The sequence below is a fragment of the Acetivibrio cellulolyticus CD2 genome, from assembly GCF_000179595.2.
Classification (GTDB): domain Bacteria; phylum Bacillota; class Clostridia; order Acetivibrionales; family Acetivibrionaceae; genus Acetivibrio; species Acetivibrio cellulolyticus.
Map to the genome: position 1 here is coordinate 99,456 of NZ_JH556659.1, position 115,343 is coordinate 214,798.

A 115,343-nucleotide genomic window follows, 5' to 3' on the forward strand; every position below is an offset into this window, starting at 1 on the left:
GAGCATGAGCTTGAAGATGCGAGCCCAGACGAAAGATATGAAGGCAGACTCAAAAAAAGCAAGCCTATATTGGATGAGTTTTACAAATGGCTCAAGCAGCAAAGACCTCGAATTACACCTAAGAGTGCCACTGGTAAAGCTGTTAATTATTGTTTGAACCAATGGGATAAGCTTAATAATTACTTACTTGATGGTAGACTTTATTGCGATAATAACATTTCGGAACGGAGTATAAAAGGATTTGTTATATCACGTAAAAACTTCCTGTTTTGCAATACTCCAAGCGGAGCTACCTCAAGTGCAATGATTTACAGTATTATTGAAACTTCCAGAGCAAATAATCTTAAGCCTTTTGAATATCTGACTTATTTGCTGGAAACGCTTCCAAATGTAGATGTCAAAGATCAGAGTGTGCTGGATTCCTTAATGCCTTGGTCGGATGATTTGCCTGAATCCTGCAGACTTAATAATAAGATTTTACAACAGAAGGAGTAGTAATTGTAGACGGGTTGTATTTTACGCTTACGGGAATATAATGTGAATAAACCTAAAAATTGAGGATGTAGTTTTAAATATAGACTGAAATTAAAGGGTTTGAAGCTGCGCATGTTGGAAGAAAAATGTGGACAAAAGTGTGAATTTGGCTGTGGATAGCTTGTGAATAAAGTTAAAAATTCACGAAAGAGATGTGCAAAAGTATGAAAAGTTTGCGCACGATATGACAAGCCAGAAGCACAACGTGAACTTATAGTTTAAGATAAAAATAGCCAGTCACAAATTTAATTAGGGACTGACTATTTTTATTGAATATACTATCATCCAAAATGGTTTTTATTAAGAAGGTATTAATACTTATATTCTTTAGTTACTGAAATTGAAGCGAAAAGGTTTTGAGTTGCGTTGGGATTTACTTTCAATATTTTATTATAAATGCCATATCCACTAAGTTCATCAAATCCACTAATGTCATTGAAAACAGTAAAAAATACACTTTCTTTTTTTGGCAATGAGAGTGTAATTATCATATCATCTTCCTTTATGGCGGAGCTTTTTATAGTAATATCATCATTTAATGGTAATGAATATTTGCTGTTTAACACAGCTTTATTAATATGATGATCCTTATTGCTGATATTTACGAAAACTTTAGAAGAAAATACTGGAGTTAATATCTTAAAAGTAACAATTCTATTATCTCCTTCATTTGTTTCATTAATGACTTTTGCTTCTATAATTGGGAGATCAGGGTTGTCTAAATTCTGTTTTAAAGGCTGGTAGTTGGTGCCTGAGATTGAATAATAATCAATTTGTTTGTCCTCAACACCCTCAATATTTTTATAATAGTAATAGCTAACATCGTCCATATTATAATTCATACTTGAGGTATTATATTCGATTATTGAAAGAGTGCCACAAATAACTAGGATACCAATTACAAACAACCATTTTCTTTTTATGACATTATGAAAATGAGGCATGGCTAAAATCAGAATTAAAAACAAAATGATTGAAGAGAATTTAAACTGCAACAAAGAAAAAGTTTCAGTAAATAAGAAAACTAAAGGATATAAAATAATAATCTCAATCCAGAAAGGTATCAGATGAATTATATTGAACCAGCTTTTATGTGTTATTTCTTTATTTAAAACTGTAAAGAGTAAAACAAGTGAATTACATAATAAAACCCAATCAAAAATATAGCTTGCTCCTTTAAAGTAAAAAAGTGTTATCCCACAAAGAAATGTCCACCATATTAGACTAGAGAATAGTAACGAGTGAGTGTCTAATTTTTTAGTCAGAGGAATGTATACTATAAAAACTATTATAAAAACTATTAAACTCATCATAACAAACAAAGGGATACTGCTGTAATTTATCTTGGTAAGCCGTGAATAAATATCTTTTCCAAGAATAATACTAACTTTCTGGATTAATGGAAGGGAGAAAAACAGTAGTATTCCAATAATAATCTGTGTTAAAAAACTAATTAATACATGTTTCAAATTAATTATTTTTTTAACTAAGGCTAATATAAAAGTAGTAAAAGTCAGGAGTAAAATCAAAATTTTTATTGCTATCATAAATTCCTGAGAATATATAACAAATAGAAAATTTAAAATGTTAAAGAATACTCCATTTTTATTTGTATATAAAGAGTCTATGTCAGCATTCCCATAATATCTTATACAAGAAAGCATATGGTGCCCCTGTTGTTGGAAAGTAGTCATATTAACATTGTCGAGATTGTCTCTAAGGGTGTGATAATTATACTTATTACATAAAAAAGCAAAATTTAATCCCTGAATTTTTTTGTTTTTTGCAATATTAAAATCTGTGTTATTAGGCAATGTATTGTAGATATCAGGCATTAGAGAAGAACTTGTTATATTAGAGGATGCTTTACGGAAAGCTTTAACTGTATTTAAATTGCCCTGAGTTGTTTCAAACATGAGTGAAGGTCCTGAGGTTCCTCTAGCCTCAAAGTTTATTACAAAGTCTATATTTTGGGACAGTTTATGATTGGTCATAAAAGACTGCATTCCCAATAATCCAGGCTCCTCTCCATCTGTAAAGAGAAAAATGATATTATTGTCCAGTGGAGGTTCGTCCTTTATTATGTTTATACATTCTAACATTGAAGCAATACTTAAACCGGCGTCGCTAGCACCAGGTGCGTTAGGGACGGAGTCATAATGAGAAACAACTGCCATGGTTTTTTGTGCTTTTTTGCCTGGAATTGAGACAATAATATTTTTAATGTTTGCCAGGGATTTACTCTTAGGTTCATAAAACAACTCTTCTTGTAATTCCCATTTTACTCCGAGAAGATCAAGCTGATCAGTTATGTAATTTCTAACAACATCATGATTTTTCATGCCAACAGAATGAGGTGATTTTCCAATTTGTTTTAAATGCTCCATGGCTCTTGAGGTCTGAAAATCACTTTTTGGACTTGTGTACAGAGAAAATATTGAACAGAAAGCTACTATTGTTGTTATTATCAACGTAATAGCGGGCAAAGCATATTTTTTATAATTCATAAATACCTCCAGTTTTTGTGTAATATTATACCATTACTTCTTTTTCCATGGCAAGAATTCAGAACTATAGAATTCAGTATTCAGAATATTTGTTTTATCCTTATGAGGTTATTTTTGATAGGGTTGATAAGTGAGTATATGAAGCTGCCAATTGGAGGGGAAATGATCTCTAGTTGGTGGCTTATTATTTTTTAAGAAAATATTTTTGACAATGAAGTTATCCTGAATTATAATGAGTATACACTCAATGAGTAAGGAGTCAATATATTGTGAATAAGAGACAAGAACAAAAAGCCAAAACAAAGAAGATTATAATCGACATAGCATTAAATCAGTTTGCAAAGGATGGGTTGCTTACAACGAAGACTTCTGATATTGCCGCTTCTGCAAATCTATCACACGGAAGCATATTTGCACATTTTCCAACAAGAGAAGCTTTGGTGGAAGCAGCTATTGAAGAATTCGGGATGAGAGTTACTAAAAAGTTACATGAGTTAGTTGAAGAAAAATGTGAAATGGAAGGGCTTCTTATAGCTCATTTAAAAGGCATACAAGAAAATGAATTATTCTATTCAAGATTAATAGCCGAAGCGTCTTTACTTCCTGAAAGCGCGCGTAATACATTAATAGGGATTCAATCTGCGATATCATTTCATCTAATTCAAGTAGCTGAACGTGAAATGAGTGCATCAAGAATATTAAAAATGCCGTTAAATCTTATGTTTAATACATGGATTGGTCTTATAAATTATTACTTAATGAACAGAGAAATATTTGCACCAGGAGAATCTGTTATTTCAAGATATGGGCAGCAATTGATTAATCATTATATGAATTTGATTTCTTTCAGAGAGAAGGAGGTGAATTAGTTTGAAAATATGTATTGCATGCGGAATGCCTATAAAAAATAAAGAAGATTTTGCAATGGGAGATGAAAGCAAGGATTACTGTAAATACTGTTCGAGACCGGACGGTTCAATGCAAAACTATGAAGAAAAACTTGAGAGTTTGACTGGATTTATTATCAGAACACAAGGTTTAGATGCGGGTGCAGCAAGAAATGCAGCCAAGGGTATGATGACAAAGTTGCCAGCATGGAAGACTTGCTAGGCATTTTCAAAGGGTAGGTTTATTCATTATGGATAATAGGATGGTAAGCAATTCGTTTCAGATTTTTAAATGAATCTAAAAGTGCTATACTAATATGCCTTTCAGTAGTTGGAAATAGGGCGGTTAAATCCTTACCAATTGCATAGGATGGTTTTGATGAGGTGTGATATGGGTAGTTTAAGTGAATTGCCTAATATAGGCAAGACTATGGAAAAACGGCTTGCTACAGTAGGAATAAAAGATACTGAAACTTTAAAGAAAATCGGAAGTAAAGATGCCTTTATTAAGCTAAGATTGCATGAGGGAGATACCTGCTTAAGTTCTCTTTATGGGCTTGAAGGGGCAATCCAAGGAATTAGGTGGCATAATTTAAGTTGTGAATCGAAAGAGGATTTAAAAAAATTTTTTGACTCTTTTAAGTGAAATTTACTATAATTAATGTAGAGAGATGAAAACACAATCTGGGCTGTTCGCAAGCTGAGCTTGCTGCTCGCCCATGCGTTCTGGTTGGTAATCTGGATGCAGGATATCCTCTCAGTAACCTGCCCTCCTGGGGTTGTTCGTTCTATTGATAATAAATTTCAGGAGAAAGTAAAATGAATGCTAAATTGACGGTCTATTTTGATGACCCTTTTTGGGTTGAGGTATTTGAAAGGTTTGATGAAGGTTTACTTGAAACTTCAAGAGTTGTTTTTGGTGCAGAGCCAAAGGATTATGAGGTATATGCTTTTATTCTTGAAAACTATTATAAGCTTAGGTTCAGCAGACCTATCAGAGTTGACTTTGAATCAGGAAAAAGGATAAACCCAAAGCGACTACAACGAAAAGTAAGAAAAGAAACTTCTGATTCAGGTATTGGCACTAAAGCACAGCAAGCAATAAAATTGGAGCATGAAGCTCGAAAACAGGAACAGAAAAAGACTTCTAAGGAAAAGCGTGAGGAGTTGGAGCAGCTTAAGTTTGAAAAAAGACAGGAAAAAAGAAGGAAAAGAAAAAGGGGCATTAATATAAATTAGGAGCTGGCAAGATGGGTTATTCACTGGATTTAAAGATGATTTCAATAGATGAGTATAAGGAAATCTTAAAAAATCAATATTTGCTACCGAGTAGAAAAATACTGCATCAGGATTTTGAGTCCAGTTTTGGTCGACAGCAATCACTTCAGGTTGCTTATATGTAGCAATTGCCAGCTTTTTTGTTTTAGCATCAAACAAATGTGATTTGCAATAGATTTCACTACCTCTCTCGTCAAACAATACTATATCAACAAACTCATTAACTTTACCATCAAAAGAATCCCCTTTTCATCATAATAAGTCTTTTGTATATTTAGAATTAAAAGGAAAATAGTTAAAATCTTTTGTGCTTTCCACTTTTGTTACCCTTAAAAATAAAAGATGTTTCGCATACATTAATAATAAATTATATTAATTATTCTTGAGGGGGAATTAAACTATGAAAGTCAAAGAAGTAAGATTTTTGGTTTATTTGATCATTGTTGCAATGTGTTCATCCTGTTTTACGTTTGTTGCACTTGCAGCTGATAAACCTACAGTCTATATTGCAGGAGATTCAACAGTCCAGACTTATGGTTCCAGCCAAGCACCACAGCAGGGATGGGGGCAAAGGATTGCAGAATTTTTTACTAGTGATGTTGTTTTTGTTAACAAAGCAATTGGCGGAAGAAGTTCAAAGTCTTATATAGATGAAGGGCGTCTGAAAGAAATTCTAAATGTTATAAAATCTGGAGATTATTTATTTTTTCAATGGGGTATAAATGATAGATATAAAAATGACACATCCAGATATACAGATCCTAAAACCACATTTAGAACTTATCTGAAAATGTACATAGATGGTGCAAAAAATAAAGGAGCTATCCCGGTAATAATAACACCTACTACCAGGTTTGATTATTCAAATGGCTCATTTCAGAATGACTTCAAGGATTATTGTACAGCAGCAAAAGAAGTTGCAGCAGAGACAAATACTAAAATTATAGACTTGCAGACAGCAGCGTTAGATTATTTAAATAAAATAGGGTATAACGAAGCTTTGAAGCTGTACATGCCAAATGATGTGCTTCATTTTAATGATAAGGGGGCATATCAAATGGCAAGACTTGTGTCGGAGGGAGTTAGTGGATTAGATTTACCAATTTCAGCATATGTTAAAGGTGGAGCTACCAAAACTCCAATTGTAGTATCTACATCTACACCTGTAGCTACTCCTGTAATTAATTCGCCCAAGCCGTTAACAATCGCAATATATGGAGATTTAAATGGTGATACATTTGTAGACTCAATCGATTTTGCACTCATGAGAAGATATTTGCTTGGATTTATTAGTGTTTTTCCTTATTCTAATGGTCAGGTGGCAGGTGATGTGGATGGAAATGGTAACATAAACTCTATGGACTTTGCATTTATGCGGCAATTTCTGTTGGGAATCATACATAAGTTTCCTGCAGAGGATAATACACTTGTAACACCCACACCTGGAAATAACACGTCTTTATACCAGGCAGAGGATGGAAAACTCTATAAAGCAGTTACAGAAACTACTAATTCAGGGTATACCGGAACAAGTTATGTCAATTATGATAATGAAATCGGGGGATATATTGAATGGAATGTTAATGTAAGCACAGCCGGAATATATACTATAACATTAAGATATGCACATGGTGGAGCTGACGATAGGCCTTTAGAACTAAGCATCAACTCTAAGTCCACCAGCGCCAGCCTAGACCTGTTTGCAACTGGGAGCTGGTCTACATGGGCTGAAGAAAGCATGATTATTGAACTTAATAAGGGAAATAATGTAATCAGAGCTACAAGTATTAACGCTAGTGGAGGACCCAATTTAGACTATATTAAGATAGAACCGTCCAATATTACAACAACACCATCACAAACATCTGCAATATCAACACCTACAGCGACAACACCTCCATCCAGTAATGACGGACCTGCTGTAGATCCTTCATTAATCAGCAAACTTACAGGAACAAACCCTATAAAATTTCATATGGATGTGCAACCAGGAAATTATGATGTTACAGTAGTTTTTGGTGATGCTAATTCAGCGAGTTCTACAAATATAGAGGGTGAAACTCGCAGACCAATGCTAGGTACAATAACAACAAGTGCTGGAACTTTTTCAAGACAAACATTTACTATAAACGTCAGAAATCCTGAAGGACAACCAACCGGTCAGGGGGGCACAGGAACATCAGGACTTGATTTGGTATTCTCAGGCTCTAATCCAAAAGTAAATGGTATTGGAGTTGTCAAATCAGAAAATCCAAGTATGATTTATATAGCAGGAGATTCTACTGTATGTGATCAACCGAGTAGCCCTTTTACAGGGTGGGGTCAGGTGCTTCCTCAGTATTTCAAGCTCGGATTGTGTATTGCAAACTATGGTGACTCAGGAGAAAACTCAGGAAGTTTCCTGAGCAATAAAGTCCTCTTCCCAGCAATAGAACAACAACTGAAAAAAGGTGACTATGTATTTATTCAGCTTGGACATAATGATAAAACTACTTCAGCTAGTGCATTTAAGACAAATATAACTAGCCTTGTTACAAGAACCAAGGATAAAGGTGCTATCCCAGTATTGATTTCGCCACCTGTAAGAAGGTTATTTAATTCTGATAACAAAACTCTATCCAATACAGCTATTCACATAAATGGTGCAGGTGCAAACCTTCCTGCTATTATGAAAGAGGTAGCAACTGCTAATAGTATAGATTATATTGATTTGACAGGTGAGAGTAAAAAGTTGGTTGAATCTCTTGGAGTCAACGATTCAAAGAAACTGTTCTTAACTAATGAATCTGGTGACAACACACATTTTTCAAGCTATGGTGCAAATGAAATGGCTAAAATAGTTATTAATAATATGAAAACTCTAAAGATGCCTCAAGTATCGAAACTTAGATAAAAGTGTTTTATATAGTTACAACCAGAATTTATAATGTAAAATGTTTTTTATTATTTCCCTTATACTCACGGCTAACGCATGTATATAATTATATGGGATATATTATGAAAGAGCTAAAAAGCTTGAAATAAAAGCGTTTTAGCTCTTTTTTTATTCATGAAAATATGTTGTAATATATATAAACAATAAAAATACAACATAAAAGGGACAAATTTATGAGACACACTTTTGATAAAAACAAAAGACCTCTTCATATTGTAAGTGCTTGGTTAAGGAAATAGGCATGGTTCTTGGACAAGTGAAAACAAGGGAAAAAAGCAATGAAATAAAAGCAATACCCGAATTGCTTGATATATTAGATATTAACAGATGCATTGTTACAATTGATGCCATGTGTACACAAAAAGAAATTGCAGCAAAAATTAAAGAGAAAAAAGCTGATTATGTATTGTCACTCAAAGGAAATCATCCATTGCTTAATGAAGAGGTATCCAGTTATTTTGATACAACTCTTGATGATAAAATTGAAAAGCATAAGGTGAAGCACTGTAGGATCGCTAATAAAGGGCACGGAAGAATTGAATTTACATCCGTTAAAAAAAGCATGAAAACAAAAAGACGAAAAGCTGGTTGGAATTTAGATTTTTTGGAACAATTACTTACTTGTAACAAGTAAAAAAATTATTTGGTGTTATTTGGAGGGGCATATCCGTATAGGACTGCTTGGCTTGTTTGTGATAAAGCATTTTCATTTCTAATTATAGTCATATCCTATACTTGATGCTGAAATGGCATTTTTAAAAAACTTGATATAAGGTTTTAGTGTGAAATTCTATTTCATGCTTTTACCGTAAAAGACCCATAAAGACCCATGTAATAGTATTGAATTATTACATTATTTATGATATAATTAGCTTATACAAATAGAAAGGTCGTTATTCTAAATCAGTTCTATTCTGTATTCGTCTTATCTTCTTTTATTCTGCTGTTCCAGTTTCAATTTCCATGATGTAAGATTCTACAATAATCCAGGAGGGGTTTTATGTTGAGAAAATGGATTTCAATGACGTTGGCAAGTTTTATGGTATTTTCTTTATTATCAGGCTGTGTAAAAAGCAGTGAAGCTAAAAACACCGATGCTACAAGCAAAGAAAATATACAGTCACAAAACACCCCAGAGTCAACCCAAATACCTGATTTAAATGGAGCTGTTATTAAGATTGTAACACAGGGGTATGATCTGATTCCAACTGGTGGAAATGAAACTGGGGATTTAAATGTAAGATGGTTTGAAGATATTCAAAAAAAATATAACTGTAAAATTGAAATTAGCAAAAATGAAGTAAGCGATGAATTCATTTTAGATTTGGAATCAGCAGTAGCAGCCAATCAAAAATATGCAGATTTTATATGTGTTCAGACAGATATATTTTTTGAAGCTGCACTTAGAGACCTCTTAGAATCTTGGGATGGGGTGGCGGACACTTCCAGCTCAAAGCTTATACATAACTATAATAAGGATTATGCACAGTCAGGATTGTTTGATGGGAAATTATACCATATAGCAATAGCTGATACTGTAAAGGCTTCAGATGTTATCTATTTTAATAAAACTATTTTCAAAAAGTATGGTATTGAATCGCCCTATGATCTGGTGAGGAAAAATCAATGGAATTGGGAAAACTTCCGCAAAATTGCAAAGCAAGCTACGATCGACACAGATAATGATGGAGTGACTGATATCTGGGGAATTTCAAACCTTGGACATGCTGACCGTGTAGCAGGTTTCTATTTTGCAAACAGAGCTACTTTAGTCCAAACCACTGAAAGTGGTAAAATAGAAGTTACTATTGATGATCCTGCATATATTGAAACTATGGAGTTCTTGAGGGATCTGGCACAGGTTGATAAGTCCATGCAGATGACAGAGAAGGGACCATCGTGGAATGAAGGTGCTAAGTTGTTTGCTTCCGGAAAATGTGCAATGACAGCTCACAATTCTATGAGCAAAGGAATTAAGGAAGGATTTCAGGACGAGCTGGGCTGTGTTCCGTTCCCAATGGGGCCAAAAGCAACAACTTACACAGGAGGCACTCCATTCATGTATGGATTTATGATTCCAAAGAATGTTGATAATTTAGAGGATAAAGCTATTGTGTTGCTGGACTGGATTACCAATAATCCATACTTAACTAAAGAAGAGAATGACACACGTCGTTATAATGACGTTGCACTATATGGCAGTGACTTGGATATAGTTGATATGTTTAAGATTATTGACAATCAGGATATGCTTTTTGAGTTCTCCAGACCGTTAAGTAGCGTTGAAGGGTTTTATGACACCACATTTAATGTTATTTCCGGGAAACTGACTGTACAAGAAGCTATTAAGACACAAAAGGCTCGATATCAGTCAAAGATTAATGAATTGTATTCAAACAGAAATAAATAGGTAAATTTAATTATAAATTAAGGGGTTATATTACTTTCGCAAAATGACGATAACTAGTATATGATTATCTGAGTTTTGTGCAGACACCGGAGTTATTTTATTTGTAGAATGACTATGGGTAGAGCACATTATTTGATGATATTTTACTAGTTATCGTACTTTTGTTGATAAGCATAGATGATGCATACATTAGTAATTTCGTATACAAAATATTTTGATATATAAGATTTACTTATGCGGAAACTGTTATTTTTCTAAGTCAATATAAGAGGAGAATTATTTGTTTATAGTTTAATCAAAATGGGGGAAAATAAACATGAATAGTCCCATAGTATTGGCACATAAACTCCTTATAAAATTATTTACCGGATCATTGAAGCTGCTGAGAGCCACAAAGATACAGGTAAGGATAGTGGCATCACTGCTGCTGATATCTGTTTTGCCTCTTCTTTTGACAAGTGTAATTTCCTACACAAAATCAGTAAATGCTCTGGAAACCAAAATTAGTTCATCTACTGTTGAATTGGCTACTCAGCTGGGAAACAATATTGGTAATGTAGTTAATAATTACGAAAACAATCTTACAGAATTTGCCTATAACCAAATGATTGCAAAGAGCTTAGAAAATTGGGATTATATAAGTGAAGATGATCAAAAAGCCGTAATCCAGCAAATTGTTAGTATTACAACAGCTAAATTTGTACGGAATAAGGATATTAAATATATTTCAATTAGAAGTGGTACAAAAGAGCTGTGGAGTTATGGAAAATATCCTTTTAATCCGCAGGATGGATATATAGTGGATAAAGCAGTACCTGTAAGTGATGGCCTGACTGAATGGTTTATATATGACCAACATATTATTATAAATCGGAACATTGGTTCGCAGTCAGTCCAGAAAATCGGAACAGATACAAAAACTTATGTAGGAAACGTATGGATGGCAGTTGAGGAAAAAGTATTGGTTGATATTTATAAAAATTCAATTGTTGAACCTGATTCGATCGGTTTAATTTTATCTTCTGATGGTTTGGTTGTTTCTAGTGGAATTTCAGATCAAGTCGGAAAAAAATACTTTGAAGGAAAATTAATTGGACATATAAAAGATAGTGAGAAAGCAGGAAAAAGTTCTTTTGCTGCCGATATCGGATCTAGGGCTTACTATGTGGTATTTTGTAAAGTTCCGGATACTAATTGGTATATAATTAATGCCCTGCCTCAATCCTATATCAAAGGTACGTCAATTGAAATCAGGAATATGATACTGTTTTTATCTGTTATATGTTTATTCTTTGCATTTATAATTTCATACCTTATAGCTGAGAGCATATGGGTGCCTTTAAAAAAATTAATTGCTGCTATGAAAGAGGTAAAGAGCGGCAACCTTGTTGTTGATTTATTTGATGCCGAAAAAGATGAAATCGGGCAGGTAACAAGATACTTCACAGATATGATAACCGAAGTAAAGAGGGTGGTTTTAGATGTTTATTCTTCAGCGGGTAATGTGAACAACATTGCAGGAAATGTATCGCATTCTTCCAAGCAGCTAAACTCAACAATAGAGCAAATCTCACTATCGTCCAAACATTTGGCGTGTGGTGCTACAAATCAAGCTACTAATATATCACAGGGAGTAGACAATATGAATGGTTTGTCTGATTGTATCAGCAGAGTTGAAGAGAATATTGAATCTGTTATAAATGTGGTAGCGGATTCAAAGAATCTAAGTCAGAATGCTCTCGAGGTTGTTTATCATTTAAATAAGAGGACAGAAGAATCAGATAAGGCTTCACGGAAGATAGTAGAGGACATAAATAGTCTTATGCAGGACATGTCAGACATTAAGACTATTATAAAAATTATTGCAACAATTGCAGAGAAGACAAACTTGTTGTCGTTAAATGCGAGCATTGAGGCGGCAAAAGCAGGCGAAGCGGGTAAGGGTTTTGGAGTTGTCGCACAGGAGGTTAAAAAACTAGCTTATCAGTCAAAAGAGGCTTCGAAAAAAATAAATAATATTCTTAGCGTAATCCAGGAAAAAACACAGCAGACAGTTTATACAGCAAATATTGTAGGAGAAGCAATAAAACAGCAAAAGTTTGCAGTAAATGAAACTGACAAGTCTTTTAAAACAATTTATATGTGCATGGATGGAATAAAGCAGCGCATGGATGGAATTGAAACTGCAGCTGAAGAAATGCTGGTATTTAGGGATAGCTCAATTAACACCATGCAGATGATATCATCAGTATCGGAAGATACAGTAGCAATGTCCGAAGAGTTAGCAGCAAGTGCCTATGATCAGATGTCAGGTAGTGAGGAACTCGCGAAGCTGTCAAAGGAAATGTATATAATGGCACAAAGGCTTAGCGATGCCGTAGCAATATTTAAAGTGTGAAAATTCTCTTTTTCAAAACCAAGTACACCCCTTTGTTTTAATCTTTCAAAGCCCTACTATAACCCCCGCATAGGAATAGGTAAGGTTTTGACGTAATAGCCACCTTTTCCCCTCCTCCAAACCGGACAGGAAACTTTCACTTCATCCGGCTTTCCAAGAAACCAACCTACTTGCCTTCCCCGGCTTTCGACTTCCTTCTACCTCACGATAGTTGGATGCTTCAGTTTAAAACTTTAAGCTTTTTCTGGTATTTTAGAATCTTCAATTTCATTTTTGAGTTTATTCCTTGTGGTATCTCTCCACTTTGTACTATCTTTAGACAATTATAACAAAACCCCATGCTGAATTTGGAACCTTGTTTATTTTATCAAGGGGTAATGCTAGCAGTTCATAGCCGAGAAATTTAACTCTGTTTTCTTCAAGGCTTGTTATCAATGTCTTTTCTTTGGAAAGGTTTAATTTCAACCTATATTTGTAGTACTTTTGCAAGTATTTCAATATTCGAGTTGCTTCATTTATCATCGTGGTCATTATTAACCAATCATCACAATACCGTATCAAACACTTTGGAACTATACCTTTTCTTTTCAGGGCTCTTCTGGAATAGTCTTCTTTCTTATGTTTTGATTTTGGATGATGATACATCCTTCCAAGCATCCAGTCAAAATCATTAAGGTATACATTGGCAAGTAATGGGGATATGCATCCACCTTGGACTGTTCCCTTTTCTGTTTGGAACTTCTCTTTATCGTATACATAACCGGCAATTAGCATTTTCTTAATCATTTCGATTATTCTTTTATCCTTTACACCTATCCTATATAGCTTTCTTAGAAGTATCCTGTGATTGATGTTGTAAAATATCCTTCAATGCCTCCTTCTATATCTATTATCGGCTTTTGTGGTGTCTTGAGGTTTATGAGTGTTTTTGCAAATGTCATTGCATGGAATGAGAGACAAACTTCGTTTACTAACAAACAGAAATAATGGTTGGGGAATGATTACCGAATACAAAAACTTAAGGAGTTTGTTAGAGGATGGATTAACTACTTTAGTGAGGCGGAGATGAAGAAATTAGTAGGAGAAACTGACGAATGGCTACGAAGAAGAATTAGGGCTATCTATTGGAAACAATGGAAGAAGGTTAAAACGAGGTATCGCATGCTGAAAGCGTTGAAACTACCAGAAGGTAAGGTGCACGAAATGGCAAACTGTCGCAAGGGTTGTTGGAGAGCGGCGAAGATGCTAAACGGTGCACTAACAAATAAAATAATAGCCAGATTGGGGTATATCACCATGTCTGACTATTATCTGAAAATCTGTGAAAACTGAAGAACCGCCGTATACCGAACGGTACGTGCGGTGTGGGAGGTCGGCTAATCAATTAATGGTTAGCCTCCTACCCGATCAAATAATTCATACTTGCCAATATATATAATAATTTAATATAAATCTGTAATTTTTGCTGTTAGTCTAAGATTATTCCACTATTTAAATACAAATGTTATGATATATAATATAAATGATTTTAATCAATCTTATCTATATAAACCATCTTAAAGCTCTACTATGAACTAATAATCGCCATAATTAATATAAATCACATAACCTAATCAATACTAATATAAAAAAAGGTTTTAGCCAAAAAAAATTATTATTTAAGGAGGGAAAGATCATGAAGAAAACTGCTTTAATTCTTGTCTGTGTTTTATTGATCCAAATAGCGGGCTTAAGTGCTTACGCAGAGGTACTTGAAAAGCCTATAAATGAATGGAATGTGTACGTATCTGCATTGCATAATGTACCTGAAGGCTCTCACTATATGGCCTATATCGAAAATACCTCAATAACACCCGGAGGTCTTTATGAGCCGCAAACTTTGCAGCTCCGCTATTTCTTTACCTTGGATGAAGCTAATGCTAATGACCTAGTAATGCTGCCTCATAACAGAACTGATAATGGAGAGATAACCGGAAGTGGTCCTGATGTTTGGGATAAGGAGAATAAAGTATATTATTATACTTTTGAGGTTACGTCTGCATGGAAGGATCCCGAACCTAAAGAAAATAAGTATTGTCATATCGATGCAATGTTTAATATTATGTGTGGAACCGCCACCTGGAATCCAATGAATGATTGGTCATTGCAGGATATTAGTGAAGACAATACTAAAGTAATAAATGTTAATCAACCTTTATTGGCATATTATGCACCAAACTTTGTATTGTACGATACAAGCGGTAATAAGTTATTTGGAAATGAACCTCCAAAGCCATCTGTTAAAGGGGAGTGGAGAGTATATACAGTGCCGCTTCATATGATACCTGAAGGATCTTCATTCATGACATACATAGAAAACACATCTAAATTGGCAGGAGGGGTTTATGAGCCCCAATCCTTGAAACTCCGCTACTTTTTTACTCTCGATGAAGAAAACGCAAATAACTTGATTATGCGTGCACACGAAAGACTGGATTGTGGAGAGATTGTCGGAAGTGGTCCTGATGTTTGGGATGAAGAAAATAAGGTTTATTATTATACATTCGATTTAACTTCCGATTGGAAACAGCCTTATTTACCTGAAAATAAATATTGCCATATTGATGCTTTATTTTCTATTATAGGTGGAACAGCGACTTGGAATCCAATGAATGACTGGTCATGCAAGAGTATTGATGAGAGCAACAAAATAAAAATGGATGAGTATGGCCCAGAGGCATACTACGCACCTGATTTTGTGCTTTACGATAGTAACGGTAAGAAGCTTTACGGAAATGAACCTCCCAAGGAAGAAGCGAGCAATGCTCTATGTGGTGATATTTCTGCAGATGGTAAAATAGATGTAATAGACTTGGCTCTAATTAAAAAGCATTTGCTTGGATTGATCATATTAAAACCTTCTGAATGCAATGCAGGGGACTTAAACGAAGATGGTAAGGTAGACTCAATAGACTTCGGTCTGATGAAAGAATATTTGCTGGGAAAGTTAAGTGCACTTCCAGTTGTAAATCAGATTTAAATAAATGATTTGAGAAGCAGAACAATTAAAGACTGTCTGATCAATTAAAATGGTCAGGCAGTTTTTAATTGTTTTCAGCATAAAAGTTTGCTAGAAAGACAAATTTTTTGACAAGTGCGCTAAGCATTGATAAAATTAGTATCAATAGGATACGCATGAGGGAGTATCAAGCGTATAACATAGCAAATCAACATACCGTCTTATGGTATGACTTGTTTTAAATTGCGAGACTGTCATTTTTAAATGCAGAGTAAAAAATGAAATTAGGAGGTAAAAGTATGATTTTGACTATTGCAAAAGCTCCATGCAAGGTTTGAGGACGATGCATGGGAAGTAGGGACTTAATCCCGAGTCCTCAGACTTTGCTTTTTTGATTGAATAATTACAAAAAGGAGCAAAGTCATTAATGAATAATTATATTAAAGGATTAAAAACATTTTTTATTTTATGGAGCACTCAGGCGCTGTCACATCTAGGAAGTGCTATGACAAATTTTGCGCTTGTAATCTGGCTGTATGAGAAGACCGGATCTGCGATTCAGACGGCACTTCTGTCAATATGTTCATATGCACCCTATGTTTTGATGAGTATTTTTGCCGGTGCGCTCACTGACAGGTGGGATAAGAAAAAGGTGATGCTGACCTGTGATACAATGGCAGCTGTTTGTACTGTTGTTGTGCTCATATTGCTGAAGGCTGATTTGCTTATGCCTTGGCATATGTATATGTTAAATGCCATAAACGGTTTAATGAATACCGTTCAGCAGCCTGCAAGCGATGTGGCAATGACGCTTGTTACACCGAAAGAGCATTATCAGAAAACAAGCGGAATGCGGTCGTTTTCTAATTCAGTAGTCACGATTTTGACACCTGTGTTTGCAACTATGATTCTTTCCTTTGCGGGAATTGATGCGGTGATATGTGTAGATTTTATAACGTTTTTAGTGGCGTTCTTAACGCTATTGCTATTTGTCCAAATTCCGGACATGAAAGAAGCTGATGAGGGTGCGGTAGATAATAAGGAGAGTCTTTTGAAATCAGTGGCAAGTGGGCTTCACTACCTGAATGAGAACAGGCTTATTCTATACCTCATCTTATTTTTAGCGGGTGTGAATCTGGTTGCATCTGCATTCGATGCTGTTTTACCGGCTATGATTCTTTCGAAGGAAAACGGCGGAAAGATGGTTTTAGGAGTGGTTAACGCCTTCGCAGGGATAGCGACTCTTATCGGGAGTATCATTGTTACATTTATACCTGCGCCGAAAAACAGGGTGCGCGTGATATACATTACAATGCTTATCTCCCTAAGTACAGAAAACTTTCTTTTGGCGTTTGGTCATTCGCCCTTAATTTGGTGCATTGGTCAGATTATCGGTTGGATTCTTGTGCCCTTGATGAGCGCGAATCTGGATGTGATTCTCCGAACTACTATCCCAACTAATTTGCAGGGGCGCGTGTTTTCCTGCAGGAATACGTTGCAGTTTTTCACTATACCCGTAGGTTTCCTTTTAGGAGGAATTTTGGTGGACAGTATTTTCGAGCCATTGATGGAAAGAGAAGCGGAGGGGAGTTTTCTCACAGCACTCTTCGGTAGCGGGAAAGGCTCTGGTGCTGCATTTGTTTTCTTTATTCTGGGTATCGCTGGAACGGCAATCTGTTTGTTTTTCTGGCAGATACTGAAAAACAGACAGAACGAAGCGCCAGAAGAATCATTGAGCGAATTGAAGTAAACCACTGATACTAAAGAAAGTTGTAGAGGATTAAAAACACTGAGACATTACATATTAATGAAATAATTTACATAAGGCAAACTGATCCTATTTCTTTGTCCCTAAGGGGACTATTTTTTTTACTAAAATGTGGTTTTTGATATATAATATAAACTAAGTTAAGTATAAGTTTTACATGAGAGCAAATTTGAATTTGTGTTAGAAAAGGAGAAAAATAATGCAAGAATTATTTGATGTTTTCCCAAATTTAAAAAATAATAAAATTATCATAAGAAAAATGGAAGACAACGATACATTAGCATTATCTGAAATCAGCAATAATGAAAATGTTTATAAATATATATCCCCTTTTTTGTATAAGAAAAATATGAAATTCTTGTCAACGGCAATAAAAAATCTTGGTGGTAGAGATTTTGAAAAAAAGAAATTGATTATAGCAGGAGTATATCTGCATGATAATCCCGATAAACTTGTTGGACTCGCAGAGATGTTTGACTATAACAAAAGGGAAAATAAGATTAAGATTGGTTATCGAATAAATGAGACATATTGGAATAAAGGTATTGCAACAAGTATCATTGAGTTATTACTTGAATATTTAACACAAGAAATTAAAATTGACTGCATTGAAGCGTTTGTAATGCCAGAAAATATATATTCTTCTAAGGCACTTTTGAAAAATGGATTTAGAAAGGAAGATTATCTTTTGCAAGAGAAAAACTGGGGTGGAAAAGAAGTTGCAGATGTAGAAGTATATACTTATATGAGAGAAAATAAGGTTGTATTTAATTCGATTGATGAATATATTATGCAATTTCCAGAGGCTGTTCAGAGAATCCTTCATGAGCTAAGGCAGGTAATAAAAGAGGCTGCACCTGAGGCAAGCGAAAAAATAAGTTATCAGATGCCGACATTCTATTTGCATGGTAATCTTGTGCATTTTGCCGCTTTCAAAAATCATATTGGTTTTTATCCAACGCCATCCGGAATTGAAGCGTTTAATGATGAGCTGGCCCAATATAAAGGAGCAAAAGGTTCGGTGCAGTTCCCTATCAATGCACCCATGCCGCTTGAATTAATAAAAAAGATAGTTGAGTTTAGGGTTGACGAAAATAAAAAGAAAGCTGATGAAAAATCAAAATTTTTTAGGGGACGAAAGCGACACAAATCATAATATAATCAGCAGTATGAGTATGCCAAAAGTACGAAAAATGCTAAGCGACTGGGAGGCACCGCATATTCAATCGCTTATGAAATTAATTGAAACCCAGAGTAAGCTAACGCTTGTGCATTGGGTGGTTGATTATTCCGAGCGGGTTATATTGCCCCTCTGGAGCAAGAATTACCCATGCGATCAACGTCCGAGAAATGCGCTGAATTCCGCTCGGGAGTGGATATCGGGAGCAATAAAATTGCCACAGGCGAAGATAGCAATCCTTGAGTGTCATGCTGCTGCAAGGGAGGCAGAAGGGAATCCAATTGCCCAAGCTGCCGCGAGGGCAATTGGTCAATGTGCATCGACAATCCATTCCGCACGGCACTGTATAGGGCTTGCCTTTTATGGTGCGATTGCGGTCGCCTATGACCAACTCGGAACGGATGTGTTGTGGAGTCAAATAGAGCAATGCGCTGCAGAGGAGTGCAAACGTATGGAAGCTGATCTACATGCTATTGCAGTGGAGAACGAGCCAAACCGGGCAAAAATTGATTGGAAATGCTGACCATGAACCACTTGGGATCAGGACATTTTGTGTGAAAAAACACAGCCTAAATTTGTGGAGGGTAGCTCTCAGCACACACTCCTTAAGAATAGGATAAAAACACTGCATATCTAAAAAAGTTTGATAGTAGATGAAATTATCTAAAGAGGTTAAATTTCAGGTTGCCGGTAATATTACGACATAACATCACCTGGAAAATTCTGGTTCAACATAATAAAGCATGGCATCTTACGTTATTATTTTATAGAGTGCTATGCATTATTTATATTATGGATTCACATCTATCGTTACGACCGATTTGGATCCCACGGTGAACGAGTCCTCGTCGACTGATACTATTCCTATGTAAAACACAGCATATACCGAGTATTGTCTCGTAATTAAAATAAAATGGTCGCATAAATAAATAGACAGTAAGAGAGATATATAGGTTCATAAATATATACCTATAGACAACCAGACTATTGCGTATTACTATATACTAGTAATAAGTAATACGTAGTAGTGAGGAGGGGTTACATTGGAAAACCTTACAGAAATGCTCAAAGGCGTGCTGGAGGGATGTATTCTTGAAATCATAAGCCACGAGGAAATCTACGGATACGAGATCACACGTAGGTTGAATGCCCTCGGTTTTTCGGACGTTGTGGATGGGACAGTATATACCATCTTGGTGCGGCTTGAGAAAAACAAGTTGGTGGAAATTACGAAAAAGCCGTCCGATATGGGGCCGCCGCGAAAGTTTTTCGCGCTCAACAATGCGGGGTGTGAGGAACTGCAGAAGTTCTGGGAAAAATGGGAGTTTATATCATCAAAAATTAGCGAGTTGAAGGAGAATAAACAATGAATTTATGGGAGAAAATCACAGGCGGTGACATGACTATAGAATTTAAAACTTTTGAATCGAGAGCTAAAAAGCTGCCGGCTGATTATCAACTGGCATGGGAAAAAATTAAAACCAATTTTTGGTCGCACTCAGATTTCACCGGTCGTAACCTCATGCCAATTCTTGACGGTGTGCTTGGTCTGCTTGAAGAAGCGGCGGCGGACGGTCAGAGTGTCCAAGAGGTTTTGGGTGACGATATCAAAGGTTTTTGTTCAGCGCTGGCCGGAGAAGAAGGGGCAAAGTCTTTTCGTGACAAGTGGCGCAAGCAACTTAACGATAATATCGCTAAAAAATTAGGTAAATAGGAGGATAGCATGAAAATGAGAATACAAGATATCATTGAAGGCAAAAAAGAGTGGCTAGCACACATGGCACGTGTCAAAGCGCTCCCGCAAGATTATCAGATTGTTTATAAAGAAATTCAAAAATATCTCTTTAAGGTCGGCCCTGTTGAGCTAACCGACGGGATAGGTTTGCTCTCGGGGATTGTCGATCTTTTTGAAGAGGGTGCGGCCTTGGGAAAAGGCGTGCTCGAAGTGACAAGCAGTAATGTAGCAGCTTTCTGTGACGATCTCATTAAAGATTCAAAAACTTATGCTGACATTTATCAAGATCAGTTGACCAAGAAGTTTACAAGTCCATAAAAAAGGTTAGGGATAAAACAAAGTAAAAATATGGGTAAAACAGTATATAAAAGTAATATGACATATTGTTGTCATATATTTGTGCTAAAATGATTATGGGTGATGAAGTATGCAGATTAATAGGCTGCTTGAAATTGTATATATTCTTTTTGAGAAAAAGATAGTAACAGCGAAGGAATTATCCGAGCATTTTGAAGTATCACAAAGGACAATTTATAGGGATGTAGATGCATTGAGTGCAGCGGGTATACCCATATATGCAAACAAAGGAAAAGGAGGAGGAATTAGTCTCCTTGATAATTATGTGATAAAAAAATCAATACTTTCTGAAAAAGAACAAATTGATATTCTAGCTTCTTTACATGGGATGAAAGCTTTAAATGTTCCTGATGTAGAGCCAGTACTTAAAAAATTAGCAACTCTGTTTGATAAAAACGATGCCAATTGGATAGATGTGGATTTTTCTAATTGGGGCAGTAATTCAGATGAAAAAGAAAAATTCAATTTGCTTAAAACAGCTATATTAAATAAAAATCGTATAGAATTTGACTACTATAGTTCTTATGGAGAAAAGACAGAAAGAAGCATTGAGCCTTTGAAACTATTGTTTAAAGGTCAGGCTTGGTATGTTTATGGCTTTTGTACTGTTAAGAGTGACTATAGAACGTTCAGGGTAACCCGGATAAAAAATCTTGCACTCTTAAATGAAAAATTTGCAAGAATTACACCTAAAGATATCTTGACGGAATCTCATGAAACAACTACTAAAATTATAAAGCTTGTAATGAAAATTTCATCAAGTATGGCTTATCGAGTGTATGATGAATTTGAACAGAATTCTATAACGAAAACTGCAGATGGAAGCTTTATAGCAACAGCAAATTTGCCTGAGAGCGAGTGGGTATATGGCTATGTTCTATCATTTGGTGATTATGGAGAGGTTATAGAGCCAGAGTATGTCAGGGAAATGATAAAAAGTAAACTTGAAAACAGTTTGAAAAAATATCTATAATATGACATGCTGTTGTCAAATTAAGAATAATATACTGATTTCATTACAATATGAAAAGAGGTATATGAAAATGAATTATGAATTAGTACAACTGGAAGAAAAAAAGGTGGCAGGAATTAGAGTAAGAACCAGCAACAGTGATCCAAACATGAGCAGCAGTATCGGTATGGCTTGGCAGAGGTTTTTCGAAGAGGGTATATATCAATCCATGCCTGATAAGAAAAATGATAAGAGCATAGGTCTTTATACGAATTATGAAAATGGTGTAAGCGGAGCATATGATGTAATGGTTTGCTGTGAAGTTGAAGATACGGTAATCCTGCCCGAGAATGTACAATCAGAAATTATTACCTCGGGGAAATACGCAAAATTTATTATTCATGGACATGTACAAAAAGCAGTAGCGGAGTTTTGGATGAAGCTTTGGTCTATGGACTTAGACAGAAAATACTGCTGTGATTTTGAAGAATATCAAGCTGGCGGCGATATAGAGAATGCCGAAATACACATATATATTTCATTAAAATAGATATGAAAGAAGCTCCCACAAACAGCGAGGAATATATCTATCAGCCCCTCGCAAGACCGAAGTTAACAATCTAAAAACGGTTTTGGGATTTAATGTTAGGCAAAAATATTAGAAATGCTTGTTGAAAACGTTTCAAAAAGTATTTGTAGAGGATGGTGAAAAAGGCATGAATATTATCAGTGTTGATAGCAGTAATATTGACAAAGAACATATATGCTGTGCTATTTCAGATAAAAAGGGTGAAACTTGTGTATCATCCAAGAAAACATGGATGAAAAGTCAATTTGAAAAGGGACTGGTTTTTAAAAGGCTCGATGCAAGGGGAAAGGTTTTTATTGAGTATATTCCCGCTGAAAAAGCATGGTGTCCTATTGAAGCTGAGGGCTACCTTTTCATAAACTGTTTTTGGGTTTCCGGGCAGTTTAAAGGTCAGGGGTACGCAAATAGGTTGCTGGAAGAATGCATTGGTGATGCAAAGGCACAGAATAAAAAAGGACTTGTAATTCTTTCATCAGTAAAGAAGATGCCATTTTTGTCAGACCCTAAGCATTTAAAGTATAAAGGTTTCAAAGTCTGTGATACGGCGAAGCCTTACTTTGAACTTTTGTATCTCCCATTTGAAGAAAATGCAGTAGAGCCAAAATTCAAGGCTTGCTGTAAGAATGCTTCTATTGATGAAAAGGGGATGGTTTTATACTACACCAATCAATGTCCTCATACCGATAAGTATGCTCCGTTAATAGCTGATATAGCCAAATCAAAAGGACAAAGCATTAAACTCAAAAAGATAGAATCAATGGAACAGGCACAAAATGCCCCGGCTCCGTTTACAACATACAGCTTTTTTTATGATGGTAAATTTGTAACAAACGAAATATTCTCAGAAAGTAAGTTCGTGAAATTTCTTGAGGAAAAGGGGTTGTAGATGGAATTCATAACAGCAAAAACAATTGTTTCGGGGTATTCGGAGAACAACTCCTGGTTTGGCATAAACTATAATATGAATATATATAAAGGCTGTAGTCATGGTTGTATTTATTGTGATAGTAGAAGTGAATGCTACAGAGTTGATAATTTTGATAGGGTGAGAGCGAAGGAAAATGCTCTTGCCCTAATTGAACGTGAGCTTAAATCAAAGCGCAAAAAGGGTGTTGTCGGAACAGGAGCTATGAGTGATCCATACAATCGATTTGAAGAAGAGTATATGCTCACAAGGGGAGCAATGGAGCTAATAAATCGATTTGGGTTTGGTGCAGCTATCGCCACAAAAAGTGATTTGATAGTGCGGGATATTGACATTCTAAAGGAGATATCAAAGCATTCTCCCATGTTGGTAAAAATAACAGTTACAACTGCTGATGATGTATTGTGCAGTAAAGTTGAACCAAACGTATCAGTTTCATCTTGTAGATTCAAAGCAATAAACAAACTGTCTCAAGAAGGAATCTTTGTGGGTGTATTATTGATGCCTGTTCTTCCTTTTATTGAGGACACTGAGGATAATATAAAAGAGATTATAGAACTTGCTTACCAAAATGGGGCAAAGTTTATCTATCCTGCATTCGGCGTAACTTTAAGGCAGAATCAAAGGGATTGGTATTATAATAAACTGGATGAATTATTTCCTTCAATCAAAGAGAAATATATAAAAAATTATGGGAACTCATATGAATGCCGTTCACTCAAGGCAAAGGAATTGTGGAGTTTGTTTAAGAATAAATGTAATGAATATGGGATTCTTTATAAAATGGATGATATAATAAGAGGATACAAGAATTCTTTTCAACCGGTACAAATTTCACTGTTTGAATAACGTAAGTAAATCTAGAAGTCTGGGGATATTTTACATGTGACTGATATATAAACTATGTTTTTGAAAGTTGGTGATATCATAGAAAAGATATATACAACAAGTCAAATTGCAAAGATAATCGGTATTCATCCAAATACAGTACGAATGTATGAGGAACTTGAACTGATTCCGAAGCCTTTGCGCAAATTAAATGGCTATAGAATTTTCACCGATCTTCACATCGAGCAATTCAGATTAGCTCGCACCGCATTTCAGATTGAGGTATTGCAAAACGGACTTAGAAAAAATATTATAGAGGTCGTAAAATTATCTGCAAACAAGCAATATGATAAAGCAATTAAATTGACACATCTATATATTCAAACCGTCAGAGAAGAAATTGCAAATACGAATGAAGCGGTGGAAATTACTAAGGCATTGCTGCATGGATATTCGCAAACAAACACAGCTTTCTTGAAACGCAAAGAAGTCTCGGATGCCACTGGTATCACCATGGACACGCTTCGCAATTGGGAAATGAATGGACTTCTTAATGTTAAGCGTAAAGAAAATGGTTATCGTGTTTATAGCAATGAGGATATACAAAAATTGAAGATCATCAGATCTCTGAGGTGTGCAAATTTCTCTCTTTCTGCAATTTTGCGAATGATGAATGCTTTTAACCAAAATTCTGAAACCAGCATTGAACAATTGTTGAATACACCAGGAAAAAGCGAGGATATTGTCTCTGTTTGTGACAAGTTGATCTTATCCTTACACGCAGCAGAAGAGAATGCAAAACAGATTATTATTATGTTGAACGAAATGCAAAGCAAATATTCAAACCCTCCACTTTAACACCAGACTTTTGTTTGGTGTTATTCTTTTTATATCAAATAAAAGGAGGAGCAGATGATGGAGGATATAATCAAGGTAAAGAATCTGTCAAAGGCTTACGGTAATCTGAAAGCTGTTGATGATTTCAGCTTTTCGGTAAAGAAAGGCACAGTATTTGGCTTGCTTGGTGCAAATGGCGCAGGAAAGAGTACAACCATTGAATGTGTTTTGGGTACAAAAAAGGCTGACAGCGGTCTTGTTTCTGTATTAGGAATGAACCCAACTATCAATCGTAAGGAACTTTTTGAGCAGGTGGGTGTACAGTTCCAGGAGGCGCATTACCAGGAAAATATTAAAGTCGGTGAATTATGTGAGGTAACCGCTTCGCTTTATAAAAGCCCTGCAGAATACAACCAACTGCTTACGGATTTTGGGATCGCGAATAAAAGAGGCATACTTGTAAAAGAGCTTTCCGGTGGGGAAAAACAGCGCCTGTTTATTGTGCTTGCCTTAATACCAAAGCCCAAAGTGGTGTTTTTAGATGAACTTACCACGGGTCTTGATGCAAGAGCCAGACGAGATGTTTGGCAGATACTAACAAGACTTAAGGCTGATGGACTTACAATTCTGCTGACTTCACATTTTATGGACGAGGTAGAAACCTTGTGCGATGAGATTTGCATTTTGAAAGCAGGTAAACCAGCGTTTTGCGGAACGGTTACTGAAGCAATTAATCAGAGTCCTCACGACAAATTTGAGGACGCTTACCTTTGGTTTACAGATGAAAGGAGTGCAGGTAATGAAAGCCTATAAAACTATACTCAAAACCGAGTTGAAGTTGTCCCTGCGTGGCATGGATATGTTGATTTTTGCAGTTATAATGCCTGTCATTGTACTTATCATATTTGGCATTATTTATGGGAACAAGCCTGCATTTGATGGGGCAAGCTATACATTTATCCAACAATCCTTCGGTGCTTTGGCAAGTATTTCGATTTGTGCCGGTGGAGTTATGGGATTGCCCCTGGTCGTATCCGACTACAGAAGCAAACAAATTCTGAAAAGATTTAAGGTTACCCCTATAAGCCCTGTTACAATTCTGCTTGCAGAGGTTACTATATATTTCTTGTATTCCCTAATATCTTTGCTTACACTGCTTGCTGTGGCTAAGGTATTCTTCGGTTTCGAAATGCAAGGAAGCATATTGCAATTTATTCTTGGTTGGATATTGGTAATGGTTTCAATGTTTAGTATTGGCATGATGGTGGGTGGCATTGCCAAGAATTCTAAAGTCGCAAGCATTATCGCAAGCATATTATATTTTCCAATGCTGATTTTTTCGGGAGCAACACTTCCTTACGAAGTAATGCCAATAACAATGCAGAGGGTTGTGGATATTTTACCATTAACGCAAGGAATCAAAATACTGAAATCCGCAACACTGGACTTACCTATGAATAATGTTCTATTGCCGATTGTCGTAATGGCGGCAATTGCGTTCATTTGTTCTTTTGTAGCAATTAGATTTTTCAGGTGGGAATAAGGTTTGCTTTCAAGGAACAATAGATTACAGTAGATTATGCCGCCACTAGATATGTAAATTATCTTGACAACTATATTACTCAGATATAGAATTATGGCGAATTCACCATAATTAAAAGTCAAGAGGGATTAAATAGTTACAAATTAGTGTAAAAGAGTCGTTGGGAGTGAGGATATATTGTGATCAAAAAGGAATTAGTAAACCAAAGCATTGACTATATCATACAGCATATTGATGACAATCTTACAATAAAAGATGTTGCAGATCATTTTCATTTCTCAAAGTATTATTTTTGCAGGTCCTTCAAGGAGGCAACCGGTGAAAGTGTATATGAATTCATAAAACGACTGAAACTGGATCAGAGTGCCATTAATATTAAGTTGGAAAAAAACAAATCTATAACAGATATTGGCCTGAATTATGGATACAGCTCATCAAATTACAGCTCCGCATTCAGAAAGCATCATAAAGTTTCTCCGGTCGAATTTCGTAATTCTACAAATGTAACGAGCATGTCAAATCCCTTCTATCCCCAAGAGTTTTCCAGTTTTGACGCGTTTGAAGCTTATAACCGTAAAATAGAAATAAAGGAACTCTGTAACTACTTGGTTATCTATGAACGAATGATTGGAAATTATATCGAGTTGAAAGAAAAATGGTATGCTTTTTTGGATAAATACAAAGCTTATATCAAAGCGGATACACTATTGATAGAAAGGTTTTATGATGATCCTGCAATTACCTCCCTGAACGGCTGTCTATGTGATATTTGTATAACAACGGATGAATATTGCAGACTGGATAATGTGACAATGGTTAAAGGTGGCAAATTTGCAACGTATCGCTTTGAGGGGAAAATACTGGATATTTTTTGTGCTTTACAGGGGATATTCAGCGTTTGGCTGCCGGCAACCGGTTATGAAATGGATAAAAGATACGGGTTGAATATTTATAGGGAAATTGACAGAGAAAATGAATGTGTAATTATGGATTTGTGCATCCCGGTAAAATAGAGCAAGGATTCAGAAGTCATCAAACAGACTTTATTCTATAATAAAAATTACTAAGATATAGTAAATTCTATTTTAGAAAAGAGTCTTTTTTTATAAAAATATGGAGGTATAGAAATGTTCGATGTAAGAAAAATTCAAGAACAAGTTATTTTTGAGGCCATTAGAAATAGAAGCGATACGGAAACGGGGAAAGAAATTATTAATGGCCATGATGGGTTGGCAAAAAGTGAAAATAATGCCGATTGGGTAAAATCGACAATGCGTAGATTGGAAAACAAATTTGATAAGGAAACAACGAAACAGATTCGTATGAGTTGCCAGTGCGGTTATGGAATGGATGAAAAGTTGGCATTCTTAAAAGAGTTGATAGCTGATGCGTCAAATATGGAGGAATTTGCAAATTCCGATAAGGCAAAGGGAGGTGGGCTGTTTTGTAAAGACGGTGTACTTTATCTGCAGTTTTTATTTTGCCCTTGTCCTATGCTCGCAGACGTGGATAAATTGGAGACAAAAACATGGTGCCAGTGTACTACGGGATACAGCAAAGTTCTTTTTGAAAAAGCCTTTGGATGTGGAGTTGATGTCGATTTGTTAAAAAGCATAAAGGCAGGGGATGATATTTGTCTTATGAAAATTGTTCCTCATGGTTTGATTTGGAAATAAGGTATTAAAATTAAGGATGTTCTTTCGTATTTTTTGCAAAAGCATGACAGATATGATAAATTATAAACGAGAAAACTTCTATTAAGAATTTTTGAAGGAATTGAGAAGGCAATGCCAATAATAGTTTGTCCAAGTGGGTGGCAAGAATAACATATTGCAGAAAGACATACTATAAGAGAAGATTTGATAGGGATATTGAAGAAGCTTTAGCTTACGATAATATGGCATTTGAGTTTCATGGAGAGAACGCAAGGTTTAATTTTCCTAGAGGATGAATTTGATATAAATATGAGATGTGAAGTGCTGTTTGTTGATAGAGCAGAACAGATGCAAATTAAGAATAAATTTGAAAGGTGGGAATGCAATGTCATTTAAAAACCCGGATAGGTTAAAGAAAAAGAAGAATAAAGTTTGGAGAGATACTCGGGCCCCTAAGATTTCTCCTAAAACTATTAATAGTAAAAAAGGCAAAGAAGAAATCATGATAAAAGACGGCCTATTCAAGGATTCAGGAGATAAATAATGGATGGAAATAAACGTGAGAATATAAAACAAGGGTCCCATGTTATGATTGTACAAAAACATGATCAATTTAGCGGAAAGTTAACTGAAGGAACGGTAGAGAGTATTCTTACAAATTCTTCAACTCATCCACATGGAATTAAGGTTCGAATTGTTGGTGGAATAGTAGGTCGTGTAAAACAAATACTTCCTTTTTAAATCTGATAAAAATTTAGAGACATTTCTGTATAAATGTTAAGCATTTTAGGTTTTGGGTTTTCAGGTACTGGACTTTTCGGATTAGTAGTTGAGCGGAAGGTGCTGATGCCAGGAAACCCTTATTTTTATTGTTTGGGAGACCCTATCCACTTCATAAAAATGGATAGGGTTGAGTTGACAGATTAGATATGTCAATTATACACGTGGAATTGATCATATTAATTTAGTTACTGTTGAAATTACCTTGACAACTATATCACTCTGATATAACATATACTATATCAGAGTGATATAAGGGGGAGAGTTATGAATATTTTGTTTATAAATGCAAATTTGCATGGGCATATTAACCCTACGCTTGGATTGGTTAAGAAACTTACAGAGAGGGGAAACCAGGTCAGCTATTTTTGTTCAGAACCATTTTCGGAACAGGTAACAAAGATGGGGGCAAAATGGATTGGATTTAGTGACAAGTTGGATCTGTTTTTGAAAGAATACCGTCCGACAGACAGGCATCCGTTTTTCATGTTGATGGAATGCATGCTTTTGTACGATGAAGTAGTGCTGCCGGAGATATTGGATATTGCAAAAGAAGATCAGTATGACATGATTATTTGTGATTCTTATTTCGGAGGAGCCTGTTTCTTAAAACAGATTACTAAAATTCCGGTTGTGTGTTCCCACTCCTCTTTTGCTATGAGTAAAACACCGGTACCAGAACGGATGCTTGTGTCAGGATTTCATCCTCAATTGGATCATTGCTATCAGATATTAAAACGGATTTGTGAAAGCTATAAAATTGAGGAGCCTTCATTAGAACAGGTTTTTACAAGCAAAGGAGATTTGAATATCGTATACACCACTCGTAATTTCAACGGAGATGATGGGGTACACGAGCCAGACTATTTATTTGCGGGTCCGTCCATTGACCGGCTACAGGAAGCACATGATTTGGATTTTTCCGTGATAGGAGACAGAAAGCTTATATATATATCGCTTGGAAGTCTGAATACAGATTTTGTAGATTTTTATAAGACATGTATCTCGGCATTTCGCAATACGGATTATTATGTATGCATGTCCATTGGAAAGAAGTGTGAAGTTTCACAATTAGGTGAAATTCCACTAAATTTCTTGGTAAAGAGTTTTCTTCCGCAACTAGAGATTTTAATGCGGGCTGATGTGTTTATCACTCATGCAGGTTTTAACAGCGTGAACGAAGCTTTATTCTTTGGAGTTCCGATGCTTGCATTACCTCAGGTCAATGACCAACATATGGTGGCCAAGCGCCTTGTTTCTATGCAACTGGGGATGACAGAAAGCATAAAGGAATTGTCTCCGGAAATACTGAGATCTAAAACGGAAACACTCATAATGGAGGAGAAAATCAAGGAAAACTGCATGCAAATATCTCAGGAAATGAGGAATTTTGCTAAGCTTGAGCAGACAGTATGGAAACTTGAAAAATATGTTGATGCTTGGAAAGAGAGGAATAGGAATGGCATTAAAGAATAAATCCATGTATGCTATTTTGGGTATTTTGAATCAGTCACCAAGTACCGGCTATGACATAAAAAAGTACAGTGACAAGGTACTCTCTGGATTTTGGAATGAAAATTTCGGACATATCTATCCAACATTGAAGAAGATGTTGGAGGAGGGGATGATTGAAATTGTTTTCAGAGAAAAAAATGAAAAGAAAGTCCGGTATGGAATAACCGAAAAGGGAAAGCAGGAACTTGAGACATGGCTTTTAGAAGAGACTATGCAACAGCCAGTACGCTCTGAATTTATGCTTAAATTATTGTTTTCAAGCAGCCAGCCAAGGGAAAATGTAATTGGGATGCTAGAAAATTATAAAGAAATCCATGAAAAGAATATAGAGAAATATCTTGGAATGCAAAAGGATTTGGAACAGGGCATCCAGGAAATATCAAAGGAGCGAACTTGCTTTATCAAGGCGGTGCTTAGAAGGGGTATAATATCCAGTGAGGCTGTTATCCATTGGTGTGATGAAACAATAGAAGAAATGCAACATTCCTAAGTACAAACCAAATTTCGGACAGCTGTTTCATCCACTTTGTGATGTCAAGGGAAAAACTTCTATAAAAATAAAAGTGATCCATTCAATGTGCAATAATTCCATATATAGTTTTAAACAAAGTTATGCTGGTATTTGCAAAAGCTGAAGTGATAGGAGAGGATAAAACTTGAAAGCTATAATAAACGGAAGAATTATTACTGAAAATGAAGTTTTAGAAAATAAAGTTCTACTATACAATGATAAGATTCTCGAATTTAGAGAACAGCAAACTCCCGAACTGTTGCTTAAAACGTGTGAAGAAGTGATTGATGTAAAAGGAAACTATGTATCCCCTGGATTTATTGATATGCACATACATGGAGCTGGTGGGCATGATGTAATGGATGGAACAGTGGAAAGTTTAGCTGCAATAAGCAGCACGGTTGCTAAAAACGGAGTTACAGGATTTCTTCCTACAACCATGACAATGAGTAAGAAAAAGATATATGCTGCACTTGATAATATTAGCTGTCTTATGGGAAAAGAAACACAAGGTGCAAAAATTTTAGGTGCACATGTAGAAGGACCCTTTATAAATAAGAAATATAAAGGAGCACAGCCTGAGGAGTGCATAATAGAGCCTAATTTCAGTTTTATAGAAAAGTATATTAATATTATAAAAATAATTACTTTAGCTCCTGAAATGGATGAAAACTTTAATTTTATAAAAGAAGTAAAGGAAAAAACAAATATTATCTTATCAATAGGACATTCAAATGCAGAATATGAGCAAGCAATGGAGGCAATAGAAAAAGGTGTAAGTCATGCAACTCATACCTTTAATGCAATGACTCCTTTGAACCATAGAAAACCAGGGATTATCGGAGCTATTTTTAATTCCGATATATATTGTGAATTGATTGCAGATAAGATACATGTACATCCAGCAATATTTAAAATATTAGAGGAAATAAAGGGAATGGACAAGATTATATTAATAACAGATTCAGTGAGAGCAGGATGCCTTCACGATGGTATTTCTGAACTTGCAGGTCAAAAGGTAATAATTAAGGACAATACTGTCAGACTTGAAGATGGTACACTGGCAGGAAGTATGTTAAAGCTCAATCAGGCAATAAAAAACTATATGGATTGTACTGGGAAGGGAATTTGTGAGGCCGTAAAATTGGCTTCCTTAAATCCTTCAAATGAGCTGGGTATTGAAAAACAAAGAGGTAGTCTGGAGGTTGGAAAGTATTCAGATATAGCCATTTTAGATGAAGCACTTAATGTCCAGCAAACTATTGTAGAAGGAAAAACAGTATTCAGAATTTAAACTATACTTCAGCTTTATCAGGATGTTACAGTAATTGTAGATGAGGCAGCCGCAATGTTAGGTGGAGAAAGAAGTGGCCAATATGCAACTAAAGTTAACAGAAATCTCACTTTTGTGACAGCTTTGGTTGGTAGACTCTGATGCAATCAGACTATACAATAATAAGAAGAATCATACAAACTGAGGAGTTGTTTCGCCATGAAAAAAGCCCTGCGTATTATTGGAATTAGCGTTCTGCTGATTATAATTATTGCAATTGTTGTTTTTGCTGTTTACTCTTACAGGAATCTTCATTGGTATGACAAATACGAAAAGAGCATTGAGAAAGCAGGAGCCGTGGAGACACAAGTTACATTGCCAAATGGAAATGCAATCAATTATGGTGAAGTAAAAAATGATAAACCGGCGCTTCTTCTGATTCACGGTCAGATGGGTGCGTGGGAGGATTATGCATTACTTTTGCCGGAATTATCCGAGAACTGGCACGTCTATGCTATAGATGTGTATGGCCACGGGCAGTCCAGTCATAATGAGAGCCTTTACTATCTGGATGTAAACGGAGATGACCTGATTTGGTTTATCGACAATGTGATTGGAGAAAAGACGGTGGTATCCGGGCATTCTAATGGAGCCTTGACTGCGGCATATATAGCGGCATATGGTGGAGATAATATTGTCGGTGTCATTTTGGAAGACCCGCCGGTGTTTTCTACGGAAGGAGAAGGATGGAAAACCAGTTTTGCATATCTGGATACATACAAGCCGCTCCATGACTACAATTCGTCAGAACAGACAGAATGCTGGGAAGCGTATTATCTGCGCAACTGCTACTGGGGACAGCTGTACATGGCAGACTCAATGGATGGAATTGCGAATTATGCACAAAAATATCATGAGAAGCATCCGGATGAAGAAGTGAAGATATTCTTCATGCCATCGTCGGCAGTCAGTATATTCCATTATGTGGTAGATTACGATTTTGCTTATGGTGAACATTTTTATGACCTCAGCTGGAATAACGGATATACGCACAAAGAAATCTTCGAAAATATCGATGTGCCCTGCATATATCTTCATGCAAAAGAGAATGCGGCGGACACGGGAGTATATCTGTGTGCAGCTTCCCGTGAACAGGCAGAAAGAGCTGTGGAGTATATAGGGCCAAACTGTGAACTGAGAGAAACATCAGACAGCAGCCATGTTATCCATTCCGTGCATAGGGATATTTATCTGGAAGCCGTAAACAGTATGGTGGAATTGTTCCCGACCGAATGATGGAATTAAGGAGATGAGAAGCCGTGCTTAAAGACAATCTGATTATGCTTCGGACAATGAATGGTCTGTCACAGGAGCAGATTGCAGAAAAAATAGATATATCAAGACAGGCCTATGGCAAATGGGAAAAAGGAGAAACCATTCCGGATGTCGAAAAGTGTGCCTTGTTGGCAGAATTCTATGGAACCACCGTAGATTCTTTGCTTCATTTTGATACAAATCAGGATGGCATAGTTGTACCTCCTGCTCCGAAGGGGAAGCATATATTCGGCACTGTAACGATGAGTGAACGTGGCCAGATTGTAATTCCGAAGGCTGCCCGTGATACGATGGATATGAAGCCGGGAGAGCGGCTCATCGTTTTGGGCGATGAAAATGAAGGGATTGCACTGATGAAGGCATCTCTCTTTGAAGAAAGATTAGCGGAAGTCATGAAACAGGCACAACAGTCATCCGAAGAAGTATAGCTGAAACAAGAGAGCAAGCCACCTTGGGCACATTTGATCATCAGGGCGACTTGCTCTTTACTTGTTGGAACCGGAGATTGGAAAGCTCTTTTTTATTTGTTAGCGGGCATATGTTCAGGTCGGTGGATTTTAAGGTTTAGTGGTCAGATTGGAATTGGGAAATTAACGGCCGAATTTTGTATTTATTAAAGTGATTTGAATTAATAGTATTTTGTGTAAATGGCTATTATAATGAGGATAGGTCGTAGTTGTAGGATATGCCCATGTAATCAGTATTTAGCAGATAAATCCCAATATGAATAGGTGATAGAGAGGGTGTGTAAATATGGATGGAATTAATTTAATGGTAGATGAGCACATAGTAATAAAAAGAATGCTTGCTGTCATCAGAAACGCTTGCATTGGTATAATGAACGGCAATAATATAGATTACGACGATTTTGACAAAATGATTGATTTTGTTAGAAACTACGCTGATAATCATCATCACGGAAAAGAAGAAAAAATCCTCTTTAGCAAGATGATTGATGAAATCGGAGGAGCAGCAGAAAAATTAGTTAGGTTCGGGATGCTGGTTGAGCATGATCTTGGCAGACTTTTTATGAAAGATTTTGAAGAAGCACTATTAGCAGTTAAAAATGGAGATAACGATGCAAAGGTTGATGTTGTTGCCAATGCAGTATCCTATACTCATCTGTTAAACAGACATATTGATAAAGAAGATACTGTGGCATATCCTTTTGCAAAAAGGGGATTATCATCTGAAACACTACAAAAGATTGACAATGAGTGTGGTGATTTTGAAAAAGAGATGGGAAAATCCGGTGTTCAGGATAAATATATAAAATTGCTTGAATTCCTTGAAAGAAAGTACAAATAAGAGTTGTGGCTTTGGTGCAAAAATAGATTCTGTGATATTACAATGGTAAAATTCGGGGAATAGAAATATTTGCACCAGAATCTGAGTCTTTTATATGTAAAATTTATCATTTCAATAGAATTTTGTTATTATTGTATCAAGGCCTAATTCCTGTAATTTGATGGTGTTAGGCCTTTTAGATTTTTTTAGAGCTAATGTTGCATGAACTGCTCAATTATAGTAAGGTGTATAAATAAGAATATTCAAATAATGGAGTGATAAGTAATGATATTTAAGGGCATATCAAAACGTTTTGTGACAATTGATAATCAGCAATATGAGGAGATTGGTGATTATTGGGATTATTTTGCCAAACTATTTGGCAGAGAAAACTTGCTTGGTCTTGGACTCAATTGGAAAGAAGACAGTCTTGAATATGTGATTGGAACAGTTGATGACTCGCTTAAATTTGATATTGAGCAGGTTAAAGATGTATATCCGGATTGTAAATATAAGGAGATTGATTTGCCGGAAGATGAGTGGAAAACCTATGACGGAAGAACAGAGGAATTATCCAAGCTGTATGATGCGATTTATAAAGAAGGTGTCCTGCTTTATGAAATAGAGTCTTTTCGGGATGATGGTAATTGTAGAATAAGAATACGAAGATAAATTTAAACTTATGTGGCTATGTTCTCACACAGAAATTGTTATGGCAAAACATATCCACTGAAAAAAATGTGATAAGGTTACAATTCAGATATATCAATTCAGACAACTCATATGAAGACATTTCTGTATCATTTATAAAGCAATAAACATATATAGATTATATAAGCCTTTGCTCTTGATATGACGTGATTTAATTATATGTCAAATAGCTAATGGTTTTATATAAATAAGAAAGGAGGATTTCAATGGCTTTAAATGATACTTCCACAAAAATACTAAATATGCGTGCTGCGAAATTTAAAAATAACAGTCCATTCACGTTAGGTTTATTAGGAGACAGTCATATAGGTCAGAGTAATTGTACAACTAATCCTACCTGGTATCGTGAATTGTTAAAAAAGATTGTTTCTAAAAATGTTTATACAATCATACATGGTGGAGATGCATCAGATCATGGAGGGGCTTCACTGAAACAATTTGTAAATATTACTGAAAATCAATTAAAATACGGAACTATAAACGCATCGAGGACACCAATTTTTGTTAATATCGGTAATCATGATTATTTAAGAGGAAAAACAACTAAAGCTGTAAGCCGTAATGACTATACAAAAGATATAGGGCAGCACAATAATATAATTAAACTTTTTGATAGCAATAAAGGACCGAGAGTGGCAGTAGTACTTCTGGATACCGGTTTTACAATTTCAGGTAAACTTCCTTCCGGCGAGGATTACAGCAAAGTCCTGAAAAGTATTGAAGATAAAATGATAGATTTAATAAAGAAGCACAACACTATCAGATTTATTATTGACATGCATGTTCCACCACAAATATTGGCAACAACAAAAAATGATAAAAAATTTAATTCAAGTCATGTGTTATCAACTCAATTTAATAGCAAATTTAGAAAGTTTATAAAGGATTTTACAAGTAGGTACCCTGGCAGAATAATAGCCATAACAGCCCACCATAAGCATGGCTGGGTTCAGAAAAATGCTTATTACTTTTCATATAAAACCTATGATATGAAAACTCATAAAATACCAATATATCTTACTGCTCAGGGAGGACACTGTGACGGAAATGTTCAAAATGCACAATACAGCTTTTATATAATAAGCTTTGCAACATTTAAAAAGAATAAGAAAAGATACTATAAAATAACCAATGTTAACAGATTTAATGTAACTTATAATGTTGCTAACAATGTATATAAATTAAGTAATCCGATTCCAATAGGAAAATAAGGAGGGATGAGAGATGAGTGAAGCCACCTTTAAAAAGCATTTAGCAGAATTGGATGGAGTTTTGAGTTTACTGCAGGGGGATATTGAATCCGGTCCTGATGATGTAGTGCAAGACTGGTATGATCAGACGCTGGATGTTATATATAAATATGAAGATGAGATTGATAGCAACCTGTACGTGCGTTTAGGTATGGACGAAGATTCCATTGAAGATGGGGAAATATTAGAAGATGAGAATGCGGAGGAACTGGAGACTGAAGAATATGAAGAGGAAATAGTTGATAGTTCTGATGAGCTTGACGAGGCAGCAGAAGAGGATGCTGCTGATGGCACAGCAGTTTTTCAAATTGAAGATATAGAGAATGCTAAAGCTATCACAATAAATATAAAACTTCCTAATCCTTGGTAAATATTTATTATAGATGACAAAGGGTAATTGGAGAGACGCGAACAATTTCATACATGAAAAAGCAAAGGCATCAGGTCAGCAACCCGGTGCCTTTGTTGTAAATGTATAGTTTAGGCTAAAAGAATATATAAAAAGCTATTTTTAGGTAAAAGTTAAAATCTCATGCTGGTGAAAGAAAATGTAATAAAAGATATTGCAAACCAGATATCGGTGAGCTAAGATATGTATTATAGTGGTAAATTTAATGAAATTTTGGATAAGAAAAGGGTTATTGAATCGCATCGGTAAGTTCGTTCAAAATCCTAAGAGTTATACGAAATTTCCCTTGCGGTTACTCAAAGAAGTTTTGATTTTTTATACATTTTGAAAGTTTAGAGGAGATGAAATTATGAAAGTAGCTAAAATTGGTGTTTTGTTCATTGTGAGTGCTATTCTATTTTTATGTTCGTGTTCATCAAATCAACATGATAGCTTAAATAATTTGGGGACTAAATACAACATTGAAAATAATAAAACCAAATTTGGAGTTTATTTATATGATTCAGTTGAAACATTAAGTAATGATGGGAAAGAAAGCAAGCTTAATGAGATACCTGTAATTTCAGAAAATAATATTAAAAGTTATAACTGGAAGACTCATGAAATAATTCTGAGTAATATTGAGAAACGTGATATTGATTTTCAAAATCAACTTGATGGAGGATGCAAGACTGTTGGTGGCAAGCCAAATGGAAGGTTTGCAGTTTTGGTCAATGGAGTAAAAAAATACGAGGGTGTTTTTCCGGCAGCAGCAGAAATGAGTTTTCAAGCTGAAGGGGAAACAGTTATGAGAGATACTGCTGAAGGCGTTAAAATTGAACTTTTTGGAATGGATAGAAAGGTTGATCCGCGCACGCAAAAGGATATTTATGATGTTTTAAAAAGCTTAGGCAAATTATCGGAATAATATTTTTGAGTTTGGCTTTGGAGAGAGGGAAACGTGCTCTGTAGCAATCTATTGATAGCTAATAAAGTTTCATTCTTGACAAAAAATAGAAATCATAATATAATTATAATATGATTAAATAGTCAGTCAATTAGGTGATGTGTTCATGGGACGAAATCTAGAAAAGAATATTCAAATAAAAGAAGAAAAAACTGAATTGATATTGAATGCAGCAGTTAAAACTTTTGCAGAGAAAGGATATGGTAGTACCAAAATAAGTGACATTGCAAAAGAAGCAGGAATAAGCCACGGCTTAGTTTATCAATACTTCACTTCAAAAGAAGAGATATTTAAAATACTCATCCAACGTTCTTTAGAAATTACCAAAAATACAGCGGAACAAAATTTCAGTATAAAAGGTACTCCAATAGAAAAAATTGAAGCTCATGTAGGTATGTATATCAATTTTTTAAGAGATCAAAGAGATAAGAATGAAAAACCATACTATTTTATGGTAATGCACCAAGCTATAAATTTTGAAGTTGTATCTGATGAAGTTAAAAAAATTGTAAATGATAATCCAAACCCATTATATAATCTTATAAGGCCATTAATAGTTGAAGGGCAGGAAATAGGTGAAATAGTTGAAGGGGATCCCGATATGCTAACGGAATTCCTTATGCAAATCATGCTTGGAATAGGTATTTCAAATAATACAGGCCAATATAGGGCACCTCTTCCCGATAAAAATCTGATAATGAGGATGTTAAGAAAATAAGTTTTTTTAAAACAAAAAATGACTGAAAAATCAGTCAATGTAGAGAGGAGAAATATTATGAAAGAATTGGTAGGTAAAATAGCTGTAGTTACAGGTGGAGCATCGGGAATAGGTAAAGGAATAGCAAAAAAACTTCTGGAAAATGGAGCGGAAGTTGTTATTGCTGATATTAACAAGGATAAACTAGAATATGCTAAGAAAGAGTTAGAGCAGAATGGAAAAAAAGTAATATGTAAGTTAGTTGATGTTACAAAAGAAGATGACCTAAAAAAATTGGCCGATGACACAATTGGACTTTATGGACAGGTTAACATTCTCTGCAATAATGCAGGAGTGGGTTATAGTTCGGGTTTTAGTTGGGAGAATACTGATGATGAATGGAACTGGATAATAAATACCAATCTGAAGAGTGTAATATATGGAATACGGACTTTTATTCCTATTATGCTGAAACAGGATAACGAGTGCCATATAATTAACACATCTTCGAATGCTGGAATCACAATTGGTGGTACAATGGCTATGTACAGTGTGACAAAACACGGAGTGGTTGCGTTATCGGAATCGTTATATAATGAGCTCAAATTAATAAATTCAAAAATAAATGTGAGTGTTTTATGTCCTGGTTTTGTGAGTTCGGATATATTAAACCCATTTATACCAGAGACGGTTGAAGCTAAATCAAGTCCTGTAATTAATGAGAATTCAGAACTTTTCTTCAAAGCTTTTTACAATGCTATAAATAATGGAGTAACAACCGATGAAATCGGAGAAAGTGTAGTTAATGCAATAAGAAACCAAATATTTTACATTTTATCAAGTGAGACTGACAAAAATCTTATAAGAGCACGCTTGAACAACATAATTGAAATCAAGAATCCTGATATTGTTGTTCCAGAAGAACTTTTACGTGAAATAGAAAAACTCACGCAGTTATAAATTGTAAAATGATGAGGGGTAAAGATAAAAAAGTAATAATTTAAAAATGTGGAGATTTATTATATGCTAGATGGTGGAACAAGTCTTATAAGATGAGGGTTCTGCGATGAGTGATGCGAATATGGGAGTGGGTTTATGAATACAAAAAAGAAAATGAAAATTGGAAAGAAAATCGTAATAAGTTTTGTTTCATTTCTGCTGATTATTATCTGTACATTTTTAATATACACCTCCAACTATTATCATGCTGATGATATTGCAATCAAGGAAGCAAGCATTGACGGAGATATAGATATATCGAATATAAAAGGAGCACTCATGTTTGATCCGGGTAACGCCGACACTGCAATGGTCTTTTATCCGGGCGGCAAGGTTGAATATACGGCTTACGAGCCACTGATGGTCAAAATTGCGCAGAAGGGCATCCTTTGTATCCTGCCCAAAATGCCGTTCAATTTGGCTGTATTTGACATAAATGCAGCTGATAAATATATTTCCGGAAATGCCAAAATACTGCATTGGTATATAGGTGGGCACTCGCTTGGAGGAAGTATGGCCGCAAGCTATGTCTCGAAAAACAGCGGAAAGGTTGAAGGATTGATTCTTATGGCGTCATACTCGACAGCTGATATTTCGTCCAGCAGCATGAGGGTGCTGAGTATGTACGGCAGTAAAGACGGGGTGCTGAATAAGGAAGCTTACCAGAAGAATAAAAGAAATCTGCCTTTGAATTTTACCGAGATAGTTGTTGAGGGTGGTAATCATGCAGGTTTTGGATGCTATGGACCACAACAAGGCGACGGGAAAGCAGACATTTCATATGAAAAGCAGCAAACGTATACCGCTCAAGTCGTTGCTGAATTTTGCCACACAGCAAATTTTAAAAGATAATATACTAAGTTGTTTTTATAATATACAAATGTGATATTATGGGAGAGTAGAGTGTGAAACAAAGCAGAAGAGATTATAAATGCAATTGAACAATACCAAAGAGATGAGGGGGCATATCCTGAAGATTTAACAAAATTGCAACCTAAATATATTTATGAACTAAAAACATTTATGCTTGATATGGTTGATGCAAATATTGAGTATGTTTTATATGATAATTGTGAGAACGAAACGTATCGTTTATTTTATTCTGCCCCATTTTTATTTTTTGAAAATAAAACAATGTATGACAGCCTAAGTAAAGAATGGAGTACACGAATGGATTAGTAATTCAATGAAATGTTAAATGAGTCAATTGAAAAGAGCAGAGAAATATCTGATAATATAAATAGTAACTTTGAGTAATTTTGGTGCAGCATCCATGCTACTCTGGCTTTGCTATATCTGATACTGTTAAGTTTATAAATTGTGATGTATCTACTATAGCTATGAATAAAACTTGTGGAATGGCTGCATTTTTATTGTCATCAGGTAATTAAGTATTGTGAAGATTGAATTATCCCATATCTGAATTAATACGTGAGCGCATTTATATATGAGAAGTTGCTAAAGTAATTGAAGATGACGATATAATTATTGAGTATATATTATTAAAAGTTTGAGGGTTAAGATTATGATAGAAAAGTACGACAAAATAATTATAGGCGCAGGTTTGTATGGGTTATATTCTGCCCTTTTTTGCGGACAAAAAGGACAACATGTGCTTGTGCTAGAATGCGACCCTACACCTTTTCGAAGAGCGACTTACATTAACCAGGCAAGGGTGCATCAGGGATATCATTATCCAAGATCAATATCTACTGCGATGAAGTCAGCTGGATATTTTGAAAGATTTAGTGAAGACTATGGATTTTGTATTAACAGAGAATTTAACAAAGTTTACGCCACATCAAGACAATATTCATGGTCGAATGGCGAACAATTTAAGAACTTTTGTAAAGCAGCAAAAATTCAATGTGAGGAATTGCATCCGAAAAGATTTTTTAAGAAGGGTATGTGTGATGGTGCGTTTCTTACTAAAGAATATACATATGATGCGACGATTTTGAAGGATTACTTCATAGGCAAATTATCTAGTATGAGTAATGTGAAAATCCAGTATGGAATCAATATACAAAGAGTAGAACAACAACCAAATTGCTACGTGATTCTAACAGATGATGGTAAAAATTATCAGACAGAATTCCTTTTGAATGCTACATATGCAGCGACTAATCAGATATTAGAAATGGTGGGTTTTGAAAAATTCAAAATAAAGTATGAACTATGTGAAATTATTTTATGTGATGTTAATGACAGATTGAAACAATATGGTTTTACCATAATGGACGGTCCTTTCTTTTCAATTATACCTTTTGGAAAAACGGGCTTACATTCTCTTACGTCTGTTACGTTTACGCCGCATACTACCAGCTCTGACGAACTCCCAACATTTGCATGTCAAAAAGAAAGCAATGGAAATTGTTCTACAAAACGCTTAGGAAACTGCAATGACTGTCCTGCAAAACCAGAAACTGCATTTCCCTATATGGCAAATCTAGCAAGAAAATATCTTAAAGATGAATATGGCTTTGAATATAGAAATTCTCTGTTTTCAATGAAGCCAATATTGATAAGCTCTGAAATAGATGATTCTAGACCTACAGTAATAAGAACATATTCTAAGAATCCTACTTTTGTAGGTGTTCTGTCGGGAAAAATTAATACAGTTTACGACTTAGACGAGGTGCTAGGTGATGAAAAATAAAGAGAAAAATTTTGTATCCGCTATTATATATGTACATAATAAAGAGAATAGAATCGAAAGATTTTTAAAAACTATCGTTTCTGTTTTAGAAGATAATTTCGAAAACTCTGAGATTATCTGTGTTAATGACAATTCTAATGATGAAAGCATACAGAAAATCAAAGCGGTGAGCGCACAGGCAAAGAGCACAAGTATATCAGTACTCAATATGAGTTATTTCCATGGCCTTGAAATGTCTATGAATGCAGGAATGGACTTAGCAATAGGGGATTTTGTGTTCGAGTTTGATTCCACAACAATGGACTATGATGTGGAAGAGATTATGAAAATATATAGACGTTCTCTTGAAGGCTATGACATTGTAAGTGCATCTCCAAATAAGAAAAAGAAAATTTCTTCTAGTATCTTTTATTTTGTATTTGATAAATTTACTGATCTTTCATATAAGATGACTACAGAAAGTTTTCGCATTTTAAGCCGCCGGGTGATCAATCGCATTAGCAGTATGAATAAGACAGTTCCATATAGGAAAGCAATTTATGCAAATTGTGGTTTAAAAACAGATAGTATTATTTATGAAGTAAAGAAGACCGATTCAACAGCTGATAAAAAAGAACATAAGTATAGAAGAGGATTGGCGACAGATTCATTAATTCTTTTTACGGATGTGGGATATAGATTTTCCACATTAATGACCTTTTTTATGATGCTTATGACAGTCTTTATGGTCATATATTCCCTGGTTATCTATTGCACAGGCACTCCGGTAGAAGGTTGGACAACTACAATTCTTTTCCTCTCAGTTGCATTCTTTGGTTTGTTTGCTATTTTGACTATTGTTATTAAATACCTGCAGCTTCTAATTGAACTGGTATTCAAGAGAAAAAGATATAGTTTTGAAAGCATTGAAAAATTAACGAAGTAGAGGAGAAAAAAGCATGAAGGCTTTAGTAGGATATACCGGCTTTGTGGGAAGCAATATATATGCAGAAGGAACATTTGACGTAGCATATAATTCAAAAAACATCGAAGAAGCTTATGGAACAAATCCGGACCTTTTAATATATGCAGGACTGCGGGCAGAAAAGTATCTAGCAAATAATGCACCCGAAAAAGATATGGAGTTAATTTTTCAGGCCGAAAAAAATATTGCTGCCATCAAGCCTAAGAAACTTGTGCTGATTTCAACAATAGATGTATTCAAATCTCCCAAAAATGTAGATGAAAATGCGGGTATTGATACAGAAAATTTGCATGCATATGGATACAACAGATATCAGTTAGAATGCTGGGTAAGGGAGAATTTCCCTGACGCATTGATTATTCGCTTACCAGGTCTTTTTGGAGCAAATCTAAAAAAGAATTTTATTTATGATTTTATCAATTTGATTCCTTTTATGTTGAAGAAGGAAAAGATGGATGAACTTTCTTTGAAAGATCCGGACTTGAAGCAATATTATCAATTGCAGGATAATGGCTTTTATAAAGTAAGAAATCTAGAGGATACGGATAAAGGAATGCTTAAAGAAAAGTTCAGACGCCTTGGGTTTAGTGCCTTGAATTTCACAGATAGTAGGAGCATTTATCAATTTTATCCGCTGAAACGTTTATGGAGCGACATTCATATTGCTATTGACCACGATATCAAATTATGGCATCCTGCTACAGAACCTATTTCGGCAGGAGAACTTTATAAGTATCTTACAGGTGAAGAATTTATAAATGAACTTCCAGGAATGCCTGCAGATTATGATTTCAGGACGGTATATGATGCGATATTTGGCGGGGGTAGTGGATATATCTGTAATAAGAAAGAGGTTCTAAGAAGAGTCAAGGAGTATGTGGAACAATGACTACTAATATGTTGAAAAAAATCAAAGAAAATGATTTTTCAAGGGGAATTTTTGAAGGAGATTAGTTGGATGAATTTATCAATATCTAATATTGCTTGGGAGTCGAAAGATGACTTACAGGTATATGATCTTATGAAGAAATATAAATATATTGGCCTTGAAATTGCTCCGACCAGAATATTTTCAGATGCACCTTACGAGAAGATTGCTGATGCTGTGACATGGAGTGAAAAGCTGAGGAAGGAATATGATTTTGTGATTTCTTCTATGCAGTCAATCTGGTATGGCCGTCACGAAAAACTGTTCGGCTCAGACGAAGAAAGAAAGACGCTTTTAGATTATACAAAGATGTCCATAGATTTTGCGGCGGCTGTAGGCTGTAAAAACCTTGTATTTGGATGCCCAAGAAATCGCAATTTACCGGAAGGGGCAAGTCAGGATATTGCTGTAGAGTTTTTTAAGGAATTAGGTGATTACGCGGCCCGCGTTGGAAACATCATAGGAATGGAGGCCAATCCCCCTATTTACAATACAAATTATATCAATGATACAACAGCTGCATTGGAGCTGATTCCACGTGTCAATTCAAAAGGTTTTCTGCTGAATTTAGATGTTGGAACTATGCTGCATAATAGAGAAAATGTATGCGAGCTTGTTGGACAAGTAAAGTATATCAATCATGTTCATATCAGTGAACCTGGGCTTAAGACTATTATAAAACATGATTTACATCAAAAACTAAAAGATATTTTATTGGGTGAAGACTATCAAGGCTTTATTTCAATTGAAATGAGCAGGACAGAAGATTTGAAAGCTTTGGAAGAAGTTATGAAGTATGTCCAGGAGGTTTTTGCAGGATGATTTATGAGAAACAACCGAAGCAAGGAAGGTAAATATGCAATGAGAGAGTCACTTCGGAAAAATATGGAGTACAAACAGATGGCCTGCTCTTGACCTAAAAGACTATCCTATTCTTATATTAATTTAATGTGTCCTGTTTATGCGCACTATTTTCATTCGTTACTTTTTTACCGTGCAGTAAATAATACAGTAAGATGCATACAAGAGCAATGGCTGATACAATAGTATACATCCCCCTATAACCGGTGTATGGAATAATAAATCCCACAGCCAAGGGGCCTATTCCCATCCCAATGTCACAAAGCATGTAATATGTCGAATTTGCCAACCCTAAACGATGGGGGGGAGTTACTTTTACCGCGATTGTCTGTGTGCTTGATGCAATGGCGCCGAATCCAAGGCCGACTAAAACTGCCGATAATAAAAGCATAAAGCCGTAATAGCTATGGCTGAACACGAACACACCTACTGAAAATACTATAATTGCAGGGTACATGATTGTATTTTCACCTTTGGAATCTATAAGCTTGCCAACCATTGGCCTCGAAATTAAAACGACAACAGCATAAACGATAAAAAAGAATCTGGCCGCATCCGCCAAATTGATTTCTTTAGCGTATACAGCAAGAAAAGACACAATGTTTGAATAACACATATATATCAGCAAACAAACGATTGAAATTGAGATAGCTTTTGGTTCGACAAAATTACTTATCCTGCCTCCAGGCATTCCGCTCTGTTGCACATGTTTGAATTCTTTTTTGCGCAGAGATAGAAATGGTACTATTAAAAGATTGATTACTGAAGCAATTGTACATGTGGCAAAAATCACGCTGTAACTTCCAAGCTGGCTTAAAAAAATGCCTAAAAAGGGGCCGATCGCCGTGGCAAGAATTTGGCTTAATGAGTAATACCCAATGCCTTCGCCTCTTCTTTCCTCCGGTATAATATCCGATACGATTGTAGCTGTTGACGTAGAGGTAATACCGAACGCTACGCCATGAAAAAATCGGATAATAAGCAGGCGCATAATGCTGTTAATTCCATAATAAGCGAGCGACATAACTAAACCTGCTATAACACCGATAAAAAGCATATTTTTATAACCGGTCCGTGCTATAAATCTCCCTGTGAACACACGCGAAATCAGAGCGCCGATTATAAATATGCTGGCGGCAAAACCAGCCGTGTTCGGCGATGAGTTAAATTTACTTATTGAATATTCAGAAGTAATTATCATTAACAAGTAAAAGTTCAACGCAACAAAGAAATTAACGCAGGCGCTTATTATAAATTCTTTCGTCCATAATTTTTGTTTGTCCATTATTGTAACCTCATCTGCAACTTGCCTATACCGCCAACTCATAAATAGCTGTAACTGCATTTTTATCTAAAGGCACATATCCACCTGTAGTTCCATCACCAATACCAAATTTATCCACGAGTGTGGGAATATCTTCTTTTCTTGCTCCTAGCTCTTTGAAATTAACAGGCATTCCTATGGAAGACAAAAAACTCTTAAAGGCATTAATTCCTTCCAATGCTGTTGCCTTTGGGTTCTCAAAGTCCATTTCGCAGCCGAATACTCTCACTGCCATCTGTGCAAACCGCATACAATCATGATGTTCCACTACATACGACATCCATGCGGGCATGATAACAGCAAGACCGGCACCATGTGCACAGTCGTATAAAGCAGACAATTCATGCTCAATACCATGGCTGTTCCAATCCTGCTCTCTTCCTACACCAACAATATTATTATGCGCAACCATTCCTGCCCACATAATGTTAGCACGTGCTCCATAATCATTTGGATCTTTTATTGCCTTTGGAGTTTCTTTTATCATTGTCATTAACACCGCTTCACATAAACGATCCGTAATCTCTACATCCTTTGTATTTGTAAAATAGCGCTCAAATACATGAGCCATAATATCGGTTGCACCACAAGCTGTCTGATAAGCTGGAAGAGTCATAGTAAGTTCGGGATTAAGAATTGAAAATTTAGGACGGAGACAATCTCCACCGGCACCTCTTTTTAGCATTCCATCCTCTTTTGTAATAACAGTATTCTCAGAACCTTCACTACCCGCTGCTGAAATAGTCAAAACTGTTCCTATTGGAAGTGCTTTCACAGGGCTTTTTCCACTAAAAAAGTCCCAAAAGTCTCCATCGTATACTATTCCCATAGCAATAGCCTTTGCAGAATCAATAACGCTTCCTCCGCCTACTGCCAAAATAAAATCTACCTGTTCCTTTTTGCACAGTGATATGCCTTCATACACCAATTCACTTCTCGGATTTGGTTTTACTCCACCCAACTCTACATATAGGATTCCTTCTTCGTCCAATGACTTTTTAACACGTTCAAGAAGCCCTGATTTTATTGCCGATTGACCGCCATAATGAATTAAAACTTTCTTTCCCCCGAATTTTGCAACGTATTTTCCCGTTTCCGTCTCTCTGCTTTTACCGAATACAAAATAAGTCGGACTACAAAAATCGAAATTATTCATGTCTTAATTCTCCTTTAATTTATTTTTATTTTCAACGATGATATATTTTGTTAAACTCTCTATTTATATATACACTTATTTTGATCGTAAACTTTTCTTAATATTATGCGATATTACCCATTATATAATATCTCAGCTAAGCTGCAAAGCTTGGAAGTGTGAAAATTGCTGTGATAAAGATGGATCTTGCTTAGTTTACAAAATTAAATAATGTTCCAAATGCATAAAGACTTATAGTTTTACAGAACATAGATTATCGCTAGAAATAGGAATTGGATTGGGAGGTGCTTTTTGAAAACATGGAAAAATGCTTTTCACCAACAATATGGACGGAAGATCAGCTCCCAGAATGTGCTAAGGGTTGCACTCGTTGTGAATTGTATAAACAGAGGACAAGGATTGTATGGGGGGAAGGCAACCCGAAGGCTGATATAGTTGTAATTTTAGACAATCCTGGTTGTAGGGAAGATAAAAATGGAAATGAACTTATTTGCGGTACGAGGCAGACCCTTCAGTTTGCTGCTAATTCTGTGGGTCTAAATGAGAAGGATTTATACATTACTTATATTTTAAAGTGCAGACCTGTACGAAAATATAATAAGGAAAATGCTCGAGAGACTTGCCTGGGGTATCTGTATCAACAATTACAAACAAACAACTTTAAAATTGCATTTTGTTTAGGGGATGTGGCAGTAAAAGCATTCTTTTCTGACCCTGAAAGGGACGTGAAAAGCACCAGAGGAATGTGGCATTATGTAAGAAATATACCCACCTATGTGAGTTACCACCCGCTCGCAATTAGAAGAAGGCCTAACCTTTATGGCATTTTTATTAATGATTGGGAGCAGGTTAATAAATTCTATATATTCCGATGACAGTGTAGCATGTATTAACACAAACGATAGAAGATTTACTCTTTTCAAAATCAGCGATAGTTTTACCTCCTAATGCTAAGACCTATTTTTATGGAGTATTTAAATACATGTTGACTTATTACGGTTTAGGTGCTAAACTGAAAATATGAATAATAATGAATATTTAATTGTTTTAGAACTTAGAAACCAAATTGCGAAGTTGGTTAATCAATACAACAAACTCGAAAAGATGCCTTTTGACACAGGATTGGGCGATTTCTTGTATCCCTCAGAGCTTAATATGATCGAAGCTATCCAATCTGGAAAGGGAAAAACCGTTACTGAGTTGTGTGAACACTTTGGAATAACTAAAGGAGCTGTATCCCAGACTATTTCAAAACTAATCAAAAGAGGTTATGTTAGTAAGGAAAGGAGTATACATAACAGGAAAGAAGTTTTGATAGAGTTGACTGAGAAGGGGAAAACTGCTTTCGATAGACATGAGGAGTTTCACAGGCAAATGGATGAGTCTATGACACAATTACTGCAAGGAATCCAAAAAGAAAAAATCGACAATTTCAAGCAGATGCTGGATTTAGTTATTAACCATATAGATAAGTATAGTAATCTCAAAGATAAACGTATTTAAATTTTTTTGTGCAATGGTTTAGGTGCTAAACCGATGGAGGTAATATGAAAAAAATTGATATGTTAGCTGATACACTAAAGGATCAAAGAAGTAAGAAGGTTGTTTTTGTGTCTCATTGCCTATTAAATGAAAACACAAGGTATTTGGGAGGTGCTTTTAGAAAGGGAGTAGTTACGGAGATAATAGAAAAACTCATAGAGGAAGAGGTGGGGATAATTCAAATGAAATGCCCAGAACAATGGGCATGGGGTGGTGTGCTAAAAAAGCTTTTATGGCTTTCATATTCTTCAGAGGGAACAATGCTTTATTCATTCAAACCAGTAGTTTTGAAGTTATTTATGATCTACACAAAAATAGTATATAAAAAGTTGGCACGTGAGGTTTTTGTAATGATTACTGATTATTTGAAATCAGGCTATAAAGTAGTAGGTATAATAGGGGTTGATGGCTCACCTACTTGTGGAGTGAATACAAAATTAGAAATGAAGAAATCCTTTGAGTATTTTGCACGACAAAAGATAGCTACTGGCAGGGATGAATTCAATGCTGGTTTATATAACGAATGTGCTGTTGATGGAAAGGGTATTTTCTTTGAAGAGCTTCAAAGAAGATTGGATTCGAAGGGCATCGTTTTACCAATCATTGCACATAGTCTAATAGTGGAAATGAAGGGTGAAAAAACTGTTATTAGGCATTTGCAAAATGACTTAAAAAATCAGATGTAAAAAGTTAGAAGAGATGTAAAATGGACTTTGATAACTTAAGAGGGATATATGTTAGTGATTTGACTGAAAAACCAGAACCTTGTTGATGAAATTACAGCACAAATAAGCTTATGTATAAGACATAAGTTTCAAGAGTAAGTTAGTAAATCAAGCGATTAAAGGTTTTAAACTACGTATATACTTGTGCTCATGAATTTTATCTGCAAGTATTACAGTAATTAGTTGTGTGATACCTGCGAGATATAAATCTGCTTTAATAGTTAGGTTGTCTCTTGTTTTAAGATTACCACAGGCCATAGGCTCCTTAAGGTATTGAATGTTTTTTTCTACTACAGTCCTAATTTTGTAGTCAGAAATCCATTCGTCAGAGCCTCTAATCACACCTGGATACATGCGTTTATCCATGGCAGGAGATGTGAAGGTTACACGACCGCAAGGCTTGCCATTACAGGGGTTATCACAAGAAGTAACCCATTTACCTTTAATTAGTTTTGCCTGTGGGCACCGCCATTTGAATCTTTCGATTCTTCCTTCTTCTCGGCTCCAGCCATTTGGTTTCATTGGTACAGAAGAATCTTTAGAGCAAAGTGGCCAACCATCATCATTGTATTTAATAGGCGGAAGATTAGGGTTTGAATTTCTGGAATTCAAAGGTATTAGAGCCCTTTGAAACTTGAGTTCATCTAAGAGCAATGTGTAGGTATCGCACGTATCAAAAATAGAATCACCAAGGAAAGTGCTTGGTTTAAAATCCGGGTGAAGAGTAAAGAAGTCTGCAAATACTGGTTTAAGGGATTTGGAATCACTAATAGATTTATCTTCGTCTGGAGAATCCGATTTTTTCTCAATGTGCATTTCAGGATGTTTCTTTTTGAAGTCACTATCCAAAAAGGCAATATGTCTTGGAATGCCGAGGCCGTTGGTGATAATGCCAAACTTGTAGACATAGCAGAAGTAGCCGTTTATGTAGAGTTGCTTGATTTCTTTGTTTGCAGAGGCTGAAGAAGGCATAAGGCTATAAGCCATTTTATATACATCGACATCAGGCTTGTCCTTGTAGAAAGCCTTGAGTTTTTTTATGATAGAATTTATGAACTTTGGGTTATTCTCAGTTACAAAGGTTTCAATACCTGAAGTATCATAAGCGATAGTGGATGCAAGAGTAGTGTTAATTTCCTGGCAAATAGGTTCTGTAATATCTACAAGGTGGTTAAAGAAGTTTTCCAGGTAAATAACGAAATCTTGTTTGAACCGTGTAAACTGAGAGTTATGAGGGACGTCTGGAAGGCCACAGAATTCACGGGCTTCATGGCATAAATTAAGAAAAATAATGAGTAGCGAAACTGTAGGAATGCCAAGAATTTTCTGCAGAACTAATGCTGAAAGCATTGAAGAGAGTGAATATTTACGGTCTCTCCCTAGAGTTTTGTGGTAAGACCAATAAAAATCCTGTGGTATAAGCGAAGATAAATCAAGATGTTGTGAGAGTAGCTTAAGAAATTTTGGCTTATTATTTTGAAAAACATCTTTACATTCTTCGAATGTGTCAGCAAAAGAAATTTGTTTATAAAGTTTTACCATTTGTTTTCCCCTTCTCTTGTTTAAAATTGGATTAGATACCTATATTTTACTAGAAGCAGAGGGGGAAAACAATAAAAATATCAATTTGAAATGCAGTAAATTCAAGCGTTATAGCATTTCGCAAATAACTAAAAACTGTTATTGAATGGGGGAAAGAAAATGGCTTTTAAGTTTGTAAAAGGTACTTATAAGTTCCATGATGAGCCGAATTTTAATTATCAAATAAACAGATGGGTTTCTTTTGGAGATTTACCGGTTGAAGATGTAAAATGTGCTGCTGGAAGGATAAAAGATTTAAACGATTGGAAAAGAGAATTCATGGCTCTGGCTGATAAGGCAGGAATAAGCGGTGATGTCCATAAACAGGCAATATATTATAGGGCGGTAGATTTCTTTTTGCCATATTCAGATCCGCAAAAGCTGACTATTTATAATAAATTAGTGGGGCTCTTAAGGGAGAGTTATAAGGAGTATTTCGAAAATGGAAGTATTATTGAAAAAGAGGTAGATTATGATGGGATAAAGCTTCCGGTATACTGTGTGCCAAACTTGAACAAAATGGCATCCAAAGGGACAATAGTATTGACAGGAGGTTTTGACTGTTATAAAGAAGAATTGATTCCAGTCATGATTTACTTTGCTCAGAAAGGGTTTGATTTTTACTATTTTGAAGGACCAGGGCAAGGTGAGGTTCTTCAAAAATACCGTTACCCTATGACTTATCAGTGGGAACTTCCTGTAAAGGCTGTTTTGGATGCACTTGGGTTGAATGGTATTACACTTATTGGTCTTTCTTTAGGAGGATATCTTGCTCCAAGAGCTGCAGTGAATGAACCGAGAATAAAAAGGGTCATTGCTTGGGGGACTATGTATGATTTCTATAAAGTAGTTTCTTCGAGAAGAGGATTGGGTCTGGAACTATTTATAAATGTAATGACAGCACTCAGGATGTCAACGGTGTTTAATTTTATTGTGGGAATGAAAATGAAAAAAGATGCTTATACATATTGGGGGATAGACCATGGTATGCATGTTATGGGGGTAAACAGTCCATATAAATATTTTAGAAAATTGAGACTGTTTAATACTAAAAAAATATCACACGAAATTAAGCAGGACTTTTTATTGCTTGCTGGTTCTCAAGATCATTTCTGTGATATAAAACATTTTTACAAACAATCAGAGAAATTGACGAATGTCAGAACCTTTACCGGAAGAATATTTACAGCCTCCGAACATGCTGAAAATCATTGTCAGTTTGGAAATTTGCAATTGGTATTAGATGTGATGATAAGATGGATTGAAGGAATATGATATAAAAGAGTTCTCTGAATATGCGACGAGACAGGAATGTTGCATCTTTATGATAATTGCAAATTGACTTCATTTAATTGGAATATTATAATATATTTAAATGTAATCTGCGTAACTGGCGGAAGTGGAATTAACCACGGGGAGCGCAGTAGGATTGTAAGCCGACCGTCTGGGCAACCGTTTGAGGTTCCAGACGGTTTTTTGATTTTTATTTCTATTTAGGGAGGCAGTTTTATGAAAGAATATGAATTAAAGTACGGATGTAATCCAAACCAAAAACCTGCTAAGGTTTTTACTCAAGAAGGTGAACTTCCAATTAAAATCTTAAATGGAAGACCAGGATATATCAATTTGCTCGATGCATTGAATGCCTGGCAGTTGGTAAAGGAATTAAAACAAGCAACAGGACTTCCAGCCGCAACATCATTTAAGCATGTTTCGCCCGCTGGTGCTGCCGTTGGGATTCCTCTATCTGATGTAGAACGACAAATTTACTGGATAGCTGATGATATGAAATTATCGCCACTGGCAAATGCATATGCTCGTGCAAGAGGTGCGGACAGAATGTCTTCCTATGGAGATTTTATTGCACTGTCTGATGTCTGTGATATTGCTACAGCTAAAATAATTCAAAATGAATTTTCTGATGGTATTATTGCACCTTCTTACGATCCGGAAGCACTTGAAATTTTAACTGCAAAGAAAAAAGGAGCATACTGCATTATTCAAATTGAAACGGATTATATTCCGACTCCTGTTGAGAGAAAAAATGTGTTTGGTATAACCTTTGAGCAGGGAAGAAATGAAGTTGTTATCAATGATGAATTATTTGAAAATATTGTTACATACAACAAAAACCTATCAGAACAAGCGAAATTGGATCTTACAATTGCTATGGTAACCTTGAAATATACTCAGTCAAACTCTGTTTGTTATGCAAAAGGTGGGCAGGCAATTGGAATTGGTGCAGGACAGCAGTCTAGAATCCATTGTACAAGACTGGCAGGACAGAAAGCGGATAACTGGTTTTTACGTCAGCATCCCAAAGTATTAAATCTTTCTTTTAAAGAACAAATCAAAAGAGCTGACAGGGATAATAGTATAGACATATATATTAGCGATGATTACATGGATATATTAGCTGATGGCATTTGGGAGAGCGTATTTACAACAAAGCCGGAGATATTTACAAGGGAAGAAAGAAAAGTATGGTTAGAGCATATGACAGATGTTTCATTAGCTTCGGATGCCTACTTCCCTTTTGGCGATAATATCATACGTGCACATAAAAGTGGTGTAAAATATATCGCACAACCGGGCGGGTCGATCAGAGATGATAACGTTATTGAGACCTGTGACAAATATAATATGGTAATGTGTTTTACAGGAATTCGGTTATTCCATCATTGATAAATAAATTGAAGTAGAAAGGGAGATATAACGTTTATGTATATTGATGGTTTTGGCGAAATAGATGAAGATTTATCAGAAGAAGAGATTATTGAAATAAAAGGGCTAATAGCAGAAAATGAACGCCTTGAGAAAGAATCGGAGGAGTTAGTAAAAAAGATTAATGAATTAAAACCCCAGATACATGCATTAGCTAAAGAATTGAATATTGGAAGAAATGATCCATGTCTCTGCGGAAGTGGCAAGAAATATAAGAAGTGCTGTGGCAAATAAAAATGAAAAGTTGTTAATAATGATATTTAGTAACGATAAGAGAAGGGTACTTATGGATGTTTTGATTTTTGAGTGAAACTGTATATCGAACAAAGTAAAATATTATTTGAAAGGTAGAATAAAACGTGGATAGTGCAAGAATTTGTTTTAATTGTAACTACTTTTTGTCAGATAAAAGGGATTTTGATAATGGTTTTGGGGTGTGCATGTTTAATATTGATAAATTCGAACCTTTTGTTGATGAGATTTATGAGAGCAATGATTTTTCGGTGTGCATAGAAGTATATTACGAGAATCGTATTGATGGTGATAGTGATGCCTGTGAAAACTATGAGCAGGTGGAAATTATAGAGATTGATAATGATAATGATCTGAGTTCGGATGAAATTCTTGGGTTCATTTTAGAGAATAAGAGTATTGAAGAATATGAGAAAATTCTTGCGTCAAATAATTTCGAAGAAAGTAGATATGCAATAAATGAACTCATAAATTTATTGTATATAGGTAATAAGATGGCATATGATGCTTTAATGAATTACTTCAAAACATCCGAGCCGGCAAGAAATATTGAACAAGTGCACTTGAGAGTAAAAATTATTGAGGCGTTACAGTATAAAGCAAGTGAGAAAGAATTGATTGAACATTTTATTAATGAACTTTTAAAAACTCCGTCAAATAATACTACAAGGAAAATTTATCAACAGATTTTTAAATACTTTGAAAGACGCTCTCTTGAAATTGTAAGAGAACCGCTTATCAATTATTTGGAGAGAAGTAAATGCGGACCAAAAATGAAATCAAGGGTTATGGAGATAATTGAAAGAAAAGAAATTCAGTTCCCATTTTGATCTGGATACTAATGCCGAGGTAATAGAGGAACTTATTCGAATGGCAAAAAATATAAAAAAGATGCACGAAGAGGAGCAGGAACTGGGACTTAATAAGGATGAAATAGCCTTCTATTATGCCTTGTCAAAGTATGAGGTCGCAAGGGAATTTTTAATAATCTCCAACCAGTAGAGCTTTTTACTGAATCCAATGGAATTAAAATGGAGGTAGTTGCGGCAATGAATGATGATGAAATATCAGTTGTGTATCTTACGATGCAGGATCTAATTTCTAACCGAATCAATGAAAACATTGATTTGTACAATTATAATATTACAGGTGCAAATGGATTTACACATAAAATAGTAGATTATAATGCAACAACCAAAACTGCAACAATCAGAATGATGGCAACGGGAGGCCAAGACCTCAATAACAAAGAAATAAATTTAAGTATAAGTTCTTTTCTGACTGGGAGCAATAAGTTTGGTAAGTTTGATGCTAATGTAAATCTTGCAGAAGTGTCGTCTGATGTAAATACTATCCACCTAAACATGTTGCAAATACCTGGTGGGGGTGGAGATAACTTTGATAACTTAAAAGAAAAAAGAATTGTAGATATTTTAAAACCAGATGAAACGAATATTAAATTACCTAACATTAGCTTTGCTTATATCTCCAATATCGGCTTTATAGATGATAAGCTTCATGTTCAGGTTAAGTGGACTAAAAAAGAAACTGAAAAGGCTAATATTGATGATCATGGTACATTCTTACTTATTTCTGATAAGAAAACCATTTATCCTACTAATATTGAATTTGGTATTGATGAAGATGGTAATAGTAAATACGGTAATGGATATTCAGAATATATCTTTGATGTAAATAAACAAATGGTTTCATGTTATTCGCTTGTTGCAGAGAACTTTGCAACAAATAGTAATTATATTGAGGGGAATTGGCAGGTTAGTTTTAGTGTTAAAGCAGTAAATTCCTCTAAAAAGGTTGATTGTGATATAAATATTGATGGTATAAAAATAAAAAGCGTATGTTTGTCTCCACTAGGGATAACACTTTTTATTGAAGGCAAAAAAGCGGATGATACAGATATTGAAGTTACAGTACCATCAATAAAAAATAGAAATCAAAATTTTAGTAAATTTTTTGATTCCAATCATAATAATCAGCATATAATTAAATGCGTTCCAATAGAACCATTTGATATTGAAAATATAGATGTAATTTATGTCAATGGTTTCCCTGTTAATTTATTTAATGAGCTTATCCTATCTTCTGTGGAGGTAATTGGGCTTTTATTCAAACTAACATTAGAAATATTGACAGGAAAGGTAATATAATCGAAATACATTAAAGTTTTGTTGGGTACCTAAATACAATAATCCGTGTGTCGTTTTACCTTCAGGCGGAAGGAAATGGGCTTCTGGAGGTTTAGCTTATTTAATTGGTATAGTATAAAAGGCTACTCCCTAGTCCTCCTCCCCGTTTTTGATATAGCGTGACTGGTCCAATTACTTTTTTACCATATCATTTTTATTTACCATATCAAAATATTTTAGTTCTAAATCCAATGTACCGAAAAGAGAATTTGAATTATTAATAACTTCTCCGGGCTTTAATACAGAACTCTTTTTGTTAAGGGTGACTTTCAATCTATCGTTTGTTAATGCCTGCAACTCTATAGGAATACTAGAGGATGAAGAGTTTCCATTTAAATATTCGATGGTTTCTTTCATAATGTTATCAGTTGACTTATAGATAAATCTCGTATAGCCTAAATTCACAGCACATAATATCTTATCTTTACTAGTAGGCATTAATTGCATGTCGTTAATAACTATTTTGTTATTAGCATCAATTGAAAAATCACTTCTTGGTCGAAGCTGAATCCCCTCTAGTTTATTATCGCTTTTAACGTTCAACAAACAAAGAATTATTTTTTCTTCTGGAATATTTACAATATAATCATCACTTTTCAGTTGAAGGTCATTATTCATCTGATTTGAATTATTGTAGAATAAAACAACAATGGTCACTGATAACAACAATGCTATTATTAGTATAACTGCTTTTTTGTTCATAGGTTTTATCTCCTTAGAAACAGGGCCAATGGAATTAAACACATATCACTATATGTCAGTCCAAACCACGAGCAAACTAGTGTAGCTCTATTTGTAGTTCCATTAGTAAGAATCTCCGTTACATCACAGTTTCCAGTATTTCTTAGCTTTCGTTGAATTTTAAAACCCTATGTAAGGTTATCACATCCATCAACTGTGATCAACAAATTTTTATTTACAGTTGATGTGTTTGGATAATGATTATAAGCATAATATGAAGATGTTTTGCTTCATAATCTTTATATTAATTGATATATTTTTTAATCATACTTTCAATTTGTTTAAATGTGGCATTAGAGTTTTGCAATGACTCAAAACTGCTGGAGTAAATATACTTATCACCCTGCCTAAGGATAACAGATTCTTCCCCCCATGATGTTGAATATCTGCATATATCGTTAAATTCCGGGTCTATTACATTATCACCAATATATGCTTTGGGACTTTTATTATCGTTAATAAAGAAAAATGCTGTAGAGTGTTTTTTTATTTTACTCACGATGCTATTATCTTCTATAAATAAATAGTCATCACCTTCACCTTTACCAGGGATTGCGACTGGTAACATTATTTCTAGTGTTTCGCCTTTCTTAGCGTCACCTTTGTAAACCTTTGTAAGCTTTAAGGTAAGTATTGTACGGCATCGTAGCATGGATTCTAACGATAATGGTTTTGAATTATCGACTAAATCTATGTTTTTCTTTCGGATCCATTTTATGTTCTCTACTTGAGCATAGACAATAATATCCGCAACCTTAACTACTGATACTTCTGAGAGCGGAGAATAATCTCGAAAAATAGAAGATATGTTCTCAGGAGGATTTTCAAGTATTTCAAACTTGTCACTTTGCAATATCGGGCTATTTGCCTGGGCATGAGAACTGTTTATCTCAATTTGTGATGAATTTATCTGTGTGAAGACAAATACTCCAACTATGGCAACTACAACAAAACATGCTGGTAAAGCAATTCTTAACCAATTTGGAGCATGTTTGTTTATAGGCTGATTATTATCTTCCTTTACACGCTTCAAAATATTCTGCTTTAAAGCTTCGTCAACTTTCAAATTGTCCATTCCAGACAGCAATTCATTCTTCTTCATCGTCAAAGCCCCCTGTCAATTTTGTTTTAAGAATTTCCCGCCCACGCTTCAGTCGTATTCTAATTGTAGGTTCCTTCTCTGAAAGTAAAGCAGCAATCTCCGATGAAGAATAACCTTCATAGTAATACAGGTAAATAACATTTCTGTACTTTACAGGAAGGCTTAAAACCTGGTTTACTACTTCCCGCTTGTAATCATCCTGTATTGGCAGAGATATTTCATCAAGCAGTGAAACCTTTTTACGCCAAATACTTTTTAACATATCTTTACAATGATTTGAAGTTACAGTAATTAACCATGATTTAATGTGATTATCACTACTAAAAGAGGGATTTATCCTAAAAAGCTTTATAAATATCTCTTGAGTTGCATCTTCAGCATCAGGCCGGTTCTTTAGATACATAAATGCGGTCCTAAATACAATGTCAGAATATTTATCAAGAATGTCTAAAATATACTTATCTGTAAAAACCAATTTACAATCCATCCTTAATCTCCTTTCACTAACTATACGATTCAGATGAGGAAAATGTTTCATTTGTACAAAATAATTTACTGAACTACCCTGTTTCATCAATGGAGGAAAATGATTACTCAAGAGCTGCTTAGGGGAAAAGGTGTTATGTAAATTGACATTGACTTTAATGCTAAATGCCCAGAAATTTTGTAAAAAGAAAGTGGATTAAGTTACAATGAACTATTTTTCCTGTTGATTTTTCCACCCAAAATTGTATAATCAATTATAGTGGGTCATTTTATGTCAAGGAAGAATAAAATATGGGATTAGCGATTGAAATAAATGATATGGTTCGCCAATATATAATGGGTGAAACAAAAATTACAGCTGTTGACCACATCAGTTTCAGTATTCCGCAAAGTGCTTACACAATAATACTCGGAGCAAGCGGTGCCGGGAAATCAACTGTTCTTAATATTCTTGGAGGAATGGATTCTCCTTCTTCCGGAAATGTAAAAGTCATGGGTAAAGAAATATCATCATATAACAAAAATCAGTTGGCTAAATACAGGCGTGATATGATAGGCTTTGTATTTCAGTTTTATAATCTGATGCCTAATCTGTCGGTACTTGAAAATGTAGAGCTTGCAAGCCAGATATGTAAAAATCCATTAGATGCCAAAGAGGTCCTCTCTATGGTAGGTCTTTCGGAACGTCTTAATAATTTTCCGTCTCAGCTGTCGGGAGGCGAGCAGCAGAGAGTTGCAATTGCAAGGGCTTTGGCAAAAAATCCGGATGTTCTTTTATGTGATGAACCTACAGGTGCTCTTGATTATAAAACGGGCAAATCAGTTCTGGCACTTCTTTATGAGATTTGTAAAACAAGCGGAAAGAATGTAATTGTTGTAACACATAACGGGGCGCTGGCTCCAACAGCAGATGTGCTTATTCATATGAAGAATGGCCAGATTGAGGATTATCGGACAAACGATCATCCGGTTCCCGTACAGGAACTGGAGTGGTAAATATGCTTTGGAAAAATTTTTTACGAGAACTTATATCAACCACATCGAGACTCATCTCTGTAATTATAATTACTGCCGTTGCGGTACTGATGTTGGTAGGCCTTAACAGTCTCACCTACAACCTAACCAATACTCTTAAAGATTATTATGATAACCAGAATGTTGCTGATTTCTGGATTACCGGAATGGGCCTTAACAAAACTGACTGTCAGAAAATTTGTAAGCTTGATGGCGTTGATGACATTCAACCGAGAATTGTTTTAGATGCCGAAAGTAGATATAACAGTGATATTACACTTCAGATATTTGCAGTGCCTGATGAAATAAACATAAATATACCTTATATTGTTAAAGGAACTTTCCCAAAAGACAACAGAAGCATTATGATAAGCTCTGAATTTGCAAAAAAGCAGGGGCTTAAAATCGGCGATAATTATGAATTCAGAATAACAGGTACTAATTGTACATACAAAATGACAATTTGCGCACTGATAAAAGACCCTGAATGCACATTTCATATCAACAGCTCAACACTTATACCTGACTATAGCAAATACGGATTCGCATATATCAATGAAGAATGTGTAAACGCCATATATGGTAATAACATATATAATCAGATTTGCATTACACTCAAAAGTAATGCAGACGAATCAAGTGTTAAAAACAACATAAACAAAATATTAGGCACACGTGTTATAAATATGCTGTCACTCAATGATAATATCAACGCTTACAGACTTTACAAACTTATTGAAAGCCTAAAATTAATTCTTATGGTATTTCCGTTTATGTTTTTTCTTATTGCAGCACTTATTATGTTTAGTACAATGAGCCGCCTTATAGAAAATGCAAGGAATTCCATTGGTACCTTTAAAGCACTTGGATACTACGATCGGACAATTCTCATGTATTATCTGTCATATGCAATCATAGTTGTTGCACTTGGATACATGATTGGCATTCTGCCGTCAAAATGGCCCTTTACGGATTTTCTTGTAAAGTTTTTTGTATTAACTATTGATATGCCTGCATATACTTTGTCATTGTCACCGATAGCTTTGGTTGCCTCGCTTCTAATAACTGCTGTTGCATGCCTTGGTACTGCTTATTACATAACTTCAAAAGTTCTGGCAGAATCTCCTTCACAATGTATGAGGCCAAAGCCTCCGAAAAAAGTTAAAAAAATTCTGCCGGAAAGAATTCCTTTTCTTTGGAAGCGGATAGGCTTCAATGCAAAATATATTCTTCGAAATATGTTCCGCAATAAAGGAAGAATGGCAATCTGTATTGTAGGTATCTCAGGCTGTATGACGCTGATTCTCACTGCCTTTATTATTTTCGGCTCTATACAAAATTATGTTTTTCTAATGGAGGAAAAACAACATAAATACGATATGGTTGTATATCTTAAAAATGATATTACTCCAACACAATATAAAAGATTCTCTGCTCTAAAGAATGTTACTGATACCCAATATGAAATGAAGACCGGTGTTAAAATTTATTCATCAGAAAATGTTGAAATCTCTTATCTTACAGTAACAGAGGATATACTATCACTTAAAAATATTGACGTCTATGATTACGTCAATATCAATATGCCTCAGGAAGGCATTATTATAGACAAAACAATTGCCGATAAGCTTAATGTGATTAAAGGGGAAAACGTAAAAATAAAGTTTGTCGGAGATAATAAATATTATGATGTTCCGATAGCAAAAATTAAAAATGGAATTGACGGTGCTTATATTTCAAAGACAGCATGGAGAAATATAGGCAAGAATTACACTCCTACATCTGTTTACCTGAATACATCAGATAAAAAAGCACTGGGTGAATTGTTTGATAATTATGAATTTGTTTCATCCTACTCAGAAAAGGAAGAGGTTACACAAGCTATCAGTGATCAGATGTCCTCGATGGTATCAATTGTTTTCGTACTTATACTATTTGGGGGGCTGTTGGCGGTTGTTGTGCTTTATAATCTTGGCACAATGAGCTTTTTTGAACAGATAAGAAACCTTGCAACCCTTATGGTTCTGGGTTTTTATGATAACGAAACAAAAAAGCTGCTGTTAACTGAAAACATTGTATTCTCATTTGCAGGATCAATATTCGGTATTCCGCTGGGTATAAAGCTTTCAGATGTAATTATTTCGTCGATTAATTCACCCCATATCGAATTGAAAGTTAAATTTGTATACATTATAATATCAGTATTGTTTACTCTTTTGTTTGCAGTTTTGGTAAATAAGATACTTGCTAAAAAGATGAAAACGATTGATATGCTTGGGGCATTAAAAAGCATTGAATAAGGAAGGGATTTGATCATTTTGAAAAAAACTCATATTTTTATGTGCATAATATTGGCAATGACTTTAATGTTGTCTGGATGCGGAAGTACAGCTTCAACGCTGTCAGTATCCAAAAATACGGAAGAAACCGTTACAATAAAGAAAGGTGAAATGCAAAATACAATTGATGAAATCGGTACCGTAGTGTTTGATGATGTGTATAACATAACTTCGCTTACATCTGGCAGAATCCTTTCCGCTGATTTTAAAGAAGGAGATAAGGTGTCTGAAGGACAGGTTCTTTATACAATTGATAGCACAGAAATTACAAACCAGATACAGGCAACAAAAATAAGTCTTGAAAAAGCAAGTGAATCTCTCCGGCAGTATAAAAATGCTGCTGCCGATCTCGGGCTCTTTGCAAAAGCATCCGGAATGGTTACAAAAGTGTATATCAATAAGGGCGATTTCGTGAATCCAGGAACTCCTATCGCGGATATTGTTGACAGTAATATGTTAAAGCTTACAGTTCCGTTCAACCTGCCTGCAAATTCCGGTATTCATGAAGGAACTAGTGCAGAGGTTATTCTTGCAGATTCAGGTTTAACTGTTTATGGAACTGTAAGTAAAGTTTATGAATCTTCACAGGCATTTGATGATGGAACAAGCGGTGTCAATGTAGAGATACATATCTCCAATCCAGGAGCTGTAAAAGAAGGAAACCAAGCTTCTGCCAAAATTGGAGCATTTTTATCATTAACCAGCGAACCACTTAAAAATCGTACAAACCAGTCTATTGTTTCAACACAGTCCGGTGAAGTAGAAAACATTTATATCAGAGAAGGCAGTAGAGTTTCAGTTGGAACTAAAATTGTGCAGCTCAAAAATTCAGCAGTAACAAATGCCATCAATACTGCCGCCATTTCTGTCAAGGAAATAAGCAACAGCCTTTCCCAGCTTGAATCTAAGCTTGGTGATTATGTAATTAAGTCCCCTATAAAAGGTATTGTAGTAAATAAATATTCAAAGACAGGTGATATAGCTTCGGCATTATCACCTCTTTCAACCATTGCAGACACCGGCAGGTTATATGTAGATGTTGATATTGATGAGCTTTATATAAAGCAGATAAGTAAAGGACAGAAAACAAAGGTTTTACTGGAGTATGGTGATACCGAATATTCAGGCAAGGTTTACAGGATAAATGATAGTGGCACAGAGAAAAACGGTGTTACTTATTATACTGTGCGTATAGCACTGGACAACCCTGAAGGTCTTATTGACGGAATGAACGTAAATGTAAGAATTATCACGGGAGTAAAGGCAAATGCGGCATATCTTCCGTTAAAAGCTGTAGATAACAATACAGTAAAAGTAAAAGAGGGTAATAAGACTGTAGAAAGAGATGTAAAAACAGGTATAAAAACTAAAGAGTATATTGAAATTCTTGAAGGGTTGAAGCCTGATGATCAGGTTGTAATCAAACTAGAAAAGTGATAAAAATAACTTCTGCTATAATTTTGCGGTACACGCATGGGTGTAGCGCAAAAAAAGCATAATTAATTTTTCATTCATGCCTTAATGTACAATTTAAGTTGTAATAAAAGAGCTGCGCATTAGCGATTATTTGACCGCTGATGCGCAGCTCAGTGAATTAATATATTATTCGATTGGGAACTTACTAATTATACCGAGAAGCTTTTGTCTCATATATGCAAAATCCAAGGAGTTTACTTGTCCGTTTCCATCTACATCTCCATTTGTTAAATTAACAGGTAAATTAGTTAACGTAAGCAAGTGTGATCTTAAAAGACCAAAGTCTATAGAATTAAAGCTTCCATCTGAGTTTAAATCACCTAATACGCCATTTGATGGTGTAGGTGTAACAGTTGGTGTTGAAGTTTTAGTTGGAGTTGGAGTAACAGTTCCTGTATTTCCTCCATAAAGGTTTTCTGGCAGTTCGTCTAAAGTAAGTACGTATTGACTGTTGTAGATAGTTTTGAGAAGTGTAGGATCATTATATCTTGAACTAGTAAGGAATTCACCATACCATGGGCAGAAATACAGCCACCAAGCTCCCTCATTTACTATGTTCTGAATGTCAGGAATAACGTCATTTTCAGTCAATGCAACCATTTTTGTATCTTTTGTGTCATTTACAAGGGTTAGAAATGCTGATGTTGCAGCACTTGTTTTCCATGTGTAAGGTGATCCTTCATACTTATCGTATGCAACGATATCTACACAATCATCTCCCGGATACCATTGGGGTGAATTTGCATTTAAATAGAGATTTACTTCCCAAATTATATTATGAATGCCGTATTTTTCGGTAAGAGTAGTGTAAAGAAGTTTCCAAAGTTGCTTGTAAACTTCTGCACCTGAGGATCCCCACCAGAACCATGCACCAGAACCGTCTGTGTTGTTGTTGCCTTCAGCTTCATGGAAAGGACGGAAAAGCAAAGGAACGTTTGCATCCTGGAGAATAAGGAGTTGTTCGGCAAGGTCATCAATTGCAAGCATAAGGTAAGCATATTCCTTTGTTGATTTATCAAGACAGTTGGCTGCATTAAAGGTTTTGTTCGGCTTATATGAAGTCTTTGTCCAATCTACTGCTTCGCCGAGTTTATAACTTGTAAAATCAGATGGTATGGTGATATGCCAGGATGCTGTTGCAATACCGCCGCGTTCTTTTGTCCACTCTATGATACGTTGTGTTGTACCGTCTTCCCAGCCGTACATTGGATTATAGTTCATAAGATCAAAGCCTCTGATTGCAGGATATTTGCCTGTCTTATCGTGTATGTAATCAAATTCAAGTTCCGAATTGCCATCATTTCCGCCGCCGTAAATTTCCTGTTGGCCGGAAATAACATAATTTCCGTAGACACTTGTAAGATAATTTTTAAGGCTTTTTGTTTCTGAAGTTGCATTAGCATCACATGGAGTTGGGTCAATGTCAAGATCAGGCATATCGGCATAGTCAAATGTCACTGTGTCATACAGTATAAAGCCCCAGCTTCCAGAAGATCCAATCTCAATTTTTGTTGTACCTGCTTTTAGAAAGAAGAATCCAAAACTGTAATCCATCCATCCGCCTTTGTTTGGAATGTAGAAATTTCCCTGTGATACGCCATTAACAGTAACAACCTGAAGCCTGGACTCGCCTATTTCTCCCAGGTACATCCAACACCTTGTTTTAAGCTCATACATAGCGTTTTCGGGAACCGTAACTTCCATCGATATTGTTCCTGAGTTGGATGCCCATACAAATCCGTCGCCTGAATACCCGGGATAGTTAGTACCGTAGACGCTGGTAGCAATTTTGGCACCGTCGCCGAGAGTACAAGCTTCCGCTTCAACTTTTACAGGCAGAGAATTTGCAGCTGAAACAGGCATGGATAAAAGAACGGAACATGCCATTGCAGCTGTCGTCAGCAGAGACAGTACTCTGCCGAATGTTTTCTTCATAAAATACACCCCTTTAAAAAATAATTTTTCTTATTTATTTTATAAAAAATAAACTGTGTTGTTGAGAAATAGATGAGAAATAGTGCAATAAAAATATCCTTTGTCGTACATAATCGTACAACTCTTTGGTAAAAAACTGGAAGCTTATGATGCTGATGCTGGTGGTATTGTACCTTTTCCAATTAAGAAATTCCTCATATGTCCAAAGTCGATTGAGTTAAAGGTGCCGTTTCCATCAATATCTGCTGCCTTTATTCCCGCTTCTCTGTTAGGAAATTCAGTAATCAGTCCAAGCAAATATTTTCTCATATAACCAAAATCAATTGAATTTACATTTTCATTACCATCAACATCACCAATTAACGATGTACTTGTTGGAGTTGGAGTTGCAGATGCAGATGGAGTTGCAGATGCAAATGGGTTAAGAACATCTTTTAAAGCTGCAAACCACTTATCGGCCATTTTTATACATCCACTGTCATTTGGATGAACACCGTCATATGTATCGGTTGTTGTATCGAATCCGGTATATTGGTCTACAACTATAATAGGAGATTGGGTGGTAGACAACCCTTTAGCCCAATCATCGATTCTGGAATTGAGATCGATTACATTGTTGTTACATGATTCGCCTGAAGCAGTTGGATGCATGGGTATTATTTTTGCCACCATGATTTTCATATTGGGGTTGTTTGCTCTCATTTGACTTACAAGTGTCGTGAAAGAAGAAATAATCTCAGGTGCCTGATTGTTACCCCAACTATTGTTCGTACCTAAATGCATTATAACGATTTGCGGATTTGTAGTGGATAGCCAATTTTTCAAATCGCCCGTGGTTGCAAGACCAATTGGCCCAATTCCACTATGTCCCTCATGTGGTGTTAAATAATTTTGAGACCCGACAAACTCAACATTATAACCACTACTTGTTAAGTTTGATAAAAGCAATTGACGCCAATTGCCACATGCCGTAATTGAGTCTCCTAAAGGCATTATTTTGGTTGTCGTCTCCGCTGAAAAAGCCCTGTTTTGAAAAACAAAAACAGCAGCAAAGATTGTAATTATTACCATAACAACTGATAAAACTTTAAACTTCCTAACTATTAAAATCACCCCTTTGTAAAATTGAGATTACTCCATTATTGCACCTCTAATCATATTATACCATTTTTTTATTGTGTTTTGATGCATAAATTTCATAGTTTTTTTATGTTACATTCAAGAAATTGATGCAAAGATTTTATGTAAAATTATATGATTCTTGACTAATGAATTAGGTTGTTATATGGTAATAATATTAACTAGGGAATAGGTGAAATCTAAGAACAAAAGATTGATCTGATGTAACTAATTGGGATTGAAGGGTGATGTATGGAACAGTCGGAAGAAATGATTTATAAGAACAGATATTTAATTTTAATAAATGTTGTATTGATGACATTTATGGCATGCATTGATGGAAGTATCGTAAATGTGGCACTGAATAACATGGCTGAAAAATTAGGGGTTTCAGATGCATCCATAACATGGGTAGTGACATCCTACCTTATCGTTATTTCATCAACTATTCTGATATTTGGCAGACTTGGGGATATTAAAGGAAAAGTAAAAGTGTTTAAATGGGGAATAGGATTGTTTACATTCGGTTCTCTATTGTGTGGGATCTCGAATTCATTGTCGGTTTTGATTGTTTCGAGGGTAATTCAGGGAATCGGTGCAGCAGGAGCAATGGCTACAAACCAGGGGATTATAACACAGGTGTTTCCCGCAAATGAAAGAGGTAAAGCGTTAGGAATTACCGGAACCTCGGTGGCATTGGGAAGTATGGTTGGCCCGCCTCTTGGAGGATTTATTATAGATGTACTTAGCTGGAAATATATATTTTTAATAAACATACCCATAGGCATATTTGCCATTATAATGGGAATGAAAGTTCTTCCTGTAAGTAACAAAAAAAGTATTCAAGAGAAATTTGACTTTAAAGGAGCAGTTCTCTTCTGTATAGCTATTGTGGCGTTTTTTTGTTCGATATCGTTTGGCGGAGAAGGAAAAAATGGTTTTGCCAACCCGTTGGTAATTTCAGGTTTCATATTGTCGGCGGTAGCTTTGGTAGTATTCATAATTGTAGAAAGGAAATTGGAAGCACCTCTTTTGCAGTTGGGGATTTTTAGAAATCCGATGTTTTCCTTGAGCATATTTTGTGCGCTTATTTCTTTTACTTGTATTAGTTGCACAAATATTATACAACCCTTTTATCTTCAGGATGTAATGAAATATTCTCCTTCAATGACAGGGCTTTTGCTGATGATCTCCCCATTTATTTTGTTTTTTGTTGCTCCAATCAGCGGATCTTTGTCGGATAAAATCGGATCGGAATTTCTTACATTTCTGGGATTATCGTTAACTAGTTTGGGGCTATTCCTTTTATCAACTTTGAACGAGAATTCCAGTATACCGGTTTTAGTAGTTTTTCTTGTGATTACTACAATAGGAAATGGAATGTTTCAATCTCCAAACACTTCAATGATTATGTCCACGGTACCCCCGGACAAGCTTGGGGTTGCAGGCAGTACCAATGCACTCGTTAGAAATATTGGAATTGTTCTGGGCGTATCATTATCTACAACGCTTTTGTACAGAATGATGAGCTTCAAACTCGGTCGGCCTGTTACAAATTTCATAGCAGGAAGGGAAGATTTATTTGTATTTGGTATGAAATTTGTGTATATATTTGCAGGCGCAATCTGTGCTTTTGGTGCATTATTAACAGCATTTAGACTATTTGGTAAAAGATCAGGCTCAGCTTAACAGCTGGTAGAGCCTGTCAACATCAATGCGAAAATCATTTTCATAGTCCTCTCGAATAATCAATTTGTTTGATACGGCTTCTCTCACTACAAAATCATGAAGTTTTCCAGTTCCTATGAACTTACCTTCCGCACTTCGCATGTTTTGTATATATCCTTCCCTTTTCATTGCCTCAACAAAGGCGTAGAAGCATTCAGAGTCCAACTGTGTTCCTATGCTCCCATCCTCTAGTATGTTTAGAACTTCATGGCATTCCCTAATAGGCTTGTCCTGGTATTTTCTACCGCTAGACATTGCATCATAGGTATCCGCTACCGCTATTATTTTTGAAAACAGGGGGATTTCCGGTCCTTTTATACCTAAATATCCTTTTCCGTCTATTCTTTCGTGATGATATAGGACAATAGGTTGCATTTCCCTGAATTCTTCCAAACCCCCCAAAATTGATGCCCCTATTACAACATGTTTTTCCAGCAGCTTCATTTCTTCGGAATCTCTGGCATATCTTTTGTCTGAATTAAGGATTTCATCAGGAACCCCTATTTTGCCTATGTCATGAGCGATTCCACAGGACCATAATTGCAGCACATCAGACTTATCCAGGCCAAGTTGAATACCAATCTTAATGGCATATTCTGCAACTCTTGTAGAATGGCCGCTTGTATATTTGTTTTTAGCATCAACCAACTTGATGATTGTTTCTATGACTTGCCAGTGCTGGTTATTTACATCTTTGAAAATGAGTATATTGCACTTTTCAACATGTATACATTCTACTTCAAAATATTTATTTTTACTGCCCACTTGTAAGAGTTGGCGATTGTTTTTAGTTTCACACTCAAGTAAGTGTTCTAGTTTATTTAGTATGTTTAGTGGGTTATCGCTTTTATTTCTAAGTGTTTTGATGTTTACATTTTTTTCAAAGTCGACATCGGTAAACGTTCTCTGAAATTTTTCATTAAAGTCGATAATTAATAAGTTTTCACTTACAACTAAAATACTGTCACTGATATTATCAAAGATATACCGTATTGCAATACTATTAGAAGAAATAAAATTATACTTTAGAATTGCAATATACCACATTACAGAAGTAAATATTGATGCTACAGCGGTAAGGTAGGTTGGCATTTGACATATTTTAAAAGTGCTAAGAGTATTTACAATAAGTGGAATGAGTATGCCCAATAAGCATAAAAAACTCTGTTTACTATTTAACTTACTAGTTTCTTTTACGAAGAAGCCTTTATAATATAAAAAGTATAACCCTAATATAATATATGGATAAGATATAATAAGGCTATGTATTTTAAAGTATGGACCTATTTGCATGTACAAGTTAATTGGTGAGTACTTGACTATAAATAGATGAGTCCAGTCATTGGTAAATAGAATGGACAGTGATATCAATTGAGGTATTAGATAGATGAACCATCTATACCTTATTTGGGCTTTGGCGTTTACAAACGTGTAACAAAACCCTAAACTAAAGTATGGTACAAGGATCATCCCTGTAAAATACAGATAAACTGTAGCCATCTGTGTTTTACCTGTAAAATACCTTGTATATACTTCCAAGAGTTGGCCCAAACACCATATAGATATGGAAAAAGTCATAAGGGCAAAGGCAACCGTGGATGTGTTTTTTGCCCCGTTGTAAAATCGCCTTAGGCTGATGATAAACAAATATATCATAGAAATAAATGATAAATGAAGGAGTATGAATGAAAAACTATATATCATCGCAGTTTACCTCAGTATTGTTTTAAAGTAGTTTTTGTATTCTCTTATGCCATCATTATTAGCAATGACGCGTGCAGCCTCGATTCGTTTAAAGTTATCGATATTTATATCTTTGAAATCTATGCCATAGATTGTATTTACAACTATATGAAAGTAGTTTTTATTATATTTTCGGTAGAAGCTGTTCATTTCATTATAAATAGCTTTAAGAAACTCATTCTGGTCAATGGTGGTATTTACAAAGTAAACTTTGGTACTATCAATGCAATTAAATAAGTTTATGCCAGATGAATATACTTCTGCAACCAAGTAAGCAACTATATTACCATTTTCAGTAACCTTATACATCTTTCTTTCAGCATAGAGGTCTTTAAGTTCATAGAGAGTTTTGATTTTATCGAGATGTATATCTTTATTATAGCAGTAACAGCCTTTTTCTAAGTCACTTAGATTTTTGTCAGCATAATCAATAAATTCTTCAAAGTTATATAACTTTTCGACTTCATATATGTTGCTTTTCTTAAGAGGAGTGCTGTCAGTTGTTGATGCAACAAACCATGTCAAAGTCTCAAATACAAACTTTTGAGGGTCGTTGATATAATTAATAATATCTTGGAATAACCTTTTGTGCCAATCTAGATCTCTATCAAAATAAGCTAAGTAATATTTAAAATAATGGTGATTAAGAATGTAGTTTTGTATTGCTTTATAAATATCCATCTTGCATGGAATGTTGAGTTTTGCTTCTTTTTTAACTGCTAAGTGTTGAGCCAAAAAAGTATAATTATATAGTTTAACAATATTTGCACCTGATAGAATTTTATTGTTTTCGTCTACATATACAAAGCTTTTTGATATATGAGGAATATTGTCTATTTTACGTAAAGCTTTTATCATTTCTGGGAAATTACTTTCAAATCCCATATTCGTAAGATCTAGGTATCCGGAATTGTCAAAAAGCTCATAAATTTCGTCATCTGAGTAATCACTCATGTTGGCTAAATGTGTATGGTTGGTTCTAAGGATATATTTGACAATTTCCATTTTATCTATCCAGTTTATATCTTTGAAATTTAAACCATATATATACATGCTGTTATTTTTTTCAATATGACGAACTTCTGCATCTAGAAAAATGGTTGTGTCATCCAAATTTATTTTAAAGTCCCGTATTAGCTCACCATTTTCTGCGATTTTTTTAGGAGCATGGAAGGCTAGACCTTTTGTATGTATATTAAGAATACGGTACTGCTGCCTGTTAATGGTGACATAAGCTTTTTCATCTTCCTCAATTGTGTGACGTTCAAGCTCTCTTTTTGTCAATAAATATAAAGTTTTTGGCCTATCGATTTTTAAAACGTTATCTACCTTTGAGAAAAAATAAAAGGCATAATCATTAAAGATAAAGGTTATTTTTACATGTTCATTTATTAATTCAGTATCTGTTACAAATACTTCCTTACTTCTAAACTCGAGTATGGTGTCTTTTGCTTCCCCATTTTCCAAATTTACCAGGATATTTAGCTTTTTCTTTTTAGAAAGCTTTTTGAACAGCTTTTCTATATATTCACTGTTGCTAATATCTTTTATCTTCAGATCCTTTTTTTCCAACATTCTAGTTACGCTATTCCACCTGTGGAATAGCCCTCCTCTCAACAGTGTTTGATTATTGAAGTCTAATAAAAGTAGTGCGTGTAAAAATGGCGTGGCATAAGAAGTATGACATTTGCTTTGAATTAATAAGCTTGAACGCCAAAATGGTAAATATATAATGCTTAAAATACATCAAGAGTTCTTAATGAGTAAAAACCAAATGTAGTATGAAATGGAGATTTTAGTATAATTTTCTCTAACTTTATTATAATCTAATTCTACATGTTACCATAATATCCTTCTTTGTTAATTATTTTTTCTAAATTTTGAGGGTGAAATTTTGTGTTTTTTCTTGAATTGTAAACATAGCACAGTACTTTCTCTTACCAAATATGTGGAAAGTTATGGTTTGTAAAAGCATGCAAGAAATAACACATTATGTGGAATCATTATATATGTAATTAATTTGAAAAGTGGTGATAGTTATGACAAAACCTCAGGAAATAGATGTTATGAAGCCGGTTGAGAGGGAGTTTCCAAAGGAAAAATACGATGAACTGGGAGCTTTTATTGATAACATGGAGACGACTAGAGGAGCACTTATTGAAATTCTTCACAAGGCACAGGAGATATTCGGATATCTTCCAAGGGATGTGCAGCTCTATGTAGCAAGAAAGCTGGGAATACCCGGTGCAGAGGTGTATGGCGTGGTTAGCTTTTATTCATATTTTACTACAAAGCCATCAGGAAAGCATACCATAAGTGTTTGTATGGGGACAGCCTGCTTTGTACGTGGATCGGACAAGATATTGGAAAAATTTAAGGATCGGCTTGGAATTGAGTCCAATGAAACTACTGAGGATAGCTTGTTTACAATAAAGGATGTTCGTTGTATTGGGGCTTGCGGTCTTGCACCTGTAGTGATGGTTGATGGTAAGGTTTATGGCAGGGTAAAGGAAGAAGATGTGGACAACATCATAAATGAATATCGTGGGAAGGAGACGAAAAATATTGATAAAGTCCTTAGATGATTTAAATCAAGTCAGGCAGCAATATTCAGACCTTTTGGCATTGAGAGAGCACCGAAGTGCGCCAGGACCCCGTATGAACATCATGGTTTGCGGTGGTACAGGGTGTTTATCAAGCGATAGTGATAAGGTTGTAAAAAATCTGGAGCTTATTCTTAAGGCTCGAGGATATGCTGATGAAGTAAAAGTAGTCAGAACAGGCTGCTTTGGTTTTTGTGAGCAGGGTCCAATAGTCAAAATTGAGCCAGACAATGTATTTTATGTCCGTGTGAGTCCGAAGGACGCCAAGGATATAGTGGATGAGCATGTTGCGAAGGGCAATTCAGTAGAACGGCTTCTTTTTGAAGATCCGCTGAAGAAAGAGAGGGTTCATAGCCACGAGGATATGGCCTTTTATAAAAAGCAGGTTCGTGTTGCGCTCAGAAACTGCGGTGTAATAAATCCTGAGGATATACATGAAGCTATTGCTGTAGGTGCTTATGAAGCTATGGGGATGGCTCTTACCAAGATGTCAAGGGATGAGGTAATTGAGGTGGTAAAAAAGTCGGGGCTTCGCGGACGTGGTGGCGGTGGATTTCCAACAGGACTCAAATGGGAGATAACCAAGAAGCAGGAGGGCGCAGTTAAGTTTATTATATGCAATGCGGATGAGGGTGACCCTGGTGCATTTATGGACAGAAGCATACTTGAGGGAGATCCTCACAGCGTAATAGAAGCAATGGCTATAGGTGCCTATGCTATAGGAGCAGACACGGGAATTGTATATATACGCGCCGAATATCCTCTTGCTGTAGCCAGATTGAATATAGCAATAAAGCAGGCCCGGGAGCTTGGCGTACTTGGAAAGAACATATTTGGTACAGATTTTAGCTTTGATGTGACTTTGAAATATGGCGCCGGCGCTTTTGTGTGTGGTGAAGAGACAGCACTTATCAACTCTTGTGAGGGTAAACGGGGTGAGCCTGATTATAAACCTCCTTATCCTGCAGAGGAGGGGTATTGGGGGCATCCTACATGTGTTAATAATGTAGAAACCTTTGCAAATATTCCAGTTATCATTACACGTGGTGCAGAATGGTTTGCATCTATGGGGAGTGAAAAAAGTAAGGGAACAAAGGTTTTTGCTCTTGCAGGAAAGATAAACAATGTAGGCCTGGTTGAAGTACCAATGGGTATTACACTGCGTGAAATAATATATGATATTGGGGGAGGTATATCAGGAGGCAAAAGATTTAAAGCTGTACAGACGGGTGGACCCTCGGGGGGAGTTTTGACAGAAAAGGAGCTGGATACACCTATTGATTATGACAGCCTTCTGGCAGTCGGTTCAATGATGGGCTCCGGTGGAATGATTGTAATGGATGAAGACGACAACATGGTGAATATTGCAAAATTCTATTTGGAATTTACAATGGATGAAGCTTGTGGAAGATGTGCCCCAGGCCGTATTGGTACTAAGAGGCTGTTTGAAATGCTCCATAATATAACCCAAGGCAAAGCCACTATGGCGGACCTGGATGCAATGAAACAGCTTGCATATCTTATAAAGGACAGCTCCTTGTGTGGATTGTGCCAGACAGCTCCGAATCCTGTAATCAGTACAATGAAGCATTTTTGGAATGAATACCTGGCTTTTGTAAAGGATGTGGACCATCCCCGGGGAGAAGGAAGATACACGCCCAAGAATAAAATCGGAATGAAATCCTAAACTCTAAAGAGGTGAAATAATGCTAGATAGTAAGGAAAACCATGAACAAAAAAGAATACTTAATGTTCGAATAAACGATCAGGAAATTAAAGTTCCAGAAGGAATAACTGTTCTCGAGGCTGCACATGAGGCTGGTATTAAAATACCTACATTGTGCCATTTGGATCTTCATGACTTTCAAATGTTCAATAAAACTGCATCCTGCAGGGTTTGTATGGTTGAACTGGTAGATGCCCGAAACAACCGAAACAAGCTGGTACCTTCATGCGTAACAAGTGTACAGGATGGGATGGCTATACGTACCGATACTCTGCGTGCAATTAGAGCAAGAAGGGGAGCTGTCGAACTTCTCCTGTCCAACCATCCAAATGAGTGCTTTACATGTCCTAAAAACCGGGAATGTGAACTTCAAGCTCTGGCTGAAGAATTGAATGTAAGAAAGATCCGGTGGGAAGGCGAGAGAATGAGTTATCCGAAGGATATGTCCAGTGATGCCATAGTAAAGGATGCTAATAAATGTATTTACTGTCGAAGATGTGAGACAGGGTGCAACGAGGTTCAAACCTGCGGCATATTGTCAGGGATCGGACGCGGGTTTAATGCTCACGTAGGGCCTTTTGCCAATATACCAATGGTGGAGTCATCCTGTACGTATTGCGGTCAATGTGTTCAGGTATGTCCTACTGCTGCACTTACGGAAGTATACCATACAGATAAGGTATGGGAGGCACTAAACGATCCGGACAAGCATGTTATAGTGCAAACTGCTCCAGCTGTACGTGTAGCATTAGGTGAGCTTTTCGGAATGGAGGCTGGCTCTATTGTAACCGGTAAAATGGTAACTGCATTGAAGCGTATGGGATTTGATGGAGTGTTTGATACTGATTTTGGTGCAGATATTACAGTTATGGAGGAAGCATCTGAGCTTATTTACCGGATTAAGAATAAAAAAACACTTCCGATTTTAACAAATTGCTGTCCTGCCTGGGTAAAATTTATTGAGCATCAGTTCCCTGAACTGATCCATATTCCATCCACATGTAAATCACCGCATATAATGTTTGGATCTATAGCAAAAACCTACTATGCAGAGAAGAACGGGTTGGATCCCGATAATATTGTAGTGGTTTCGGTTATGCCCTGCATAGCTAAAAAAGCAGAAGCAAAACGTCCTGAGCTTACAAAGGATGCGCATAATAATGTAGATATAGTTATTACCACAAGGGAATTAGGGGCTATGATAAGGGAAGCCGGAATAGAGTTTGATAGACTGCCTGATAGTGAATTTGACCGACCCCTTGGGGAAACAACGGGTGCTTCAGTTATATTTGGTACAGCTGGAGGAGTAATCGAAGCAGTAATGAGAACTGCTTGTGAATGGCTAACAGGAGAGCCGCTTAAAAAGGTAGAGTTTGAGGAACTTAGAGGTTTGGAAGGGGTACGTAAGGCAACTGTAAAAATAGGTGATCAGGAATTTAAAATAGGAATAGCAAGTGGACTTGGGAATGCGAGGATGATTCTTGAGGATATAAGGGATGGAAAGGCTGATTATCATGCAATTGAAATTATGGCCTGTCCGGGAGGTTGTGTTGCAGGTGGAGGACAGCCTTATCACCATGGTAATAATGAGATTATTAAAAAGCGTAGAGAAGCTATATATGAAGAGGATAAAAATAAAAAGATCAGAAAGTCTCATGAGAATAAAGAAGTATTGGAACTTTATAAGAATTATCTGGGAGAGCCGTTTGGGGAAGATGCACATGAACTCCTCCATACTCATTTTGAAGAAAGAGAAAGAATTTAGCAATTGGATTTAAAGGGGGCTAAATGTATTTCAAGAAACTTATAATTTAGATTTTTCCAGGGCTCTTTAACTTTAGTGTATTCTTTTGTATAATAAGGGCACTGGAGGGATTAATAGTGTTTGAAGTAGAGATAAAAGCAAAGGTTAATTGCAATGTTCTAAGTAAAATCAAAGAACGGATTAATTTATTAAATCCATCTAAATATGAGAAAGTCATATACCATGATGTCTATTATGATAATTGTTCTAACGAATATTATAGAAATGAAAAGGAACTGCGTCTAAGAAAAATCACTCAGGGTGATAACACATATACAAATGTATTTACTTTTAAAGACATGCCTTTTGATTATGCCACAAAATCAAAAAATGAATATGAAGTGAATTTAAGTGATTTTAGCACAATGAATGATATTTTATTGAAATTAGGTTTTAATAAAGATATCGAGTTTGTTAAGGAATGTGAAAATTATTATGTAAAATTTAATGGGAAGGATATTTCAATTACTATTGCTTATCTGCCAGACTTAAAAGAATATTTTATTGAGTTGGAAATATTGGAAGTATGTGTAGATGAAAACATTAATAATTTAAAAGAAATATTATCTGAATTACTATCCGATTTTTCAATTTCAGAGCAAAATGTGACAAGTAAATATTATACTGATAGTATCAGGGAAAAAAGGAAGGGAGGATAAGTATTATTTTTTATTAGTTTTTTGATAGATTATTCCAAAAGAGTAGATAGCAATGAAAGATTATGTTATAATAAGTGAGCTAGAAAAATTAGGAGTTCATTACATAATGTTCATTAACTAATATAAAAAATGAATAGTAATTTAATCTGTATATAAATGATATTATTTTTGCTTGGGGATAGGTTTACATGAACACACAAAAACAAACATCTGAATATAATAATACTCGTGAAATCATGGCATTTAGAATTATATGTTTGCTTGGAGCGATTCTTTCTCCTCTAATTGGGGTTTTATGGCACTTTACATATTCAGGGGACGTTCCTATAGCTAGAACTAATACCTTTTTTTATTCGAGTATGTTTACTGCACTATTTGGGAGCATATATTTTTTGTCCTTAAAAAATAATTTTATTCAAAAAAATACCTACATTTTTGCTAATATTATTTGTTACACCGCAACGTTCGTAATACTTTATGTAGCATACATAGAGAACTACAACCAAAACATTATTTTTCTTTTATTGTTTGTATTTTTTGCTGTTGTAATGGTTTTAAGAAAGATTTCACATCTGTTAATTTATATGGGTATTGCAGGTACCCTAACAATGGTATTATTGTTTGCTGCGGATAAGCCTGGTGTTAGTAGAGGTATCGTTGCGTTGTTTATTGTTCTTTTTTATACAGTTGCTTTTATGAGTATGAAATTTAAATTATATACAAAAAAAGAACTTGAAATAAGTGAGGCACATTATAGAAGTTTGGTTGAAATAGCCCCACTCGGAATTATTATTCATAAGGATGGAGAAATTCTTTACACCAATCCGGTTTTTTTAGAGATGATGGGCTTATCAAAGGAAGATAATATTATTGGAAAACAAATAGTTGAATTAATTCATCCTGATCATAGAAATGCTGTAAAATTTGATATAGAAAAAAGATTTATACGTGAAAGACTTGATTTTGTAGAACAAAAACTTGTATTACTTGATGGGAGTAACATTGAAGTTGAAGCAGATTCCATAGAAGTAAAACATATGGGCAAATCAGTTGTTATGTGCATATTTAAAGATATCACTGATAGAAAGAAAACAGAAAGAATGCTTATTGAGGCTGAGTTTAGGTACCGTGGTCTTATAGAAAGTACTTTAGTTGGAGTATTTCTGTATCGGGATAAATTTGTATATGTTAACCCTTATCTTGAGAAGCTTTTGGATTACTCAAAAGAGGAGCTATATAGCATGAGTCTTTTTGATGTTATTCATCAAGATGACCAATATGTGATTGATCAATATAATCCGCAGTGTGCAGGGACAGATATAATAAGGCAGTTTAGAATTATAAAAAGGGATAAAACTATAATATTTGTTGAGGCACATGCAATAAATACTATTTATGACGGAAGTCCGACAACTATTGTTACACTTTTAGATATTTCTCACATTAAAAAAACTGAGGAGCAAATAAAATATATTGCTTATCATGATTCTTTGACAGACCTTCCAAATAGATATATGTTAAATGATTATCTTGATAAGGTAATTTCATGCGGTAATCCCGACAATTCAACAAATACGGCAGTGATTGGTGTTATGCTTGTAGACCTTGATAGATTTAAGATTATCAATGATTCTTTAGGACACAGTTTTGGGGATATTGTCCTTAAAGAAGCTGCACAAAGGCTAAAAAGTTGTGTAGGAGAGAACGATGTAGTCTTTAGATATGGCGGTGATGAATTTGTAATAGTATTGCCGGATACAGATACCAGGAAATGTGCAGAGACTGCTAAGAGGATTACCCAATTATTTGGTCAACCTTTTATAATAAATGATCAAAAAACATTTTCTACTATAAGTGTAGGAATCAGTTTGTTTCCAGAGGATGGCAGCAATGCGGAAATGTTGATCAAGAATGCCGATGTAGCTATGTATGTTGTGAAGGATATTGGAAGAAACAATTATCAGTTTTATCATGAAAGCTTCAATAGAGAGCTTTTGAGGAAAATGGAACTTGAGAATGGACTTAGAAAAGCGTTGGAAAATAACGAATTTGTTCTTTACTACCAACCACAGATTGACTTGAAATCAGGAAAAGTAGTAGGTCTTGAGGCTCTTATACGCTGGTATCACCCGGAGTATGGTTTGGTGTATCCCGCAGAGTTTATCCCTCTTGCAGAGGAGACAGGTCTTATTGTGCCAATTGGGAAATGGGTACTGGAAACTGCGTGCAGACAGAATAAATCATGGCAGGATGCGGGCCTTGGTAACATACCTGTTGCAGTGAATGTCTCTGCATACCAAATACTTCATTCGGACCTTTCGTCCGTTGTAAGTGAAGTGTTGGATAAAACTAAATTGGATCCACGTTGTTTGATATTGGAAATAACAGAAAGTATAATGCAGGATGTAGAAAAGACAGATCAAATAATTAATGTTCTTAAGTCATTTAATGTAAAAGTGGCAATTGATGATTTTGGAACAGGATATTCCTCAATTAGTCTTTTAAAGAATCATCAATTTGATATTCTAAAAATTGATCCTTCGTTTACATTTGATTTGAAAAAAGATAAGAACTCGATAGATTTAATCAAGCTAATTATTGATTTTGCTTGCCAGCGCAGCTATTCAATTATTGCAGAAGGAATAGAAGACGAAGAACAGGCTAAAATTTTGACAGAAAAAGGTTGCACATGGGGACAGGGGTTCTATTATAGCAAACCAATACCTGCTGGAACCATTGAGGAATTTCTAAGTGAATTGCTCCCTTGTTGCTAAGTACACCGCAGTAAAACATAGGAAATGTTTATTCAATTGACAGACAAAGAAAATATAAAAACATCAAGATAAAAAAATTAAGAGTGTAAACTTTTAGAATAATACTATGGATTTAGTGTTCATCTATAATTTTATTCTAAAAGTTTACACTCAACTATTTATTCTTCTTAGCCAAAAAGAATCTTTGATAGAGTTTTATTCGAATTTACAATTCTCACAAAAATGTAACTGAGCGTAAAAGTTATTAGTGTTACTCCAAGAATCCTGACTGAAACCGGTGTATACTTCCATATATCCATTCTATCTATCCACATATCTTCAATAAACATATGAACCAGATATATTCCGAAGGAAGCTTCAGACAAAAGCGAAACTGTATTTTTTAACTTGTTGCTTAATAATTTATCCCAGTTGATTTGCTTAAATAGTATAAAGAAAGCAAGAGACAAAAGAAATACAGGTAAACTGAAGTAAGAATAAAAAGCTTCATTGAGCGTTTCATTTCCCAGATTTGATATATATACCAGCATGGGAATTGCAACGAGCGACGCAATTCCTACCATATAAAATATCATTCGTAAAGATTTTTTCATTTCTACACTGCCAATATAATATCCCAGAACGAAGTAACCAAGATAGCCTGTTAGATAAGAAGAAGCCAATAGGGATATACTTAGGTCTCCGGAATAGATTAATCGGTAGAATGATTCGATGGTTGGATATATAACAGCGATTAAGATCCACAAAAAAATATATATCTTTGTTTCCCCGATTGAAAACTTCTTTATTGCAGCCCTCATCACAGGTATAAAAAGGTAAATGGCAAGTATTGTGTACATAAACCACATGTGATAATAGGTTGTATTGGATAAAACATCCTTAAGGCATATTCCTGGCATGGATCCTAAGCTGGAACCATCAGGTTCCAGCAGAAAATGCTTTGCAAAGGAGTAAAATATTGACCAGATGACAAAGGGAATTCCGAGGCGGACAAACCTTTTTTTAATAAATACTCCATAAGACTCATCGCGAGCAGGGTTTAACAGTAAAACACCACTAATCATAAAAAATACCGGAATGCACCATCTGATGCACGAATCAAAGATATTTGCAATCCACCACTGATTGCTTTCAAGTTTCCCACTGCTTATATTTGCCACTATGCTCGATGAGGCATGTCCAATAATGACTGCAAAAATGGATAATACTCTTAAAACATCTATATATAATATTCTACTGCTTTTTTTTGCCACTGCTTCTGGTTTTAGCATCTCTTCATCTGTAGATTCTATTTCTGCTATTTCCGTGCTCATTAAAATTTCCCTCACTTATCAAATATAATTTTGTGTTTATTACTGTTTATGCAATTAGTTCCTGATATTCAGTTTCAGGAGTTTCTTTTTCAACATTTCCTTTTCTTAAGAGCTTGTTCCAGCCTACTTTTACACCTTTTAAGGCGGAGAATAGGGATTTGTAAACCACAAATGTCATAATCAGTTTGTATGCAGCCCTCTGGAAGAAATACAGCCTCAAAGGTTTTGTGTCTTCCTTTTCCAGATTGAAGGCATATAAGGTAATGAGATAGTCGATAATAAAGAACACCATATATGTAAGCACAGCTAACAATGGCTTAGCTCCGAATAAACCCATGAAAAAGATAACTTCGGAGATAGGAGTTAGTGCCTGGAAAACGAATTGGTAAAGCCACATGTTTGGTAACGCAGCAAAACCTAAAATTTTATTGTCTTTATTGAACAATGATTTTCTGTGTTTCCAAAGACACTGCAAGGTCCCATAAGACCATCTCAATCTTTGCTTCAAAAATCCATCAAGGTCCTCTGGTGCTTCAGTATAAGCCCGTGCACCTTCCTCATAAACTATCTTAAATCCCTGCTCAAGAAATGTAAGTGTAATATCGGCATCTTCAGCAAGGGTATCCTCTTTATAGTAGCCAGCTGCTTTTACATATTCTTTTCTCCAAGCTCCAATAGCTCCGGGAACAACAGGAATGCAATTCAGCTCATCAAAGGCACGGCGTTCAAGATTAAGTCCTGTGACGTATTCGATATGCTGACATTTTGTAATGAAATTATTCTTATTTCCTACCTTTACGTTGCCCGATACAGCGGCAACCTCATCATTTTCAAAGTGCCTTACCATTAAAGAAACTGCCTTGCTATCTAATATAGTATCTGCATCTATGACAACTACGATTTCTCCATAAGCTTCTTTAAAGCCTCCGTTGACAGAAGAGGATTTGCCTCCGTTTTCTTTTGAAATCAGCCTTACTTTAGGATGATCACCAAAACGCTGTTTTACAGCTTCTGCTGTTCTGTCCGTTGACCCGTCGTTTACTACAATTACTTCGATATTCGGATAATCGCTTTCCAAAATCGATTCAACAGTCTTGCATATAACCTTTTCTTCGTTATATGCAGCAACGACAATACTTGCCATGGGTGTAAAAATGCCGCTGAACTTCTTTTGCATATGTTTCTTTTTTTGCCTGGTGGCAAAGAATATCAAAAGTACAAATCTTAGTACTCCGATAATGGTTGCTGAAATGAATAAAATCCTTACAAACAAATTAAAACTTGATTTTAAGGTAAGTAACAGGTTGATAGCCATTATGCTGGCACTTTCCTGTATTTTTACAGTAGGCATAACAGAGCTTCTATCTTTATTCATAAGGGTACTTACTGTCTCAAAACTGTAGCCCTTTGACTTTAAATCTTCAATAATTAAGGGGAGTGTTTTCACTGTGTTTTTAACATTGACGCCATCATCATGAAGCAGAACAATATTGCCGGTTCCGAGTTGTTGGTTTATACTGCTTACGATTTCATTGGAAGGATGCCCCTCCCAGTCCTTTGGGTCAATGGCGCTTCCGATTAGAGCATAACCCATGCTGTCTATTCCTTTAAATACTGCTGCTTCACCTGGAGAGCTTAAATCCCATTCAACATTATATGGCTGTCTGAACAAGAGCGTTGAATGCCCGGTCAAAATTTCAATAATTTTATTTGTCATATTTAATTGAACACGCGTTGTTAGTATGGAATACTGCGGTAAATCCTTATGATCATATGTATGATTTCCAATATCATGTCCCTCATTATAAATTCTTTTCAAAATGTTAGGGTTAGACCATGCGTTTTTTCCTATAACAAAGAAGGTTGCCTTTATATTATAACGTTTTAATATATCGAGGATCTGCGGGGTGTACTCTTTTGTAGGTCCATCGTCAAAAGTCAGGGCAATTTTCTTTTGCTTTGGATCTGTACCTTCTCCTAATCCTCCAATATATGTGGAATTATAATCAATAACTGAAAGTGTATCATCCGATTGTAGCTTGAGTCTTTTACCAAGATAAATTTTGGACTTGCTTAAATTATAAATGATTTCGCCCTGGGTAGTGGTATTTGAAAGATCGGTAGTGTCAACGGTTTCTTCCGAAATACTCAGGTCTGTTATTGATTCTTTTAAATTATCCAAGCTAGAAAAGACACTCCATAATTTCTCATCCTCGGAACCCAAACGCCATAAGGAAAATTGGTGGATTCCAAGTTTTTGGGAAAAGGATATCTGATTATATGCAACTATACTGTCGTTGAACCAAAGCGTATGTGATTCTTTTCCATTCATATAATTAAATGTAGGGTTGCAATACTTTGTATCCCATTTAATAGCGGCTTTATTGGATCTGTAGAGCTGCATAACTTCTGAACTGGACATACTGGTAACTTTCCCGGATTCTTTGTTAGTCCAGTCATAGCCGTAAAGACCAAGACCTACAATGATTTTATCAGCAGGTACTTTTATGTTTTTCAGAATGTTTTCATACCAATCCTTTGAAGCAATTGGTCCGGAACTGCTTTTTTCATTATGTTCATCATACATCATCAAAATGATGCTATCGGTGGATGTAGCCAATTTTTCCAGATCATATGCACTTTTTTGTGGCTGAACATCAACAGTAAGCTGGAGTTTGGCAGCTTTAAATGATGAATAAAGCTCTGAAATGAATAGTGAATAATTATTTTTACATTCGTCATCCAAGTTTTCAAAGTCAATATTGAACCCGCAAAAACCGTTTTTTAAAGCTTCGGTTTTTAATTGGTTGATAAATTTGTCTCTGTTAGCCTTTGTAGAGATTATTGCTTTTACAAGATTTCCATTCCATTTTTCATTCACATAATTATTTACCAGAGGCATGACTTTTACGTTATTTTTAGTTGCTATATCCATAACTTCCTTGTTAATAGTACCCGTTACACCTAGCTGGTCGTTCAGCTGATACCAACCGGGAATTAATACATCGATGAGGCTGGCATTCTTTTTGAAGGAAGCCAGACTTTTTGGATCCCAATCAACATAGAAACCGTAAGTTTTATTGGAGGTTTTGTTTTTTGTGATAGAATTTAAAGATGTATCTGTTGTGCCTGAAGTAACTTCAGTATCCTTCATAGTAGAGGATGCAAAGGTACCGCTGCCTAAAAGTCCTGTAAAAAATATATTTCCAAACATGATTACTAAAATAGCAGAGACAAGAACAGTTCTTTCTATTTTTGACCATCGAAATCCATCAGCATCGTGGAAAACATATAATCGGGAATAACGTGTTTGCTGAATGCTTTTACAACTGTAAATATTCTTGAATATTGGAAAGGCTGAGGCTGCAATAAGTAAATCCATTAACAAGGTCAGAAGGTACTCGTAGTGCCCATTCATAAGCAGTGTTACAAAATCATTGATAGATTCATAGCCTGATAAAAGAATAGGCAGGCTATCTTTAAATAAAACCATTTTAGCCATGGCATAGATAAGAATGCCCAGAATGAAACCGGAAGACAAAGCCAGTGTACTTAGGCCTCTAGCGATTACAATCAGTAAAACCAGCCCGCAGATGGCGAGCCCTGCTTTTAAATCGTATAAAAGCGCATAACCGGCAAAGCTACCCAAACCTGAGGCCCATGCAAACTTTTTAGCTTCGGCTTCGTGTGAAAAACTCAGAGATAACAATTTGGATAGATTATACACTGCAGGTATAATTAACACCCCTGCTAATACTAGTTTGAGGATGCCACCGCTGGTGCTTCCTATAGTGTTGAAAATACTTGTAAAAACTGAATACAGTCCGGGACATAAAACTGTAAAACCAAGCCCTATGATCATTGCTGGAAGGTTTAAACTGCAAACTAAGGCTATAAGAGCAATGGTCACCAATCTTAGACCGTGCAACGGAAACAGGCCTATAAGTATACCTATGGAATACGCTAATGCTGTATTGGTATCTGAACCATTAAGCAAAAGTGACTTTACAGCTTTTTTGGTTAATTTTCTTACCATGACTCCTCCACCTATCTAAAAAAATTTATATATACTGAACTCACAAAATATTTTTGTTTTTAGAAATGTGAGTTCATAAAATCAAATTACATGATTATGCACTTTACTCTTATGAAAACTGCGAAGAATAAAGTGCAAAATATGTTGCTTAAAAAATATTATAATAACTTTAATCCATACATAATTTCGCATAATAGTACTTCGTGGGGTGAATTACTAATTTTGACGTATTATTTAAAATTTTTTTATGGGATTGAAAATTCAGAAGAAGAAAAATGAGACCAGGATCTTACATTTGGCTTGTTTGAGATATATTTGGTTAAAATTAAATCGAGCTTATCTATGGAAGTATATGGATAGAAAAATACTGCGTTGACATTTCCTAAAAGGTGATATAAAATCGGATATCAAGATCACAATTTTCCATTTACTTGGTTTTATTTGCAAGTGATATGTGACAATTGAGTGACCTGAAATGCACAGACTCTAAGTGTTGGGGATATTGGCAAAAATGAAGGTATGTGTATGAATTATTAGGATTAAATTGTGGGGGAGCTTTTATGATAAAAAAAGACCTAAATGAATCATTGGGAAAAAGTATTGTTTTTTTCGCATTATATGCTTTGATACCACTAGCTGTATTCCTTACTGCTCTTATTGGATTTTGGCCGGGACTGGTCACTGCCGATTCGGGTTACCAGTGGGAAATGGCAAAAGGAACAGCCCCAATGAATGCTGTACATCCTGTTGCACATACAGTGCTAATTAAGCTGTTGCTTACAATTTGGGATAATCCTGCCGTTATCACTCTTTTTGGTGCGATATCCCTTTCTTTTTCATTTGCGTTCTGTCTTTTTGTTTTGCATCGTCGTGGGGTAAACCGCTTCTTACTCTTGGGAGCTTCACTTATATTTGCACTATCTCCTAACAATTTAGTTTTATCCATTACAATGTGGAAGGATATCCCATACACAGCAGCGTTACTGGCAGCAACAGGATTCATATTGTATCTTTCAACTGTCAGGCGAACAGCTGAAGGTAATTTACCTTCTTCGAGAATAGTCATGGTGAGCTTGTATATGACTTCAATATTCTTAAACTTATGCTGGGCATTCCGATATAATGGCTCTATGGTAACTTTCGGGGGATTAGCAGTGCTCCTTATATTCATGTGGAAGGAAAAACTCTCCAAAAAGATTTTGCCGGTGCTCCTATCGGGACTTGTTGTGGGGATTTTTGCGAATAATATTTTGCCTGCATGTGTAAATTCACTTCCAAACACATATGATTACACAACAAAATATATGATAAGACAAGTTATGGGCGCCGATTTGCAAAGTCAGGCTCTTTCTGAAGAGAATAGTGAGAAATTGTGGAAAATCTTCGACAAAGAGAAGGTTAAAGAGAATTTTGTTCCTGAAGATTTCAGTCCTGTTTTATGGAATGATGAGATTTGGGCAAATTATGGTGAAAATCCGGATGCAAGGGGAGAAGTGCGCAAAATGTATTTTCAGACTCTCACTAAAAAACCCCTGGTTATGATTCAAAATGCCCTTCAATCATCAAACATGGTATGGGGAATTAAAAAGCCTTCAGGTGTTAATCAATCGGACTGTGTTCTCTATCCCCCTGAGGAATACAACCCAATAGGGATTGCTGAATATAATAATGCGATATCAGGTACAATATCACAATATGTCAACCTGTCTAAAAAGAGTTCATTTTTTAGTGTGTTCTGGCGAAACGGACTATGGCTGATCATTTCAATTGCGCTGTTGTTTGTGCTTTTGCAGAAAAAAGTATTTAGTTCCATATTTGTTTTTGTACCTATAGCGTTATCAACAGCTTCCTGTATTATTGCAGTAACGGCCGAATATAGGTATGTATGGCCTTTATACGCTATTATACCGATACTTTTTGTATATTTTTTGTATGAACGTTCCAACACAAAACAAATATAATCCTATAACTTACAAAAGCTGGATTTCTGAGTTTCTATATAATTACAATGTAATTGTTTCGCTAGTAATATTATTTTCCATGTATTTATTTATCGTAACCAATAGTATATAATAAATCTAGAATACAGGGAGTGGAATAGTCGGTTTTTGGGAATATTTATTTATTCCACTGCGCAGATGGAAAGGAATTATGTAAACAATGGAAAAACAAAACTTTTCTTACTATGAGGTTACGAAATTCAACAGCATAAAGGAAATGCTTGATATAGCTGTCAAAGAGGCAGGCGATAAAATTGCGTTTAAATATAAAGAAAGCAATGGAGAGTTTGTTCAAATAAACTACTCTGATTTTGTAAAACAAGTTGATTCGCTTGGTGCTGCATTAAGCGAAATTGGATTTTCAGATAAACATATAGCATGTATCGGAAGTAACAGTTATAAATGGGTTTTAACTTATCTTACCGTACTTAAAAGTGCAGGTGTATATGTTCCTATTGACAAGGAACTTCCATCCAAGGACATTTTACATATTTTAAATGAGAGTGAGTCCAGTGTTGTATTCTATACTAAGATGCATGAAGAGCTGTTTATGAACAATGTTGACAAGCTTCCCGGTGTAAAGCTTTATATAGGGTTTGACCGCTCTGAAGATTGTGGGAATTTTCTATCCTTTGATAAGCTTATAGAACATGGGAAGAAATGTGATAGCACTAAATATCAGTCATTAAGAAGTGATCCTAATTCACTTAAAATGCTTGTATATACATCAGGTACAACTGGAATTGCTAAGGGTGTAATGCTTTCGGAGCATAACCTTGTATCAAGTATTTATGATGGATTGCGGGTATCAACTGTTTATGACACTTGTCTTTCTGTTTTGCCATACCATCATACATATGAGGCAGTAAGCGGTATTCTTGTGTCACTTCATCACCACTCAACTATATGCATCAATGACAGCTTAAATGCGGTTATGAAAAATCTTCAGATTTATAATCCATCGTATATTTATCTCGTTCCGGCCTTTGCAGAGCTATTTCATTCAAGAATTATGAAAAATATTAGAGAATCGGGAAAGGAAAAAGCCTTTGGCAAGCTGATTTCTTTAAGTAATTTTTTGAGAAAAGCCGGTATTGATTTGAGAAAAACCTTATTCAAATCAATACACAAAGCCTTTGGGGGCAGGCTGAGAAAAATAGTGTGCGGTGGTGCACCAATTCGTCCTGAGATAGGAAAGTTTTTTGATGATATTGGAATTAGTCTGATAAATGGTTATGGAATAACAGAGTGTTCTCCTTTGGTATGTGCAAACCACGACATGTTTAACGATTACCATACTGCAGGTATAAAGCTGCCGTGTTTAGACTGGAGAATTGACAGTCCAAACGAAGAGGGTATTGGGGAAATTTGTGTTAAGGGCGATGTTGTTATGCTTGGCTATTACAAGCAACCGGAAAAAACTGCAGAGGTATTAAAGGATGGGTGGTTTTATACAGGTGATTACGGTTTTATTAATAGCAAGGATCAGCTTGTAATTACAGGGAGAAAGAAGAATATCATAGTTTTGAATAATGGCAAGAATATTTATCCGGAAGAGATAGAGGGGTATGTTCAAGGGATTGATTATGTTGTAGAAGTTGTGGTAAGAGGGATTATAGATGAAAAAGGGGACGAAAGTTCGCTTTTGGCGGAGGTGTTCCTCAGCGAAGAAAAAACTGCGGAAGAGGTACTAAGAGATATCAAAAAGGTAACTCATGATCTTCCAACTTACAAGCAGATTTCGAAGGTAATAATCAGAACTGAGGAGTTTGATAAGACAACTTCGAGAAAAATTAGAAGATAGCAAAATCATTACTTGTAAAAGATTTCGAAGGGGCGGAGAAAGTAAATTTCCAACTACATGATCTTATAAAGGATTGATACGGTATATAGGCAGTGCTTTATAACACTGCCCCATATACTATGCATATAAGTTTTGGTACAGGCGTAACAGGTCATTAAGTATCGCTAAACATCGCTAAACTAAGACCTATTGAAAAAGGGTGTCTTTTGTTGTATAATGGAAATAAGAGGACATTATTTATATATCGATTTTTCTTTACAAAAACTTAACGGGTCAATTACAAAATCATTTCGGAAAATCTTTAGTTGCGTGAAGTGCTAATTTCTACAGGTCACATCAATGTTATGCTTCATGGTGAACAGGATAAAAATTGTTCAAGGAGGAGTTCTCGTGAAGATTGATAACAACATGGCTTTTAGAGCTACGAAAGGCTTAAAAGTCAATCAAAGTGACAAAAAAGGATCTGTTGAAAAATTTTCAGATACATCGACAAACGGAGCAGCAGATGAAAAGCTTAATATCTCAGAAGAGAATAGGGGTCAAATCAAAGAACTGCAAAAATCAAGCAGTAATATTCAAAATGGCATATCTCTTATTCAGACTGCAGAAAGCGCACTTGAAGAAACTTATAAAAAATTGCAAACTGCAAGGGAGCTTATAGTAAATGCAAGCAATCAAGAAAACATTCCTTCAGAACGTGCAGCAATTCAGAAGAAGATTACAAAATTAAATGATGATATAAATAAAATTGCAGCCAATACGGAATTTAACTCCAGAAAACTTTTAGCGGGTGATGAATCAGTTGAGTTTTATACTGGTTCAAATAACAGTGCCAGAATATCAGTTTCTATTGAAGATACGAGTGCTAAGGCTCTGGGTAAAGGGGTTGTTCCCGGTAAATCTTTGGAGAACATCAATGTTAAGGATTTTGAATCTGTTTCTTCCGATCAGCAGATTAGGATTATAGATAAGTCAATTGAAGATGTTTCAACAGAAAAGGAGAAAATTTCTGCAGTTAAGGATAGGCTCAAGGAGACAATAAAGAGTACAGAAACAGAAAGTACCACAGCTAAAGATGGTTTTATAGAAGATTCAGCCATGGCACAAGAGACATTGGCTTCCTACAAAAAGAATGCGTTATTTCAACCCTCAACTACAATGCAAGCTCAGTCAAATCAGTCGAAGCTAGCTGCGTTACAACTTCTTGCATAAAAATAAAACATATGGGCTTCAAAACGAAGCCTGTTAAATATATGTTAATCAAAATTATTAGTTAATAATCATAAACTGAGACAAGAAGCCGGGAGCAAAAAACAATCCCGGTTTTTCTTTATGCAAGTAAGTATTTTTTGTACTAAGGAATAGCTGAAACATTACTCTGGATTTTTTATATATATTGATTTTTTGTTACGTTTATGTTGGATAATCGTTAAAATTTGTTTATAATTTATATAAACAAATTACTATTAAATTATGCCATGAAGAACGATTATTTGGAGCTGATATAAATATGACAGAGGAAGTAACTGACAAGCTTGAAAACCCTCAGTTGGAGATGGCCTTCAATTTTGTTCAGTACACTAATAGAAACGTATTTTTGACCGGAAAAGCCGGTACTGGAAAAACTACATTTTTGCACAATTTAAAAAAGGTATCCCCAAAACGCATGATTGTGGTTGCACCTACGGGAGTAGCTGCTATCAATGCCGGAGGAGTGACTATTCATTCGTTTTTTCAATTGCCATTCGGGCCCTTTATTCCTGTTCAAAATAATGAAGATGGTACAGAAAACAGGAACATACAGAAATTTAGCAGAGAAAAGATAAATATTATTCGAAGTATGGACTTGCTCGTAATTGATGAAATCAGTATGGTGCGTGCAGATATGCTCGACGCAATAGATGATGTGCTTAGAAGATTCAAAAACAGGCATAAGCCCTTTGGCGGTGTTCAATTGCTTATGATAGGAGATATCCAACAATTGGCACCGGTTATAAAGGATGATGAATGGGCTATTTTGAAGGAATGGTACCATTCCATATATTTTTTTAGCAGCAGGGCACTGATGCTGACTCAATATATCAGCATTGAATTAAAGCATATATATAGGCAAAAGGACTTTGTGTTCATTGATCTGCTCAATAAGATACGGGATAATAGAATTGAGGCTGGTGTATTAAATGAGCTAAACAAAAGGTATGACCCCGATTTTGCAAAGAATACACCGGATGGCTATATTATACTGACAACACATAACCATCAGGCGAAATCGATAAATGAAAGAAAACTTACACAAATCAATTATAGGGAATACTGTTTTAAAGCATGTACTCAAGGAGATTTTCCTGAGTATTCATACCCCACAGATAATGAGCTTGTATTGAAAGAAGGAGCCCAGGTCATGTTCGTTAAAAACGATACCTCCCGGGAAAAGCTATTTTATAACGGCAAAATCGGAATTGTTGAAAAAATAAACAAAGACAGTATCTGTGTAAAGTGTGCAGGAGATGAGAAAAGCATTACTGTTGTACAAGCGGAATGGCAGAATTTCAAATACTCCATCAATGAAGCAACAGAAGAAATCCAAGAGGAGGTTGTAGGGACTTTTATTCAGTATCCCTTAAAGCTTGCATGGGCAATTACCATACACAAGAGCCAGGGATTAACTTTTGAAAAGGCCATTATCGATGCAAGTGCTGCATTTGCTCATGGACAGGTCTATGTTGCATTGAGCCGCTGTAAGACCCTTGATGGTTTGGTACTTGGTTCTAAATTGACGGCAAGGAGTATCATCAGCGATACTACCGTTCGGAATTTCTCATGTGAGGTGTCAAATAATCAGCCCGGGAGCGATGACCTTGAGAAATCCAAATACGGATATCAAAAGGAACTTATATTGGAATTGTTTGATTTTAGTCAGATTGCAAGGCAGTTGACTTACTGCTTGAAGCTGTACCTTGAAAATGCAGGTAGTTTGCATGAAAGCTTAAAGAATGACTTAGAACGGATTATTGCGTTTGTTAATGCTGATTTGCTCACCATTTCAGACAAGTTCAAACCTCATATCAACAAAATGTTGGACGCTGAGCCAAATGCGGAAAAAAATCAACAGTTGCAGGAGCGAATAATAAATGCTTCTAAGTATTACACGGAAAAAATAAAGACCGGGGTCTTAAGTGTTTTAGAGGGAATCTCTGTTGAAAGTGATAACAAGAGCCTAAAAAAGAATGTTGTTAAAGCACTGGAAAAAGTAAACACAGACCTCTTGATAAAGCAGGCCTGTTTTGAAGAGTGCCAGCGAGGATTCCATGTAAAAGCCTTTTTAGATATCAGGGCAAAAGCTTCAATTGAAAAACCTCAGCAGAAGCGGCAGCAAGAGCCAAAGGAGGGTGCAAATGAATTTACATCCACATCTGTCAGTCATCCTGAGTTGTTTGAGAATCTCAAAAGATGGCGGATGCGCAAAGCTGAAGAGTTTGAGCAACCTGCATTCTTCGTATTACATCAGAAGTGCTTGATTCAAATTGTTGAACAATTGCCTTCAACGCTGGAGGAATTACGAAGAATAAAAGGAATTGGAAAAAGGAAAGTAAAAGCCTTTGGAGATGAAATCATTGATATCATAGATCAGTATTGTATGGAAAAGGATATTAAAAGGGATAAACCTTTTAAATTTACTATGTAATTCACGGCGCTGCTGCAAAAATTCTATCAGTTAGAAAGTAGTGTTTTTAAAAAACAAAATTCTATATATTCCATACATGACAAATACAAGCCCGTCTTATATAATAGTGATATACTGAGAATTTACGGAGGAAGAACTTTGGGAAGCAACTTAAAAAGGATAAATGAAATTTTTAGTGATTATAGTGCTGAGGGTAATATAAATACTGCAACTGTAGAAGCTGCTGTCTTAAAGAAGAAAAGTAAAGTCTTGGAGATCAAACTCGGCTCTGATAAATATATTGATGTAAAAGAGATTGAAGGTCTTAATAAATTTATAAAGAAAAGGTTTTCTATAAATGATACTGAAATTACTGTAGAATATGCTGAGGGAACGGATAAAAAGCCTATACAGAATGAAATTAAGAATATTGTATTTTCTATGGCAGATAAACACCCTATTTTAAAAGCAGTAATAAAAGATACTGAATTCGAGGTAATAAATAATATCATAAATTTTAACTTTAAAATTGTGGCAGCCGACGTTTTGCTAGCGATGGGTTATGACAAAAAGATCGGTAAAGCCATAGAGAAACTTTATGGTGCAGTATATAAAATAAATTTTGTTGATAAAGTAAACGGCGAAGAATTAAAAAGGCTGCAAGATGATACAAGAGAAAAGGAAAAACAGCTTGTCAAGGAACAAGCTAAGGCTGCACCTGAATTACCTAAAGAAGCTCCGCAAATAAAGCAGGACAAAAATGCAGAAAACGGTGAAAAGAAAGAAAATACACCTCTGATATTAGGGAGAAATGATAAAATAAAGGAAACTATAATAAAAATTACGGACATTATACCCGATGAGGGAAGAGTAGCAATAATGGGCGAAATATCCAATATTGAAGCAAAGGAATTAAAAAGCGGAAAAACCTTAATATCCTTTGCTTTGTATGATGGTTCCAGTTCCATGACCTGTAAGGCCTTCATTAAGCCGGGCGAGGATGGAGAAGTGTTATCTAGACTCAAAAAGGCCAAGGGTGTTAAACTTGCCGGAAATGCAAGCTTTAGCAAATTTTCCGGAGAAGTTGAGTTTATTGCCAACACAATAGTAGAAACGGATGGTATAAAGAAGGCTAAAAGGCAGGACAATTCAGAGGTTAAAAGAGTAGAACTGCACATGCATACACAGATGAGTCAGATGGATGCTATGTCAAGTGCAACCGATTTAATTAAAAGAGCTATGAGCTGGGGTATGAAATCCATTGCAATCACAGATCACGGAGTTGTGCAGTCCTTTCCAGAGGCTCATAAACTACTCGGAAGAGACAATCCCAACATGAAGGTTGTATATGGAGTAGAGGCCTACCTGGCACCGGATAAAAAGCCTTCCGTGACAAACCTCAAAGGACAGAGTATTGATACTGTGTATTGTGTATTGGATTTGGAAACCACAGGTTTTTCACCATTAACAGAAAAAATTACTGAAGTAGGCATCATGAAACTTAAGGATGGAAAGGTAATAGATCAATTTAGCTGCTTTGTAAATCCTGAAAAGCCTATTCCGGCAAGAGTTGTAGAGGTTACAAACATAACCGATTACATGGTGCAGGATGCAGAAACCATAGAAAAGGTATTTCCTAAAATGCTGGAGTTTATTGAGGGAAGTGTTTTGGTAGCGCATAATGCTGAGTTTGATATTGGTTTCTTAAAGCATAATGCCAAGGTTTTAGGCTATAATTTCGATTTTACATATTTGGACACATTATCCTTAGCTAAGGAGATCTTCCCTGATTATAAATCATATAAATTAGGAAGAATAGCTAAAAACCTCGGAATAAAGGTAGATGTTGCTCACAGGGCCTTAGATGATGTGGATACTACTGTTAAGGTATTTAATATAATGCTTGAAAAACTAAAGGAAAAAGGTGTGCAAACTCTTGAAGATGTAGACACATATAGTTCTGATGAAGAAGCTAAGAAGTCAGAATATAAAAAACTTAAAACTTATCATGCCATAATATTGGCAAAGGATTATGTGGGATTAAAGAATTTGTATAAGTTGGTTTCCTATTCTCACTTGGATTATTTTTATAAAAAACCGCGAATTTTAAAGAGTGTATATAAAAAATACTCTGAAGGGTTAATTCTGGGAAGTGCCTGCAGTGAAGGTGAGCTTTTCCAGGCAATTTTACATGGGAAATCAGATGATGAAATTGAAACAATTGCAAAAGATTATGATTATCTGGAAATTCAACCTTTAGGGAATAATGATTATTTGGTGAGAAAAGAAGAGGTTCCAGATAAGGAATATATAAAGGAAATCAACAGAAAAATTGTTGCTTTAGGTGAACAATTAAATAAACCTGTAGTTGCTACGGGTGATGTTCACTTTTTAGATCCTGAGGATGAGATTTACAGGCGTATACTTGAAGCCGGTCAGGGCTATGATGATGCAGATAAGCAGGCACCTTTATATTTAAAAACTACTGATGAAATGCTTGAGGAGTTTTCCTATTTAGGAGAGGAAAAGGCCTATGAGGTGGTAGTTACAAACACTAATTTGATAGCCGATATGTGTGAACAGATAAGCCCGATTTCTCCTGAGAAATGCCCTCCGCATATTGAAGGGTGCGAGCAGACCATTAAGGATATTTCTTTTGGGAAGGCTCATGAGTTGTATGGAGACCCGTTGCCGGAAATTGTTCAGCAAAGGCTTGACAGGGAACTTGATTCTATCATAAAGAATGGTTTCTCTGTAATGTATATAATTGCTCAAAAGCTGGTATGGAAGTCAAATGAGGATGGCTATCTGGTAGGATCCAGGGGTTCTGTTGGTTCCTCTGTAGTTGCATATATGACGGGTATTACAGAAGTAAATGCCCTGCCGCCCCATTACAGATGCCCAAGTTGCAAATATTCCGATTTTACAGATTACGGTTTTAATAACGGCTTTGACTTGCCGGACAAACCTTGCCCGGTTTGTGGAGAAATGCTTGCCAAGGATGGGATCGACATACCGTTTGAAACCTTCCTAGGCTTTGATGGAGATAAAGAGCCGGATATAGACTTAAACTTTTCCGGAGAATATCAGGCAAAAGCACATAAATATACAGAAGTTATATTTGGAAAGGGTACGACCTTTAAGGCTGGAACAGTAGGTACCATAGCAGATAAAACAGCCTTTGGCTATGTAAAGAAGTATTATGAGGAAAGAGAAATCCATATTAATAAAGCAGAAATTGAAAGAATTGCAAAAGGTTGTACGGGCATAAAAAGAACCACAGGACAGCATCCCGGTGGAATAATAGTTGTGCCCAAGGGACGTGAAATATTTGAATTCTGCCCGGTACAGCATCCAGCGGATGATCCTGATTCAGACATAATAACAACGCATTTTGACTATCACTCAATTGACCAGAACTTATTGAAGCTGGATATTCTGGGCCATGATGACCCGACAATGATCAGAATGCTTCAGGATATTACCGGTGTTGATCCGAAGACTATACCTATGGATGATAAGGATACCATGTCTTTATTTTCATCAACAGAAGCATTGGGTGTGACTCCGCAGCAAATAAATTCCAAGGTTGGAACCTTTGGTGTTCCGGAATTCGGTACCAAGTTTGTAAGAGGAATGCTTTTAGATACAATGCCCAAACAATTTGCAGATTTAATATGCATATCCGGTCTTTCACATGGTACCGATGTGTGGCTTGGAAATGCAAAGGACTTGATTGATGCCGGTACAGTTACCTTAAGTGAGGCAGTGTGTACCAGAGACGATATTATGGTATATCTGATGAAAAAAGGTCTGCCTCCGAATGCTGCATTTAAGATAATGGAGACTGTTCGTAAGGGAAAGGCACTGAAGGAACCAAAATGGCCTGACTATGAAGCTTTGATGAGAAAACATGAGGTGCCGGAATGGTATATTGATTCCTGTAAAAAAATAAAATACATGTTTCCTAAGGCTCATGCTTGCGCATATATCATGATGGCCTTTAGAATTGCCTGGTTTAAGGTACATATACCTTTGGCTTATTATGCAGCCTATTTTTCTATCAGAGCAAAGGCCTTCGATGCTGAATTTATGATAAATGGAAAAGAAGTCGTTAAGGCAAAAATGAAGGAAATTGAAATGCAGGGCAATCAGGCTGCCAATAAGGATAAGGATATGTATGATGATTTGGAATTGGTTTTGGAAATGTACGAAAGAGGCTTTAAATTCCTGCCAATTGATTTATATAAATCTCATGCTACAAATTTCTTGATTGAGGATGGCAGCATAAGACCGCCTTTAAACAGTATATCAGGTATGGGTAATGTTGCGGCAGAAGGTATATATACAGCCTTTAAAGAAGGAGGCCACTTTGGCTCAATAGATGAGCTAAAGTCACGAGCTAAAATTGGAAATTCAACTATTGATTCACTTGAAAAATTCGGCTGTTTGAAAGGCCTTCCAAAAAGCAATCAACTGAGTTTTTTCGATATGATGTAGTAAAAGAGGCAAAAACTGATTTTTATTTAGAAAACGAACTGTTAAAGTAGATAAATTTGATGAGCCAACCGGTCGTATGTTTAGGCGAATAATATATTTATCTTTATGCAGTTCGTTTTTTTAATAAGGTTCGTAGTAAAATGTAATGGTATTATAAATATTGTACTATGACTCTATTGACAACTTTGGACTATTGTGATAGTCTGGATTCAGACGATTACAATAGTCTGGAGGTGTAACCATGGATAATTTGAAACTGTTTGACAGCGAGTTAAAGCTCATGGAAATTATTTGGGAGAATGAACCTGTATGTGCAAAACAGCTTGGTTTACTTGCTAACGATTTAATTGGTTGGAATAAGAATACGACATACACCATCATTAAAAAGCTCATAGAGAAGGCTGTAATCAGACGTGATGAGCCGAACTTTATGTGTTCTTCTTTAATAAAGAAAAAAGATGTGCAGAAGGCGGAAACTAAATCTCTGATTGATAAGCTGTATTCTGGTTCCAAAAAAGCATTTTTTGCCTCTTTTCTGCAAAGAGAAGATTTGAGTGAGCAAGAACTTGCTGAAATCAAAGAGATGATCGACAAGAGGTGATTTAAATGCTTTCCGAAATATTTTACTGGTTGCTTAATATGAGTATCGTCGGTGGTGCAGTCAGTATTATCGTTCTTTGCTTGAGAAAAGTCAGAAAGATTCCAAAATCATTTGTATACATGTTATGGGTTATTCCATTGATTCGCTTGGTTTTACCTTTCGGTGTGACGAGCAAATACAGTCTGTTAAGTCTTGTTTCCAATTTGACAACAAAGACTGTAGTTGTGTACAAGGGCACAAAATTTATCCCTGAACTGGCGTACACCAATTCAATTAAGACAGCAAATACATACTTTCCGGTCGAATATAAGACGAACCTTTTGGAAAGCGTTTTTCATGTAACGTCAATCGTATGGGCAATCATAGCAACTGCTGCTGTGTTGACAGCTATTCTGCTTTATACCTTTACAAAGTCTGAAATTAAAAGTGCTGCTCTATATAAAGATAATATTTTTTTATCTGACCGTATTACTTCACCGGCTTTGTATGGAATCATTCGCCCGAAGATTATTATTCCTTATGGTCTAAATGAAGCCGATTTGAATTTTGTTATTATGCATGAAAAGGCTCATGCCAAACGGAAGGATAATCTATGGCGTTATGCTGCAGTAATTATCTGCTGCGTGCATTGGTTCAATCCAATTTGCTGGTTTTCGCTTAGATACTTTTTCGAGGACATGGAGCTGTCGTGTGATAATAATGTTTTGAAGAAGCTAAAGGACAAGGAAAAAAAGGAGTATGCCTGCACAATTCTGAATGCAGCGACTCATAAGAACTTATTTGTTGCAGCTTTCGGGGGTGCGAAAATCAAGATCCGAGTTGAAAACATTTTATCATATCGCAAACTTACAATAACATCTGCTTTTTTATTTTCTGCGTTAATTGTTTCAATATTCATTATTCTAGTTACAAATGCAGCATTATAAGGAGGGGAAATAATGAAAAATCAGTATCAAAGGTTTTATATATTATCTGTTGCAATCATTTTGATTGTTTCAGTGTATCCGATTTTCATGGTGTTCAAGGTGCTTGCAAGCTACCTGAACCAAGGTTTTGTAACTTCAGATAATTATCCTAAATACGTCATTCCGTATGCACCTATAGGCATTGCATTGATTTTGGTTGTATGCCTGATGCCGGTTATTTATAAATTGTTTAAACGCTGGAGCTTGCTTGCCTCATCTATACTAGGTGCAGTAGTCTTCTTTATTTGTGAAATTGGCTTTGAAAGGATAAGCGTTGTTGAAAGCCAAGCGAAGCTTCCACTTGAATCTTGGCAGCTCAGTTTGTGTATTGCAACGCCAGAGGTTCTTCGAGCTATTGGCAACCCAATATATGCACAAAACAATCCTGCATATAAAGTCCACTTCTACTTGATTTCGATTATTATCATACTGGCGGTAGTGAATGTAGTCTGTGGCTTTACAAAAATGTTTCGAGAAAAGGACTTTTCTAAAAAGATACCGCTGGTTGCACAGCTGATTTCGGTAGTTATATTTATAGGACTATGTATTCTTGCTTGCTTTACTGCGTTTTACAGAAATGGTACTATCAATATTTCTGCTTTGTCAGCAACGCTTATGTGCATTTTCTTTATTGTTTTTGGTGTAACCTTTGGGGTCTATATCGGCAGCATTTTCTTCGGTAAAAAGAAAATTTTGTCCGTTGTAGTGCCGATGATTGCTTCTATTGCTACAACAGTTGCTATGTACATAGGAGAGCTTATTCTGATGGATGGCAAACTCTACCGTTTTGGCAGCGGATTTTTGTTCGAGCCGATTGGAAGTATTTCGTTTGCAGTTATTGATTTTATTGTAATATTTGTTTCTGGTGCGACTACATATTTCATAACGTTATTAATCAACCATAAAAGAATATATACAAATTTTATAGAATAAGATTATACTTAGGGATAACGAAAAAATAACTTCCAAATGCAAGCGGTACAAATAAGACACTTTTTCTGTACAGGGCAGGGGTGAAAGTTGAAAATTGATACTATGGAAAGAAAACCCAATAAAAGAGATTGCCAACCGGATATTGGTGAGATAAAATTGTATTATCGTGGTAAATTAAATGAAATTTACTATACACTATGCTCCATTTCATATACAGGAGGGAATCAATGATTAAATCTAGAAAGGCTGTTTTTATAGGATTTCTAATCGTTATGATATTACTTTGTGGGGTATTTATGTATAATGCTGTAATTGGTAAAAGAAACTTAGAGAAGGATTTAAATAGTTCCAAAGCTACTGATCATATAAAAAATTCGTTTAAAATTGGTAACTATATTCTATTTGGCAAGTATAACAACGAAAGAATTCTATGGAGAGTAATTAATATTGATGAAGCAGGAAGTCCATTATTGTTCATGGAAAATGTAATTACAATAAAATCGTATGACTCTCGAGGTGCTGCTCATAAAAATCGGGATAGAGTGAAATTTGGAAGTAATTACTGGGAAAATTCAAATATTCATCAATGGTTAAATGCTGAAAATGAAATATCACAATGGATACAAAACCCGCCGTCAAATGAGAATGTTTTTGAAGGTTCTAATTCATATGACAAAGAGCCGGGTTTTTTATGTGATAGTAATTTTTCACCCGAAGAGAAAAAACTGATTATAAAAAAGACTAATAGAGTTTTGGTATCAAAAATAGATACGGGTATGAAAATGGGTGGAAATAAATTGCTTAAAAATGTCCTCAACCTAGAAACTGCATATAAGAATTATGATGATGCTTATTATACCGAAGTCTCAGACAAGGTTAGGCTAATTTCAATAAAGGAATTATATGAGTATGTGTATAAAAGAGGTTATAACACATGGCGGAAGCCTACCAAACAGGCATTAGAACAAAACACTGAGAAGGAAATGAATTTGACCACAAAAGATTATTGTGCGTATTGGCTTAGGGACCCTGATGCAGAAAGTTCATACCAAGCTTATACTGCATATTTGGATTTAGAGTTATCCAGCCATTATGGAACATACTTTGGAAGACAAGGTATTGCAGCCTGCTTAAATCTTGACGAAAACATAGTTGCATCTTCTGGAACAGGTGATTATTATAATCCATATTTGATTAATTAAATACAGCTTTGTTCTTTTTTAAATCAAAATACCCTTGTTTTCCATTTGCATTTGAATTCTTTTATTTGGTAAAATTGAAGGATAACTTGCAGCCTGTCATCAGATAGCATTTAAAGACAGGATTAATATGTTAAAAAACCCTATTATAGAAATAGGGAGGAGGAGCTTTATGGAATGGCTTGATGCAATGAACAGTGCAGTAGAATATCTAGAAGCTAACATTAATGAAAAACTTGATATTGAGAAGGTGGCGAAAATAGCCCTATCATCACCGTTTCATTTTCAGCGTATGTACTATATGCTAACGGGTGTTACAATAGCTGAATATGTGAGAAGGAGAAGGCTTACACTTGCAGCACAGGATATCATGGCAGGTGATAAGATCATTGATATATCTTACAGATATGGCTACGAAACGCCCGAAGCATTTACAAAAGCTTTTAGAAAAATGCATGGAATTAGCCCTTCGGCTGCACGCGAACCGGGAGCAAATCTCAAGGCATACCCTAAGCTTTCCTTTCATATTTCAATAAAAGGAGATAAGAGTATGGATTACAAGATTGTTGAAAAGGAAGCTTTTACAGTTGTAGGCAAAAAAACAAAAATAACTACTGCTAATGGAGAAAACAAAAAGCTTATACCTGAATTCTGGGATAATTGTAATAGAGATGGTTCAATGGAGTGGCTGTCCCAAAATGCAGGCAAACTTCGTGTCATGGGCGTTTGTACCGATTTGAATACTTTTTGTGAAGGGTACTTTTCTTACATGCTGGCAATTGAAAAAACTAAAGAACCAATACCGGAAGGATATGTTATTGAAAGAATACCTGCAGCTACCTGGGCTGTATTTGAAGCAGTCGGACCAATGCCTGAGTCTTTACAGAATGTTGAAATGCGTGTGTTTTCAGAGTGGTTCCCATCTACAGGATATCAGCATGAGTGTGCACCTGAACTCGAAATTTATTCTGAAGGTGACTTTACAGCCCCTGATTACAGATGTGAATATTGGGTTCCGATCAAGAAGTAAGGAAAAGATATTAGTTGGAGATACTGTCCTATTACTGGGGCAGTTTTTTCGTTATTCCTATAGTTACTATTTGTAAAAAAAGTTGTTCTCCAGTCAATTTTAATTATGTTTTTACCTTGACTTCACTCTGATTTCTATTAAACCCTTTATATCGTTTAAAATCTCTTTATGTTTGACCTCTATCATTAGCCATCTCCCCATAGCTGAAAAAGCTGTGTTTTGGTAGAGTTCCTTTACATAGTCTGAAAACCTTCCTGCATCTATTGCTAACTCCACTTCATTCTCTTCCTTTGTCCCGACCACAACTAAAGCAATAAAGTAACCTGGCATCGGATATAGTGTACATAGAGACTTGCTACTTTTTTTGTACTTCACATTCCAACCCGGCTGTGCAGCACATTTGCTGTAGTCTAATTGAGGTTTAGACTTATATGTTTCCTCAATATATGAAAGCAATTCGTCCCAAATAGGAGTTGCATCCCCAATATAAGCTCTTATATCTTCAAAAGACGGAATCTGATCCGCATTAAATATTTCATTCCATTTCATAAGAACCTCCCAAATTATTCTATCGAATTTATTCTCATATATGCGTTAATTTTCTTTTTTGTTGTTTAATTAGATTCTACTAGTAAAAACACGAAATTGCATCAATGCTTTAGAAACGTTAACATTAATGTATTACATATGTTATGGCTTGTCAACTAATACCAAAAAATGAGGTAGCCGTCAATGCTGCAGTGAGTAACTGCAAGCTGTAGTTTTATTTTTTGCAGGTGGGTCATAGATCGATAAAAGGTTTTTCAAATGAGTTAAAAACGGAATTTTTCGGCTGTTTACCGAGAAATTCCGTTTTTTATTACTTTCATATTATTCAATTATTGCATCAATAACCATAACTTCAATTAGCTTGTCAAAAGTTTCTTTTTCAATTCTAATCATATCATTCAATTCTTTCTCTTGCTCACGAAGTGGTGCAATAGCTGTTTCATCAACTGGTTTAACTTCTCTCAATGCTTTAATTTGGGCTTTTATTGCTTCTTTGTTTGCTTCTAAAGCAATAATCTTTGCCTGAAATGTAGCCTGAGCACTTTCGATTCCTGCTATTAAATCTTCACCATACTTTGCAACTAATTTAATTCTTTCAACCAGCTTGTGTAAAGCATCTCTTTTAGCTTTAAGGTCATCATTTAAAGTTTTTTCTTCTAATAAAAGTGCTGCTATAGCAACCTCGTCAATTGGTTCAACAGCTCTCAAAGCTTCGATTTTTGACTTTATTACTTCTCTTTTTCCATTTATAACAGTTTCTTCAGCTTTGAATGCAGCTTGTGCAGCTTCAATTTGTGCAGCTACCGCTTCGCCATATTCTGCAACTAATTTAATTCTTTCAACCAGCTTGTGTAAAGTATCTCTTTTAGCTTTAAGATCATCATTTAAAGCTTTTTCTTCTTCTACAAGTGCTGCTATAGCAGCCTCGTCAACTGGTTCAGCAGCTTTTAAAGCTTCAATTTTTGACTTTATTGCTTCTTTTTTTTCATTTATAACAGTTTCTTCAGATTTGAATGCAGCTTCTGCAGCTTCGATTTTTGCAACTGCTTCTTCGCCAAATTTTGCAACTAATTTAATTCTTTCAACCAGCTTATGTAAAGCATCTCTTTTAGCTTTAAGGTCATCATTTAAAGTTTTTTCTTCTACTACAAGTGCTGCTATAGCAACTTCGTCAACTGGTTCAACAGCTTTTAAAGCCTCAATTTTTGACTTTATTGCTTCTTTTTTTCCATTGATAACAGTTTCTTCAGCTTTGAATGTAGCTTCTGCAGCTTCAATTTTTGCAACTGCCTCTTCGCCCAATTGTGCTACCAATTTAATTCTTTCAACCAGCTTGTGCAAAGCATCTCTTTTAGCTTTAAGATCATTATTTAAAGTTTTTTCTTCTTCAACAAGTGCTGTTATAGCAACTTCGTCAACTGGTTCAACAGCTTTTAAAGCTTCAATTTTTGACTTTATTGCTTCTTTTTTCTCATTGATAACAGTTTCTTCAGCCTTGAATGCAGCCTCTGCAGCTTCGATTTTTGCAACTGCCTCTTCGCCAAATTTTAGAACCAATTTAATTCTTTCAATCATCTTGTTTAAAGCATCTCTTTTAGCTTTAAGATCGCTATTTAAAGCTTTTTCCTTTTCGATTAATACCGATATTGCTTCCTCATCGACTGGTTGAACCCCTCTTAATGTTTTGATTTCTTCTTTTACAGCCTTAATGTTTTCTGTTATTGTTGCTATTTCAGCATTGAATGTTGCTGTTGCAGCTTCTATTTCATGCTTTTCAACCAAGGAATCAAAATAGTGTGGATGAAGTATGTTTTGAGCAGGTTTGACAGGAACCTCATTTGGAACAACATTTTGTGAAGCAAAAGCACCCATTGAAATAGAGACTGATAATGCTACTGTTAATACTGAACTTACAAATTTTTTCATTTTTCATTCTCCTTTATTATTATTTTTATTTAACAAACCATATAAAATTTGCTGTTTGATAATAAACAAGGTCTGAATTTTATATAGTTTATATACAAAACACAATGGCTTAATTGTTAGTTGGATTACAACAACTGTATTAGCACTTATTTAATCTTATGTAGCTAATAATTCCTTTCGTCTGAGATTTTCGGGTTTGTGTTTTTCTTTTGTTCGGTACATTTTAATTTTTATAAATTAGTTTGATTGGCATTAACGAATAAAAAATGATTCAATATTCGAATGTAGCTATAAAGGGGTGAATATTCATTGTTAAATTTACAGCTATATAATAAGTTAATACACGAAAAAGAATCTTTAATAGAGATAATCAGAAAAATTAAAAATGGCGATTTACTCTTGAGAAATAAGTTTATTGATGACTACAAACCTTTTATATTAAAATGTGTATCACAAATAACCGGGAAGAAAAATAATCTGGTTCATAGTGATGAATATAGTATTGCACTTATTGCCTTTAATGAAGCTATCGAATGCTATGATATAGAAAGAAAAAGTATGTTTACGAAGTTTTCAAGCCAAGTGATGAAAAGGCGAATCATAGACTATATGAGAAGCACAAAGAAGAACGATATTACTTTGCCCTTTTCATATTTTTCTGACTCTAGCAGTAGCGATTTTGAAGAAAAATACTTACATGATATCAGCTCTGACTATAGTGGCAGTTTTGATGTCAAAGAGGAAATCAAAAACCTTGAGTTAAAGATGCTTGAGTATAAAATAACAATTGAAGACTTGATATCTTGTTCTCCTAAACATAATGATACAAGAAGACTATGTCTTAATGTTGCAAAAATTGTCGTAGAAAATGATTTGTTATACCAAATACTTCAAACAAACAAAACTCTACCATACAAAGAGCTTACTAAGCGAATTAACCTGTGTCAAAGGACGTTGGAAAAAAACAGAAAATTTATTATTGCTATGGTTTTTGTATTAAGAAGTGATATGGATGTACTAAAAAATTATATAGCTGATACAATAGGAAGGTGAAATATATATGAAAAAACAAAAAGGGACAATTTTAAAGTTTAAGAATGGTTTGGCGGTTGTTATGACTGCTGATTGCCAAATTGTTTCAATAAAAACTCAACCTGGAATGTATGTAGGTTTAGAGATTTGGTTCAATAATAAAGAAATTACGGGTAAAAAGAAAAAAATAATTATTTCTTCCAGAATTGTTGCAGGAATTGCTGCAATATTTATAATTCTACTCACTTTGTTCAACTCATTTAATGAAAATAAAGTATATGCCTATGTAGCAATTGATTTGAATACCAGTATGGAATTTGAAGTAGATAAAAGCAACAAGGTGCTAAAAGTAAGTTCTTTTAATGATGAAACAAATAAATTAATAAGAGATATGAACTTAAAATCCAAAACTATAGATGAAGCCATAAGGGAAGTGATTAGCAAGTCAAACACAAATGAAAGAACTATTCTTATATCAGCATGTTTGAAAGAAACAAACAGTTCAGAATCAAGAGATAAAGTGAAAAATAATTGTGAAGAATTCAGCAAGTTAATTGATGTCTGTAAAAATGCTGTTGATGTGTATGGTAATGAAAATATTAAATCAGAAGTCGTAGGTATTGGTAATAAATACAAGGAATTGGCAGAAAAGAATGAAATTTCAATAGGAAGAAGCCTAGTCTATGAAAAAGCCAAAGAGCAAGGTGTGGATATTGGCATAGAAGAAATTAAAACTAAAGACATTGGTGATACATTGAAAAAAGTTAAAATTGAAGATGCTGATGTAATACAAGATAGTAAAAAAGATATGCATCAAAGGTCTATTCCGAAGTCAAAAGAGAAAAAAGATATGATAGACAAATCAGAACCAAAAGACAAAGCAGAACTAAAAGATAAAGCAGAACCAAAAGACAAAGCAGAACCAAAAGACAAAGCAGAACTAAAAGACAAAACAGAACCAAAAGACAAAACAGAACCGATAGACAAAACAGAACCGATAGACAAACAAGAGCAAAAGCATAAATCAGAGACGAATATAGACACCGTTCCAAAGCCTGTGGTAGAAGCAGAGGTGGTGAAAAATCCAAAGTCAAGGTAGAACTAAAGGTTGAGCTAGAGGTGGATTACTTAAATAAATCAAACTAAAATCTCACCTTTAGCTTTTTCCAATAAATTAATTATCTTGTCGCACCATTGATCAAATTCCAGGTCTTCAATCTGACATTCCTTATGCTCAATAACGTATCTGATTGTATTTTCAATACCCTTGTCAAATCTGACACTCGCCTTAAAATCCGGTACGGCATTTTTTAACTTGCTGTTATCAAAAACCACTGAATTTGCCTTGTCTCCAATTAAACTGCCTGTAAAATCATAATTGCTTACAGCTGCCAGAAAATCAGATGGAACGTAATAAGGTTTAAATTCCACCCCAAGGCAATTAGCTATAGCCTGATAAATTTGATTCCAAGTCAGAGTTTCGTCAGAAGTAATCTGAAATACCTCACCGATTGCGTGAATGTTACCCATAAGTCCGATAAAACCTTTTGCAAAATCGCTGTTATGTGTCATTGTCCAGAGAGAAGTTCCATCACCGTGAAGTATAACAGGCTTGCCATCCATCATACGCTTTACGACCTGCCAGCTGCCTTTTTTGCCATGGACTCCTAACGGAACAGAACGTTCGTCATAGGTGTGACTTGGTCTTACGATTGTAATAGGAAAACTATTTTCACGATACATTTTCATCAGAAAATCCTCGCAGGCGATTTTGTTCCGTGAGTATTCCCAATATGGATTTGAAAGCGGCGTACCCTCATTAACTTTGTAATTGGCTAGCGGCTTCTGGTATGCTGACGCAGAACTTATATAAATAAACTGCTTTGTCTTGTCCTTGAACAAGCGATAGTCCCGTTCAAGCTGTGAAGGTACAAAGCCTATGAAATCACATACAACATCAAATTCCAAATCTCTTATTTTTTCCGCTGTGTCTTTTTCGTTGTTAATATCCACCTTAATGCATTTAACGTTTTCTGGTAATACTGAATTGCGGTTACCTCGGTTCAGAACAAAAAGTTCACAATCGGTTTCGGACAGCTTTTTTGAAATTGCAGTACTGATTATTCCTGTTCCACCTATGAATAAAGCTCTCATAATTACCTCTCCTCTTAGATAGCAGCTCTTGCGGATAGCTTATAAATATTTTCGTGAAAATTAATAGTCATACCCATTTCATGAAGGAATTTTCTGAATGCTTTTATGAAATCCAAATTATACTTCCTTTTACAATATAGTGTTTTCATAAAGTATTATAGCATTATTTAGAATAAGTATACTATAATAGAATACACAAAAATTTTAAAAATCTATTTGGGATTACTACCTCATTAAGAAAACAAGAGATATTTTCTGATTATGACTCTAAGATTAGCCATTATAAAAGGACCAAGTATTTTATTTTTTCAGTATTTTTTGAATTTATTAAAAAAACTTCATCTACCGAAAGTAGCATTGTATAATACTATTTGATATACTAATATTGTTTAAATTCGACAGATTCTTTATTTGATTTTATCTGAAAGGTGATATAAATGGGAATGATTAAGGTACTGGTGGTTGATGATGTTGCTATTCTTAGAAACAGCATAAAAATTATGCTACAGGTAAGTAGTGAAATTGAAGTTGTCGGAACGGCATCAAATGGAAGGGAAGCCTTTGAAAAGTGCTCAGAGCTCATCCCGGATATTGTGCTTATGGATCTTAGAATGCCTGGTGTTGATGGAGTTGAAGGTACAGAGCTTATCAAGGAAAAGTATCCTCAGATAAAAGTTATGATATTGACTACATTTAAGGAAGAAGAGGATATTCAAGCAGCTATCGGAAGCGGAGCAGACGGCTACATACTTAAAGATATAGAACCTGACGAGCTCATAGCAGCCATTAAAAATGCCTATAAAGGTTTTTACACAGTACATAAGGATGTTTTTGATTCCATAACAAGAAAAAGTAAAAAATCCGAACCAGAAACCCAATCAGTTCAATCATTGTTTGATAATAACGGCAAACCGCTTTTATCAGTGCAGGATGTTGAAATTATAAGACATCTGGTTAATGGTAAGAGCTATAAGGATATTTCAAAAATAATGTTTATATCAGAAGGTCACATAAGAAATCAGATATCAAAAATATTGAGAAAACTGGATCTTACGGATCGAATGCAACTTTCGCTTTTTGCTATAAAGAATAAAATTCTGTAAATGTTACAAAATGCATAAAAAGTCATTACGTTTGTCACTTGAAATATAATAATAAACGGCGTATAAATATATTAAATACAAATCTATAGTATTGCCTAACCTTACTTAAGCATGTTGCGATAATTTGAAAATTGAAAAGTAAAGTTAGTATTTTTAGAAAAAATAGCAAGGATAGATTAAATATGCCAAATTTGATTATAAACTATATAATAATGGTAATAACATTTGTCTATGCTTCTGCATTGTTTTGCGACATATATTTTAAATCAAAAAGTATTAAGACCAAATTGAATTTACTGTTTTTACCTTTATCAATAATAATAGCATCTACAGGATTTTTACTTGAGCTTTCAAGCGAAGGCAAATTTATATATACTCTTTTTCCCTGTATGTTTACTTATAGTGGACTTTGTTTTATAGGGTATTCGTGGTTTATATTTGCCTCTTTTATTTCATTAAAAAATAGAAAAAAGGCATGTATACTTAATATTATTGCCTTAATTCCTACAATTTTTGTTATTCTTATAATAACCAATCCACCACAAAATTTGGAATGTATTCGCCCAGGTCATTCCGTTGATATGTATTACAATGCCGGGTACTATTTTATACTGTATCTGGAAGCCGTATATGTATTTTTATCCAATATTATCCTGTTAATCAGTTTTTTTAGGAATCCCGGATTTACTTTCAGGCAAAAGACTTTTTTGGTGGTTGTTTTAGCTTTTATACCAGTTTCTTTTTATGTCAGGATTCAATATTTGAAACACTTTGAACTTGTACCCCTTTGTCTGCTTGCAGGCTATCACATAATAATATATTCAGTTTCAGTAAACTACAAACTCTTTGATATAGTTCCAAGGTCAATCGCATCTATTGTTCAGAATATGGAGCAGTCAATACTGATAACAAATAAAAATAATAATATTGTAGACTTTAACTCGTCATTTGTGAATTCCTTTGGAAGTGTGGCAATGGTTAAAGAATCTGATTATTTAGAGGTATTTATCGAAAATTTAAGACAATTAATGGTATTAGATATGGAAAGTCAGAATATATTGGATTCAATGCTGAATGATATAGATAAAAACGTATCCGGTAATATTCATGTGAATGCTCCTGTGGATAAATGGTATTTTGTATTGATACAAAATGTAGCAAACAGGAAGGGGAAAAAAATCGGAAAGCTAATTTCCTTTAATGATATTACTGCAATTCACAATTTAAATCAAAATCTGAAGCAAAAAAATTGTGAGCTGGAAAAAATTAATCTGGAATTAAAAAATACCAATGAAAAAATCCTTAGACATACACTAATGTCTGAAGAGCTTGCCATAACAAGAGAAAGAAACAGTATATTAAGCGATCTGCATGATAATATAGGTCAGGCTTATACAAGTAATCTTGCACTTGCAAGATGTGTTGAGACTTTTTTATTAACAAACCGAAAAGATGATGCTTTAGGCTATCTAGAAGAAATGGCTTCCACTACAAACGAATTGCTATTTAATATAACCTCTTCAGTTAATGATAAGAATGCAATTTTACAGCAGTCTCTTAAAGATATGTTGAGAAAGCTATTTAAATCCTATCGCAAGTCAGGTATAGCAATTGAATTAAAACTTAATACAGATGTAGAGATTTTAGAGTATACTATTCGTCATAATATTTATAGGATATGCCAGGAATCCATTAATAACTCATTAAAGCATGGTATGGCTAAAAACATATATGTTTCAATAGGAGAGAAAAACAATAAAATAGTCCTTGAAATTGCTGATGACGGAGTTGGTTGTGATTTAGTTTATAAAGGGATTGGATTAAAAGGAATAGAGTACAGAATATCTGAAATTGGCGGTGAAGTATTTTTTACATCTGATAAATCCGGACAGAAAGGTTTTATTGTACGAGCGGAAATACCTATAAGGAGGGTGTCAAAGTCATGAAGCTTGTAGAATATTTTAAAATTTCAGACTTTTTCTTCAATGATCAGTGGCACTTTAAAACTCCTGTAAGCCTTTGGAATGCTGAGCAAATTTCGTCACTATCACAGGTCATAACTATTTTTATAGGCTTTTTTTTGATATTCTTTGTTTATCATAATGCCAAAAGGGACAATGTCCTAAAAAGTTACATATTCATGAATTTATCTATGATTACTTGGACAATAGGACTTGCTTTTGAAAATATTACTACTTCAAGAACTTATTTGACCCGATTTGGACCTTTATGGTTTTCATATTTGGGAATCTGTGCAATGGGACCCGGATGGCTTATATTCTGTTTGTTTCTGACTGAAAATAAATGGGCTTGTAAACGCAAGAATATTTTCCTGCTTTTTATTCCTCATGGGATTTTTTATGTTTTACTACTAACCAACTATTTTCATCAATTTATGTATATTGTACCTCTTAATGGTCCCAGAAGCTTTGGACCGGCATATTATGCATTGTTTTTTACAGTGGTAGTGTATTTTGTTGCGGGATTAATACTTCTTGCCAAAAAACAATATGAAGAGAAACAAAGGATAAGACATAAAATATTTTTTATGGTTATACTAGTTGCAATAATAATAGTGAATCTTATTTTACAACTCTTGTTCAACTGGAATATTGAGATAAAACCTCTGCTATTTGTACTTTTTTCATCGGTTTTCTTTTTCTATGGTTCATTGCGCTACAACTTTTTTAGCATAGTTCCTGTGTCATTTTCCTCATTAATAAACTCAATGGATGATGGTGTTTTGATATTGGACGCAGATTCCAACATAGTTAGTTTTAATAATTCACTCACCAGGCTAATATCAGAAAAAGATGTTCTAAGGAAAGATACATCAGCCCTCGGGCTTATAGATCATCTTAAGGAGATATCCCAGAAAACATCTGAAAGTCAACTTTTACTTGATTCCATAATGCTTTCTGAATCTAGGTCTGACAACTCAATATTAAATATCAAGCAAGGAATAACGAAATTTTTTAAAGTTGATATACAGAGTATTTCTAATAGAAAAGGACAATTATTATCAAAGATTGTAGTGTTTACAGACGTAACAGAATTCAATAATCTGAATATGGAACTGGAAAACAAAAATAACGAAATATTATCCTTGAACCAACAGCTTATGGACGCTAATGAAGAACTACTAAGGCAATCGCTTATATCGGAGGAGATTGCAATAACCAACGAACGCAACAGGATATTGAAAGAGTTGTATACTTCGATTGAAGATACTTTTAAAGACATTCTTAATATAACGGAAATATGCAGACAATCAATCCTTAACAATGATGGCAATGTTGAAGTGAATTTAAAAAGAATGATTCAAACAACAAAGGATGGGTTAAGTGAAATAAGGAGTTCAATATATTACCAGAAGAACAAGTTGATCGAAAACGATATCTTTATTAAAACCCTTGAAAAGCTATTAGCAGGAAAAAGCAACATGAATATACAGATATTTTTTGAGGGAGCTAAAAGAGGTATACCCTATCACATCCGATACGCAATTTATATTACATGCCGTGAAACACTTGAAAACTCATGTGCCAAACGCCAGGCAAATACTGTATATATAATTCTGCAAACAGACGAAGCAAGCTTTAATATGATAATAACAGATGATGGAAAAGGATATGACAATTTAGAATCAGATAAAGGATTAAAGTTAATTGAGAATTTGTGCCACGAGTTGGGGGGAACAATAAGTTATGGATCGCTAGATGAAAATCAAGGCTTTTCACTTCATATGGAATTACCTTTTGGTTCTATAAACCTTCAAGAAATGTAAAAACAACATAGGAATTTACAAGCAGTAGTTGGATTTCATCTGACTCCTGTTTTTATTAAACCTCTTTCACTTCATTTGAAAGAGGTTTAATAAATGCATCACTCAGGTTCGATAACACCAACTTCTATGGAGGATACGACATCATTTGCTCCTATATTGACAAAATTTGTGACGTTATTATCAAAGTAATCCAACCTCCATGATCTACCAGTGAAGTTGTCATTTTCATACATAATTATATACCACTCTTCTGGTATACTTACAGAAGAAGTCCAATTGTCAATAAAGCCTCTGCTTTCAAGATCTTTAAGTGTATATTTGCCGACATCAAAGCCCATAGAACACGAACCTGCGTAATCCTTATCCTGATAAAAAGCAACTCCATACCTTACACGAACTGAAGATACTTCATTATCTGCATTTGTCATTGTGTTAAACTTTCTACTAGACCTGCCGTTTGAGTACAATAACCATTGGTTGTAATTTAAAATATTACTTTTTAGCATATTGTCATCGAATAATTGAACAGTATATCCCCATGAAATATATGCAGAAGACGCCCAATTGTCGACAAATCCTATATTATTGTCAATAAGGTCTCTAAGAGTATAATCCCCTTCTGGTAAACTCTGTGTACAATTTCCTTTGCAATCTTCATTTTCGTAAAGAACCACTCCCGTATATTCAACTTTTTTGTCAACGGATGTTACAGAAGATGCACGGATACTTGTACTGGTTGCAAAAACCGGTAGAGTTGGTGTGGGAAGATAGTCAGGTGATGAGGGTGTATTTATAACATGCGCTGTTTGCTTAATAGTTTTTATAGGTACAGTGGTTGGAATAATTATAGGTATGCTTGGAGTAATTGCAGATGTGTTTGGTGTAAGTATAGATGTTGGAGTTGTTATATTTATTAAAGTAGGAGTGTTTATGTTTTTGAGAGTGTTTGATGCAACAGTTTTTGATTGAACATTATCTATTTCTAGGGATGATGAATTTGGTAAAATCACAGCAGCGGGATATTCGGGAATCGGCTCGGCAACCGCTTCCTTTGCGTTGTTTTGGAATACCCCCAAATAAGAAAGTACCAAACCTGTTACTATGGGTAAAAGGACTGTGATATGCAATAATATTTTCCCAAGTGGTGAGTTGACTTTTGAAAGAAAGTTCTTTACCCCATTTTTCACCATGCCAGTTTGATCTTTCAGTATACCTAAATGATTGAGTACTTCTTCTAAAGACTTTACAGGTATTAAAGCTATTCTCTTAAGCAATTCGCAAAATTCCGGGTTGTTTTTAGTTATATCTTCAATTTCTTTTAAATTTTCTTCTGGAATGTAAACCACATTCGCCTTATTTTCAATAGCTGCCAATATTTTTTTCTTTATATCATTAACCGCTCTGATGTTTAGTCTATCATCAATAACACCTGTTGCAGCAATTCTTGAAGATAATGATTTTTTATTTGGCATATATCCTCTGGTTATGAGAAAATCCGTAAAAGCAATAGCAAAAGCGAGATCGGCACTATTTCCTATCACTGTATTGGAAAAACCATATATACAAATCGCAATATCATCCTGAAATTCTATTGAGCTTTTTTCTAATAAAATACATGTGTTTTGAATACTTCGTACAGCAGATTCTTTTAATGCTCTTGATGAAATAGAAGTCCTTATAATAAGACCTTTTTCACTTTCCTTTTTTGGAAAGGTATCTATTAATATTTTTTCTGCTGTTCCGTCGCTAAATAACGCCAAAATATCCATATTAGTAATCCCCCCCAAAAAAAATAACTCCGGGACATAGAGTTCCTCTGTTTTTGCCTCTTTCACTTCGTTCGAAAGAGGCTTAATAAAATCATTTTTCAACAGATATAATAATCTTATGAAGATCAATTGAACTGCTCACCACTTTATAAGCCATATGGTTCTCGTCAATTTCAAGGAGCTCATTCAACTCATAAGTACTGACTCTTAAATAACCTGAAATCAAATGATCCTGAACCTCAATCTCGAGCAGGGATAGCTCAGGATTTTTTTCAAGTGGTCTTAATGTAACAATATATTTTCCGTTGTTTGTTATGTATTCTTGTAAATTGTGAGAATATTTCTCACCAGCAGCTTTTGCCTCAATTAAATCCCCATATTTTTTCCATGCCAAACCGAGAATAGGTCTTGATTTGGCGATTCTTGTTCTTGCAACATTAAGGCTGATTTCTCTGCTTTTTTGTGAGCAATGGTCACAAACTAAAGCATGCTCTTCAATTTCTTGCCTTTTTTTATCCTCAAGGGTGTTGGAGAAATACTCAATAAAGATTTCTTCGTCAGGACAATTCGTAGGCATATGATCCAATACAAACACCTTCTTTACAATGAGATAATTTATTTACTTACCATCAATTCTACGTTTTCATTTATAATTCTTTCCCGAATTTTAGTGCACCAACGGTCTATTAAATTTACTCTTTTTACAATAGTATTTTTTATAAACTCACTCTTTTCAATTTTATCCATACTTAAGAATTTTGTAATATCTATTGGTGT

Annotated in this window: 100 protein-coding genes, 3 pseudogenes and 1 riboswitch (1 of these 104 only partly in view); of the genes and pseudogenes, 83 read left to right on the forward strand and 20 right to left on the reverse strand. The window is 35.2% G+C overall.

What is annotated here, in order from left to right:
- The coding region (locus ACECE_RS0220575) for an IS66 family transposase (RefSeq protein WP_010250677.1) at nucleotides 1-495 on the forward strand (495 nt) is incomplete at its 5' end.
- Nucleotides 496-845: 350 nt separating this feature from the next.
- On the opposite strand, the gene ACECE_RS0220580 is transcribed toward ACECE_RS0220575, so the two are convergent.
- Nucleotides 846-3,041 carry a M28 family peptidase gene (locus ACECE_RS0220580; protein ID WP_010250679.1) on the reverse strand — a complete coding sequence of 732 codons (2,196 nt, stop codon included), beginning with the start codon at nucleotides 3,039-3,041 and terminating at the stop codon, nucleotides 846-848.
- 269 nt (nucleotides 3,042-3,310) lie between these two features.
- Between ACECE_RS0220580 and ACECE_RS0220585 the strand changes: the two genes are divergently transcribed.
- The 9 genes and pseudogenes from ACECE_RS0220585 to ACECE_RS0220625 all read left to right on the forward strand — a co-directional run bounded on the left by ACECE_RS0220585 (nucleotide 3,311) and on the right by ACECE_RS0220625 (nucleotide 12,949).
- Nucleotides 3,311-3,910 carry a TetR/AcrR family transcriptional regulator gene (locus ACECE_RS0220585; RefSeq protein ID WP_010250682.1) on the forward strand — a complete coding sequence of 200 codons (600 nt, stop codon included), beginning with the start codon at nucleotides 3,311-3,313 and terminating at the stop codon, nucleotides 3,908-3,910.
- 1 nt (nucleotide 3,911) lies between these two features.
- Nucleotides 3,912-4,151 carry a zinc ribbon domain-containing protein gene (locus tag ACECE_RS0220590; RefSeq protein WP_010250684.1) on the forward strand — a complete coding sequence of 80 codons (240 nt, stop codon included), beginning with the start codon at nucleotides 3,912-3,914 and terminating at the stop codon, nucleotides 4,149-4,151.
- A gap of 156 nt (nucleotides 4,152-4,307) precedes the next feature.
- A complete protein-coding gene (locus ACECE_RS0220595; protein ID WP_010250686.1) occupies nucleotides 4,308-4,574 on the forward strand; it encodes a TfoX/Sxy family protein in 267 nt (88 codons plus the stop codon).
- A 173-nt stretch (nucleotides 4,575-4,747) separates the two neighbouring features.
- Nucleotides 4,748-5,167: a YjdF family protein gene (locus ACECE_RS0220600; protein WP_010250688.1), complete on the forward strand. Its 420-nt coding sequence runs from the start codon at nucleotides 4,748-4,750 to the stop codon at nucleotides 5,165-5,167.
- 11 nt (nucleotides 5,168-5,178) lie between these two features.
- Nucleotides 5,179-5,331, forward strand: a complete 153-nt coding sequence (locus ACECE_RS31335) for a hypothetical protein (RefSeq protein ID WP_010250690.1) — start codon at nucleotides 5,179-5,181, stop codon at nucleotides 5,329-5,331.
- 275 nt (nucleotides 5,332-5,606) lie between these two features.
- Nucleotides 5,607-8,099, forward strand: coding sequence for an SGNH/GDSL hydrolase family protein (locus ACECE_RS29710; RefSeq protein WP_010250692.1), 2,493 nt, complete (start codon nucleotides 5,607-5,609; stop codon nucleotides 8,097-8,099).
- Nucleotides 8,100-8,308: 209 nt separating this feature from the next.
- A pseudogene (locus ACECE_RS0220615) lies at nucleotides 8,309-8,775 on the forward strand (ISAs1 family transposase); the annotation flags it as partial.
- A gap of 366 nt (nucleotides 8,776-9,141) precedes the next feature.
- On the forward strand, nucleotides 9,142-10,551 hold the full coding sequence (locus ACECE_RS0220620) for an ABC transporter substrate-binding protein (protein WP_010250696.1): 1,410 nt from the start codon (nucleotides 9,142-9,144) through the stop codon (nucleotides 10,549-10,551).
- A 316-nt stretch (nucleotides 10,552-10,867) separates the two neighbouring features.
- Nucleotides 10,868-12,949, forward strand: a complete 2,082-nt coding sequence (locus ACECE_RS0220625) for a methyl-accepting chemotaxis protein (protein WP_010250698.1) — start codon at nucleotides 10,868-10,870, stop codon at nucleotides 12,947-12,949.
- A gap of 315 nt (nucleotides 12,950-13,264) precedes the next feature.
- Here ACECE_RS0220625 and ACECE_RS0220635 read toward each other — a convergent pair whose 3' ends face one another.
- Nucleotides 13,265-13,813: a reverse transcriptase/maturase family protein gene (locus tag ACECE_RS0220635; RefSeq protein ID WP_083878841.1), complete on the reverse strand. Its 549-nt coding sequence runs from the start codon at nucleotides 13,811-13,813 to the stop codon at nucleotides 13,265-13,267.
- A gap of 126 nt (nucleotides 13,814-13,939) precedes the next feature.
- Here ACECE_RS0220635 and ACECE_RS0220640 point away from each other — a divergent pair, with 126 nt between their 5' ends.
- The 40 genes and pseudogenes from ACECE_RS0220640 to ACECE_RS0220845 all read left to right on the forward strand — a co-directional run bounded on the left by ACECE_RS0220640 (nucleotide 13,940) and on the right by ACECE_RS0220845 (nucleotide 45,402).
- Entirely contained in the window at nucleotides 13,940-14,281 is a 342-nt protein-coding gene (locus ACECE_RS0220640; protein WP_010250702.1) for a group II intron maturase-specific domain-containing protein, read from the forward strand.
- A gap of 343 nt (nucleotides 14,282-14,624) precedes the next feature.
- Nucleotides 14,625-15,968 carry a dockerin type I repeat-containing protein gene (locus tag ACECE_RS0220645; RefSeq protein WP_010250704.1) on the forward strand — a complete coding sequence of 448 codons (1,344 nt, stop codon included), beginning with the start codon at nucleotides 14,625-14,627 and terminating at the stop codon, nucleotides 15,966-15,968.
- Nucleotides 15,969-16,374: 406 nt separating this feature from the next.
- Nucleotides 16,375-17,697 (forward strand): MFS transporter, encoded by a 1,323-nt coding sequence (locus ACECE_RS0220650; protein ID WP_010250706.1) that lies wholly within the window; start codon nucleotides 16,375-16,377, stop codon nucleotides 17,695-17,697.
- 217 nt (nucleotides 17,698-17,914) lie between these two features.
- A pseudogene (locus ACECE_RS31945) lies at nucleotides 17,915-18,376 on the forward strand (GNAT family N-acetyltransferase); the annotation flags it as partial.
- Nucleotides 18,377-18,460: 84 nt separating this feature from the next.
- Complete coding sequence (locus ACECE_RS31950) at nucleotides 18,461-18,871, forward strand: iron chaperone (RefSeq protein WP_026074012.1); 411 nt, start codon at nucleotides 18,461-18,463, stop codon at nucleotides 18,869-18,871.
- A 13-nt stretch (nucleotides 18,872-18,884) separates the two neighbouring features.
- Entirely contained in the window at nucleotides 18,885-19,418 is a 534-nt protein-coding gene (locus tag ACECE_RS0220665) for a putative immunity protein (RefSeq protein WP_456049036.1), read from the forward strand.
- Nucleotides 19,419-19,938: 520 nt separating this feature from the next.
- A complete protein-coding gene (locus ACECE_RS0220670; RefSeq protein ID WP_010250712.1) occupies nucleotides 19,939-20,265 on the forward strand; it encodes a PadR family transcriptional regulator in 327 nt (108 codons plus the stop codon).
- Nucleotides 20,262-20,609: a DUF1048 domain-containing protein gene (locus ACECE_RS0220675; RefSeq protein WP_010250714.1), complete on the forward strand. Its 348-nt coding sequence runs from the start codon at nucleotides 20,262-20,264 to the stop codon at nucleotides 20,607-20,609. The genes ACECE_RS0220670 and ACECE_RS0220675 overlap by 4 nt, the downstream gene beginning before the upstream one ends.
- Before the next feature lie 15 nt (nucleotides 20,610-20,624).
- Nucleotides 20,625-20,974 (forward strand): annotated as a pseudogene (locus ACECE_RS0220680) (DUF1048 domain-containing protein).
- An 83-nt stretch (nucleotides 20,975-21,057) separates the two neighbouring features.
- On the forward strand, nucleotides 21,058-21,960 hold the full coding sequence (locus tag ACECE_RS0220685) for a helix-turn-helix transcriptional regulator (protein WP_010250716.1): 903 nt from the start codon (nucleotides 21,058-21,060) through the stop codon (nucleotides 21,958-21,960).
- A gap of 70 nt (nucleotides 21,961-22,030) precedes the next feature.
- On the forward strand, nucleotides 22,031-22,489 hold the full coding sequence (locus ACECE_RS0220690) for a GyrI-like domain-containing protein (protein WP_010250717.1): 459 nt from the start codon (nucleotides 22,031-22,033) through the stop codon (nucleotides 22,487-22,489).
- A gap of 166 nt (nucleotides 22,490-22,655) precedes the next feature.
- Nucleotides 22,656-23,414, forward strand: a complete 759-nt coding sequence (locus tag ACECE_RS0220695) for an N-acetyltransferase (RefSeq protein ID WP_010250718.1) — start codon at nucleotides 22,656-22,658, stop codon at nucleotides 23,412-23,414.
- A complete protein-coding gene (locus ACECE_RS0220700; RefSeq protein ID WP_010250719.1) occupies nucleotides 23,415-24,302 on the forward strand; it encodes an SPL family radical SAM protein in 888 nt (295 codons plus the stop codon).
- A gap of 54 nt (nucleotides 24,303-24,356) precedes the next feature.
- Nucleotides 24,357-25,139, forward strand: coding sequence for a MerR family transcriptional regulator (locus tag ACECE_RS0220705; RefSeq protein ID WP_010250720.1), 783 nt, complete (start codon nucleotides 24,357-24,359; stop codon nucleotides 25,137-25,139).
- 57 nt (nucleotides 25,140-25,196) lie between these two features.
- Complete coding sequence (locus tag ACECE_RS0220710) at nucleotides 25,197-25,931, forward strand: ABC transporter ATP-binding protein (RefSeq protein ID WP_010250721.1); 735 nt, start codon at nucleotides 25,197-25,199, stop codon at nucleotides 25,929-25,931.
- Nucleotides 25,918-26,661: an ABC transporter permease gene (locus ACECE_RS0220715; protein ID WP_010250722.1), complete on the forward strand. Its 744-nt coding sequence runs from the start codon at nucleotides 25,918-25,920 to the stop codon at nucleotides 26,659-26,661. The genes ACECE_RS0220710 and ACECE_RS0220715 overlap by 14 nt, the downstream gene beginning before the upstream one ends.
- A gap of 176 nt (nucleotides 26,662-26,837) precedes the next feature.
- Nucleotides 26,838-27,674: an AraC family transcriptional regulator gene (locus ACECE_RS0220720; RefSeq protein WP_026073944.1), complete on the forward strand. Its 837-nt coding sequence runs from the start codon at nucleotides 26,838-26,840 to the stop codon at nucleotides 27,672-27,674.
- A 114-nt stretch (nucleotides 27,675-27,788) separates the two neighbouring features.
- Complete coding sequence (locus tag ACECE_RS0220725; protein ID WP_010250724.1) at nucleotides 27,789-28,337, forward strand: DUF6144 family protein; 549 nt, start codon at nucleotides 27,789-27,791, stop codon at nucleotides 28,335-28,337.
- Nucleotides 28,338-28,474: 137 nt separating this feature from the next.
- Entirely contained in the window at nucleotides 28,475-28,612 is a 138-nt protein-coding gene (locus tag ACECE_RS31340; RefSeq protein WP_162862608.1) for an AP2/ERF family transcription factor, read from the forward strand.
- A gap of 89 nt (nucleotides 28,613-28,701) precedes the next feature.
- Nucleotides 28,702-28,860, forward strand: coding sequence for a hypothetical protein (locus tag ACECE_RS31345; RefSeq protein ID WP_162862609.1), 159 nt, complete (start codon nucleotides 28,702-28,704; stop codon nucleotides 28,858-28,860).
- Nucleotides 28,860-29,057: a YwbE family protein gene (locus tag ACECE_RS0220745; protein ID WP_010250728.1), complete on the forward strand. Its 198-nt coding sequence runs from the start codon at nucleotides 28,860-28,862 to the stop codon at nucleotides 29,055-29,057. The genes ACECE_RS31345 and ACECE_RS0220745 overlap by 1 nt, the downstream gene beginning before the upstream one ends.
- A gap of 306 nt (nucleotides 29,058-29,363) precedes the next feature.
- The gene (locus ACECE_RS0220755) at nucleotides 29,364-30,572 is read left to right on the forward strand and encodes a macrolide family glycosyltransferase (protein ID WP_010250730.1); all 1,209 of its coding nucleotides are present in this window, start codon (nucleotides 29,364-29,366) and stop codon (nucleotides 30,570-30,572) included.
- Nucleotides 30,556-31,101: a PadR family transcriptional regulator gene (locus tag ACECE_RS0220760; protein WP_010250731.1), complete on the forward strand. Its 546-nt coding sequence runs from the start codon at nucleotides 30,556-30,558 to the stop codon at nucleotides 31,099-31,101. The genes ACECE_RS0220755 and ACECE_RS0220760 overlap by 17 nt, the downstream gene beginning before the upstream one ends.
- Nucleotides 31,102-31,267: 166 nt before the next feature.
- On the forward strand, nucleotides 31,268-32,416 hold the full coding sequence (gene nagA / locus ACECE_RS0220765; RefSeq protein WP_010250733.1) for an N-acetylglucosamine-6-phosphate deacetylase: 1,149 nt from the start codon (nucleotides 31,268-31,270) through the stop codon (nucleotides 32,414-32,416).
- Between the two features lie 198 nt (nucleotides 32,417-32,614).
- Nucleotides 32,615-33,691 (forward strand): alpha/beta fold hydrolase, encoded by a 1,077-nt coding sequence (locus tag ACECE_RS0220775; RefSeq protein ID WP_010250735.1) that lies wholly within the window; start codon nucleotides 32,615-32,617, stop codon nucleotides 33,689-33,691.
- Between the two features lie 23 nt (nucleotides 33,692-33,714).
- Entirely contained in the window at nucleotides 33,715-34,158 is a 444-nt protein-coding gene (locus ACECE_RS0220780; RefSeq protein WP_010250737.1) for a helix-turn-helix domain-containing protein, read from the forward strand.
- Nucleotides 34,159-34,483: 325 nt separating this feature from the next.
- Entirely contained in the window at nucleotides 34,484-35,038 is a 555-nt protein-coding gene (locus ACECE_RS0220785) for a hemerythrin domain-containing protein (RefSeq protein WP_010250739.1), read from the forward strand.
- A 264-nt stretch (nucleotides 35,039-35,302) separates the two neighbouring features.
- Nucleotides 35,303-35,689 (forward strand): hypothetical protein, encoded by a 387-nt coding sequence (locus tag ACECE_RS0220790; protein ID WP_010250741.1) that lies wholly within the window; start codon nucleotides 35,303-35,305, stop codon nucleotides 35,687-35,689.
- Nucleotides 35,690-35,934: 245 nt separating this feature from the next.
- Complete coding sequence (locus ACECE_RS29715; RefSeq protein WP_010250744.1) at nucleotides 35,935-36,939, forward strand: metallophosphoesterase; 1,005 nt, start codon at nucleotides 35,935-35,937, stop codon at nucleotides 36,937-36,939.
- Nucleotides 36,940-36,952: 13 nt separating this feature from the next.
- Nucleotides 36,953-37,348, forward strand: a complete 396-nt coding sequence (locus ACECE_RS0220800) for a hypothetical protein (protein ID WP_010250745.1) — start codon at nucleotides 36,953-36,955, stop codon at nucleotides 37,346-37,348.
- Between the two features lie 388 nt (nucleotides 37,349-37,736).
- Nucleotides 37,737-38,294 (forward strand): hypothetical protein, encoded by a 558-nt coding sequence (locus ACECE_RS0220805; RefSeq protein ID WP_010250746.1) that lies wholly within the window; start codon nucleotides 37,737-37,739, stop codon nucleotides 38,292-38,294.
- 145 nt (nucleotides 38,295-38,439) lie between these two features.
- Nucleotides 38,440-39,051 (forward strand): TetR/AcrR family transcriptional regulator, encoded by a 612-nt coding sequence (locus ACECE_RS0220810; RefSeq protein ID WP_010250747.1) that lies wholly within the window; start codon nucleotides 38,440-38,442, stop codon nucleotides 39,049-39,051.
- Nucleotides 39,052-39,108: 57 nt separating this feature from the next.
- Complete coding sequence (locus ACECE_RS28415; RefSeq protein ID WP_010250748.1) at nucleotides 39,109-39,990, forward strand: SDR family NAD(P)-dependent oxidoreductase; 882 nt, start codon at nucleotides 39,109-39,111, stop codon at nucleotides 39,988-39,990.
- Between the two features lie 135 nt (nucleotides 39,991-40,125).
- Nucleotides 40,126-40,881, forward strand: a complete 756-nt coding sequence (locus ACECE_RS0220820; RefSeq protein ID WP_010250749.1) for an alpha/beta hydrolase — start codon at nucleotides 40,126-40,128, stop codon at nucleotides 40,879-40,881.
- A 135-nt stretch (nucleotides 40,882-41,016) separates the two neighbouring features.
- Nucleotides 41,017-41,208, forward strand: a complete 192-nt coding sequence (locus ACECE_RS32700; RefSeq protein WP_010250751.1) for a hypothetical protein — start codon at nucleotides 41,017-41,019, stop codon at nucleotides 41,206-41,208.
- A gap of 83 nt (nucleotides 41,209-41,291) precedes the next feature.
- The gene (locus tag ACECE_RS30375) at nucleotides 41,292-41,420 is read left to right on the forward strand and encodes an ATP-dependent Clp protease proteolytic subunit (RefSeq protein WP_235715989.1); all 129 of its coding nucleotides are present in this window, start codon (nucleotides 41,292-41,294) and stop codon (nucleotides 41,418-41,420) included.
- Between the two features lie 134 nt (nucleotides 41,421-41,554).
- Nucleotides 41,555-42,688 carry an FAD-dependent oxidoreductase gene (locus ACECE_RS0220830; RefSeq protein WP_010250753.1) on the forward strand — a complete coding sequence of 378 codons (1,134 nt, stop codon included), beginning with the start codon at nucleotides 41,555-41,557 and terminating at the stop codon, nucleotides 42,686-42,688.
- Nucleotides 42,678-43,613 carry a glycosyltransferase gene (locus ACECE_RS0220835; protein WP_010250755.1) on the forward strand — a complete coding sequence of 312 codons (936 nt, stop codon included), beginning with the start codon at nucleotides 42,678-42,680 and terminating at the stop codon, nucleotides 43,611-43,613. The genes ACECE_RS0220830 and ACECE_RS0220835 overlap by 11 nt, the downstream gene beginning before the upstream one ends.
- Nucleotides 43,614-43,626: 13 nt before the next feature.
- Complete coding sequence (locus ACECE_RS0220840) at nucleotides 43,627-44,541, forward strand: sugar nucleotide-binding protein (RefSeq protein WP_010250757.1); 915 nt, start codon at nucleotides 43,627-43,629, stop codon at nucleotides 44,539-44,541.
- Nucleotides 44,542-44,610: 69 nt separating this feature from the next.
- Complete coding sequence (locus tag ACECE_RS0220845) at nucleotides 44,611-45,402, forward strand: sugar phosphate isomerase/epimerase family protein (RefSeq protein ID WP_010250759.1); 792 nt, start codon at nucleotides 44,611-44,613, stop codon at nucleotides 45,400-45,402.
- A gap of 118 nt (nucleotides 45,403-45,520) precedes the next feature.
- Here ACECE_RS0220845 and ACECE_RS0220850 read toward each other — a convergent pair whose 3' ends face one another.
- Together ACECE_RS0220850 and ACECE_RS0220855 are read right to left on the reverse strand one after the other, a co-directional pair.
- Nucleotides 45,521-46,726 carry an MFS transporter gene (locus ACECE_RS0220850; protein ID WP_010250760.1) on the reverse strand — a complete coding sequence of 402 codons (1,206 nt, stop codon included), beginning with the start codon at nucleotides 46,724-46,726 and terminating at the stop codon, nucleotides 45,521-45,523.
- Between the two features lie 25 nt (nucleotides 46,727-46,751).
- Nucleotides 46,752-47,921, reverse strand: a complete 1,170-nt coding sequence (locus tag ACECE_RS0220855; RefSeq protein ID WP_010250762.1) for an iron-containing alcohol dehydrogenase — start codon at nucleotides 47,919-47,921, stop codon at nucleotides 46,752-46,754.
- 299 nt (nucleotides 47,922-48,220) lie between these two features.
- Between ACECE_RS0220855 and ACECE_RS0220860 the strand changes: the two genes are divergently transcribed.
- The 3 genes from ACECE_RS0220860 (at nucleotide 48,221) to ACECE_RS0220870 (ending at nucleotide 50,149) form a co-directional block, all read left to right on the forward strand.
- Nucleotides 48,221-48,796 (forward strand): uracil-DNA glycosylase, encoded by a 576-nt coding sequence (locus ACECE_RS0220860; protein ID WP_010250764.1) that lies wholly within the window; start codon nucleotides 48,221-48,223, stop codon nucleotides 48,794-48,796.
- Between the two features lie 145 nt (nucleotides 48,797-48,941).
- A complete protein-coding gene (locus tag ACECE_RS0220865; RefSeq protein ID WP_010250766.1) occupies nucleotides 48,942-49,424 on the forward strand; it encodes a MarR family winged helix-turn-helix transcriptional regulator in 483 nt (160 codons plus the stop codon).
- Nucleotides 49,425-49,468: 44 nt separating this feature from the next.
- Nucleotides 49,469-50,149 carry a 2-thiouracil desulfurase family protein gene (locus tag ACECE_RS0220870; protein WP_010250769.1) on the forward strand — a complete coding sequence of 227 codons (681 nt, stop codon included), beginning with the start codon at nucleotides 49,469-49,471 and terminating at the stop codon, nucleotides 50,147-50,149.
- A 147-nt stretch (nucleotides 50,150-50,296) separates the two neighbouring features.
- On the opposite strand, the gene ACECE_RS0220875 is transcribed toward ACECE_RS0220870, so the two are convergent.
- Entirely contained in the window at nucleotides 50,297-51,730 is a 1,434-nt protein-coding gene (locus ACECE_RS0220875; RefSeq protein ID WP_010243494.1) for an ISNCY family transposase, read from the reverse strand.
- 159 nt (nucleotides 51,731-51,889) lie between these two features.
- Here ACECE_RS0220875 and ACECE_RS0220880 point away from each other — a divergent pair, with 159 nt between their 5' ends.
- The 6 genes from ACECE_RS0220880 to ACECE_RS28420 all read left to right on the forward strand — a co-directional run bounded on the left by ACECE_RS0220880 (nucleotide 51,890) and on the right by ACECE_RS28420 (nucleotide 56,913).
- Nucleotides 51,890-53,044 (forward strand): alpha/beta hydrolase, encoded by a 1,155-nt coding sequence (locus tag ACECE_RS0220880; protein WP_010250772.1) that lies wholly within the window; start codon nucleotides 51,890-51,892, stop codon nucleotides 53,042-53,044.
- Nucleotides 53,045-53,145: 101 nt separating this feature from the next.
- A riboswitch (ZMP/ZTP riboswitch) is annotated at nucleotides 53,146-53,226 on the forward strand.
- Nucleotides 53,227-53,278: 52 nt separating this feature from the next.
- Nucleotides 53,279-54,454: a phosphoribosylaminoimidazolecarboxamide formyltransferase gene (locus tag ACECE_RS0220885; RefSeq protein ID WP_010250774.1), complete on the forward strand. Its 1,176-nt coding sequence runs from the start codon at nucleotides 53,279-53,281 to the stop codon at nucleotides 54,452-54,454.
- A 36-nt stretch (nucleotides 54,455-54,490) separates the two neighbouring features.
- Nucleotides 54,491-54,727, forward strand: a complete 237-nt coding sequence (locus ACECE_RS31955) for an SEC-C metal-binding domain-containing protein (RefSeq protein WP_010250776.1) — start codon at nucleotides 54,491-54,493, stop codon at nucleotides 54,725-54,727.
- Nucleotides 54,728-54,891: 164 nt separating this feature from the next.
- The gene (locus ACECE_RS0220895; protein WP_162862610.1) at nucleotides 54,892-55,575 is read left to right on the forward strand and encodes a hypothetical protein; all 684 of its coding nucleotides are present in this window, start codon (nucleotides 54,892-54,894) and stop codon (nucleotides 55,573-55,575) included.
- The gene (locus ACECE_RS32130; protein WP_010250781.1) at nucleotides 55,544-55,747 is read left to right on the forward strand and encodes a type I restriction enzyme endonuclease domain-containing protein; all 204 of its coding nucleotides are present in this window, start codon (nucleotides 55,544-55,546) and stop codon (nucleotides 55,745-55,747) included. Before ACECE_RS0220895 ends, ACECE_RS32130 begins: the two co-directional genes overlap by 32 nt.
- A gap of 47 nt (nucleotides 55,748-55,794) precedes the next feature.
- Nucleotides 55,795-56,913 (forward strand): hypothetical protein, encoded by a 1,119-nt coding sequence (locus ACECE_RS28420; RefSeq protein ID WP_010250783.1) that lies wholly within the window; start codon nucleotides 55,795-55,797, stop codon nucleotides 56,911-56,913.
- A 171-nt stretch (nucleotides 56,914-57,084) separates the two neighbouring features.
- Here the strand turns inward: ACECE_RS28420 and ACECE_RS0220910 are convergent, their stop codons facing one another.
- The 3 genes from ACECE_RS0220910 to ACECE_RS0220920 form a co-directional block, all read right to left on the reverse strand.
- Nucleotides 57,085-57,654 carry a hypothetical protein gene (locus ACECE_RS0220910; RefSeq protein WP_010250785.1) on the reverse strand — a complete coding sequence of 190 codons (570 nt, stop codon included), beginning with the start codon at nucleotides 57,652-57,654 and terminating at the stop codon, nucleotides 57,085-57,087.
- Between the two features lie 283 nt (nucleotides 57,655-57,937).
- Nucleotides 57,938-58,795, reverse strand: a complete 858-nt coding sequence (locus tag ACECE_RS0220915) for a hypothetical protein (RefSeq protein ID WP_010250786.1) — start codon at nucleotides 58,793-58,795, stop codon at nucleotides 57,938-57,940.
- Nucleotides 58,782-59,282, reverse strand: coding sequence for a sigma-70 family RNA polymerase sigma factor (locus tag ACECE_RS0220920; protein WP_010250787.1), 501 nt, complete (start codon nucleotides 59,280-59,282; stop codon nucleotides 58,782-58,784). The genes ACECE_RS0220915 and ACECE_RS0220920 overlap by 14 nt, the downstream gene beginning before the upstream one ends.
- A gap of 290 nt (nucleotides 59,283-59,572) precedes the next feature.
- Between ACECE_RS0220920 and ACECE_RS0220925 the strand changes: the two genes are divergently transcribed.
- Genes ACECE_RS0220925 through ACECE_RS0220935 form a run of 3 tightly spaced genes read left to right on the forward strand, consistent with a single transcriptional unit; the run spans nucleotide 59,573 to nucleotide 64,071 of the window.
- The gene (locus ACECE_RS0220925) at nucleotides 59,573-60,277 is read left to right on the forward strand and encodes an ABC transporter ATP-binding protein (protein WP_010250789.1); all 705 of its coding nucleotides are present in this window, start codon (nucleotides 59,573-59,575) and stop codon (nucleotides 60,275-60,277) included.
- Nucleotides 60,278-60,279: 2 nt separating this feature from the next.
- A complete protein-coding gene (locus ACECE_RS0220930) occupies nucleotides 60,280-62,595 on the forward strand; it encodes an ABC transporter permease (protein WP_010250791.1) in 2,316 nt (771 codons plus the stop codon).
- Between the two features lie 39 nt (nucleotides 62,596-62,634).
- Nucleotides 62,635-64,071 carry an efflux RND transporter periplasmic adaptor subunit gene (locus tag ACECE_RS0220935; protein WP_162862611.1) on the forward strand — a complete coding sequence of 479 codons (1,437 nt, stop codon included), beginning with the start codon at nucleotides 62,635-62,637 and terminating at the stop codon, nucleotides 64,069-64,071.
- A gap of 165 nt (nucleotides 64,072-64,236) precedes the next feature.
- On the opposite strand, the gene ACECE_RS0220940 is transcribed toward ACECE_RS0220935, so the two are convergent.
- Together ACECE_RS0220940 and ACECE_RS29720 are read right to left on the reverse strand one after the other, a co-directional pair.
- Nucleotides 64,237-66,045, reverse strand: a complete 1,809-nt coding sequence (locus ACECE_RS0220940) for a glycosyl hydrolase (protein ID WP_010250795.1) — start codon at nucleotides 66,043-66,045, stop codon at nucleotides 64,237-64,239.
- A 144-nt stretch (nucleotides 66,046-66,189) separates the two neighbouring features.
- Nucleotides 66,190-67,158, reverse strand: a complete 969-nt coding sequence (locus ACECE_RS29720) for a GDSL-type esterase/lipase family protein (protein WP_051033591.1) — start codon at nucleotides 67,156-67,158, stop codon at nucleotides 66,190-66,192.
- 258 nt (nucleotides 67,159-67,416) lie between these two features.
- On the opposite strand from ACECE_RS29720, the gene ACECE_RS0220950 reads away from it, so the two are divergent.
- Complete coding sequence (locus tag ACECE_RS0220950) at nucleotides 67,417-68,853, forward strand: MFS transporter (protein ID WP_010250800.1); 1,437 nt, start codon at nucleotides 67,417-67,419, stop codon at nucleotides 68,851-68,853.
- On the opposite strand, the gene ACECE_RS29725 is transcribed toward ACECE_RS0220950, so the two are convergent.
- The gene (locus tag ACECE_RS29725) at nucleotides 68,845-70,596 is read right to left on the reverse strand and encodes an HD domain-containing phosphohydrolase (protein ID WP_083878853.1); all 1,752 of its coding nucleotides are present in this window, start codon (nucleotides 70,594-70,596) and stop codon (nucleotides 68,845-68,847) included. The genes ACECE_RS0220950 and ACECE_RS29725 overlap by 9 nt on opposite strands.
- Before the next feature lie 6 nt (nucleotides 70,597-70,602).
- Nucleotides 70,603-72,210 carry a PilZ domain-containing protein gene (locus tag ACECE_RS0220960; RefSeq protein WP_010250805.1) on the reverse strand — a complete coding sequence of 536 codons (1,608 nt, stop codon included), beginning with the start codon at nucleotides 72,208-72,210 and terminating at the stop codon, nucleotides 70,603-70,605.
- A gap of 464 nt (nucleotides 72,211-72,674) precedes the next feature.
- Between ACECE_RS0220960 and ACECE_RS0220965 the strand changes: the two genes are divergently transcribed.
- The 5 genes from ACECE_RS0220965 to ACECE_RS0220985 all read left to right on the forward strand — a co-directional run bounded on the left by ACECE_RS0220965 (nucleotide 72,675) and on the right by ACECE_RS0220985 (nucleotide 80,201).
- Complete coding sequence (locus ACECE_RS0220965; RefSeq protein ID WP_010250807.1) at nucleotides 72,675-73,220, forward strand: NADH-quinone oxidoreductase subunit NuoE family protein; 546 nt, start codon at nucleotides 72,675-72,677, stop codon at nucleotides 73,218-73,220.
- Nucleotides 73,171-74,925, forward strand: a complete 1,755-nt coding sequence (locus ACECE_RS0220970) for an NADH-ubiquinone oxidoreductase-F iron-sulfur binding region domain-containing protein (protein WP_040428820.1) — start codon at nucleotides 73,171-73,173, stop codon at nucleotides 74,923-74,925. Before ACECE_RS0220965 ends, ACECE_RS0220970 begins: the two co-directional genes overlap by 50 nt.
- A 19-nt stretch (nucleotides 74,926-74,944) precedes the next feature.
- Nucleotides 74,945-76,729, forward strand: coding sequence for an NADH-dependent [FeFe] hydrogenase, group A6 (locus ACECE_RS0220975; RefSeq protein ID WP_010250812.1), 1,785 nt, complete (start codon nucleotides 74,945-74,947; stop codon nucleotides 76,727-76,729).
- Between the two features lie 116 nt (nucleotides 76,730-76,845).
- Nucleotides 76,846-77,427: a class IV adenylate cyclase gene (locus ACECE_RS0220980; RefSeq protein ID WP_010250814.1), complete on the forward strand. Its 582-nt coding sequence runs from the start codon at nucleotides 76,846-76,848 to the stop codon at nucleotides 77,425-77,427.
- Nucleotides 77,428-78,011: 584 nt separating this feature from the next.
- Nucleotides 78,012-80,201: a sensor domain-containing protein gene (locus tag ACECE_RS0220985; protein ID WP_456049037.1), complete on the forward strand. Its 2,190-nt coding sequence runs from the start codon at nucleotides 78,012-78,014 to the stop codon at nucleotides 80,199-80,201.
- A gap of 167 nt (nucleotides 80,202-80,368) precedes the next feature.
- Here the strand turns inward: ACECE_RS0220985 and ACECE_RS0220990 are convergent, their stop codons facing one another.
- Nucleotides 80,369-81,514: an acyltransferase gene (locus ACECE_RS0220990; protein WP_010250818.1), complete on the reverse strand. Its 1,146-nt coding sequence runs from the start codon at nucleotides 81,512-81,514 to the stop codon at nucleotides 80,369-80,371.
- A gap of 46 nt (nucleotides 81,515-81,560) precedes the next feature.
- Nucleotides 81,561-85,550 (reverse strand): glycosyltransferase, encoded by a 3,990-nt coding sequence (locus ACECE_RS28435; RefSeq protein WP_010250819.1) that lies wholly within the window; start codon nucleotides 85,548-85,550, stop codon nucleotides 81,561-81,563.
- A 560-nt stretch (nucleotides 85,551-86,110) separates the two neighbouring features.
- On the opposite strand from ACECE_RS28435, the gene ACECE_RS0221000 reads away from it, so the two are divergent.
- The 10 genes from ACECE_RS0221000 to ACECE_RS0221050 all read left to right on the forward strand — a co-directional run bounded on the left by ACECE_RS0221000 (nucleotide 86,111) and on the right by ACECE_RS0221050 (nucleotide 102,246).
- Nucleotides 86,111-87,511: a DUF6020 family protein gene (locus ACECE_RS0221000; protein WP_026073949.1), complete on the forward strand. Its 1,401-nt coding sequence runs from the start codon at nucleotides 86,111-86,113 to the stop codon at nucleotides 87,509-87,511.
- Between the two features lie 199 nt (nucleotides 87,512-87,710).
- On the forward strand, nucleotides 87,711-89,354 hold the full coding sequence (locus ACECE_RS0221005) for an AMP-binding protein (protein ID WP_010250821.1): 1,644 nt from the start codon (nucleotides 87,711-87,713) through the stop codon (nucleotides 89,352-89,354).
- A 390-nt stretch (nucleotides 89,355-89,744) separates the two neighbouring features.
- Nucleotides 89,745-90,566, forward strand: coding sequence for a flagellin N-terminal helical domain-containing protein (locus ACECE_RS0221010; protein WP_010250822.1), 822 nt, complete (start codon nucleotides 89,745-89,747; stop codon nucleotides 90,564-90,566).
- Nucleotides 90,567-90,864: 298 nt separating this feature from the next.
- Nucleotides 90,865-93,039, forward strand: coding sequence for an HRDC domain-containing protein (locus tag ACECE_RS32135; RefSeq protein WP_010250823.1), 2,175 nt, complete (start codon nucleotides 90,865-90,867; stop codon nucleotides 93,037-93,039).
- Between the two features lie 138 nt (nucleotides 93,040-93,177).
- The gene (gene polC, locus ACECE_RS0221020) at nucleotides 93,178-97,518 is read left to right on the forward strand and encodes a DNA polymerase III subunit alpha (RefSeq protein ID WP_010250824.1); all 4,341 of its coding nucleotides are present in this window, start codon (nucleotides 93,178-93,180) and stop codon (nucleotides 97,516-97,518) included.
- 241 nt (nucleotides 97,519-97,759) lie between these two features.
- Complete coding sequence (locus ACECE_RS0221025) at nucleotides 97,760-98,119, forward strand: BlaI/MecI/CopY family transcriptional regulator (protein WP_010250826.1); 360 nt, start codon at nucleotides 97,760-97,762, stop codon at nucleotides 98,117-98,119.
- Nucleotides 98,120-98,124: 5 nt separating this feature from the next.
- Complete coding sequence (locus ACECE_RS0221030; RefSeq protein WP_010250827.1) at nucleotides 98,125-99,045, forward strand: M56 family metallopeptidase; 921 nt, start codon at nucleotides 98,125-98,127, stop codon at nucleotides 99,043-99,045.
- Nucleotides 99,046-99,057: 12 nt separating this feature from the next.
- Nucleotides 99,058-100,017: a hypothetical protein gene (locus ACECE_RS0221035; RefSeq protein WP_010250829.1), complete on the forward strand. Its 960-nt coding sequence runs from the start codon at nucleotides 99,058-99,060 to the stop codon at nucleotides 100,015-100,017.
- 227 nt (nucleotides 100,018-100,244) lie between these two features.
- Entirely contained in the window at nucleotides 100,245-101,219 is a 975-nt protein-coding gene (locus tag ACECE_RS0221045) for a DUF6273 domain-containing protein (protein ID WP_010250832.1), read from the forward strand.
- 169 nt (nucleotides 101,220-101,388) lie between these two features.
- Nucleotides 101,389-102,246, forward strand: a complete 858-nt coding sequence (locus ACECE_RS0221050; RefSeq protein WP_010250833.1) for an AraC family transcriptional regulator — start codon at nucleotides 101,389-101,391, stop codon at nucleotides 102,244-102,246.
- 111 nt (nucleotides 102,247-102,357) lie between these two features.
- Here the strand turns inward: ACECE_RS0221050 and ACECE_RS0221055 are convergent, their stop codons facing one another.
- Together ACECE_RS0221055 and ACECE_RS28440 are read right to left on the reverse strand one after the other, a co-directional pair.
- Nucleotides 102,358-102,795: a DUF3788 domain-containing protein gene (locus ACECE_RS0221055; protein ID WP_010250836.1), complete on the reverse strand. Its 438-nt coding sequence runs from the start codon at nucleotides 102,793-102,795 to the stop codon at nucleotides 102,358-102,360.
- Between the two features lie 321 nt (nucleotides 102,796-103,116).
- Nucleotides 103,117-104,721 (reverse strand): coiled-coil domain-containing protein, encoded by a 1,605-nt coding sequence (locus ACECE_RS28440; protein WP_010250838.1) that lies wholly within the window; start codon nucleotides 104,719-104,721, stop codon nucleotides 103,117-103,119.
- 309 nt (nucleotides 104,722-105,030) lie between these two features.
- Between ACECE_RS28440 and sigI the strand changes: the two genes are divergently transcribed.
- The gene (sigI, locus tag ACECE_RS0221065; RefSeq protein WP_010250840.1) at nucleotides 105,031-105,774 is read left to right on the forward strand and encodes an RNA polymerase sigma-I factor; all 744 of its coding nucleotides are present in this window, start codon (nucleotides 105,031-105,033) and stop codon (nucleotides 105,772-105,774) included.
- 7 nt (nucleotides 105,775-105,781) lie between these two features.
- A complete protein-coding gene (locus ACECE_RS0221070; protein ID WP_010250842.1) occupies nucleotides 105,782-106,852 on the forward strand; it encodes an anti-sigma factor domain-containing protein in 1,071 nt (356 codons plus the stop codon).
- A gap of 38 nt (nucleotides 106,853-106,890) precedes the next feature.
- On the opposite strand, the gene ACECE_RS0221075 is transcribed toward ACECE_RS0221070, so the two are convergent.
- A complete protein-coding gene (locus ACECE_RS0221075; RefSeq protein WP_010250844.1) occupies nucleotides 106,891-107,907 on the reverse strand; it encodes an SDR family oxidoreductase in 1,017 nt (338 codons plus the stop codon).
- A 437-nt stretch (nucleotides 107,908-108,344) separates the two neighbouring features.
- Here ACECE_RS0221075 and ACECE_RS0221080 point away from each other — a divergent pair, with 437 nt between their 5' ends.
- The 3 genes from ACECE_RS0221080 to ACECE_RS0221090 all read left to right on the forward strand — a co-directional run bounded on the left by ACECE_RS0221080 (nucleotide 108,345) and on the right by ACECE_RS0221090 (nucleotide 112,797).
- A complete protein-coding gene (locus tag ACECE_RS0221080; protein ID WP_010250846.1) occupies nucleotides 108,345-109,010 on the forward strand; it encodes a response regulator transcription factor in 666 nt (221 codons plus the stop codon).
- Nucleotides 109,011-109,192: 182 nt separating this feature from the next.
- The gene (locus tag ACECE_RS0221085; protein ID WP_010250848.1) at nucleotides 109,193-110,956 is read left to right on the forward strand and encodes a sensor histidine kinase; all 1,764 of its coding nucleotides are present in this window, start codon (nucleotides 109,193-109,195) and stop codon (nucleotides 110,954-110,956) included.
- Nucleotides 110,953-112,797 carry a sensor histidine kinase gene (locus ACECE_RS0221090; protein ID WP_010250850.1) on the forward strand — a complete coding sequence of 615 codons (1,845 nt, stop codon included), beginning with the start codon at nucleotides 110,953-110,955 and terminating at the stop codon, nucleotides 112,795-112,797. Before ACECE_RS0221085 ends, ACECE_RS0221090 begins: the two co-directional genes overlap by 4 nt.
- 98 nt (nucleotides 112,798-112,895) lie before the next feature.
- Here the strand turns inward: ACECE_RS0221090 and ACECE_RS0221095 are convergent, their stop codons facing one another.
- The 3 genes from ACECE_RS0221095 to ACECE_RS0221105 all read right to left on the reverse strand — a co-directional run.
- Nucleotides 112,896-114,566 (reverse strand): S16 family serine protease, encoded by a 1,671-nt coding sequence (locus ACECE_RS0221095; protein WP_162862613.1) that lies wholly within the window; start codon nucleotides 114,564-114,566, stop codon nucleotides 112,896-112,898.
- A gap of 91 nt (nucleotides 114,567-114,657) precedes the next feature.
- Nucleotides 114,658-115,152 (reverse strand): hypothetical protein, encoded by a 495-nt coding sequence (locus ACECE_RS0221100; RefSeq protein ID WP_010250855.1) that lies wholly within the window; start codon nucleotides 115,150-115,152, stop codon nucleotides 114,658-114,660.
- Nucleotides 115,153-115,181: 29 nt separating this feature from the next.
- Nucleotides 115,182-115,343, reverse strand: the 3' portion of a protein-coding gene (locus ACECE_RS0221105) for a hypothetical protein (RefSeq protein WP_010250857.1). The gene runs 714 nt beyond the window's last position; 162 of the gene's 876 nt are visible here — the last part of the coding sequence; the start codon falls outside the window, past its right edge — the gene reads right to left on this strand; it ends in the stop codon at nucleotides 115,182-115,184.

Excerpts from the sequence above, each read along its gene's own strand:
- ACECE_RS0220685 (WP_010250716.1), top strand. The coding sequence starts at position 21,058 with ATGCAGATTAATAGGCTGCTTGAAATTGTATATATTCTTTTTGAGAAA.
- ACECE_RS0220595 (WP_010250686.1), top strand. The coding sequence starts at position 4,308 with ATGAGGTGTGATATGGGTAGTTTAAGTGAATTGCCTAATATAGGCAAG.
- ACECE_RS0220845 (WP_010250759.1), top strand. The coding sequence starts at position 44,611 with ATGAATTTATCAATATCTAATATTGCTTGGGAGTCGAAAGATGACTTA.
- ACECE_RS0220600 (WP_010250688.1), top strand. The coding sequence starts at position 4,748 with ATGAATGCTAAATTGACGGTCTATTTTGATGACCCTTTTTGGGTTGAG.
- ACECE_RS0221090 (WP_010250850.1), top strand. The coding sequence starts at position 110,953 with ATGAAGCTTGTAGAATATTTTAAAATTTCAGACTTTTTCTTCAATGAT.
- ACECE_RS0220960 (WP_010250805.1), bottom strand. The coding sequence starts at position 72,210 with ATGTTGGAAAAAAAGGATCTGAAGATAAAAGATATTAGCAACAGTGAA.
- ACECE_RS0221070 (WP_010250842.1), top strand. The coding sequence starts at position 105,782 with ATGAAAAAACAAAAAGGGACAATTTTAAAGTTTAAGAATGGTTTGGCG.
- ACECE_RS0220830 (WP_010250753.1), top strand. The coding sequence starts at position 41,555 with ATGATAGAAAAGTACGACAAAATAATTATAGGCGCAGGTTTGTATGGG.
- ACECE_RS0221025 (WP_010250826.1), top strand. The coding sequence starts at position 97,760 with ATGGATAATTTGAAACTGTTTGACAGCGAGTTAAAGCTCATGGAAATT.
- ACECE_RS0220820 (WP_010250749.1), top strand. The coding sequence starts at position 40,126 with ATGAATACAAAAAAGAAAATGAAAATTGGAAAGAAAATCGTAATAAGT.
- ACECE_RS0220835 (WP_010250755.1), top strand. The coding sequence starts at position 42,678 with ATGAAAAATAAAGAGAAAAATTTTGTATCCGCTATTATATATGTACAT.
- ACECE_RS0220860 (WP_010250764.1), top strand. The coding sequence starts at position 48,221 with ATGGAAAAATGCTTTTCACCAACAATATGGACGGAAGATCAGCTCCCA.
- ACECE_RS0220745 (WP_010250728.1), top strand. The coding sequence starts at position 28,860 with ATGGATGGAAATAAACGTGAGAATATAAAACAAGGGTCCCATGTTATG.
- ACECE_RS0220975 (WP_010250812.1), top strand. The coding sequence starts at position 74,945 with ATGCTAGATAGTAAGGAAAACCATGAACAAAAAAGAATACTTAATGTT.
- ACECE_RS0220620 (WP_010250696.1), top strand. The coding sequence starts at position 9,142 with ATGTTGAGAAAATGGATTTCAATGACGTTGGCAAGTTTTATGGTATTT.
- ACECE_RS0220755 (WP_010250730.1), top strand. The coding sequence starts at position 29,364 with ATGAATATTTTGTTTATAAATGCAAATTTGCATGGGCATATTAACCCT.
- ACECE_RS31950 (WP_026074012.1), top strand. The coding sequence starts at position 18,461 with ATGAGAGAAAATAAGGTTGTATTTAATTCGATTGATGAATATATTATG.
- ACECE_RS0221050 (WP_010250833.1), top strand. The coding sequence starts at position 101,389 with ATGGAATGGCTTGATGCAATGAACAGTGCAGTAGAATATCTAGAAGCT.
- ACECE_RS28420 (WP_010250783.1), top strand. The coding sequence starts at position 55,795 with ATGAATGATGATGAAATATCAGTTGTGTATCTTACGATGCAGGATCTA.
- ACECE_RS0220940 (WP_010250795.1), bottom strand. The coding sequence starts at position 66,045 with ATGAAGAAAACATTCGGCAGAGTACTGTCTCTGCTGACGACAGCTGCA.
- ACECE_RS0220930 (WP_010250791.1), top strand. The coding sequence starts at position 60,280 with ATGCTTTGGAAAAATTTTTTACGAGAACTTATATCAACCACATCGAGA.
- ACECE_RS0220785 (WP_010250739.1), top strand. The coding sequence starts at position 34,484 with ATGGATGGAATTAATTTAATGGTAGATGAGCACATAGTAATAAAAAGA.
- ACECE_RS0220690 (WP_010250717.1), top strand. The coding sequence starts at position 22,031 with ATGAATTATGAATTAGTACAACTGGAAGAAAAAAAGGTGGCAGGAATT.
- ACECE_RS0220870 (WP_010250769.1), top strand. The coding sequence starts at position 49,469 with ATGAAAAAAATTGATATGTTAGCTGATACACTAAAGGATCAAAGAAGT.
- ACECE_RS0221095 (WP_162862613.1), bottom strand. The coding sequence starts at position 114,566 with ATGGATATTTTGGCGTTATTTAGCGACGGAACAGCAGAAAAAATATTA.
- ACECE_RS0220645 (WP_010250704.1), top strand. The coding sequence starts at position 14,625 with ATGAAGAAAACTGCTTTAATTCTTGTCTGTGTTTTATTGATCCAAATA.
- ACECE_RS0220760 (WP_010250731.1), top strand. The coding sequence starts at position 30,556 with ATGGCATTAAAGAATAAATCCATGTATGCTATTTTGGGTATTTTGAAT.
- ACECE_RS0221055 (WP_010250836.1), bottom strand. The coding sequence starts at position 102,795 with ATGAAATGGAATGAAATATTTAATGCGGATCAGATTCCGTCTTTTGAA.
- ACECE_RS0221005 (WP_010250821.1), top strand. The coding sequence starts at position 87,711 with ATGGAAAAACAAAACTTTTCTTACTATGAGGTTACGAAATTCAACAGC.
- ACECE_RS0221085 (WP_010250848.1), top strand. The coding sequence starts at position 109,193 with ATGCCAAATTTGATTATAAACTATATAATAATGGTAATAACATTTGTC.
- ACECE_RS0220695 (WP_010250718.1), top strand. The coding sequence starts at position 22,656 with ATGAATATTATCAGTGTTGATAGCAGTAATATTGACAAAGAACATATA.
- ACECE_RS28435 (WP_010250819.1), bottom strand. The coding sequence starts at position 85,550 with ATGGTAAGAAAATTAACCAAAAAAGCTGTAAAGTCACTTTTGCTTAAT.
- ACECE_RS0220800 (WP_010250745.1), top strand. The coding sequence starts at position 36,953 with ATGAGTGAAGCCACCTTTAAAAAGCATTTAGCAGAATTGGATGGAGTT.
- ACECE_RS29715 (WP_010250744.1), top strand. The coding sequence starts at position 35,935 with ATGGCTTTAAATGATACTTCCACAAAAATACTAAATATGCGTGCTGCG.
- ACECE_RS0220675 (WP_010250714.1), top strand. The coding sequence starts at position 20,262 with ATGAATTTATGGGAGAAAATCACAGGCGGTGACATGACTATAGAATTT.
- ACECE_RS0220840 (WP_010250757.1), top strand. The coding sequence starts at position 43,627 with ATGAAGGCTTTAGTAGGATATACCGGCTTTGTGGGAAGCAATATATAT.
- ACECE_RS0221080 (WP_010250846.1), top strand. The coding sequence starts at position 108,345 with ATGGGAATGATTAAGGTACTGGTGGTTGATGATGTTGCTATTCTTAGA.
- ACECE_RS0220915 (WP_010250786.1), bottom strand. The coding sequence starts at position 58,795 with ATGAAGAAGAATGAATTGCTGTCTGGAATGGACAATTTGAAAGTTGAC.
- ACECE_RS0220705 (WP_010250720.1), top strand. The coding sequence starts at position 24,357 with ATGTTTTTGAAAGTTGGTGATATCATAGAAAAGATATATACAACAAGT.
- ACECE_RS0220965 (WP_010250807.1), top strand. The coding sequence starts at position 72,675 with ATGACAAAACCTCAGGAAATAGATGTTATGAAGCCGGTTGAGAGGGAG.
- ACECE_RS28440 (WP_010250838.1), bottom strand. The coding sequence starts at position 104,721 with ATGAAAAAATTTGTAAGTTCAGTATTAACAGTAGCATTATCAGTCTCT.
- ACECE_RS0221045 (WP_010250832.1), top strand. The coding sequence starts at position 100,245 with ATGATTAAATCTAGAAAGGCTGTTTTTATAGGATTTCTAATCGTTATG.
- ACECE_RS0220710 (WP_010250721.1), top strand. The coding sequence starts at position 25,197 with ATGGAGGATATAATCAAGGTAAAGAATCTGTCAAAGGCTTACGGTAAT.
- ACECE_RS0220650 (WP_010250706.1), top strand. The coding sequence starts at position 16,375 with ATGAATAATTATATTAAAGGATTAAAAACATTTTTTATTTTATGGAGC.
- ACECE_RS0220790 (WP_010250741.1), top strand. The coding sequence starts at position 35,303 with ATGATATTTAAGGGCATATCAAAACGTTTTGTGACAATTGATAATCAG.
- ACECE_RS0220855 (WP_010250762.1), bottom strand. The coding sequence starts at position 47,921 with ATGAATAATTTCGATTTTTGTAGTCCGACTTATTTTGTATTCGGTAAA.
- ACECE_RS29710 (WP_010250692.1), top strand. The coding sequence starts at position 5,607 with ATGAAAGTCAAAGAAGTAAGATTTTTGGTTTATTTGATCATTGTTGCA.
- ACECE_RS0220990 (WP_010250818.1), bottom strand. The coding sequence starts at position 81,514 with ATGAGCACGGAAATAGCAGAAATAGAATCTACAGATGAAGAGATGCTA.
- ACECE_RS0220725 (WP_010250724.1), top strand. The coding sequence starts at position 27,789 with ATGTTCGATGTAAGAAAAATTCAAGAACAAGTTATTTTTGAGGCCATT.
- ACECE_RS0221030 (WP_010250827.1), top strand. The coding sequence starts at position 98,125 with ATGCTTTCCGAAATATTTTACTGGTTGCTTAATATGAGTATCGTCGGT.
- ACECE_RS0220925 (WP_010250789.1), top strand. The coding sequence starts at position 59,573 with ATGGGATTAGCGATTGAAATAAATGATATGGTTCGCCAATATATAATG.
- ACECE_RS0220920 (WP_010250787.1), bottom strand. The coding sequence starts at position 59,282 with ATGGATTGTAAATTGGTTTTTACAGATAAGTATATTTTAGACATTCTT.
- ACECE_RS0220775 (WP_010250735.1), top strand. The coding sequence starts at position 32,615 with ATGAAAAAAGCCCTGCGTATTATTGGAATTAGCGTTCTGCTGATTATA.
- ACECE_RS32135 (WP_010250823.1), top strand. The coding sequence starts at position 90,865 with ATGACAGAGGAAGTAACTGACAAGCTTGAAAACCCTCAGTTGGAGATG.
- ACECE_RS0220935 (WP_162862611.1), top strand. The coding sequence starts at position 62,635 with ATGTGCATAATATTGGCAATGACTTTAATGTTGTCTGGATGCGGAAGT.
- ACECE_RS0220665 (WP_456049036.1), top strand. The coding sequence starts at position 18,885 with ATGAGTATGCCAAAAGTACGAAAAATGCTAAGCGACTGGGAGGCACCG.
- ACECE_RS0221075 (WP_010250844.1), bottom strand. The coding sequence starts at position 107,907 with ATGAGAGCTTTATTCATAGGTGGAACAGGAATAATCAGTACTGCAATT.
- ACECE_RS0220700 (WP_010250719.1), top strand. The coding sequence starts at position 23,415 with ATGGAATTCATAACAGCAAAAACAATTGTTTCGGGGTATTCGGAGAAC.
- ACECE_RS0220985 (WP_456049037.1), top strand. The coding sequence starts at position 78,012 with ATGGGTATTGCAGGTACCCTAACAATGGTATTATTGTTTGCTGCGGAT.
- ACECE_RS28415 (WP_010250748.1), top strand. The coding sequence starts at position 39,109 with ATGAAAGAATTGGTAGGTAAAATAGCTGTAGTTACAGGTGGAGCATCG.
- ACECE_RS0220880 (WP_010250772.1), top strand. The coding sequence starts at position 51,890 with ATGGCTTTTAAGTTTGTAAAAGGTACTTATAAGTTCCATGATGAGCCG.
- ACECE_RS0220625 (WP_010250698.1), top strand. The coding sequence starts at position 10,868 with ATGAATAGTCCCATAGTATTGGCACATAAACTCCTTATAAAATTATTT.
- ACECE_RS31345 (WP_162862609.1), top strand. The coding sequence starts at position 28,702 with ATGTCATTTAAAAACCCGGATAGGTTAAAGAAAAAGAAGAATAAAGTT.
- ACECE_RS0220805 (WP_010250746.1), top strand. The coding sequence starts at position 37,737 with ATGAAAGTAGCTAAAATTGGTGTTTTGTTCATTGTGAGTGCTATTCTA.
- ACECE_RS29725 (WP_083878853.1), bottom strand. The coding sequence starts at position 70,596 with ATGATATATAGTTTTTCATTCATACTCCTTCATTTATCATTTATTTCT.
- ACECE_RS31335 (WP_010250690.1), top strand. The coding sequence starts at position 5,179 with ATGGGTTATTCACTGGATTTAAAGATGATTTCAATAGATGAGTATAAG.
- ACECE_RS0220865 (WP_010250766.1), top strand. The coding sequence starts at position 48,942 with ATGAATAATAATGAATATTTAATTGTTTTAGAACTTAGAAACCAAATT.
- ACECE_RS31955 (WP_010250776.1), top strand. The coding sequence starts at position 54,491 with ATGTATATTGATGGTTTTGGCGAAATAGATGAAGATTTATCAGAAGAA.
- ACECE_RS0220970 (WP_040428820.1), top strand. The coding sequence starts at position 73,171 with ATGAATATCGTGGGAAGGAGACGAAAAATATTGATAAAGTCCTTAGAT.
- ACECE_RS0220885 (WP_010250774.1), top strand. The coding sequence starts at position 53,279 with ATGAAAGAATATGAATTAAAGTACGGATGTAATCCAAACCAAAAACCT.
- ACECE_RS0221035 (WP_010250829.1), top strand. The coding sequence starts at position 99,058 with ATGAAAAATCAGTATCAAAGGTTTTATATATTATCTGTTGCAATCATT.
- ACECE_RS0220580 (WP_010250679.1), bottom strand. The coding sequence starts at position 3,041 with ATGAATTATAAAAAATATGCTTTGCCCGCTATTACGTTGATAATAACA.
- ACECE_RS0220875 (WP_010243494.1), bottom strand. The coding sequence starts at position 51,730 with ATGGTAAAACTTTATAAACAAATTTCTTTTGCTGACACATTCGAAGAA.
- ACECE_RS0220810 (WP_010250747.1), top strand. The coding sequence starts at position 38,440 with ATGGGACGAAATCTAGAAAAGAATATTCAAATAAAAGAAGAAAAAACT.
- ACECE_RS0220850 (WP_010250760.1), bottom strand. The coding sequence starts at position 46,726 with ATGGACAAACAAAAATTATGGACGAAAGAATTTATAATAAGCGCCTGC.
- ACECE_RS0221000 (WP_026073949.1), top strand. The coding sequence starts at position 86,111 with ATGATAAAAAAAGACCTAAATGAATCATTGGGAAAAAGTATTGTTTTT.
- ACECE_RS0220950 (WP_010250800.1), top strand. The coding sequence starts at position 67,417 with ATGGAACAGTCGGAAGAAATGATTTATAAGAACAGATATTTAATTTTA.
- ACECE_RS0220715 (WP_010250722.1), top strand. The coding sequence starts at position 25,918 with ATGAAAGCCTATAAAACTATACTCAAAACCGAGTTGAAGTTGTCCCTG.
- ACECE_RS0220910 (WP_010250785.1), bottom strand. The coding sequence starts at position 57,654 with ATGAACAAAAAAGCAGTTATACTAATAATAGCATTGTTGTTATCAGTG.